This is a genomic window from Mesorhizobium sp. WSM4311, assembly GCF_002295115.1.
Classification (GTDB): Bacteria; Pseudomonadota; Alphaproteobacteria; order Rhizobiales; family Rhizobiaceae; genus Mesorhizobium.
In genome coordinates, this window is record NZ_NSFV01000006.1 from 67,986 (window position 1) to 180,969 (window position 112,984).

Annotated in this window: 112 protein-coding genes and 2 pseudogenes (2 of these 114 only partly in view); 56 read left to right on the plus strand and 58 right to left on the minus strand. The window is 63.7% G+C overall.

What is annotated here, in order from left to right; all coding sequences use genetic code 11:
* The 4 genes from CK226_RS17325 to CK226_RS17340 form a co-directional block, all read right to left on the minus strand.
* A protein-coding gene (locus CK226_RS17325; protein WP_095772429.1) for a sugar ABC transporter ATP-binding protein crosses the window boundary here: on the minus strand, positions 1-503 show its start. 1,051 nt of this gene lie to the left of the window's left edge; only the first 503 of its 1,554 coding nucleotides appear in the window; the start codon lies at positions 501-503; the stop codon falls past the left edge of the window.
* Positions 504-656: 153 nt separating this feature from the next.
* Positions 657-1,652 carry an ABC transporter substrate-binding protein gene (locus CK226_RS17330; RefSeq protein WP_095199574.1) on the minus strand — a complete coding sequence of 332 codons (996 nt, stop codon included), beginning with the start codon at positions 1,650-1,652 and terminating at the stop codon, positions 657-659.
* Positions 1,653-1,982: 330 nt separating this feature from the next.
* The gene (locus CK226_RS17335; RefSeq protein ID WP_095792572.1) at positions 1,983-2,981 is read right to left on the minus strand and encodes an aldo/keto reductase; all 999 of its coding nucleotides are present in this window, start codon (positions 2,979-2,981) and stop codon (positions 1,983-1,985) included.
* A gap of 62 nt (positions 2,982-3,043) precedes the next feature.
* Complete coding sequence (locus tag CK226_RS17340; RefSeq protein ID WP_095772432.1) at positions 3,044-4,549, minus strand: altronate dehydratase family protein; 1,506 nt, start codon at positions 4,547-4,549, stop codon at positions 3,044-3,046.
* Between the two features lie 253 nt (positions 4,550-4,802).
* Here CK226_RS17340 and CK226_RS17345 point away from each other — a divergent pair, with 253 nt between their 5' ends.
* The 6 genes from CK226_RS17345 to gndA all read left to right on the plus strand — a co-directional run bounded on the left by CK226_RS17345 (position 4,803) and on the right by gndA (position 10,650).
* Entirely contained in the window at positions 4,803-5,693 is an 891-nt protein-coding gene (locus CK226_RS17345; protein ID WP_095787101.1) for a GntR family transcriptional regulator, read from the plus strand.
* A gap of 122 nt (positions 5,694-5,815) precedes the next feature.
* A complete protein-coding gene (locus tag CK226_RS17350) occupies positions 5,816-6,172 on the plus strand; it encodes a DUF2946 family protein (RefSeq protein ID WP_095787100.1) in 357 nt (118 codons plus the stop codon).
* A gap of 97 nt (positions 6,173-6,269) precedes the next feature.
* A complete protein-coding gene (locus tag CK226_RS17355; protein ID WP_095772435.1) occupies positions 6,270-6,809 on the plus strand; it encodes a copper chaperone PCu(A)C in 540 nt (179 codons plus the stop codon).
* Between the two features lie 39 nt (positions 6,810-6,848).
* Positions 6,849-7,367: a YcnI family protein gene (locus CK226_RS17360; protein WP_095787099.1), complete on the plus strand. Its 519-nt coding sequence runs from the start codon at positions 6,849-6,851 to the stop codon at positions 7,365-7,367.
* Between the two features lie 76 nt (positions 7,368-7,443).
* Positions 7,444-9,057: a copper resistance CopC/CopD family protein gene (locus CK226_RS17365; RefSeq protein ID WP_179296405.1), complete on the plus strand. Its 1,614-nt coding sequence runs from the start codon at positions 7,444-7,446 to the stop codon at positions 9,055-9,057.
* A 165-nt stretch (positions 9,058-9,222) separates the two neighbouring features.
* Positions 9,223-10,650 (plus strand): NADP-dependent phosphogluconate dehydrogenase, encoded by a 1,428-nt coding sequence (gene gndA / locus CK226_RS17370; protein ID WP_095792574.1) that lies wholly within the window; start codon positions 9,223-9,225, stop codon positions 10,648-10,650.
* Here gndA and CK226_RS17375 read toward each other — a convergent pair.
* Positions 10,647-11,699 carry a LacI family DNA-binding transcriptional regulator gene (locus CK226_RS17375; protein WP_095792575.1) on the minus strand — a complete coding sequence of 351 codons (1,053 nt, stop codon included), beginning with the start codon at positions 11,697-11,699 and terminating at the stop codon, positions 10,647-10,649. The two genes, gndA and CK226_RS17375, sit on opposite strands and share 4 nt — an antisense overlap.
* 407 nt (positions 11,700-12,106) lie before the next feature.
* Here CK226_RS17375 and CK226_RS17380 point away from each other — a divergent pair, with 407 nt between their 5' ends.
* The 7 genes from CK226_RS17380 (at position 12,107) to mgrA (ending at position 19,491) form a co-directional block, all read left to right on the plus strand.
* Complete coding sequence (locus tag CK226_RS17380) at positions 12,107-13,345, plus strand: ABC transporter substrate-binding protein (RefSeq protein ID WP_095787095.1); 1,239 nt, start codon at positions 12,107-12,109, stop codon at positions 13,343-13,345.
* Positions 13,346-13,431: 86 nt separating this feature from the next.
* The gene (locus CK226_RS17385; RefSeq protein WP_027047408.1) at positions 13,432-14,325 is read left to right on the plus strand and encodes a sugar ABC transporter permease; all 894 of its coding nucleotides are present in this window, start codon (positions 13,432-13,434) and stop codon (positions 14,323-14,325) included.
* On the plus strand, positions 14,318-15,253 hold the full coding sequence (locus CK226_RS17390) for a carbohydrate ABC transporter permease (protein ID WP_095772441.1): 936 nt from the start codon (positions 14,318-14,320) through the stop codon (positions 15,251-15,253). The genes CK226_RS17385 and CK226_RS17390 overlap by 8 nt, the downstream gene beginning before the upstream one ends.
* Positions 15,254-15,255: 2 nt before the next feature.
* Positions 15,256-16,359, plus strand: a complete 1,104-nt coding sequence (ugpC, locus tag CK226_RS17395; RefSeq protein WP_095772717.1) for a sn-glycerol-3-phosphate ABC transporter ATP-binding protein UgpC — start codon at positions 15,256-15,258, stop codon at positions 16,357-16,359.
* A 54-nt stretch (positions 16,360-16,413) separates the two neighbouring features.
* Complete coding sequence (locus tag CK226_RS17400) at positions 16,414-17,160, plus strand: sugar phosphate isomerase/epimerase (protein WP_095787094.1); 747 nt, start codon at positions 16,414-16,416, stop codon at positions 17,158-17,160.
* 11 nt (positions 17,161-17,171) lie between these two features.
* On the plus strand, positions 17,172-18,311 hold the full coding sequence (locus tag CK226_RS17405; RefSeq protein WP_095772443.1) for a Gfo/Idh/MocA family oxidoreductase: 1,140 nt from the start codon (positions 17,172-17,174) through the stop codon (positions 18,309-18,311).
* A gap of 133 nt (positions 18,312-18,444) precedes the next feature.
* Complete coding sequence (gene mgrA / locus CK226_RS17410; RefSeq protein ID WP_095792576.1) at positions 18,445-19,491, plus strand: L-glyceraldehyde 3-phosphate reductase; 1,047 nt, start codon at positions 18,445-18,447, stop codon at positions 19,489-19,491.
* Positions 19,492-19,599: 108 nt separating this feature from the next.
* Here the strand turns inward: mgrA and CK226_RS17415 are convergent, their stop codons facing one another.
* Positions 19,600-20,697 carry a trypsin-like serine protease gene (locus CK226_RS17415; RefSeq protein ID WP_095792577.1) on the minus strand — a complete coding sequence of 366 codons (1,098 nt, stop codon included), beginning with the start codon at positions 20,695-20,697 and terminating at the stop codon, positions 19,600-19,602.
* A gap of 402 nt (positions 20,698-21,099) precedes the next feature.
* Here CK226_RS17415 and CK226_RS17420 point away from each other — a divergent pair, with 402 nt between their 5' ends.
* Both CK226_RS17420 and CK226_RS17425 read left to right on the plus strand, forming a co-directional pair.
* On the plus strand, positions 21,100-22,194 hold the full coding sequence (locus CK226_RS17420) for a serine protease (protein WP_095792578.1): 1,095 nt from the start codon (positions 21,100-21,102) through the stop codon (positions 22,192-22,194).
* Between the two features lie 166 nt (positions 22,195-22,360).
* Positions 22,361-24,169: a hypothetical protein gene (locus CK226_RS17425; RefSeq protein WP_245437768.1), complete on the plus strand. Its 1,809-nt coding sequence runs from the start codon at positions 22,361-22,363 to the stop codon at positions 24,167-24,169.
* 85 nt (positions 24,170-24,254) lie between these two features.
* Here CK226_RS17425 and amrB read toward each other — a convergent pair whose 3' ends face one another.
* The 5 genes from amrB to CK226_RS17450 all read right to left on the minus strand — a co-directional run bounded on the left by amrB (position 24,255) and on the right by CK226_RS17450 (position 32,456).
* Complete coding sequence (gene amrB / locus CK226_RS17430) at positions 24,255-26,021, minus strand: AmmeMemoRadiSam system protein B (protein ID WP_245437769.1); 1,767 nt, start codon at positions 26,019-26,021, stop codon at positions 24,255-24,257.
* On the minus strand, positions 26,018-28,996 hold the full coding sequence (locus CK226_RS17435; protein WP_245437770.1) for a caspase family protein: 2,979 nt from the start codon (positions 28,994-28,996) through the stop codon (positions 26,018-26,020). The genes amrB and CK226_RS17435 overlap by 4 nt, the downstream gene beginning before the upstream one ends.
* A gap of 56 nt (positions 28,997-29,052) precedes the next feature.
* Positions 29,053-29,760, minus strand: a complete 708-nt coding sequence (locus CK226_RS17440; protein ID WP_095792580.1) for a hypothetical protein — start codon at positions 29,758-29,760, stop codon at positions 29,053-29,055.
* Positions 29,757-30,137, minus strand: coding sequence for a hypothetical protein (locus CK226_RS17445; protein WP_095792581.1), 381 nt, complete (start codon positions 30,135-30,137; stop codon positions 29,757-29,759). The genes CK226_RS17440 and CK226_RS17445 overlap by 4 nt, the downstream gene beginning before the upstream one ends.
* A 117-nt stretch (positions 30,138-30,254) precedes the next feature.
* Complete coding sequence (locus tag CK226_RS17450; protein ID WP_245437771.1) at positions 30,255-32,456, minus strand: caspase family protein; 2,202 nt, start codon at positions 32,454-32,456, stop codon at positions 30,255-30,257.
* Between the two features lie 245 nt (positions 32,457-32,701).
* Here CK226_RS17450 and CK226_RS17455 point away from each other — a divergent pair, with 245 nt between their 5' ends.
* The gene (locus CK226_RS17455) at positions 32,702-33,106 is read left to right on the plus strand and encodes a Fur family transcriptional regulator (RefSeq protein ID WP_032931728.1); all 405 of its coding nucleotides are present in this window, start codon (positions 32,702-32,704) and stop codon (positions 33,104-33,106) included.
* A 34-nt stretch (positions 33,107-33,140) separates the two neighbouring features.
* Here CK226_RS17455 and polA read toward each other — a convergent pair whose 3' ends face one another.
* Positions 33,141-36,104 (minus strand): DNA polymerase I, encoded by a 2,964-nt coding sequence (polA, locus tag CK226_RS17460; protein WP_179301074.1) that lies wholly within the window; start codon positions 36,102-36,104, stop codon positions 33,141-33,143.
* A gap of 420 nt (positions 36,105-36,524) precedes the next feature.
* On the opposite strand from polA, the gene CK226_RS17465 reads away from it, so the two are divergent.
* From CK226_RS17465 to CK226_RS17505, 9 genes are all read left to right on the plus strand, one after another.
* Positions 36,525-37,910 (plus strand): M20/M25/M40 family metallo-hydrolase, encoded by a 1,386-nt coding sequence (locus CK226_RS17465; RefSeq protein WP_095792584.1) that lies wholly within the window; start codon positions 36,525-36,527, stop codon positions 37,908-37,910.
* 78 nt (positions 37,911-37,988) lie between these two features.
* Complete coding sequence (locus tag CK226_RS17470) at positions 37,989-38,609, plus strand: ribonuclease D (protein WP_095787082.1); 621 nt, start codon at positions 37,989-37,991, stop codon at positions 38,607-38,609.
* Positions 38,610-38,694: 85 nt separating this feature from the next.
* Positions 38,695-38,892, plus strand: a complete 198-nt coding sequence (locus CK226_RS17475; protein ID WP_095792585.1) for a hypothetical protein — start codon at positions 38,695-38,697, stop codon at positions 38,890-38,892.
* Positions 38,893-39,083: 191 nt separating this feature from the next.
* Positions 39,084-39,338 (plus strand): GlsB/YeaQ/YmgE family stress response membrane protein, encoded by a 255-nt coding sequence (locus CK226_RS17480; protein WP_095792586.1) that lies wholly within the window; start codon positions 39,084-39,086, stop codon positions 39,336-39,338.
* A gap of 25 nt (positions 39,339-39,363) precedes the next feature.
* Positions 39,364-39,510: a hypothetical protein gene (locus CK226_RS17485; RefSeq protein ID WP_019861232.1), complete on the plus strand. Its 147-nt coding sequence runs from the start codon at positions 39,364-39,366 to the stop codon at positions 39,508-39,510.
* Positions 39,511-39,708: 198 nt separating this feature from the next.
* Positions 39,709-39,903, plus strand: coding sequence for a hypothetical protein (locus tag CK226_RS17490; RefSeq protein ID WP_095772456.1), 195 nt, complete (start codon positions 39,709-39,711; stop codon positions 39,901-39,903).
* Positions 39,904-40,016: 113 nt separating this feature from the next.
* Complete coding sequence (locus CK226_RS17495) at positions 40,017-40,397, plus strand: hypothetical protein (protein WP_095772457.1); 381 nt, start codon at positions 40,017-40,019, stop codon at positions 40,395-40,397.
* A gap of 354 nt (positions 40,398-40,751) precedes the next feature.
* Positions 40,752-43,022, plus strand: coding sequence for a transglycosylase domain-containing protein (locus CK226_RS17500; RefSeq protein WP_095787081.1), 2,271 nt, complete (start codon positions 40,752-40,754; stop codon positions 43,020-43,022).
* Between the two features lie 90 nt (positions 43,023-43,112).
* Positions 43,113-43,865, plus strand: coding sequence for an SDR family oxidoreductase (locus CK226_RS17505; protein WP_095792588.1), 753 nt, complete (start codon positions 43,113-43,115; stop codon positions 43,863-43,865).
* 25 nt (positions 43,866-43,890) lie between these two features.
* Here CK226_RS17505 and CK226_RS17510 read toward each other — a convergent pair whose 3' ends face one another.
* Complete coding sequence (locus CK226_RS17510; protein ID WP_095792723.1) at positions 43,891-44,811, minus strand: zinc-binding dehydrogenase; 921 nt, start codon at positions 44,809-44,811, stop codon at positions 43,891-43,893.
* 101 nt (positions 44,812-44,912) lie between these two features.
* On the opposite strand from CK226_RS17510, the gene CK226_RS17515 reads away from it, so the two are divergent.
* Positions 44,913-45,719: a helix-turn-helix transcriptional regulator gene (locus CK226_RS17515; protein WP_095772720.1), complete on the plus strand. Its 807-nt coding sequence runs from the start codon at positions 44,913-44,915 to the stop codon at positions 45,717-45,719.
* Here the strand turns inward: CK226_RS17515 and CK226_RS17520 are convergent, their stop codons facing one another.
* Positions 45,720-47,504, minus strand: coding sequence for a cation:proton antiporter (locus tag CK226_RS17520; RefSeq protein ID WP_095792589.1), 1,785 nt, complete (start codon positions 47,502-47,504; stop codon positions 45,720-45,722). It lies immediately after the preceding gene.
* A 212-nt stretch (positions 47,505-47,716) separates the two neighbouring features.
* The gene (locus CK226_RS17525) at positions 47,717-48,166 is read right to left on the minus strand and encodes a host attachment protein (protein ID WP_095772461.1); all 450 of its coding nucleotides are present in this window, start codon (positions 48,164-48,166) and stop codon (positions 47,717-47,719) included.
* Between the two features lie 382 nt (positions 48,167-48,548).
* Here CK226_RS17525 and cysG point away from each other — a divergent pair, with 382 nt between their 5' ends.
* The 7 genes from cysG (at position 48,549) to CK226_RS17560 (ending at position 55,896) form a co-directional block, all read left to right on the plus strand.
* Positions 48,549-50,003 carry a siroheme synthase CysG gene (gene cysG / locus CK226_RS17530; RefSeq protein ID WP_095792590.1) on the plus strand — a complete coding sequence of 485 codons (1,455 nt, stop codon included), beginning with the start codon at positions 48,549-48,551 and terminating at the stop codon, positions 50,001-50,003.
* Positions 50,000-50,293, plus strand: a complete 294-nt coding sequence (locus CK226_RS17535; protein ID WP_095772463.1) for a DUF2849 domain-containing protein — start codon at positions 50,000-50,002, stop codon at positions 50,291-50,293. The genes cysG and CK226_RS17535 overlap by 4 nt, the downstream gene beginning before the upstream one ends.
* A 44-nt stretch (positions 50,294-50,337) precedes the next feature.
* Positions 50,338-52,008 carry a nitrite/sulfite reductase gene (locus CK226_RS17540; RefSeq protein WP_095792591.1) on the plus strand — a complete coding sequence of 557 codons (1,671 nt, stop codon included), beginning with the start codon at positions 50,338-50,340 and terminating at the stop codon, positions 52,006-52,008.
* Positions 51,983-52,747 (plus strand): phosphoadenylyl-sulfate reductase, encoded by a 765-nt coding sequence (locus CK226_RS17545; protein ID WP_095787076.1) that lies wholly within the window; start codon positions 51,983-51,985, stop codon positions 52,745-52,747. The genes CK226_RS17540 and CK226_RS17545 overlap by 26 nt, the downstream gene beginning before the upstream one ends.
* Positions 52,748-52,856: 109 nt before the next feature.
* The gene (locus CK226_RS17550; protein ID WP_095792592.1) at positions 52,857-53,387 is read left to right on the plus strand and encodes a DUF934 domain-containing protein; all 531 of its coding nucleotides are present in this window, start codon (positions 52,857-52,859) and stop codon (positions 53,385-53,387) included.
* Between the two features lie 96 nt (positions 53,388-53,483).
* Entirely contained in the window at positions 53,484-55,091 is a 1,608-nt protein-coding gene (locus CK226_RS17555) for a GMC family oxidoreductase N-terminal domain-containing protein (RefSeq protein WP_095792593.1), read from the plus strand.
* A gap of 184 nt (positions 55,092-55,275) precedes the next feature.
* On the plus strand, positions 55,276-55,896 hold the full coding sequence (locus CK226_RS17560; RefSeq protein ID WP_095772468.1) for a DJ-1/PfpI family protein: 621 nt from the start codon (positions 55,276-55,278) through the stop codon (positions 55,894-55,896).
* Positions 55,897-55,943: 47 nt separating this feature from the next.
* Here CK226_RS17560 and CK226_RS17565 read toward each other — a convergent pair whose 3' ends face one another.
* Together CK226_RS17565 and CK226_RS35550 are read right to left on the minus strand one after the other, a co-directional pair.
* Positions 55,944-56,966, minus strand: a complete 1,023-nt coding sequence (locus CK226_RS17565) for a fatty acid desaturase (RefSeq protein ID WP_095787073.1) — start codon at positions 56,964-56,966, stop codon at positions 55,944-55,946.
* Positions 56,967-57,046: 80 nt separating this feature from the next.
* Positions 57,047-57,247 (minus strand): hypothetical protein, encoded by a 201-nt coding sequence (locus tag CK226_RS35550; RefSeq protein ID WP_095792594.1) that lies wholly within the window; start codon positions 57,245-57,247, stop codon positions 57,047-57,049.
* 237 nt (positions 57,248-57,484) lie between these two features.
* On the opposite strand from CK226_RS35550, the gene grpE reads away from it, so the two are divergent.
* Entirely contained in the window at positions 57,485-58,117 is a 633-nt protein-coding gene (grpE, locus tag CK226_RS17575; RefSeq protein WP_095772471.1) for a nucleotide exchange factor GrpE, read from the plus strand.
* Positions 58,118-58,219: 102 nt separating this feature from the next.
* Positions 58,220-58,852, plus strand: a complete 633-nt coding sequence (locus CK226_RS17580) for a trimeric intracellular cation channel family protein (protein WP_095792595.1) — start codon at positions 58,220-58,222, stop codon at positions 58,850-58,852.
* A 70-nt stretch (positions 58,853-58,922) separates the two neighbouring features.
* On the opposite strand, the gene CK226_RS17585 is transcribed toward CK226_RS17580, so the two are convergent.
* From CK226_RS17585 to CK226_RS17615, 7 genes are all read right to left on the minus strand, one after another.
* Positions 58,923-59,798 carry a GNAT family N-acetyltransferase gene (locus tag CK226_RS17585; protein ID WP_179296420.1) on the minus strand — a complete coding sequence of 292 codons (876 nt, stop codon included), beginning with the start codon at positions 59,796-59,798 and terminating at the stop codon, positions 58,923-58,925.
* 287 nt (positions 59,799-60,085) lie between these two features.
* Positions 60,086-62,374 carry a PAS domain-containing hybrid sensor histidine kinase/response regulator gene (locus CK226_RS17590; protein ID WP_095772474.1) on the minus strand — a complete coding sequence of 763 codons (2,289 nt, stop codon included), beginning with the start codon at positions 62,372-62,374 and terminating at the stop codon, positions 60,086-60,088.
* A 143-nt stretch (positions 62,375-62,517) separates the two neighbouring features.
* The gene (locus tag CK226_RS17595) at positions 62,518-63,507 is read right to left on the minus strand and encodes an MDR family oxidoreductase (RefSeq protein ID WP_095792596.1); all 990 of its coding nucleotides are present in this window, start codon (positions 63,505-63,507) and stop codon (positions 62,518-62,520) included.
* A gap of 57 nt (positions 63,508-63,564) precedes the next feature.
* Entirely contained in the window at positions 63,565-64,062 is a 498-nt protein-coding gene (gene lspA, locus CK226_RS17600; protein WP_095772476.1) for a signal peptidase II, read from the minus strand.
* A gap of 13 nt (positions 64,063-64,075) precedes the next feature.
* Complete coding sequence (locus CK226_RS17605) at positions 64,076-64,933, minus strand: RNA methyltransferase (RefSeq protein WP_095772477.1); 858 nt, start codon at positions 64,931-64,933, stop codon at positions 64,076-64,078.
* The gene (locus tag CK226_RS17610; protein WP_095787068.1) at positions 64,934-66,019 is read right to left on the minus strand and encodes a class I SAM-dependent rRNA methyltransferase; all 1,086 of its coding nucleotides are present in this window, start codon (positions 66,017-66,019) and stop codon (positions 64,934-64,936) included.
* 102 nt (positions 66,020-66,121) lie between these two features.
* A complete protein-coding gene (locus CK226_RS17615) occupies positions 66,122-66,562 on the minus strand; it encodes a DUF1772 domain-containing protein (protein ID WP_245437772.1) in 441 nt (146 codons plus the stop codon).
* Between the two features lie 146 nt (positions 66,563-66,708).
* Here CK226_RS17615 and CK226_RS17620 point away from each other — a divergent pair, with 146 nt between their 5' ends.
* The 3 genes from CK226_RS17620 to CK226_RS17630 all read left to right on the plus strand — a co-directional run bounded on the left by CK226_RS17620 (position 66,709) and on the right by CK226_RS17630 (position 68,311).
* Complete coding sequence (locus CK226_RS17620; RefSeq protein ID WP_095787145.1) at positions 66,709-67,398, plus strand: YafY family protein; 690 nt, start codon at positions 66,709-66,711, stop codon at positions 67,396-67,398.
* 77 nt (positions 67,399-67,475) lie between these two features.
* Positions 67,476-67,871, plus strand: coding sequence for a VOC family protein (locus tag CK226_RS17625; RefSeq protein ID WP_095792598.1), 396 nt, complete (start codon positions 67,476-67,478; stop codon positions 67,869-67,871).
* Complete coding sequence (locus tag CK226_RS17630; RefSeq protein ID WP_095792599.1) at positions 67,868-68,311, plus strand: EVE domain-containing protein; 444 nt, start codon at positions 67,868-67,870, stop codon at positions 68,309-68,311. Before CK226_RS17625 ends, CK226_RS17630 begins: the two co-directional genes overlap by 4 nt.
* On the opposite strand, the gene CK226_RS17635 is transcribed toward CK226_RS17630, so the two are convergent.
* From CK226_RS17635 to sppA, 4 genes are all read right to left on the minus strand, one after another.
* Positions 68,301-69,266: an ornithine cyclodeaminase family protein gene (locus CK226_RS17635; RefSeq protein WP_095792600.1), complete on the minus strand. Its 966-nt coding sequence runs from the start codon at positions 69,264-69,266 to the stop codon at positions 68,301-68,303. The genes CK226_RS17630 and CK226_RS17635 overlap by 11 nt on opposite strands.
* Positions 69,267-69,303: 37 nt before the next feature.
* A complete protein-coding gene (locus CK226_RS17640) occupies positions 69,304-69,672 on the minus strand; it encodes a DUF1049 domain-containing protein (protein ID WP_095792601.1) in 369 nt (122 codons plus the stop codon).
* Positions 69,673-69,702: 30 nt separating this feature from the next.
* Positions 69,703-69,987, minus strand: a complete 285-nt coding sequence (locus CK226_RS17645) for an integration host factor subunit beta (RefSeq protein ID WP_006200394.1) — start codon at positions 69,985-69,987, stop codon at positions 69,703-69,705.
* An 80-nt stretch (positions 69,988-70,067) separates the two neighbouring features.
* Positions 70,068-71,024, minus strand: coding sequence for a signal peptide peptidase SppA (gene sppA, locus CK226_RS17650; protein ID WP_095787144.1), 957 nt, complete (start codon positions 71,022-71,024; stop codon positions 70,068-70,070).
* 356 nt (positions 71,025-71,380) lie between these two features.
* On the opposite strand from sppA, the gene lptC reads away from it, so the two are divergent.
* The 6 genes from lptC (at position 71,381) to ptsN (ending at position 76,646) form a co-directional block, all read left to right on the plus strand.
* Positions 71,381-72,094: an LPS export ABC transporter periplasmic protein LptC gene (lptC, locus tag CK226_RS17655; protein ID WP_095792602.1), complete on the plus strand. Its 714-nt coding sequence runs from the start codon at positions 71,381-71,383 to the stop codon at positions 72,092-72,094.
* The gene (locus CK226_RS17660) at positions 72,081-72,680 is read left to right on the plus strand and encodes an LptA/OstA family protein (RefSeq protein ID WP_095792603.1); all 600 of its coding nucleotides are present in this window, start codon (positions 72,081-72,083) and stop codon (positions 72,678-72,680) included. Before lptC ends, CK226_RS17660 begins: the two co-directional genes overlap by 14 nt.
* A complete protein-coding gene (lptB, locus tag CK226_RS17665) occupies positions 72,680-73,498 on the plus strand; it encodes an LPS export ABC transporter ATP-binding protein (protein WP_010911489.1) in 819 nt (272 codons plus the stop codon). The genes CK226_RS17660 and lptB overlap by 1 nt, the downstream gene beginning before the upstream one ends.
* Before the next feature lie 253 nt (positions 73,499-73,751).
* On the plus strand, positions 73,752-75,278 hold the full coding sequence (gene rpoN, locus CK226_RS17670; protein WP_095792604.1) for an RNA polymerase factor sigma-54: 1,527 nt from the start codon (positions 73,752-73,754) through the stop codon (positions 75,276-75,278).
* 266 nt (positions 75,279-75,544) lie between these two features.
* Positions 75,545-76,123 (plus strand): ribosome-associated translation inhibitor RaiA, encoded by a 579-nt coding sequence (gene raiA / locus CK226_RS17675; protein WP_095772489.1) that lies wholly within the window; start codon positions 75,545-75,547, stop codon positions 76,121-76,123.
* A gap of 58 nt (positions 76,124-76,181) precedes the next feature.
* Positions 76,182-76,646, plus strand: a complete 465-nt coding sequence (gene ptsN, locus CK226_RS17680; RefSeq protein ID WP_019861194.1) for a PTS IIA-like nitrogen regulatory protein PtsN — start codon at positions 76,182-76,184, stop codon at positions 76,644-76,646.
* Between the two features lie 71 nt (positions 76,647-76,717).
* Here the strand turns inward: ptsN and CK226_RS17685 are convergent, their stop codons facing one another.
* Both CK226_RS17685 and CK226_RS17690 read right to left on the minus strand, forming a co-directional pair.
* Complete coding sequence (locus CK226_RS17685; RefSeq protein ID WP_032920755.1) at positions 76,718-76,975, minus strand: DUF1150 family protein; 258 nt, start codon at positions 76,973-76,975, stop codon at positions 76,718-76,720.
* Between the two features lie 64 nt (positions 76,976-77,039).
* Positions 77,040-77,465, minus strand: coding sequence for an Hsp20 family protein (locus CK226_RS17690; protein ID WP_013893014.1), 426 nt, complete (start codon positions 77,463-77,465; stop codon positions 77,040-77,042).
* A gap of 256 nt (positions 77,466-77,721) precedes the next feature.
* Here CK226_RS17690 and CK226_RS17695 point away from each other — a divergent pair, with 256 nt between their 5' ends.
* Positions 77,722-78,663: a nucleoside hydrolase gene (locus CK226_RS17695; RefSeq protein WP_095772490.1), complete on the plus strand. Its 942-nt coding sequence runs from the start codon at positions 77,722-77,724 to the stop codon at positions 78,661-78,663.
* Positions 78,664-78,721: 58 nt separating this feature from the next.
* On the opposite strand, the gene CK226_RS17700 is transcribed toward CK226_RS17695, so the two are convergent.
* The 9 genes from CK226_RS17700 to CK226_RS17740 form a co-directional block, all read right to left on the minus strand.
* Positions 78,722-78,997: a hypothetical protein gene (locus CK226_RS17700; protein WP_245437773.1), complete on the minus strand. Its 276-nt coding sequence runs from the start codon at positions 78,995-78,997 to the stop codon at positions 78,722-78,724.
* Positions 78,998-79,149: 152 nt separating this feature from the next.
* The gene (locus CK226_RS17705; RefSeq protein ID WP_095792606.1) at positions 79,150-79,764 is read right to left on the minus strand and encodes a LysE family translocator; all 615 of its coding nucleotides are present in this window, start codon (positions 79,762-79,764) and stop codon (positions 79,150-79,152) included.
* Positions 79,765-79,869: 105 nt separating this feature from the next.
* Positions 79,870-81,315 carry an amidase gene (locus CK226_RS17710; protein ID WP_095792607.1) on the minus strand — a complete coding sequence of 482 codons (1,446 nt, stop codon included), beginning with the start codon at positions 81,313-81,315 and terminating at the stop codon, positions 79,870-79,872.
* 2 nt (positions 81,316-81,317) lie between these two features.
* The gene (locus tag CK226_RS17715; RefSeq protein ID WP_095792724.1) at positions 81,318-82,223 is read right to left on the minus strand and encodes a ribokinase; all 906 of its coding nucleotides are present in this window, start codon (positions 82,221-82,223) and stop codon (positions 81,318-81,320) included.
* Positions 82,224-82,429: 206 nt separating this feature from the next.
* Positions 82,430-82,912: a hypothetical protein gene (locus CK226_RS17720; RefSeq protein WP_095772494.1), complete on the minus strand. Its 483-nt coding sequence runs from the start codon at positions 82,910-82,912 to the stop codon at positions 82,430-82,432.
* Positions 82,887-83,408, minus strand: a complete 522-nt coding sequence (locus tag CK226_RS17725; RefSeq protein WP_095772495.1) for a hypothetical protein — start codon at positions 83,406-83,408, stop codon at positions 82,887-82,889. Before CK226_RS17725 ends, CK226_RS17720 begins: the two co-directional genes overlap by 26 nt.
* The gene (locus CK226_RS17730; protein WP_095772496.1) at positions 83,375-83,767 is read right to left on the minus strand and encodes a hypothetical protein; all 393 of its coding nucleotides are present in this window, start codon (positions 83,765-83,767) and stop codon (positions 83,375-83,377) included. The genes CK226_RS17725 and CK226_RS17730 overlap by 34 nt, the downstream gene beginning before the upstream one ends.
* A gap of 21 nt (positions 83,768-83,788) precedes the next feature.
* Complete coding sequence (locus tag CK226_RS17735) at positions 83,789-84,259, minus strand: hypothetical protein (protein ID WP_095772497.1); 471 nt, start codon at positions 84,257-84,259, stop codon at positions 83,789-83,791.
* Positions 84,260-84,478: 219 nt separating this feature from the next.
* Positions 84,479-85,357, minus strand: coding sequence for a bifunctional helix-turn-helix domain-containing protein/methylated-DNA--[protein]-cysteine S-methyltransferase (locus CK226_RS17740; protein ID WP_095792608.1), 879 nt, complete (start codon positions 85,355-85,357; stop codon positions 84,479-84,481).
* A gap of 215 nt (positions 85,358-85,572) precedes the next feature.
* Here CK226_RS17740 and CK226_RS17745 point away from each other — a divergent pair, with 215 nt between their 5' ends.
* Positions 85,573-86,388: a class I SAM-dependent methyltransferase gene (locus CK226_RS17745; protein WP_095792609.1), complete on the plus strand. Its 816-nt coding sequence runs from the start codon at positions 85,573-85,575 to the stop codon at positions 86,386-86,388.
* Between the two features lie 62 nt (positions 86,389-86,450).
* Here the strand turns inward: CK226_RS17745 and CK226_RS17750 are convergent, their stop codons facing one another.
* Entirely contained in the window at positions 86,451-86,945 is a 495-nt protein-coding gene (locus CK226_RS17750; protein WP_095787054.1) for a DUF2244 domain-containing protein, read from the minus strand.
* Between the two features lie 22 nt (positions 86,946-86,967).
* Here CK226_RS17750 and nth point away from each other — a divergent pair, with 22 nt between their 5' ends.
* Positions 86,968-87,780: an endonuclease III gene (nth, locus tag CK226_RS17755; protein ID WP_095792610.1), complete on the plus strand. Its 813-nt coding sequence runs from the start codon at positions 86,968-86,970 to the stop codon at positions 87,778-87,780.
* Positions 87,781-87,787: 7 nt separating this feature from the next.
* On the opposite strand, the gene CK226_RS17760 is transcribed toward nth, so the two are convergent.
* The 4 genes from CK226_RS17760 to CK226_RS17775 form a co-directional block, all read right to left on the minus strand.
* Positions 87,788-89,296 (minus strand): tripartite tricarboxylate transporter permease, encoded by a 1,509-nt coding sequence (locus CK226_RS17760; protein WP_095772502.1) that lies wholly within the window; start codon positions 89,294-89,296, stop codon positions 87,788-87,790.
* A 9-nt stretch (positions 89,297-89,305) separates the two neighbouring features.
* Positions 89,306-89,779, minus strand: coding sequence for a tripartite tricarboxylate transporter TctB family protein (locus tag CK226_RS17765; RefSeq protein WP_095772503.1), 474 nt, complete (start codon positions 89,777-89,779; stop codon positions 89,306-89,308).
* Between the two features lie 92 nt (positions 89,780-89,871).
* Entirely contained in the window at positions 89,872-90,849 is a 978-nt protein-coding gene (locus tag CK226_RS17770) for a tripartite tricarboxylate transporter substrate-binding protein (RefSeq protein WP_095772504.1), read from the minus strand.
* A gap of 252 nt (positions 90,850-91,101) precedes the next feature.
* Entirely contained in the window at positions 91,102-91,560 is a 459-nt protein-coding gene (locus CK226_RS17775) for a DUF2214 family protein (protein ID WP_095787051.1), read from the minus strand.
* Between the two features lie 293 nt (positions 91,561-91,853).
* On the opposite strand from CK226_RS17775, the pseudogene CK226_RS35555 reads away from it, so the two are divergent.
* Positions 91,854-91,940 (plus strand): annotated as a pseudogene (locus tag CK226_RS35555) (hypothetical protein); the annotation flags it as partial.
* A gap of 124 nt (positions 91,941-92,064) precedes the next feature.
* Complete coding sequence (locus tag CK226_RS17785) at positions 92,065-92,604, plus strand: GNAT family N-acetyltransferase (protein ID WP_095787049.1); 540 nt, start codon at positions 92,065-92,067, stop codon at positions 92,602-92,604.
* 23 nt (positions 92,605-92,627) lie between these two features.
* On the opposite strand, the gene CK226_RS17790 is transcribed toward CK226_RS17785, so the two are convergent.
* Entirely contained in the window at positions 92,628-95,126 is a 2,499-nt protein-coding gene (locus CK226_RS17790; protein ID WP_095792611.1) for an EAL domain-containing protein, read from the minus strand.
* 261 nt (positions 95,127-95,387) lie between these two features.
* Positions 95,388-95,972 (minus strand): hypothetical protein, encoded by a 585-nt coding sequence (locus tag CK226_RS17795; protein WP_245437783.1) that lies wholly within the window; start codon positions 95,970-95,972, stop codon positions 95,388-95,390.
* Here CK226_RS17795 and CK226_RS17800 point away from each other — a divergent pair.
* A pseudogene (locus tag CK226_RS17800) lies at positions 95,890-96,533 on the plus strand (citryl-CoA lyase); the annotation flags it as partial. The gene CK226_RS17795 and the pseudogene CK226_RS17800 sit on opposite strands and share 83 nt — an antisense overlap.
* A gap of 10 nt (positions 96,534-96,543) precedes the next feature.
* Here CK226_RS17800 and CK226_RS17805 read toward each other — a convergent pair.
* Both CK226_RS17805 and CK226_RS17810 read right to left on the minus strand, forming a co-directional pair.
* The gene (locus CK226_RS17805) at positions 96,544-97,020 is read right to left on the minus strand and encodes an NUDIX hydrolase (protein WP_095792612.1); all 477 of its coding nucleotides are present in this window, start codon (positions 97,018-97,020) and stop codon (positions 96,544-96,546) included.
* 125 nt (positions 97,021-97,145) lie between these two features.
* Entirely contained in the window at positions 97,146-97,529 is a 384-nt protein-coding gene (locus CK226_RS17810) for a hypothetical protein (RefSeq protein ID WP_245318103.1), read from the minus strand.
* A gap of 20 nt (positions 97,530-97,549) precedes the next feature.
* Between CK226_RS17810 and CK226_RS35560 the strand changes: the two genes are divergently transcribed.
* Positions 97,550-98,509: an invasion associated locus B family protein gene (locus CK226_RS35560; RefSeq protein WP_245437774.1), complete on the plus strand. Its 960-nt coding sequence runs from the start codon at positions 97,550-97,552 to the stop codon at positions 98,507-98,509.
* Between the two features lie 140 nt (positions 98,510-98,649).
* On the opposite strand, the gene coaBC is transcribed toward CK226_RS35560, so the two are convergent.
* From coaBC to ubiE, 3 genes are all read right to left on the minus strand, one after another.
* Positions 98,650-100,119 (minus strand): bifunctional phosphopantothenoylcysteine decarboxylase/phosphopantothenate--cysteine ligase CoaBC, encoded by a 1,470-nt coding sequence (gene coaBC, locus CK226_RS17820; RefSeq protein ID WP_210202244.1) that lies wholly within the window; start codon positions 100,117-100,119, stop codon positions 98,650-98,652.
* A 90-nt stretch (positions 100,120-100,209) separates the two neighbouring features.
* A complete protein-coding gene (gene ubiB, locus CK226_RS17825) occupies positions 100,210-101,784 on the minus strand; it encodes a 2-polyprenylphenol 6-hydroxylase (protein ID WP_095792726.1) in 1,575 nt (524 codons plus the stop codon).
* Positions 101,785-101,851: 67 nt separating this feature from the next.
* On the minus strand, positions 101,852-102,628 hold the full coding sequence (ubiE, locus tag CK226_RS17830; protein ID WP_095787047.1) for a bifunctional demethylmenaquinone methyltransferase/2-methoxy-6-polyprenyl-1,4-benzoquinol methylase UbiE: 777 nt from the start codon (positions 102,626-102,628) through the stop codon (positions 101,852-101,854).
* A 134-nt stretch (positions 102,629-102,762) separates the two neighbouring features.
* Here ubiE and CK226_RS17835 point away from each other — a divergent pair, with 134 nt between their 5' ends.
* The 3 genes from CK226_RS17835 (at position 102,763) to CK226_RS17845 (ending at position 105,179) form a co-directional block, all read left to right on the plus strand.
* Entirely contained in the window at positions 102,763-103,737 is a 975-nt protein-coding gene (locus CK226_RS17835) for an adenosine deaminase (RefSeq protein WP_095792613.1), read from the plus strand.
* 126 nt (positions 103,738-103,863) lie between these two features.
* Positions 103,864-104,493, plus strand: coding sequence for a uracil phosphoribosyltransferase (upp, locus tag CK226_RS17840; RefSeq protein WP_010911460.1), 630 nt, complete (start codon positions 103,864-103,866; stop codon positions 104,491-104,493).
* Positions 104,494-104,615: 122 nt separating this feature from the next.
* Positions 104,616-105,179 carry a TIGR02281 family clan AA aspartic protease gene (locus CK226_RS17845; protein ID WP_095792614.1) on the plus strand — a complete coding sequence of 188 codons (564 nt, stop codon included), beginning with the start codon at positions 104,616-104,618 and terminating at the stop codon, positions 105,177-105,179.
* On the opposite strand, the gene deoA is transcribed toward CK226_RS17845, so the two are convergent.
* From deoA to CK226_RS17875, 6 genes are all read right to left on the minus strand, one after another.
* The gene (deoA, locus tag CK226_RS17850; RefSeq protein ID WP_095792615.1) at positions 105,180-106,499 is read right to left on the minus strand and encodes a thymidine phosphorylase; all 1,320 of its coding nucleotides are present in this window, start codon (positions 106,497-106,499) and stop codon (positions 105,180-105,182) included.
* The gene (locus tag CK226_RS17855; protein WP_069093120.1) at positions 106,499-107,308 is read right to left on the minus strand and encodes a purine-nucleoside phosphorylase; all 810 of its coding nucleotides are present in this window, start codon (positions 107,306-107,308) and stop codon (positions 106,499-106,501) included. Before CK226_RS17855 ends, deoA begins: the two co-directional genes overlap by 1 nt.
* 30 nt (positions 107,309-107,338) lie before the next feature.
* Positions 107,339-107,731, minus strand: coding sequence for a cytidine deaminase (gene cdd, locus CK226_RS17860; RefSeq protein ID WP_095772514.1), 393 nt, complete (start codon positions 107,729-107,731; stop codon positions 107,339-107,341).
* Positions 107,732-107,899: 168 nt separating this feature from the next.
* Complete coding sequence (locus CK226_RS17865) at positions 107,900-108,871, minus strand: ABC transporter permease (RefSeq protein WP_010911455.1); 972 nt, start codon at positions 108,869-108,871, stop codon at positions 107,900-107,902.
* 1 nt (position 108,872) lies between these two features.
* The gene (locus CK226_RS17870) at positions 108,873-110,012 is read right to left on the minus strand and encodes an ABC transporter permease (RefSeq protein WP_095787044.1); all 1,140 of its coding nucleotides are present in this window, start codon (positions 110,010-110,012) and stop codon (positions 108,873-108,875) included.
* Positions 110,009-111,541, minus strand: a complete 1,533-nt coding sequence (locus tag CK226_RS17875) for an ABC transporter ATP-binding protein (protein WP_095792616.1) — start codon at positions 111,539-111,541, stop codon at positions 110,009-110,011. The genes CK226_RS17870 and CK226_RS17875 overlap by 4 nt, the downstream gene beginning before the upstream one ends.
* Before the next feature lie 215 nt (positions 111,542-111,756).
* Between CK226_RS17875 and CK226_RS17880 the strand changes: the two genes are divergently transcribed.
* Positions 111,757-111,966: a SlyX family protein gene (locus CK226_RS17880; RefSeq protein WP_095772518.1), complete on the plus strand. Its 210-nt coding sequence runs from the start codon at positions 111,757-111,759 to the stop codon at positions 111,964-111,966.
* A 22-nt stretch (positions 111,967-111,988) separates the two neighbouring features.
* Positions 111,989-112,387, plus strand: a complete 399-nt coding sequence (locus CK226_RS17885; protein WP_095772519.1) for a hypothetical protein — start codon at positions 111,989-111,991, stop codon at positions 112,385-112,387.
* Between the two features lie 56 nt (positions 112,388-112,443).
* On the opposite strand, the gene CK226_RS17890 is transcribed toward CK226_RS17885, so the two are convergent.
* On the minus strand, positions 112,444-112,984 hold the 3' portion of the coding sequence (locus tag CK226_RS17890; protein WP_095772520.1) for a BMP family ABC transporter substrate-binding protein. It continues 449 nt past the right edge of the window; the window shows 541 of its 990 coding nt (coding positions 450-990); the start codon falls outside the window, past its right edge; the stop codon is at positions 112,444-112,446.

A 112,984-nucleotide genomic window follows, 5' to 3' on the forward strand; every position in this document is an offset into this window, starting at 1 on the left:
GCGGCGGCGATCAGCTGCTGCTGGCCGATGGTGAGGTCGCCGAGCATGACATGCGCCGGCAGGTCGAAGCCGAGATCGTCGATGATCTTCTGCGCTTCCTTGACCATGACGCGCTGCTGCAGGATGCCGAAGCGCGAATTCTCCTCGCCGAGGAACATGTTGGCGGCGACCGTCAAATGACGGCAGAGCACGACTTCCTGGTGCACGGCGTTGATGCCGAGCGCCATCGCCTCATGCGGGGTCGCCAGCGCCGCCGGATTGCCCTCCCAGATGACCTCGCCGGAGGTGCGCGGCATGACGCCGGTGAGAAGCTTGATCAGAGTGGATTTGCCGGCACCGTTCTCGCCGACGATGGCGTGGATTTCGCCCGACTTGAAGGCCAGCGTCACCGGCTTCAGCGCATGGGTGCCGGGATATTTCTTTTCGAGGCCGCGCAGTTCGAGGATCGTCCTGCCAGGCTCCAGCACAGGGGCGGGGTGCAGGTCTTGAGCCGTCGATGTCATGACAATCCTCCCTGATTGGCCTCACGATCTGGGCCCGCGGCGGGCTTCGAAATGCCTGCCAGGGCAACCTAGCCCAGGTTGCCCTATTTCCAAACGACGTCGCTGTCGTTTCCGGGGCACGAGGCCCCGGAAACAGTGCGTCTCAACCGAGGCTTAGTTGAGCTTCGGATTGAGCAGCGCGTCGATCTTGGGATCCTTCATGTTGGCCTTGGTGACAAGGTTGGCGCCAGTGTCGACATTGGCCTCGACCTTCTCGCCCTTCGAAGCGGCGAGCGCGGTCTTGATGCCGTCATAGCCCATCCGGTAGGGATCCTGGACGACGAGGCCGGAAATGACGCCGTCATTCAGGAACTTGATCAGCTTCTCGTCGCTGTCGAAGCCGATCAGGCCGACCTTGCCGGCAAGCTTGTTCTCGGCGATCGCCTGGCCGACGCCCTGCGCCATGATCAGGTTGGAGGCGAAGATGCCCTTCAGGTCCGGATTGGCGGTGATCAGGTCGGTCGCGATGTTGAGGCCGGTGGTGGCCTGGCCGTCGGCATATTTGTCGGCGATCAGTTCGAGGCCTGGATACTTGGCCTTGAGCTGTTCCTTGAAGCCCTGGGCGCGCTGCTCGAGCGAGCCGGCGCCAGGCAGTGCGGTGATCAGGGCAACCTTGCCTTCGACCTTGCCGCCATTGGCCGCGCCGATGGCTGCCGCAAGACCGTCCGCGGCGACGCGGCCGCCCTGGACGTTGTCGGTGGTCAGGAACGAGGTGAAGGCCTTGGAGTCGGCGCCGGAGTCGATGCCGATGACCTTGACCTTGGCCGCTGCCTCGTCGATCGGCTTGCCGAGCGCCTTGGCTTCGGTCGGCGCGATGACGACGGCGGCCGGGTTGCCGGCGACGGCGTTCTCGAGGATGGAGATCTGGCCGTTGACGTCGGTTTCAGCCTGGGCGCCGAGTTCCGGCACGTTGACGCCGAGATCCTTGCCGGCCTTGCGGGCGCCGGCGAGCACGATCTGCCAGTAGAAGGACGTGGTGTCCTTGACGATGATCGGAATGGTCACATCCGCCGCCGAAACCGGCGCTGAGTGCATGACGCCGGCGAGCATCGACGCTGCTGCCAGGGCCATGACGGCGCGGCGGTTGAGAATGCTGGTCACGAATTTCATAGGATACCTCCCTAAGTCGCCCGGTGAACGTTACGGAAGCTCCGTTCGGATAGGCGTGGCCCAAACAGAACTTTATCAATAAAAAACATTTACGCTGTTTTGATAGTGCATCGATCTGGACGATGCAAGCGGTGTTTCGCACCTGATTCCCATGTCAGGCACGGACACAATCACGCGCCCCTCCTCCCTGGACGCAGCCGAACGCTCCCGTTTCGTGAATACATGGAATATTAATTCCATCTGTTAGTCAATATGGAACATTCATTCTTTCCGCGGAGTCGCGCATTTGTGAAGCCGAGCCTCGCCTGTCAACGCTGGCGGACGCCGGCTTCACGCCAGGCCCTGCACCACCGTGTAGGGACGATATTTGGCGTATTCCGTCTCCGCCACGTTGATGTCGAGCAGTTCGAGGTTACGTGTCAGGTTTGCCAGTTTGGCGGTACCGGTCAGTACGGTGGCGACCACCGGCTCGTGCAGGGGAAACTGGAAGGCGGCGGCGGCCAGCGGGTAACCGCCTTCGCCGGCGATCTTCTCCATGGCGTCGACCCGATCGAGCATATCGCGGCTGGCGGGCTGGTAGTCGAAATGCGCGCCTTGCACCGGCCCGGTCGCCAATATGCCGGAGTTGAAGACGCCGCCGATCACCAGCGACGTCTGTTGCGCCCGGCACAGCGGCAGCAGTTCGGCTTCGGCGCTGCGGTCGAGCAAGGAATAGCGGCTGGCGAGCAGGATGCAGTCAAGCGGCGCCCGGCGCATCACGTCAAGGCAGATCTGGACTTCGTTGACGCCGAGACCATAGGCGGAAATCGTGCCGGCCCGCTTCAACTCCTCGAGCGCCTTGAGCCCGCCATCCATCAGCTGGCGAAAGTGCAGCTTGGTCTTCTCGATGCCATGCGTGTAGGCGCCGATGTCGTGCACATACAGGATATCGATCTTGTTCAGCCCAAGCCGCGCATAGCTGAAGTCGACCGACCGCATGATGCCGTCATAGGAATAGTCATAGTCGAGCGCGAAGGGCAGCGGATCGACATAGGAGTGGTCGGGCACCTGATCTTCTGGCACCGGGCGGAACAGGCGGCCGACCTTGGTGGACAGCACGTAGGACTCGCGCGGCTTGTAGCGCAGGAAGTCGCCGAAGCGGCGTTCCGACAGGCCGAACCCATAGAAGGGCGCGGTGTCGAAATAGCGCAGGCCCGCCTCCCAGGCGCCTTGCAGCGTCTCCATCGCCGCCTCGCGTGAACAGGCGCGGTAAAGGCCGCCGATCGCGGCGCCGCCGAAGCTGACTTCGGTGACTTCGAGCGCCGTGCTGCCGATGCGGCGTTTTTCCATGCAAACCCTCCCCGTTGCCGGCCGCTGTCCCGCCCGGCAGTTCTACCACATATGCGTTGAATTCAGAGCGTCGCGCCGAGATGCCAGGGCACGAACTCGTTGTCGCCATAGCCGAAATCCTCGCTCTTGGTCTTGCGGCCGGAAGCCGTCTCGACGATGAGTTCGAAGATCTCGCGGCCCATGCCGGCGATGGTCTTTTCGCCCGAGGCGATGACGCCGCAATTGACGTCCATGTCCTCTTCCATCTGGTGATACATGGTCGAGTTGGTGGCGACCTTGATCGACGGTGTCGGCCGGCAGCCGAAGCAGGAGCCTCGGCCGGTGGTGAAGACAATGACGTTGGCGCCGCCGGCGACCTGGCCGGTGGCCGAGACCGGGTCGTAGCCGGGCGTGTCCATGAACACCAGTCCGCTGCCGGTGACTTTCTCGGCATAGCCGAACACGCCATTGAGCGGCGTCTGGCCGCCCTTGGCGACCGCGCCGAGCGACTTTTCCAGGATGGTGGTGAGGCCGCCGCGCTTGTTGCCGGGCGAGGGGTTGTTGTCGATCGAGGCGCCATGCTTGGCGACGTGATCTTCCCACCACTTCACGAAACCGTCGAGCTTCTGCGCGATCTCCGGCGTTGCCGCGCGATAGGCGAGCAGATGCTCGGCGCCGTAGATTTCCGTGGTCTCGGAGAGGATGCCGATGCCGCCGACGCCGGCCAGGATATCGACGGCGGCACCCAGCGCCGGATTGGCGGTGATGCCCGACATGCCGTCCGAGCCGCCGCATTGCAGACCGACGACGATCTCGCTGACCGGAATTGGCTCGCGCTTCAACTGACCGACTTCCTCGGCGATCTCGGCCAGCACGGCCATCGCCTTCTCCACCGATTTGCGCGACCCGCCGGCGTCCTGGATGTTGAAATGGCGTTTTCCCGCGGCAACACCCTTCTGGCCATAGAGGGTGAGCTGGTTGACCTCGCATCCCAGGCCGACCATCAGCACGCCGCCGAAATTCGGGTGGCGGGCATAGCCGGCAAGCGTGCGGTGCAGCACCATCATGCCGTCGCCAGTGCCGCTCATGCCGCAGCCCTGACCGTGGACGATCGGCACGAAACCGTCGATGCCGGGATATTTCGGCAGCAAGGTCCGGTTGGCGGTGTCGGCGATGGAATGGCAGACCGTGGCCGAGCAATTGACGCTGGCGATGATGCCGATGAAGTTGCGCGTGCCGGCGCGGCCATCGGCGCGGCGATACCCCATGAAGGTGCGGGCGCGGTCGGCCGCTGTCGCATGCTCGGCCTCACTCGGCGGCACCACCGGCAGGCGGCCGGCCTCGAACACCAGATTGTGCGAATGGACATGCTCGCCCGGTGCGATGTCCTGCGTGGCGCGGCCGATCGCCTGGGCGTATTTGACCACGGCTTCACCGGCAGCAATCGGCTTGATCGCCACCTTGTGGCCGGGCTCGATGACGGCGGTGGCAAGCGCGCCGCCCGGCAGAGCCGTGCCGATCTCGATGCGGCCATTGGCAACGGCGACATTGTCGGCGGGGGACAGAAGAATGGTGTTCGAGACGTTCACGGGCGGTTTCCTGGGTGATCCTGGGATGCGCGGATTGACACGCGCTTGTTAAGAGCTAATGTCTTTTATCGTGAAAAAACAGTTTTGCGTCAATTGTTTTTTCACGGGCGTTCCGCACGCCTCTGGCTGGCGGCGGCGCTGCAGACAATGGACCGTGCCCCGGCGAAAGCAATTCCTGCTTTTCAGGGTCGTGGGAACGTCATATTGCGCTTCAAGCCGGCCGCCGCAAGCGCCGGCATGAATGGGTCAGGGGATGTCCAAGAGCAACAACGTCTACAAGGACGCCTATAACAGGTGCCTCAGGCTGCTCGACGAAACGCGCAGCCTGCCGTCGGAACCGGAACTGGGCACGCTGCTGGGCGTCAGCCGCACGACCGTGCGCAGCATCCTGGCGCGCATGGAGGAGACCGGGCTGATCGCCTGGAACAAGCGTGCCAAGACAGTGCTGCGCGATCCGCGACCCGACGATTTTTTCCCCGAGGAAGAGACAGACACACTGGCCGAAATCATCGAGCGGTCGTTCATGCGGCGCCTGCTCGCCGGCGGCGCCGAGGCCGGCATGCAGATCAACGAGCTTGAACTGGCGCGCGAGATCGGCGTCGGCACCACCAGCGTGCGCGAGTTCCTGATCCGCTTCTCGCGCTTCGGCCTGATCGAGAAGCGCCGCAACAGCCATTGGGTGCTGAAGGGCTTTACGCGGGCTTTCGCGCTCGAACTGACCGAGATCCGCGAGATGTTCGAACTGCGCTCGGCGGCTGCCTTCGCCGCCCTGCCGCAGGACAGCCCGGTTTGGGCCGATCTCGACCGCCTGGAGGACGAACATCGTCTGCTGGCACGAGAGATCGCCACGCGCTTCAACGCGTTTTCCGAGCTGGACGAGCGCTTCCACCGGCTGATCCACCGGGCCTCGCACAACCGTTTCATCGTCGATTTCTACGACGTCATCGCCATGATCTTCCATTACCACTACCAGTGGAACAAGGCGCAGGAGCGCGAGCGTAACGAAGTCGCGGTCGGCGAGCACCTTGCCTATATCGAGGCGCTCAAATCGCGCGACCTCGGCAAGGTCGACGCCGCCTGCCGCAAGCACCTGAAGTCGGCGCGCCAGACGCTGTTGACCTCCATCCCCTTGCAGAAATCCTGATCGCGCCGCGTTGCCGCAGCATCGAATTGGCGATTTTCGACCTGCCGCTGCCATGATAGGTATCCTTCCAGGAGTTGCTTGAAGAGGCAGATGGCTTGAACCGCCGGGGGAGACGCTGGAGCATGCCGACCGCGCTTGTCGCGGCCTGCCTGCTGCTGCTTCAGTCGGCGCTCGGCGCGTTCGCCTTCGTAACCGGGCCGAATGCCGCGCAGCTCGACGCCTTCGGCAATGTCATCTGTACCCACGACGGTGCCACCCAGCTTCCCGGCGGTGACCAGCACCCGTCGCATCTGCCGGCCTGCTGCGCGCTTGGCTGCAGCATGTTTTCATCCGCCTTTGCGCCGCCGCCCGACGCCGGGCTGGCCCTGGCCAGCCTTGCATTCGAAGCGGTCGCCTTCGTTTTTCCGGTGAGCATCCACCTCGACTTCGCGCGCGAACGCTCGCCGTCGAATCCGCGCGCGCCGCCACTGGTGGCCTGAGCTTGCTCGCCCGGCGGAACCTTTCGCGGGCGCACCCATCCAAAGATCAAACGGCTCGCGACCGGCAACGGCGCGATAATCACTTCATGGAGCAATCATGTCCCATTCTTCCCCCATAGCGGCAGGCACTCTGTTCAGCCGCATTCTGTCCCACGTCCAGGAGCGTCTCGGCACTGCCGTGGTGGCCTTGGCAATCATGCTCGCCGGCGCCCAATCCGTCCTGGCGCATGAGTTCAAGGTCGGCGATATCGAGATCGGCCATCCCTGGTCACGCGCCACGCCGATGGGCGCCAAGGTGGCCGGCGGCTATTTCACCATTACAAACAACGGCAGCGCACCGGACCGGCTGCTGTCGATTTCGTCCGACATCTCGGACAAGGCCGAACTGCATGAGATGGGTGTCAAGGACGGCGTCATGACCATGCGGCCCGTTGTCGGCGGCCTGGAGATTCCACCCGGCGGCAAGGTCGTTTTGGGTCCCGGCAGCTATCATGTGATGTTCATGGATTTGAAGCAGCCACCCAAGCAAGGCGAGATGTTCGCCGCCACGCTGACCTTCGAAAAGGCCGGGACGGTGACGATCAAATTCGCCGTGCAGGCCATTGGCAGCGCGGCGCCCCAAGAAGACAACGACTGAACCGGCCGTCGTACCGATCAGAATTCTAGAGGGACCATCATGAACAAGTATCTTTTGGCGGCCGGGGCGATTCTGGCTTTGGGGACAAATGCCGCCTCCGCGCATATCACACTCGAAACCCAGGAAGCGGCGGTCGGCTCGACTTACAAGGCGGCGCTGCGGGTGCCGCATGGTTGCGACGGCAAGGCGACGACCGCCGTGCGCGTGCAGATCCCGGAAGGGGTGATCGCGGTGAAGCCGATGCCGAAACCCGGCTGGACGCTGCAGACCAAGAAGGGCAAATATGAAAAGTCCTATCAGCTCTATAGCCAAGCGGTGACCGACGGCGTCAAGGAAGTCGACTGGAGCGGCGGCAATTTGCCGGATGAATTCTATGACGAGTTCATCTTCCGCGCCACGCTGACGGCGGATCTGCCCGTCGGCCAGAAGCTCTATTTCCCAGTGGTGCAGGAATGCGGCGATGCCGTCGACCGCTGGATCGAGATCCCGGCGGCAGGGCAGGATGAAGACGCGCTGGAGACCCCGGCGCCCGGCATCAAGCTCACATCGAAGAAATAGTTTGTCCCCTGGCGCGCTCTGCTTGCCGGAGCGCGCCGCAGCCTCGTGGCCTGGCATGACCGTAACATCTTCCCGGATGGTCGATACCAATAGCAAGCGCGTCGGCCGGATTGCCGGCGGACTGCTGGGCTTGCTCATGGCGGTTATCTTCGTAGCCTCGACCAGCCAGGCCTTTGCCCATGCCGCGCTGATCAAGACCGACCCGGCCGACGGCGCCGTGCTGGCGCAGGCTCCGGCACAGTTCTCACTGACCTTCAGCGAACCGGTTTCGCCCTTGGTGCTGACATTGGTGAAACCCGACGGCACGCCGGTTGGGCTGACATCCTTCCGCCTCACCGACCAGACGCTCGAGATCGACAATCCGCAAGCGCTCAAATCCGGCACGCATGTGCTGAGCTGGCGCGTCATTTCCGCCGACGGCCATCCGGTCGGCGGCTCGCTGCTGTTTTCGATCGGCGCACCAAGCGAACCACCCGCCGTGTCCGAAGCGGTCGACTGGCCGTCGCGGTCGGCGATCTGGATCGGCAAGATCTTTCTCTACATCGGTCTTTTCCTCGGTGTCGGCGGCGCCTTCGCCCTTGCCTGGCTGGCGGGCAACGGACGCGCCGGCCAGCGTTTTGTCGCGGCCGCGATCCTGTGCGGCCTGATGGCGGCACCCCTGTCGCTCGGCTTTCAGGGGCTCGATGCACTCGGAGCACCGCTCTCCCATCTGGCGCAGCCGGTGATCTGGCGGACCGGGCTCGGCACCTCCTTCGGCTGGACGGTGCTGGCCGCCCTGACCGCGCTGGGGCTCGGTTTGCTTTCGTTGGCCGGACCGCGTGTACTCGCCAGGCCATTGGCGCTCGCCGGCCTCCTTGGCGTCGGCGTCGCGCTTGCCGCCAGCGGCCACGCCAGCGCGGCCGAGCCGCAATGGCTGACGCGGCCGATGGTGTTCGTACACGGTATCGGCATTGCCTTCTGGGGCGGCGCGCTGGTGCCGCTCGCTCTCGCGCTGAAGCGCCAGACGCCGGGCGCCGTCGCGTTCCTGCGCCGGTTCTCCTGCGCGATCCTGCCTGTGGTCGCCGTGCTTGCCGCGGCCGGCATCGTGCTTGCCGTCATTCAGGTGCAGACGCCCTCGGCGCTGGCCGGCACCGCCTATGGCCGGCTGCTGCTGGTCAAGTTGGCGCTGCTGGTCTTTCTGTTCACGCTGGCCGCGGTCAATCGCTGGAAACTCACCGCTTCCGCCGAGGCGGGCGCTACGGAGGTGCAGCGCAGGCTCACCCGTTCGATCGGCGTCGAAATGCTAATCGTGCTGGCGATCTTCGGCGTTGCCGCGGGCTGGCGCTTCACGCCGCCCCCACGGGCGCTGGCGATCGCGGCGGCGCAGCCGGTCTCGCTCCACATCCACGCGCTGGAGGCGATGGCAGATCTCAGCATCACGCCAGGCCATGCCGGGCCTGTCGCGGCCTCGATGATCATCATGACCGGCGATTTCGGGCCGCTTGACGCCAAGGAGGTGACGCTGGTGCTGTCGAAGCCCGATTCCGGCATCGAGCCGCTGAAGCGCGCGGCGACGAAGCCCGGCGACGGCAGCTGGCGTGTCGACAACCTCGTCATTCCGGTTCCCGGGCGCTGGACTGTGCGCATCGACATCCTGGTCTCGGATTTCAAGATGGTGAAGATCGAAGCGCCTGTGGACGTCCGGCCGTAGCCGACAGATGTGATTGTTGTCGAACGGCCTGCATTGTGCAACCGCAACACAATTCGGCGAGGCGGTTGACGCGGCCCGAAAGGCCCGTCAATCATCCCGGGAAGAACGGGCATCCGGCAAAATCGCGGGCTCCAACCAACAAGATCCGAAAGCAGGGAAGAAACGATGGAAAAAGCCGAAATCGGCCTGATCGGCCTTGGTACGATGGGCTCCAACCTGGCGCTGAACATCGCCGAGCACGGGCACCGCATTGCCGTCTTCAACCGCACCCGGGCACGCACCGACGCCTTCGTCGAGAATGCCGGCGCGCTGAAGAACATGGTTGTGCCCTGCTACAGCCTGGAAGAACTTGCCGCCGCGATCCGGCCGCCGCGCCCGATCATCATCATGGTGCTGGCCGGCAAACCGGTCGATGAACAGATCGAAGCCTTGCGCGGCGTGCTGTCCGGCAATGACATCGTCATCGATGCCGGCAACGCCAATTTCCGCGATACGATGCGGCGCTTCTCCGAACTGTCCGGCTCGGGCCTGACCTTCATCGGCATGGGCGTGTCCGGCGGCGAGGAGGGCGCGCGCCATGGCCCGTCGATCATGGTCGGCGGCACGGAGGATTCGTGGAAGCGGGTCGAAAAAGTGCTGACCGCCATCTCCGCCAAGTTCAAGGACGAACCCTGTGCCGCCTGGCTCGGCACCGATGGCGCCGGCCACTTCGTCAAGACGATCCACAACGGTATCGAATATGCCGACATGCAGATGATCGCCGAAATCTACGGCATTCTGCGCGATGGCCTGGGCATGGGCCCGAAGGACATCGGCGCGGTGTTCTCCAACTGGAACAAGGGCCGGCTGAACTCCTACCTGATCGAGATCACCGCCAAGGTGCTCGCCGCCGACGATCCCAAGACCGGCAAGCCGGTGGTCGACATCATCCTCGACCGCGCCGGCCAGAAGGGCACCGGCAAATGGTCGGTCATCGAGGCGCAGCAACTCGGCATTCCGGCGACCGCGATCGAGGCGGCCGTGGCGGCCCGTGTGCTGTCGTCGATCAAGGACGAGCGGCTGGCGGCCGAGAAAGCCTATGGCAACATCGGGGTATCGAAGATTTCCGGCGACAAGGATGCGCTGCTGAAAGATCTCGAACTGGCGCTGTTCGCCGGCAAGATCGCGGCTTATGCGCAGGGTTTCGCGGTGATGAGCGGCGCCTCGAAGGAGTTCAACTGGAACCTGCCGATGCCAACCATCGCCAGGATCTGGCGCGCCGGCTGCATCATCCGCTCGCAGATGCTGGATACGATGGCCGAGGCCTTCAGCAGCGGCGGCGCTTCGACCAATCTCTTGATGGCGCCCGCTTTCATCAGCTTGATGCAGGAAGCGCATCCGTCGCTGCGGCGTATCGTGGCGAGGGCTTCCGAGGCCGGTGCGCCGGTGCCGGCGCTGTCTTCCGCACTTGCCTATTTCGACAGCTATCGCCAGGGCCGCGGCACCTCGAACCTGATCCAGGCGCAGCGTGACTTCTTCGGCGCGCATGGCTTCGAACGCATCGGCGAGCAGGGTGCCTTCCACGGTCCGTGGGGCAGTGGCGCTGCCGGTTAGTCCGGGGTGCGATTGTAGGCCAGGACCTCGCCCGGCACGCTGAGACTTTGCAGGGAGCCGGGTGCGGCGCCGCTGATCCAACCGAGCACGGAGCGGGCGAGTTCGGAGCCCGCCAGCCGGAAGTTCTCATTGACGATCAGCAGTTCGGGCCGGAACAGATGCAAAAGGTCCGATGACTGCTTGGAGACGATGTCGACGTCGCGGCCAAGCTTGAGGCCGGCATCCTCGATGCCGGCGACGAGCGCAAGGGTGGCGGCGGCGGCGCTGCTGACAAAGCCGTCCGGCCTGATGTCGCGGCGCATCAACTGCGCGGTCCTCGTCCTGATCTGTTCGATCGAATGGTCGATCGATACGGTGCTGAACGGGATCTCGCTGGCGCCAACCTCGCTCAGCGCATCGGCAAAGCCGTTTACCGTATGGCCGTAATAGGTCAGTCCGACGGGTGGCGTCAGCAAAGCAAGCTTGCGGCGTCCCATGCTCGCAAGGCGCCGTACGGCTTCGACCGCGAAGGCGTGATTGTCGAAATCATGATAGGGGTGGACCAGCCCCATCTCGGTGCGGCCATGCGTGGCAAACGGAATGCCGCGCTCCAGCATGTAGCGGGCCCGGGGATCGTTCGGCTGCGTGCGTGAAATGATGACGCCGTCGGCCGAGCCGGTCTCGACCAGGTAGCGTATCGGGTCGAGCGGATCCTGCGAGCGCGAATAGGGCGTGACGATCAGATGGTAGGGCGTGTCGGCAATGACTTCCGAGACGCCGTAGATGATGTCGGAGACGAAACTCATGATCTCCTGCTCGGTGTTGAGCACGAGGCTGATGACATTGGTCTTGCCGGTTCTGAGCCTGACGCCGGCGCGGTTCGGGCGGTAGCCGATCTGCTTGGCGACGAGCTGGACGCGGCGCCTGGTTTCGGCGCCGATCTCAGGGGCATCCTTCAAGGCGCGCGACACTGTGGTGACGCCCAGCCCGGTCATGAAGGCAAGCGTCTTCAGCGTTGGCCGCTCCTGCGCCGACGCTTCCTCGTTCTTTTCCGTATTCCGTCTGTCCATTCGTCCCGCCCATCAGGCGCATAGCAGCCGCAGGCCGGGTCGGCAATCGCCGTGATTGGCGGCGTGGCATGATTTCAAGCCCGGCAATCCGTCAATATACTGAAACGTTACAGATTGCCAATTGCACCGCGCTGGCGAGCGAATTCGCAGGACGACATGGAGTCGCGAATTCCCTTGAGAATCCAGAGCGAAACGCCGTCTTGGCGACGCTCTTTGCCGGCTTTCACGAACCTTTTCCTATTTTGCACTGCAATTGCTCATATTGCGGCGCACAACGACAAGCTCGCTCGGCAGATTTTATTCGCGACTCGAAAAAATATCGAACGGTCTCCACGCCTGGGGTTGCGTCATCCACGCAATTGCCGTATCGAAAATCTGTAACGTTTCAGATTCTGGGAGGAACCGAAATGCGATACAAACTTTTGACCGCTGCCCTGGCGGCCACGGCAGCGCTGCAGTTCGCCGGCCCGGCCGCCGCGACGGACCTGGAAGTCACTCATTGGTGGACTTCCGGCGGCGAGGCGGCGGCGGTTGCGGAACTCGCCAAGGCATTCGACGCCACCGGCAACCACTGGGTCGACGGCGCCATTGCCGGCTCCGGCGGCACGGCACGGCCGATCATGATCAGCCGGATCACCGGCGGCGACCCGATGGGCGCCACCCAGTTCAATCACGGCCGGCAAGCGGAAGAACTGGTGCAGGCCGGCCTGATGCGCGACCTGACCGATGTCGCCACCAAGGGCAAGTGGACAGAGGTCGTACGACCGAAGAGCCTGCTCGACAGCTGCACCATCGGCGGCAAGATTTATTGCGTGCCCGTCAACATCCACTCCTGGCAGTGGCTGTGGCTCTCGAACGAGGCCTTCCAGAAGGCCGGCGTGCCGGTGCCAAAGGACTGGAATGAGTATGTGGCCGCCGCCCCGGCGCTCGAGAAGGCAGGCATCGTGCCGCTGGCAGTGGGCGGGCAGGCCTGGCAGTCGTCCGGCGCTTTCGACGTGCTGCTTGCAGCGGTCGGCGGCACCGACACCTTCCTCAAGGTCTACAAGGACAAGGACGCCAAGTTCGCAGCCGGCCCCGAAGTCGCCAAGGTGTTCAAGGCGGCCGACGATGCGCGCAAGATGGCCAAGAACACCAATGTGCAGGACTGGAACCAGGCCACCAACATGGTCATCACCGGCAAGGCCGGCGGCCAGATCATGGGTGACTGGGCGCAGGGCGAGTTCCAGGTTGCCGGCAAGACCGCCGGCAAGGACTATACCTGTCTTCCCGGCCTTGGCCTGAACGAGGTCATTGCCACGGGTGGTGATGCCTTCTATTTCCCGGTGCTCAAGGATGCCGACAAGTCAAAGGCGCAGGAAGTCCTGGCCGAAACCTTGCTCGATCCCAAGACCCAGGTCGCCTTCAATCTCAAGAAGGGCTCGCTGCCGGTGCGTGGCGACGTCGACCTTAACGCTGCCAATGACTGCATGAAGAAGGGTCTCGCCATCCTGGCCAAGGGTGCCGTGATCCCATGGACCGATCAGCTGCTTTCGCAAGACAGCCAGAAGCAGAAGGAGGACCTGTTCTCCGAATTCTTCGCCAAGCCCGAGATGACCGTGGAAGAGGCGCAGAAGCGCTTCGCCGACATCATCGCCACGGCGGACTGATACCGCCGGCAACTCCCTTCCTCCCGGTCCGGTGAACTCCAGGGCCGGGAGGGCGGGCTCTTACCCGATCCAGCATGGCTGCACCGATGAGCAAGAGCGAACGCCCGAGCCGACTGTTTCGCAATCTCAATGCGAAGGTCGCGTCGATCCCCATGATCCTCACCGCGCTGGTGGTATTCGTCGGCGGCACGGCGTGGACGGTGCTCTATTCCTTCACCAATTCGAAGCTGTTGCCGCGGCTGAATTTCGTCGGCCTCGACCAGTATTACCGGTTGTGGGCGACCCCGCGCTGGCTGATCTCGATCGAGAACCTGCTGATCTATGGTGTGATCTCGCTGGTTTTCTCGCTGGTGATCGGTTTCATCCTCGCTGCCCTGCTCGACCAGAAGATCCGTTTCGAGGATACGTTCCGTACCATCTTTCTCTATCCCTTCGCGCTTTCCTTCATCGTCACCGGCCTTGTCTGGCAATGGCTGCTCAATCCTGACTTCGGCATCCAGGGCGTGATACGAAACCTCGGCTGGACGAGCTTCGCTTTCGATCCGCTCTACAATTCCAGCATCGTCATCTACGGCATATCGATCGCCGCGCTCTGGCAGGGCACCGGGCTGATCATGTGCCTGATGCTGGCCGGCCTGCGCGGCATAGACGAGGATATCTGGAAGGCCGCGCGGGTGGACGGGATTCCGATGTGGAAGACCTATCTGTTCATCATCATCCCGATGATGCGACCGGTCTTCATCACCACGCTCGTCATCATCGCGTCCGGCATCGTCAAGGTCTACGACCTTGTCGTCGCCCAGACCAGCGGCGGACCCGGCATCGCCTCCGAAGTGCCGGCAAAGTATGTCTACGACTACATGTTTTTCGCCCAGAATCTCGGCCAGGGTTTCGCAGCCTCGACCATGATGCTGCTCTCGGTGATGATCGTCATCGTGCCGTGGGCCTATCTCGAATTCGGAGGCAGGAAGCGTGTCTGACCAAGCCGTTTCCCTGTCCGCGCCGTCCGGCGCCGTCCAAGCCGATGCCTCGGGACCGAGCGGACCGAAGCCGCGTCACATCTTCTCGCGCCGCAACATCTTCCTCTATGGCACGCTCATCGTGGCGGCGCTCTACTACCTCCTGCCGCTCTATGTGATGATCGTCACCTCGCTCAAGGGCATGCCGGAAATCCGCCTCGGCAACATCTTCTCGCCCCCGCTCGAGATCACTTTCGAGCCCTGGGTCAAGGCATGGTCGACGGCCTGCACCGGCCTTAACTGCGACGGACTTTCGCGCGGCTTCTGGAACTCCGTTCGTATCACCGTACCTTCGGTGATCCTGTCGATCGCGATCGCCTCGGTAAACGGCTATGCGCTGGCCAACTGGCGCTTCAAGGGCGCCGACACGTTCTTCATCATCCTGATCGTCGGTGCCTTCATCCCCTATCAGGTGATGATCTACCCGATCGTCATCATCCTGCGCGAGATCGGCCTCTATGGCAGCCTGAGCGGCCTGGTGATCGTCCATTCCATTTTCGGCATGCCGATCCTGACATTGCTGTTCCGCAACTATTTCACCTCCATGCCGGAGGAATTGTTCCGGGCAGCGCGTGTCGACGGGGCCGGTTTCTGGGGCATCTATCTGCGCATCATGCTGCCGATGTCGCTGCCGATCTTCGTCGTCGCCGTCATCCTGCAGGTGACAGGCATCTGGAACGACTTCCTGTTCGGCGTCGTCTACACGCGTCCCGACACCTATCCGATGACGGTTCAGCTCAACAACATCGTCAACTCCGTGCAGGGCGTGAAGGAATACAACGTCAATATGGCGGCGACCATCCTGACCGGGCTGGTGCCGCTCGTTATCTATTTCATTTCCGGCAGGCTTTTCGTGCGTGGCATCGCTGCCGGCGCGGTGAAAGGGTGATGATGGCTGAAATCGCGAACCCCAGCGTATCGATCCAGAACCTGTCGCTGAACTATGGTGCGGTGTCGGTCCTGCAGACACTCGACCTCGATATCGCCGAGGGCGAGTTCATCGTGCTCCTGGGACCCTCTGGCTGTGGCAAGTCGACCTTGCTCAACTGCATTGCCGGGCTGCTCGACATTTCGAAGGGCCGCATCTTCATCAAGGGGAAGAACGTCACCTGGGAAGAGCCCAAGGATCGCGGCATCGGCATGGTATTCCAGTCCTATGCGCTCTATCCGCAGATGACGGTGGAGAAGAACCTGTCCTTCGGCCTGCGCGTCGCGGGCCTGCCCAAGGACGAAATCGCCAAGCGCATCGCGCGCGCCGCGGAGATCTTGCAGATCGAACCGCTGCTGCAACGCAAGCCCTCCGCGCTGTCCGGCGGCCAGCGGCAGCGCGTGGCGATCGGGCGGGCGCTGGTGCGCGATGTCGATGTGTTCCTGTTCGACGAACCGCTGTCCAATCTTGACGCCAAGCTGCGATCCGAATTGCGCGTCGAAATCAAGCTGCTGCATCGCAGATTGCAGAACACCATGATCTACGTCACCCACGACCAGATCGAGGCGATGACCCTGGCCGACCGGATCGCGGTGATGAAGGGCGGGGTCATCCAACAGCTCGACGCGCCGCAAACGATCTACAACCGTCCGGTTAATCGCTTTGTCGCCGGATTCCTCGGTTCGCCGGCAATGAATTTCGTCGAGGGTCAACTTGCAGCTGGCGATGCCGCGGCGTTCACCGCCGACGGGGTTTCGATACCGCTCGACCGCTATGAGTTCGACAAGGATCGCGGCAGCGCGGGCAAGCCCTGTGTGTTCGGCATCAGGCCCGAGCACGTCGCCTTTGGAGATGCGGCCAAGGCCATGCCGTTCACCGCCGAGTCATCCGTCGAGATCGTCGAGCCGATGGGCTCCGACACGCTGGTGTGGACCAAGCTCGGCGGCCGCAATTTTTCCTTCCGCGTAGAGGCGGAAAAGACGCTGCGCACCGGCGATCCAATCCGGATCGGCTTTGACCCCGCCCGCGCCTCGCTGTTCGACACCCCATCCGGCAACCGCCTATAGCCCCCAAGCCCTCCTCCCAAGAACCCACCCTACCAAGCAGAACGGACAGAGACGATGAACTGGTCATTCCAACTTTACAGCGCCCGCAATTTTCAACCCTGGGAGGGCGTGCTCGCGACGCTCGGCAAGCTCGGCTACGCGCAAGTCGAAGGCTTCGGCGGCGTCTATGAAAATCCCAAGGCCTTCCGCGCGGAACTCGACAAGAACGGGCTTTCGATGCCGACCGGGCATTTCTCCATCGATGCGCTGGAGAAGGATTTCGACGGCGTGCGCAAAACGGCCGAAGCGCTGGGCATCAAGCTTCTGATCTGCCCCTATCTGATGGCCGAGGACAGGCCGTCCGACGCCGCCGGCTGGCGCGGCTTTGGCGAGCGCCTGGCCAAGGTCGGCGAGGTCGCCTCGAAAGCCGGCTACGGCTTTGCCTGGCACAACCATGATTTCGAGTTCAAGGCCCTTGCCGACGGTTCGGTGCCGCAGGATCACATCCTGTCTTCCGCTCCCGATATCGGCTGGGAGATGGACCTTGCCTGGGTGGTGCGCGGCGGCGCCGATCCGCTGCCCTGGATCGAAAGGCACGGCAAGCGCATCGTCGCCGTGCATGTAAAGGATATCGCCAGGCCGGGCGAAGGGCTGGACGAGGATGGTTGGTCGGACGTCGGCCACGGCACGATCGACTGGGCCAACCTGATCAAGGTGTTGCGGGCCAAGAGCGCTGCAAAATACTTTGTCATGGAGCAGGACAACCCCAACGACATCGAGCGCTTCGCCAGCCGCTCGATCGCATCCGTCAAGGCTTACTAGGAACAATCATCATGGCAAAGAAACTGGGTATTGGCGTCATCGGCTGCGGCAACATCTCGAAGGCGTATTTCTCGCTGGCGCCGCTGTTTCGCGGCATCGAGATGCGCGCTTGCGCCGACATCAACATGGACGCGGCCAGGGCGCGGGCGAAGGAGTTCAACCTGCGCGCCGAAGCCGTCGAGGATCTGCTCAAGGCCGACGACATCGACATCATCGTCAACCTGACGATACCGGCGGTGCATTACGAGGTGTCGAAACGCGTGCTCGATGCCGGCAAGCACGTCTATTCGGAAAAGCCGTTCGTGCTCTCGCTCGAAGAGGGCCAGGACCTCAAGGCGCGGGCTGAAAAGAAGGGGCTGCGCATCGGCTCGGCGCCCGACACGTTCCTCGGCGGCGCGCACCAGCTGGTGCGTGAGCTGATCGATGAGGGCAAGCTCGGCAAGATCACCAGCGGCACCTGCCATGTCATGGGTCACGGCATGGAGCATTGGCACCCCAATCCGGATTTCTTCTTCCAGCCGGGCGCCGGACCGGTGCTCGATATCGGACCGTATTACATCACCAATCTGATCCAGCTGATCGGGCCGGTAAAACAGGTGGCGGCCTTTGCGACAACCCCGGCCAAGGAGCGGACGATTTCATCGAAACCGCGTGCGGGCGAAAAAATCCCGGTCAACACGCCGACGACGATCCATGGCCTGCTGGAATTCGAGAATGGCGCCGTGGTGACGTTGAACACCAGCTGGGACGTCTGGGCTCACGGCCACGCGCCGATGGAACTCTATGGCGAAGCCGGCACGGTGTTCGTGCCGGATCCGAATTTCTTCGGCGGCGACGTGCGCTTCACCGAAGACGGCAAGCCGGTCAAGAAGCTGCCGAAATGGAAGCACCCGCTTGGCGTGCCCAACGAAATGCACGGCCAGGGCATGATGGCCAACTACCGCACGGCGGGTCTCGCCGACATGGCATTGGCAATAGTCGAGGGCCGGCCGCATCGTTGCTCGATGGAGCTGGCGCTGCATGCCGTCGATGTCATGACCGGCATCCTGCGTTCCGGCGAAACTGGCAAGTTCGTGGCCATGCAGACCACTTGCGAGCGGCCGGCGGCACTTGGCGTCAAGGCGGCCAAGGAACTGCTGGCGAAGAAGTAGGCGCAAGGATTATCGATAATTTTGAGTTGTCCCTCTCCCCGTTCGGCCGGGGAGAGGGTAAAAGGGCGCCGGGCCGTCTCACCGCCTTTGCGATGAAGCTGCCCGGTCTGTTCAGTTTCGAGGATCTTTTCCCATGCCCTATGTCGCTGCCGAAAATCGCTACGAAAAAATGATCTACAACCGCTGCGGGCGCTCCGGCCTCAAGCTGCCGGCGATCTCGCTCGGCCTGTGGCACAATTTCGGCAATGACACGCCGCACAAGACCAAGCAGGCGATCGTGCGCAAGGCGTTCGATCTCGGCATCACCCATTTCGACCTCGCCAACAATTACGGACCGCCGCCCGGCTCGGCCGAGACCGCTTTCGGCGAGATCCTGCGCACCGATTTTTCCGCCTATCGCGACGAGCTGATCATCTCGACCAAGGCCGGCTACGAAATGTGGGCCGGCCCTTACGGTGAATGGGGCGGGCGCAAATACATGCTGGCCAGCCTCGATCAGAGCCTGAAGCGGATGGGGCTCGACTATGTCGACATCTTCTACTCGCACCGCTTCGATCCCGACACGCCGCTGGAGGAAACCATGGGGGCGCTCGACCATGCGGTGCGCTCGGGCAAGGCGCTCTATGCCGGCATCTCGTCCTACAACTCGCAGCGCACCCGCGAAGCCGCCGACATCCTCAAGCGGCTCGGCACGCCCTGCATCATCCACCAGCCGAGCTATTCGATGCTGAACCGCTGGGTCGAGGAAGACGGCCTGCTCGACACGCTGGAGGGGCTCGGCGTCGGCTCGATCGTGTTCTCGCCGCTGGCCCAGGGCATGCTCACCGACAAATATCTTGGCGGCATCCCTGAAGGTAGCCGCGCCTCCCAGGGCAAGTCGCTGAAGTCGGCCTTCATCAACGACCGCACCATCGCCAACATCAAGGCGCTCAACGCCATCGCCGGCAAGCGCGGCCAGACGCTGGCGCAGATGGCGCTGGCCTGGGTGCTGCGCAAGGGCAAGGTGACGTCGGCGCTGATCGGCGCCAGCCGGCCGGAGCAGGTCGAGGACTGCGTCGGCGCCCTGAAAGTGCTCGACTTCAGCGATGCCGAATTGGCCGAAATCGATAGCTACGCGCGCGAATCCGACATCAACCTGTGGGCAGCCTCCGCCGAGCGCAAAGGCCCGCCGAGGAAATAGAGCTGTCGGACAAACCGGCAAATGAAAACGGCCCGGCAAATGAAAACGGCGGGAATCTCTCCCGCCGTTTTCACGACAAGCAAAATGTCGGGCAAAATGGCCAGGCCTTCAGGGCGTCTTCGGCTTCTGCGCGGTGCCCAGCCCGGCTTTCGGCTTTTCCGGCGCGGGAGCAAGGGTCTTCATCTTCGTCTCGATCCAGCCGCCGTAGTTGGCCAGCCGCGTGTAGATGCCATAGGCGTCCTTGTGGCCGCAGGCCGCACTGCCGTCGGCGGGACCTTCGCCCCAGCTGACGACGCCGACCTGAACCGGGCCGTCGGCGCCGGTCATGAACAGCGGGCCGCCGCTGTCGCCATTGCAGGCATCGCGCACACCGCTGGTGGTGCCGGCGCAGATCATGTTGCCGGTCAGCGGGTCGGTCATATCGGCGGCAATCGCATTGGCGGCCGCATCGATGCCCTTTTCCGAATAGCGCATGCGGTGGGACAGATCGCCTAGTGCCGCCTTCAAATCATGCGCATAGATGGCCTTGATGCCGGTGTTGCAGGCGCTGTTCGGCTGCAGATCGAGGTCGGCGACCATCAGCGTTGTCGGGAACGTTCCGTCCTGCATCTTGCCCCAGCCGGTGACGGTGGTCTTGCCGGTGTCGGGTGTCGCCTCGCGGGTAAGCTTGATGGTCGGCGCATCGGCCGGCTCGGCAAGCCGGAGCAGGCCGAGGTCGTTGTCGAGCGTCTGCTCGCTGTAGCCTTCGTTGACGATAACCTCCACCACCTTGTGGCGCTTGCCTTCGCTGAGGTCGGTGGCGCCGGTCAGCACGGTCACTGAATCCGGCGAGATCGGCCGACCCTTGTCATTGAGGCAGTGCGCCGCCGTCAGCACCCATTGCGGGGCGATCAGGCTGCCGCCGCAGAATTGCGCATTGGCCTGCGAGGCCGGGTTCTCGTCCAGCCTGGCGGTGGTGAGCAGCGCGACCTGGAACGGATAGGCGCCCTTTTCGGCCTGGTTGCCGCCATAGACCCGGTCGGCGCCGTCAGGGTTCTCGGCGGCCGCCTTGGCCCTGGCCTCGGTCACCCGCTGCATCGGCGAGACCGCCGCTTCGGGCCTTGCGGTGCTTTCATCCGCCCGGCCTTGGTTGATCGATACGAAGGCAGCGGCAATACCAAGCAGCGATGCGGCAACGATTGGCCCGAACCGATTTGTGATGTGCACCTGAACCTCCTCAGACAGTTCTCCCGCGCGGATCGGACGCAGGGCATTTGTGCAAGGAGGTGTTGCCGGTTCAGCGACCCGCACGCGTGCCGTATCGAAATGGCCCGCGATCAGTCACGAAACCGAATCCCACTTTTGCTAACCGTGCCCGCGAGCAGAACCCGCACAAAATCCTATAGCCCCCCACGGGCTACGTGGAAGCGATTTGTCATTGCCAATCTTGGATTATTTTAGGCAGTATACCGTTGCAGAGTTTTTTTGGCGGGGGCCTTGAAAATGACAGCCTAGAACAACGCTCGCGGGGAATGCCGGCGGGTAGACTCATTTTTCGGCGTCACCACGATCTCGACAATATTTCTGTATTTTGATCCAGTCCTTGCTGACTTTTGGGAGAGTCTCACCATGACAAAACTGACAAACGCACTCTTTGCGTTCGCTTTGCTTTCCACCGCAATGTGGACGGTCCCGGTTTTCGCCGCCGACCCTGGGTCCGCCAGTGCCGGCAATGGCGAAAGCATGCGGGACGTTACTTCGGGCGACTTCAAGGCGGGCCGAGCAAAACCGATGACGACACCACAGCTTACTGATGAAGACAGCCGCGCCGCGCCGCTCGCCGACGAGAAGGCGGCTGTCAAATCCTATGGCATCGTCGGGCGTTCCGCCGATGGCAAGGAGATCAAGATCGAACCAAGCGAAGCGCTGCGCGAGCTCATCATCAAGGAACTGAACGCGCCGGCCAATGGCGCGGACGGGGCTGAGCGCAAGACCGAGGACCCCGGGCTCGGCGAAGGTGAGGCCGGGCGCCAGGTTTTCGGCCCCGATGATCGCGAGCAGGTCAAGAACACCAAGACCTACCCGTTCTCGGCCATTGGCTATCTGGAAGCCAAATCGACGAAGACGGGCAGCTATGGCAGCTGTTCTGCAACGCTGATCGGCCCGCGCACGGTGCTCACCGCGGCGCATTGCCTCTACAGCCATGAGGACAAGGACTGGCTCTCCGAGTATCTGTTCGTGCCAGGCCTCAACGGCAGCACTGCCGACGACGCACCGTTCGGCGCCTTCACCTATGAAAGCGCCTATGTGCTGCAGGGCTTCATCGACAACTACCAGGGCTATTACGGCTCGGTGATCCCGTGGGATCTCGGCATCATCACGCTGAAGCAGGATGTCGGCACCAACCTCGGCTGGCTGGGTTACGCCAATTATGACGATCTCGGCGACTTCACCGCCAACCTCGTCGGCTATCCCGGCGACAAGCCGATGGGCACGATGTGGAAGGCCAACTGCGAAGTGCATGCCGAGAACATCGCTCCGGAATATTTCCAGTATGACTGCGATACGTTCCCGGGATCGAGCGGCAGCTCGGTCTATGCCTACGACACCAAGTCCAAGCAGCGCATCATCACCGGCGTCAACGTGGCGGAAAGCCCCGACGCGAACACCGCCGTGCGCCTGAACGCCGCCAACGTCCAGTGGATCAACAGCCTGTACAAATAGGCGCTGCGCGCTCGCAGTGAAGACAAGGCGGCGGGTCAATCCTGCCGCCTTTTTCGTGCCGTTTCTTCCGCATGGCTTCCCTTGCACGAGGCCGGCGCCCCGACTACGCTTGGCTTGCCAGGGGCGAGGCGTCCAGGGGGCTCAAGGGATGGGGCGGACAAGGGCAGTGTTCGGGATCGCGGCCGCAGCGATGCTGGGCGCGATGATGCTTTCACCGGCTTTTGCCGATCCCGCCGCTGTCGGCGGCGCCTGGGCGGAGCGCGTGCAGATCCTCTATCAGGCCGACACACGCTCGGTGCTGCGCAGGGCCGTGCGTGTCTGGGATTTCCATCCCGAGAAGAACCTCGACTTCGTCTGGGAGCCGGCGGTGGGCCAGTCGCCCGACAAGACGATCGCCGAGGACGGCACCGTCAACGGCAAGGGCAGGCTGGTGTGGCGGGTGCGCGGCTCCGCCAGCTATGATCCGAAGACGGTCTACTCCAGCTATTTCGGCGATGTCAGGAACGGCCGGCCCGACGGGCAAGGCAGGCTCGAACTGCGCTCGGGCGAGGTTTTCGAGGGGCATTGGCTTGGCGGAGAACTCAACGGCAAGGGTATCCATATCGATGCCGACGGCAACCGCTATGAGGGGCAGTTCGTTGACGGTATTGCGAATGGCGAGGGCCGGTTGCTGTCGAAGGCAGGCGAGATCTTTGCCGGCTCTTTTGTCGGCGGATTGAAGAATGGCAAGGGCACCACGCGGCTCGCCGGCGGCACGGTCTATGAATCGCAATGGGTGATGGGCAAGGAGGTCGGCGGCACGCGTCCCGACGTTCTGGCCGATGCCAGGGTCGGAGGCCTGCTCAAGGCGCAGTCCGGCGGCGGCGATGCCGACAAGGTCGAGATCGGCGTCATCGTCGACCAGCGCATGACCCAGCAGGCCGACATGAAATACCAGCACCTGGTGCGCGACGAGGACATCGCGATCTATCCGGAAGACAGCCTCTACAACGACGCCTGGAACGGCACCGGCACGGTCAACACCACAAATGTCTATGAAGGTGCGGACTGGGAGGAGACGCCGGCCTTTGCCGAGGTCGACCTGAAGACGACGGACGAGTCCAGGGTCAAGCTCGACAGGCTGGAAATGAAAGTCGCCGCCAGCGACGCCTACCGCAAACCGATGCTGTCGATCTCGGAGCATTTCGGCTGCATCGGCTTTCGGCCCGATTTCTCGATCGTCAACAATGGCTGGGGCGACGCCAAGGGCATGAAGATGTCGATCCAGTTCACCACGGTGGACGACGAAGGCAATCCGACCGGCCAACCAAGCCGCATGTTCACCAAGGATATCGGCGGTTTCGGCGATGGCGTCGACGTGTCGATCAAGAGCGTGCTGGACGAGGCCGGCGTCGATACCGCGAGCCTTGAGACCGGGCGTTTCCCCTGTCCCTCGGTCGACAGCCTCAATGTCTGCCGCAGCCAGTTCACCAACAAGATCAAGTTCGGCGAGGTCGGCGACTATCTCGGCAATTTCAACCAGGCGATGACGCTGAACGCGATCGGCAAGTTTGACTATTCATGGGCGGACGATCAGGGCAATGTCTACCAGCAGAGCGAGCCGTTCCGCGCCCAGATGACCATGGCGGTCTTCGAGACTCCGGAATCGATGGCCGAATGCGGCGATGGCGGTGGCGGCAGCCCGGAAGCGATGCGCTACCAGAACATAGAATTCCCGATCGGCAAGCACGACTACTCGATCGCCATGCCGGTGCGCGGCAACAAGAATGTCAGCGCCTATACGGCGCGGCTGAAGATGTGGTCGGCGATGTCGTCGATCCACAGTTTCAGCATCGCCGCGCATTTTGCCGACGGCAGCGTGCGCGAGAGCAAGCCGGTGACCTTCTTCTATTTCCGGCCGAAGCAGTCGCTGTTCGAGACCAAGACCGAGCCGGCGGCGTGCTACCTGCCGCGCCAGATGACCGGCTGCGGCTAAGGCATGTCAATATTCAGGTGAGGCCGTTTTCGACTGGGCCTGACCTGAATCTCAACACACCTTCCCGTCGAAAAACGGCAGTTGCCTACTTTCGACCCATCTCGAAATAGTTGGACAATGGGATGAGCCTGATGAAGATCGTGCCCTGGGGAAAGACACGCAGTTCCAGCATCGAACCTGAGGAGCGTTGCGCATTCTGGTCGAACAGGAAATTGCCGAGCGAGTAGACTTCCGCCACATCGCCGCCGGCGAGCGGGACGATCGCCTCGCTCGACACATGCGGATGGCCGCCGACAATGGCCGAGACGCCGCGCAATCGCATCTCATCGGCAAGCATCTCTTCGCGCGCCGACGGTTCGGTCTTGTACTCGCGGCCCCAATGGACGAAGGCGACCACCGGGCGCTGCGCATTCTCGTGCAGCAGCCGGTCGAGCAAGGCGGGGGTGAGCAGGTCGGTGTTCTTCGAACCGTTGGTGTCGATGTCGGTCAGGCCGACAAGGTCGAGATCGGCAAGCGCCAGCGTCTCACCATGGCCGAAATGTGGGATGCCGGCTTCGTCGAGTGCGCGCACCGTCTCGGCATAGCCGGACGAGCCGAGATCAGAAGCGTGGTTGTTGGCGAGGCTGACGCCGGCGACGTGCAGCCGTTTCAGCATGCTGGCGGCGAGGTCTTCCGGCATGGCCAGCGTCATGCCGTCGATCGCTTCCGGTACGTTGGGCAGGATGACGCCTTCGAGATTGACGATCAGCGGCCGCGCTCCGGTCAGTGAAACGATGCTGTCGACGATCTTGTCGGCCACGCCGTCGCGGACCAGGATCTTCTTCATGGCGCGACCGAAATTCACGTCGCCGGCGAGATAGTAGATCCGGTCCTTTGGCCGCGCGGGGTTGTTGAAACCGGGACCGAAGGCGCCGAACAGCGCCACGACATAGCTGGTGGTGCGCTCGACATAGTCGGACGTGTGTTCCTGCGAGTTCTCGTTGGCTACGACCAGCGGCTGGGCGCCGAACAGTTCGCGCTGCAGCCGGGTCTGGATGTAGAGCGCGCCGACGGAATCGGCATGACCGGGCTGGCGAAGGGCTGCGATGCCGTCGAGGGAGCCGGCGGCCAGCATATTCAGCGTCTGCTGGTCGAAGCGCCTGGAATCATGCTGCGGCAGATAGTGCGAGAAGTCGGAGGATTCGACGATCAGCGTGTCATGGTCGACAATCGGTTTCAGCGCCTCGGCCAGCCTGTCCCAGTCGCCGCGCTTCGCCTTCACCGACATCGCCACCGGCACGATCTTCGCCCCTGGGAAATAGTGGTGCAGGAAGGGCAGCATGGCGCGCACGCCATGTTCCTTGTCGAACAGGCAGGATTCCTCGACCATGTCGCCGTGGGCTTCGAGAAGGCGCACGGCATCGCTGTCGGCCGCCACCGGGCCAAGCACGGTGTCGAAGCCGCGCGCCGTGGTGGCGTAGAGCTTGTTCGTCTTGTGGAAATGGTCCGGAGACAGGATGACGATGCGCTTGTAGCGGAAACCCGACGCTGCCCTGAAGCCGAGTGCCACGAGGTCGGCGGCCAGCAGGTGATGCGGCACCGTGATGCCGGTCAGCCGCTGGTTGGAGGGCTGGACAGTGGCGACGCTGGCGATGGCGTCCTTGAACAGCGTGGCGTCGTCGTAAAACGGCGGGAAGTTTTCGGTACCGGGCGGGCAGACGGTCGGGGCGGCGAAGGCGGAGAAAGGGAGGAGGGCGAGGAGGATGATTGCCGATATTCGTTGAATGGTAGCGCCCAGTGCACCCCCCTCTGTCCTGCCGGACAGTCCGGCAGGACAGAGGGGGGTGCCTTGGCGCAGAGGCTTGAGCGTCACGGCTCGGCCAACACGATGTTCTCCACGCCGCCGACATAATAGAACGGTTTCTGCTTCGACGCGGTCAGCCGAACCACTTCGTGCGAGATGAAATCGGCGAGCCCGAACAGCGTGACGCCGCCATCCGAGGTCTTCGCCTTGCCGCGCAGGCCTTCGAGGACCGAATAGGTGAAGACGCCGTGGCCGAGCTCCGGCAATTCGGCGGCGCTGTTGTTGGCCGCGGTCGCCGAAAACACGACGATGCGCGCGTCCTGCGCGTCCTTTTCCAGGCGCGGATTGAAGGCGTTGGCGGCGTGGCAGGTGTCGAGCAGCATGAAGCGCATTCCCTTGGCCCGCTCGACCGATTTCTGGATGTCACCCCAGTCGACGAGCGAAGAGCGCTTCCAGCGATCGGCATCCTGTTTGCGGCCGTCCGTCGGGATGAAATAGTAGTCCTCGTCGATGTTGATGCCATGGCCGGCGACGAAGATGATGGTGGTGTCGTGCTCGCCAGGCCTGTCGAGGAAATCGGCAAGCTGGTCGTCGATCGTGTGCGAGTCCGGCTCCATGATGTTGTCGGCGCTGGCGACGGTGTAGGTCTGTTGCGCCTTGTCTGGGCTCTCGTCGAGCGCCTCGCGATTGACCAGAACCAGCGTCTCCATCGATGAGAACAAGGGCGCCGACTTCTGTGCAACCACCTTGAGGAATTCGGTGGCGTCGTCGACGGGGTAGCGCAAATCGCAGGGATGGCCGGAACAGGCGTCGGTCAGGAACGGATATTTGTCGACGCCGATCACCGCGACATAGAGCTTGCCCTTGGCCTCGGCCTTCTCGGTCTTCCTCGCCAGCGCCGTCACGCTGCGCTCGGTCAGATAGCCGAATTCGTTGGTGCCGGTGATGCGGATGATGTTCTGGCCATCCTCGACCGGTACCTCGACTGTTGTCTTGTTGCCGTCGACCGAACGCGTGGCGATGTCGCCGACATAGCGGCTGTTCGACAGGATCGAGTAGCCGGCGACACCGGTTCCGGCTTCCTTGGCGCCCGTGATCTCGACGGCGACATAACCGCCGCGGACCTTGCTCTGGTCGTCGGCGAGGCGGATGCCGAATTCCGGTGGCTTGCGCTGCAAGAGCTTCTGCAACTCGTTGTCCACGCCCGGCCGCATCTCCTGGACTGCCTGTTTGGCGCTGCGCAGGATTATGGCGCGGCGCACCATTTCCGGGCTCCAGAGGTACTTCTTCAACTGGCCGGCGCGGATGAAGCGGCCTTCATGGTCACGGCCCTGGTTGACGTGCCAGCCGATCAGCTTGTCGCCCTCATCGGAGGAATAATAGTAGCCCTGCGGCATCCAGGCGATCCATTGCGAACCGGCAAAGAACATCGACACGATCAGCTCGTGCGTCTTCAGGTTCCACAGCCTCACGGTCTGGTCGGCGCTGCCGGTGACAAGCAGGCCGGCTTTCTCCGAGGCGGCCATGGCGTTGATTTCGCCGGTGTGGCCGGTGAATTCGCCGGAGACCCTGGCGGTCGCGGCCTTGTATTCCAGCAGCGTGCCGTCACTGCCGCCGGTGATCAGGCCAAGCCCATTGTCGATCAGCGTGAAAGCCGAATGGACAAAGCCGTTGGTGGCATCGTTCTCGATCGAGCGCACCACCTTGCCGCCATTGGCGATCTCCAGCACCGCGTTTTCCAGCGCGTCCTTGCCGCCCACTGTGGCGTGCAGCGACCACTTCCCATCGGTCAGCGCGGCGCGGGCAAACGAGCCGAGCTCGGTCAGCGGCTGCGGGTCGTCGAAGAACCGCTCGGCGGTGGGCAGTTCCAGCCTCTTGTCCAGCGCGCCCAGCCGTTCGGGGCAAGCCACGCGCTCGGGGCAGGGGTTCGCATTGCCCCAGGCGATGATGCCGTTCGCCGCGTCGATGCCGATCGCGGTCACCGGTGCGCCCACCCCTTGGAGCAGGGCCTTGCGTTCGCCGGTCGCCGGATCCCAGACCTGGATGGCGTTGCGGGTGCCGCCGGCGGTCGCCACCAGCGAGCCGTCGGCATTGGCGGCGCTGGCATAGACCGTGCCGTCATGGCCGCTGTAGTCGAGCAGCTTCTCGCCGGTGTCGGTGTTCCAGACGATGGAGCGGTGCTTGTCGGCGCAGCGATAGCCGCAGGAGGCGACCAGCCGTGATCCCTTGGCGAAGGTCAGCGAGCCGATAAGAAAATCCTGCTTCGGCATGGCGTGCGCCAGCGTGCCGTCGGCGGCGCGCCAGAGCTGGACCTGGCCGTCCTTGCTGCCGGTGGCAAACAGGCTGCCGTCCTGCGAGGTCGCCAGCGCCAGGACGCTGACGTCCCGCAAAGGCTCGGTCTCTGCCGGCAAGGCGATCTCGTCGCCCTTGGCGACATCCCACAGCCGGATGCCATTGTCGGTTGTCGTCGCCGCCAGCCGGGTTCCCGCGGCGGCGAAAGCCAGCTTGTCGATGTGCCAGGAATCGGCGTCGAGCTTCTTGTCCAGCGTCCAGCCGGTCGCTGATTTGTCGTCGAGCCGCCAGAGATAGACCATGCCGTCGCCACCCCCGGCAGCCAGTGTCTTGCCATCCGGCGAGAAGGCGAGGTCGTAGGTCGCGTAGTCGGCGGCCTTGAGCACGGCCTTCATCTTGCCGGTGGCGAAGTCAAACAGCCTGATGTCGCCATAGGGCGGCTTGTCGCCGAGACCGGCGCCGAAATAGCCTCCGGCGGCGATCGTCCTGCCATCCGGCGAGACCGCGATGGCGAAAATCTTGCCGTCGCTGCCATTGCCGAGATAGCCGCGAATGGTGCGCAGCGTCACGCCGCTCTGCCAGTCCCAGATGCGGATGGTCTTGTCATCGGATGCCGAGACAACGTCCTCGCCGTCGGGTGTGAAGGCAAGATCGGCAATCCGGGCGGTATGGCCGCCGGTGTCGATGTCGAGGTGGAAACCCGGCGCGTCCTCGGCGCGGGCGGCCGAGGCCGTGACCAAAACTCCAGCCATGGCCAGCCACCGGCAGGCATGCATGAGGCGCAAGGTGGTTCCGGGTTTCCCCATCGCTATTTGGCTTCGGCCGCTGGTTGCTCGTTGCCAACATAGGTCTCGATCGCCGTGGCAAAAGTCGGCGAACCCGCCTTGCGCTGCTTGTCGACATAGCCGGCAAAATAACTCCAGAACGAGACGGCGTAGTCGCGGAAATAGGCATCGGTCACCTTGCGTGAGCACAGGTCGCCGTCGACGCAGAAGGACAGCCGGTTGAGGAAATAGACGATGCGGTCGAAATTCTCGCTGAAGTCGGCGAGCGGCATGTCGCCGCCTGAAGCGCTCATCGCCTCGATGCCGATGCGCTGGCGGAACACCTGCTCCTCGGTCGGCGAAGGGTTGGCGCTGAGCAGATTGTCGTATTTGGCGTTGAGGGCGGCAAGACGATCCTTCAACGCCCGTTGTGCCTGCTGGTAGTCCTTGGTTTCCCAGAGCTCGACCAGCGACATCGTCTGCTCGACGCGCTTCTGCTCCTGATTGGCCAGGAACTGGTAGACCGAGAATGCCAGGGTGAAGATGATGGCGAAACGCACCAGCAAGCCCGACCAGGCATAGACCAGCATGCGCCAGTCGCGATCGGTGAAGGGATTGCTCTCCTTCTTGATCTCATGGCTGCTCGGCCAGGGGAAACCTTCGGTGGTTTCCGGCAGCGACTCCTTCGCCGCCGGCGCCTTTGCGGGCGCGGCCACCGGTGTCTGCTTTGTCGTGCCCCCCGGCTTCTTCATTTGCAGCTGTCCAGTTCGATGGTGGCGGAGGGATCAAGCACTATGCCCGGCGCTTCAAGCTGCTTTTTCAGGCATACCAGCTGCGGACGCGAAACTATGAACTGCATGTCAGGCTCCGCCGGCGCCTTGTTGGGCGAGGGCAAGGCTTCGACCACGCCGCGCGAGGCGCAGCTCGAGAGATCGACCACCACCGCGTCACTGCTGGTTTTGGCGAACTGGTCGTACTGATCGAGGAAGCACGTCGCCAGTTCCGAATTGATGACCACCTGTTTGGCGCAAAGGCCGCAGCTGTCCTGTGCCAAGGCATTGGCGATCAGCAACAGGGCGCCGGCAAGTCCGGCAAGCGTTGCGCGCCAGGAGAAAAAGGACTTCTTCACAATCGATCCTACCTGCTTCGTCGGCCGCTGAGCCTTGGCCGCGGCTGGGATGTTCTCATATCGCGCCGATCGCGCAAGAGCCTGATATACCAGGCCGTGAGGCCCTGGGGCCGAAGCTCAGGCGCGCGGCACCGTCTCCATCGGGAAGATCATCACTGCCCCCTTCGGGCCGCTCTTGTCGGCAAGCCGCATCACCGAACGGGTCGGCGGCGCCATGCCGATATCGGCGAGCATGTCGGAGAAGCTGGCGGGGCCGAGGCCGCGCGTCATCGCCGCGACGCCGTCCTGCGCCAGGAAGCTCAGATCTTCCTTCTCGCTTTCCGGCGGCGCCTCGGTCAGCACCGCGATCATCCGTTCCATGCCGAAGCTGGTGTCGGTGAAGGCGAGCAGCCCTTCCTCCAGCGTGGCCTGCGGGGCCAGGCGTTCGGCGACGATGTGGGTGATCGAATAGTCGCTGCCGACATAGAGCACGTTGATGTCGACCAGCTGGTCCGAGCTGTTCTTGGCCAGCACATGCACCTCGTCGCCCGGCGAGACGCGCGGCACTGCGGAAGCCTGCAAGGGTTCGAGCCCGTCCTTGTCACGGCGCTTGACCTGGAACTGCACGTCGACATCCTCGGGCTTGTAGTCGGAGGCAGCCGCCAGCCGTGACAGCCCGGTGGCGCGGTAGATGGTGCGCAAATTCCTGGTCGTGGCGTCGGCCAGCTTCTGGCGGTCGTCCGGGTGGATGATGATCAGCGCCGGCTTGCTGCCGTCCTTCAGCGTCACGTCGCCCGACGCCGGCAGGAACCATAGGGCCGGCTTGTCGCTGGCGTCCTTACCGGCGCCCGCAATGGCATTCTCACGCATCACCGCGAAGCGCAGCTCGGCGCTCTTGCCCGGGGCGACCAGTTCGATGTTGAAGCCGGTTTCCTTGGCCGCGGCCAGTTCGTCGAGAACCGAATTGACCAGTTCGGTTTCTTTTTCGAGTCCCTTGGTCGCGGCCGGCCGAGCGACCGTGAGCCTGTAGTCGACGGCGATCTCAGCCACCCGCGCATAGGCGTTGGCAGGAATGTCGGCCAGTTTGAGTGCCGGCTTCTTCTCGAACTCGACCGGCTTGACGCGGCTTTCCAGGTTCTTGGCCGACTCCACCTCGAGATAGCCGACCGCTTCGGACAGCGACGACAGCGCCGAGGGCAGGATGGCAAGCTTGCTGCCAGGCGTGAGGCGATGCAGCAGGCCGGCGCCGATCGTCGCCTCACCCTCCTTGACGACGATTGGCCACTGCATGACGGCGTCGGTCTTGTCGGTGCCGAATACGCGCGCGTCGAGCTCGCCCTCGAACAGCGGCGTCGGCCGGGTGCGGCTGTCGGCCGAATATTGCTGCAGCACGGCCTGGCCGAGCTGGCGATAGGTGACGTCAGGGTTTTCAGCGAGCTTCGACAGGATGGTGAAGGTGAACAGGCCGAAGCGCGGCGCATCCGCCGTTCCCTTGGGCAGCGGCATCTCCGGCGTCGTCTCCACCGTCTGCGCGGCATAGAAGGCAACCAGCTTGCCCTTGGTGATCGCTTCGCCGCCAGTCGGCGTCAGGTTGAAGGCGGGCTTGCGCGCGCCATTCTCGTCAAGGCCGCGCGAGGCGCTTGCGACCGTGTCCTCATAGGCCTTGACGGCGGCCGCCCTGGCGGCCTCGTCGCCGCCGACCAGGTCGGCGAATTCGACCTTGCGCTCCAACTCGTCATCGACCTCGACGGCGCGCGTCGCGGTGCCGGAATGGCAGCAGTCGAAGACAGCCCAGACAAAGGCGCCCTTGTTGCGGATGGCGTCGAGCGCATCGCCGATCTCATTGTCGACCAGCGCGTTCGGCACGCCGGCATCGCGATTGATCCATTTCTCGATGTCGACGGGCAGGAAAATCTCGTCGAGTCCGTCGGTCTCGTCGCCCTTGACCCTTTCCGGCTGCTGGGCGCCGTGGCCGGACAGATGCAGATAGACGAAATCGTCGCGCTGAACCTTGGCCGCCAGGTCGGCGAGCGCCGCCTTGATCGCCGCATGGGTCGGCAGGCCTTTGGCGCCGGGCACGTCCTTGGCAAGCAGCGTGACGTTCTCGGGCGCGAAGCGCACGGGGTCGGGCACGTTCTTCAGCAGGTACTCATGCACCAGGCCGGCATCGTTCTTCGGCCCGATCAGCCAGTTCCTTTGTGGCAGGGCCGGATATTCGGTGCAGGCGACCAGCAGCGCGTGATAGGTGCGCGATGCCGCAAGCGCCCGAAACGAGAGCGTACCGGCCACCATCAGCGCGGACGTGCCGACAAGCAGCGTCCGGCGTGTCAATTTGATCATATTGCTTCCCCAAGCCCGATCGAATTTCCCAAGCGAAACCATCCTCGCCGAGGATTTTGTCAGTATTTTGAATGTCGCTGCGCCAAAGAAACCTGCCGTCATCAAATGCGCGGGCACGTTATCATCGGCCCGGGACAACAACAGAAGAGTAGCAAAGACGACGGTTCGTCGCTATCTGAATGGGATCAGGCGGTTTGCGCGGGCAGACAGCCTGGAGATGGCGCAGGACAAGTTGGAACCGGACCATGGCGGCAAGGGATGTGCTGACGAAGAACCAGTTGTGCGTGCTCGAGAAGCTCGAGACCGCCAGCGGACCGCTCAGCGCCTACACCTTGCTCGACCAGTTGCGCGAACGCGGTTTTCGCGCACCGCTGCAGGTCTATCGCGCGCTGGACACGCTGGTGAAGTCCGGCTTCGTGCACCGGCTGGAAAGCATCAACTCCTTCGTCGCCTGTGCCGAACCGCATGATCACAGCCATTCGATGACCGCCTTCGCCATCTGCGACACGTGCGGGCAAGTGACCGAGATGTCGGACCACGACGTCGACCACCGGCTGAACGAATGGGTCCATTCGACCGGCTTCGCCGCCAAGAAGGCGGTGATCGAGTTTCGCGGGACGTGCGCGAAGTGTCGGGCCGAGGCCGCTTAAGGTCTTCTCCTCGTAGGATGAGGAAGCGTTGGCGCTAATGCGCCTCGTCCCAGTTGTTCGCCGCCCGCGCATCAACATGCAGTGGCACCGACATAGACACCGCCGGCATCGCCGCGTTTTCCATGACATGGCGCACGACCGGGATCGTCGCCTCGACTTCGGCCTCGACCGTCTCGAAGATCAGTTCGTCATGCACCTGCAGGAGCATGCGGGCCGACAGCTTGGCCTTGTCCAGCGCTTCCTCCATGCTCACCATGGCGCGGCGGATGATGTCGGCGGCGGTGCCTTGCAGGCGGGCGTTGATCGAGGCGCGTTCGTTGAACGCGCGGATCGAAGGGTTGGACGACCTGATGTCGGGATAATGGATGCGCCGGCCGAAGATGGTTTCGACAAAGCCGTGCTCGCGGGCATAGGCCTTGGTCTCCTCGATATAGTCGCGGATGCCGGGGAAACGCTCGAAATATTTCTTGATGTAGTTGCTGGCCTCCTCGCGCGGAATGGACAGCTGGTTGGCGAGGCCGAAGGCCGAGATGCCGTAGATGATGCCGAAATTGATCGCCTTGGCGCGACGGCGGACTTCCGAAGGCATGCCCTCGACGGGCACGTTGAACATTTCCGACGCGGTGATGGCGTGGATGTCGGCGCCGTCGGCGAAAGCCTGCCGCAATTGCGGGATTTCGGCGACATGGGCGAGCACGCGCAGTTCGATCTGGCTGTAGTCGGCCGAGACGAGCCGGTTGCCCTTGTCGGCGATGAAGGCGGTCCTGATCTTGCGGCCTTCGGCGGTGCGCACCGGAATGTTCTGCAGGTTCGGATCGGAGGACGACAGCCGGCCTGTCGTCGTCGCGGCCAGCGCATATGAGGTGTGGACGCGCCTGGTGTCGGGATGGATGAAACCGGGCAGCGCATCGGTATAGGTCGATTTCAGTTTGGTCAGCTGGCGCCAGTCGACGATCTTGCGCGGCAGTTCGTGGCCCTCGGCTGCAAGGTCTTCGAGCAGCTGCGCCGAGGTCGACCATTGGCCGGTCTTTGTTTTGGAGCCGCCGGGCAGGCCCATGCGGCCGAACAATATATCGCCGAGCTGCTTGGGCGAGCCGATGTTGATGCGCTCGCCGACGAGCTGGTAGATTTCTTCTTCCAGCCGGGCAGCACCCTGCGCCAGTTCGCCTGACAGCCTGGACAGTATCTGCCGGTCGACCGAAATGCCGCGCTGTTCCATGCGCGCCAGAACCGGCACCAGCGGCCGTTCCAGCCGCTCATAGACCGACACCAGGCCCTTGGCCGCAAGCCGGGGCTTCAACACCAGCCAGAGCCGGAGCGTGACATCGGCGTCCTCTGCGGCGTGCGCCGTCGCTTTGTCGATGTCGACCTGGTCGAAACCGACCGAGCTCTTGCCGGAGCCGGTCACGTCCTTGAGCCGGAGCGGGGTGTGGCCAAGCCATTTCTCGGCAAGCTGGTCCATACCATGACCGTGCGGGGTACCGGCATCGAGCACGTAGGAGATCAGCATGGTGTCGTCGAACGGGGCGACATCGATGCCGTAACGGCTCATGATGACGAGATCGTATTTCAGGTTCTGCGCGATCTTGAGGACCGACCTGTCCTCGAGCAGCGGTTTCAGCACCGCCAGCGCCTCGCGGAGAGGTATCTGGTTTTCGAGCGCGCCGCCGCCGAGCAGGTCACCATTGCCGCTCTTGTGGGCGAAGGGAATGTAGGCGGCGCGGCCGGGCGCCGTGGCCATAGCCAGGCCGATCAGTTCGGCCTGCATCGGATCGGACGAGGTGGCCCTGACGTCAAAGGCGACAATGCCGGCCTCGGTCGCCTCGGCGACCCAGGCTTTCAAGGTCGCGATATCGCGAATGCAGGGATAGGCCGCCGTGTCGATCTTGCTGGTTGCCGCGCGCTCCAGCCGCAAGGCTGAGAGCAGGGAAGGAGTATCGCCTTGCTTGGCCTTGTCCGCCGTCGGTGCGGCGGTTGCCTCGCCGTTGGCCTGGCCCCTCTCGGCACTGCCGCGGGCCACAGCCGGCGCTCCGGCGCCGACATCGGGGCCGTGGGCGTTGTCGGCGCGCTCGACGGTCACCGCGACGGCCTGGACGTCGCCGGCCTCGGTGCCGGTCGCTTCGGCCACGCGGCGGGTCAGCGAGGTGAATTCCATGGTCTTGAGGAAGCCGATCAGCTTTGGCCCATCCGGCGCGTGCAGGATGAAGTCGTCCAACCCCTCGGCCACCGGCACGTCGTTCTTCAGCGTTACCAGCTGGCGCGAGATCAGCGCCTTTTCGGTGTTGGCAATGATTGATTCGCGCCTCTTATCCTGCTTGATCTCGCCGGCGCGGGCGAGCAGTGCGTCGAGGTCGCCGAACTGCTCAAGCAGCTGCGCCGCGGTTTTCGGGCCGATGCCGGGCACGCCGGGCACATTGTCGACGGAATCGCCGGTCAGCGCCTGCAGATCGACCATCTTCTCCGGCGGCACGCCCCACTTCTCGATGACCTCAGGGATGCCGATCTGGCGGTCCTTCATCGGGTCGTACATGCCGACCGTATCGCCGACCAGCTGCATCAGGTCCTTGTCGGAGGAGATGATGGTGGTGTCGCCGCCGGCCTCGCAGGCCAGCCGGCAATAGGTGGCGATGAGATCGTCGGCCTCGAAGCCTTCCATCTCGATGCAAGGCAGGTTGAACGCCTTGGTCGCCTGGCGGATCAGGCCGAATTGCGGGATCAGGTCTTCAGGCGGCGCCGAACGGTTGGCCTTGTATTCGGGATAGAGATCGTTGCGGAAGGTTTTCGAGGAATAGTCGAAGATGACCGCGAAATGCGTCGGCACGATGCCTACATCGGTGTTGCGGGCATCCTGCATCAGCTTCCACAGCATGTTGCAGAAACCGGAAACGGCTCCGACCGGCAGGCCGTCAGACTTGCGGGTCAGCGGCGGCAGTGCGTGGTAGGCCCGGAAGATGTAGCCGGAGCCGTCGATAAGGAAGAGATGATCGCCTTTTTTCATGCCGGCAGGGATAGCGCGGCGCGGTGGCTTGGTCCATGCCAAACACATTGCCAGGTATCGGTTCCGTCAACACCCTGACAGACCGGGGGATGCAGGCCCGATCACGGGCACGTTACAAAAGTGTAACGTTGGTGCCCTTGAATCGCCACGTTCAGAGACCCAAATAGACCTCATCGGCAGTTTTCGCCGAAGTCCGGAGCAAGGCCCGTCCCCCGCCTATCCCGGACAACTGCGGCAGCCTATCCCCCCTCTCCGGGCTGCCGCATCGTTTCGAGTATGAGGCCGCCGTGGTTCCCCCTCCACCACGGCGGTCTTTTTTGGCCTGCAGCAACCGACTCGCGCCGTGGTCCAATCGTCCCGGGCTTTTCGTTTCCCCACTCTGCCTTTACGGTTCCGGCACTGAATCGAAAGGCTTCACACATGTCCGCAGTTTCCCCCGTCCTCGACCGTCTCGACCAGAATCTCGACCAGAGCCTGGAACGCCTGTTCGGCCTGCTCAGGATCAAGTCGATCTCCACCGATCCGGCCTATGCCGCCGACTGCCGCAAGGCGGCGGAATGGCTGGTGGCGGAGCTCAAGCTGGTCGGCTTCGACGCCAGCGTTCGCGACACACCGGGACACCCGATGGTGGTTGCGCATCACGAGGGGCCGGCCGGTTCGCCGCATGTGCTATTCTATGGCCATTACGACGTGCAGCCGGTCGACCCGATCGAATTGTGGGAAAGCGATCCGTTCGCGCCTGCCATTAAGCAGCTCGGACCCGACCACAAGGTGATCACCGGGCGCGGCGCGGCCGACGACAAGGGCCAGCTGATGACCTTCGTCGAGGCTTGCCGCGCCTGGAAGCAGGTGCATGGCAATCTGCCGTGCCGCGTCACCATCCTGTTCGAGGGCGAGGAGGAATCCGGCTCGCCGTCGCTGAAACCGTTCCTCGAGGCCAATGCCGAGGAGCTCAAGGCCGATTTCGCGCTGGTCTGCGATACCGGCATGTGGGACCGTGAAACCCCGTCGATCTGCGTGGCATTGCGCGGGCTGGTCGGCGAGGAGATCACGGTGAAGGCCGCCGACCGCGACCTGCATTCGGGCCTCTATGGCGGGGCCGCCGCCAACCCGATCCGCATCCTGGCCAGGGTGCTGGCCGATATCCACGACAAGGATGGCCACATCACCATTCCGGGCTTCTATGACGGCGTCGAGGAAACGCCGACGCAGGTACTGAAATCCTGGGAGACGCTCGGCGAAACGGCCGAGACCTTCCTCGGGCCTGTCGGCCTGTCCATCCCGTCGGGCGAAAAAGGCCGCTCTGTGCTCGAATTGACATGGGCGCGGCCGACCGCCGAGTTCAACGGCATCATCGGCGGCTATACCGGCAAGGGCTTCAAGACGGTGATCGCGGCGGAAGCTTCGGCAAAAGTGTCGTTCCGCCTCGTTCACAAGCAGGATCCAGCCAAGATCCGCGCCGCCTTCCAGAAATTCGTCAAGGAGCGCATTCCGGCCGACTGCTCGGTCGAATTCCATCCGCATGGCGGCTCGCCGGCGATCCAGCTTTCCTACGACTCGCCATTCCTGGCCAAGGCCAAGACCGCGCTGTCCGACGAATGGCCCAAGCCCGCGGTGACGACCGGCAGCGGTGGCTCGATCCCCGTGGTGGGCGACTTCCAGACCTATCTCGGCATGGAATCGTTGCTGGTCGGCTTCGGCCTCGACGATGACCGCATCCACTCGCCCAACGAGAAATATGAGCTCTCATCCTTCCACAAGGGCCAGCGCTCCTGGGCCCGTATTCTCGATGCTCTGACGCGCTGAGTGGCGGAAAAGACGTTTTCCTGTTGATTTTTCACCGGATCGCGGCGAGGACGGGGAACGCTGCGACCGGAGAAGACCATGGCCGACATCCGTTTCCACAAGCATGATTTGCCCGACCTTTCGCATTACAATGTCGGGGCGGTGGCCATCGACACCGAGACGCTGGGTCTGAACCCGCATCGCGACCGGTTGTGCGTGGTGCAGATATCGCCTGGCGACGGCAGCGCCGACGTCATCCAGATCGCACCCGGCCAGAAGAAGGCGCCGAACCTCGTCAGCCTGCTGAAGAACCGCGGCGTGACGAAGCTGTTCCATTTTGGACGCTTCGATCTTGCCGTGCTCTACAATGCCTTCGGGGTGATGCCCGAACCGGTGTTCTGCACCAAGATCGCCTCGCGGCTGACCCGCACCTATACCGACCGGCACGGGCTGAAGGACATCTGCTTCGAGCTTCTCGGCGTCGGCCTGTCCAAGGCGCAGCAATCTTCGGACTGGGCGGCCGAAACGCTGTCGCCCGAGCAGCTCGAATATGCCGCCTCCGACGTGCTCTATCTGCACCGGCTGCGGGATGTGCTGGCCGGGCGGCTGGCGCGCGAGGGGCGGACAAAGGAGGCCGATGCCTGCTTCCGCTTCCTGCCGACGCGGGCCAAGCTTGACCTGATGGGTTGGGGCGAAGAGGATATCTTCGCGCACAGCTGACCGCCTTCGCGACATCCGCGCCCGACGGCCGGTTGGGAACCAGATGCCAGCCGTCGCGTTTCTGTGGGCTGGAAAAGGGGACGACATGGCCGACAGAAAGCCGATTGCAACCGCGCCGACCGATGGCTCCAAGGTCACAGTCACCTGGAAGGACGGCGACGGCGTCATCAACGAATCCATCGGGCAATATCGCGATGATGGCTGGTGGGTCTACACCGACAGCCACACGCAAAAGAAGGTCGAGCCGACCAGCTGGCGGCCCGCTTCCAGCAACGACGATTAGCTTTGACGCAAGCCCCGAGGAAAGCGCTGCGCGCTTTTCCCGGGAGAAACCGCTTTACCCTTTTCCTGGAATTGCTCCAGCGAGCGCCGCTGGCGGGGCCAGCTGCTTTCGAATAGCCTGAAGCCGTTGATATCGGGGCCGATTCGGAGCCTTTCGCTCCGCGCTCGCCCCCTTGCTCGGAGGAAATCGCCATGGGCGTAGAAAGCCTTCTCGTCTTCATCATCATCGGTGCCATCGCCGGCTGGCTTGCCGGTCTCATCGTTTCCGGTTTCGGCTTCGGCCTCATTGGCAACATCATCGTCGGCATCGTCGGCGCGTTCATCGCCGGCTGGCTGTTACCGCGGATCGGCTTCTCCATCGGCGGCGGCATCGTCGCTTCCATCATCCACGCCACGATCGGCGCCATTATCCTTCTAGTGCTGGTCAAGGTCCTGAAACGAGCCTGAGGCTCGAAACGACAAAGGGCGCGCCATGAAGCAGAATACGCTCTATCTCATCATTGGCGCGCTCGTCGTCGTGGTCATCGCGCTCGGCGTCTATGTCTACCGCGAGCAGACCAAGCCGAAGGGCGTCGAACTCAAGATCGACGACAAGGGCATTTCGATCCAGCAGAACTGAGTTCCCGTCGACGGGGCGCGGCGTCAGCCCGACACCGGGCGCGCCGGCGTCCTGCAGCACGCCGGCTATCCGCATGGCGTGCGCTTTACAGGCCATGATCGGCACATCGCCGTCGCCGTCGCCGGCAGCCGGATGGTGGATGTCTATGACGGCGACGGTGACTGGAGCGGGCATCGCACGCCGGCGCGCTAGGTGACCATGCTCGACGAGGACGCCTTCCTGCGCGGCAGGGCCAGCCCCGAGGAAGGCGGCCCGAAAGGCCTTGATATCGACCGGTCGAACAGCGTCGTGGCGATGACCTGCGAGGAGCAGACGCTGGCCCTTTTCGCGCTGTCGTCGATACGCGGAGGAGTTGAAAACTGCCGGCAGGACGGGGCCATTGCATCGGCGTAGTGCCGGAAGCGCCATTATCCCGGCATGGAATTAGAATGACGGATCGGCGCTCTGGCGCTATAATGCGGATACAGGGCGTTTGGGATCAACCAACCTATTGCTAGGAGGTTGCCATGAAACACCAAACACTAGACCAACTGCATGCAGTGGCCGAGGTCAACACACAGCTGGTAATGAGCCGAACCCAACGTCTCATACGTTGGGCCGAGCTTCTTGAACGTGAGCCCAGCCGGCTCCTGATGGCGCTTGCCGGGACCGAATACCGCGCGCCGGCGGAACGCGATGTCATGCGAGCCGATAGCTCGCCGATAGCGGTTGCCTTCACTGACCCCATATTGCACGACGAGGGTCTGAAAGACGACAGTTATGGCGAAGCCAAGCGCTTCTTCGAGCTGACCGACCACCAACTGCACGAGATCGTCTGCTACTGCCATGTCGGCGAGGTTATGCAATCGTCGAGGGCAGCGCTCTCGGTTCGTGCGGCGATCGGCTGATGTCCACCAGGTGATTGCCTGGTGACGGGTGATTTGGGGTGCGGTCGAACGCGTAGCCGCGACCATTTGCGATCGCGCCCCAACATGGAACATGTCCGCGACCGCCTGGGTCACGGCTGAGAATGGTTCGGGCCTTGGCGCCCGGACAAAATGCCACGGCGAGGATTGTTCCATCGCGGCGGGCGCGATCGTTTGCCAGCACCAAAATCAGGGGCTCGAACAACGCGATGACCGCAGGCCCAAGGCATTTGATTATCAATCGCCTCGAATTTTTCCGACTTAACCCGCCCTTAAATCGCCGCATCTACTCTGCAACCGGAGCGCCATTGGCACCGGGGACAGCAAGCGCAGCGCATGGCGAACCGCAGAGACAGCCGCATCGAGCCCAGTTTCGAGGGACCGCCGCAGGCGCGATCCCAGCCGGGTCTTTCGGTGAGCGAGGAGGACCGCGTCGTGCCGAGCAACCGCAAAGCCTCCGCAAAACGCAAATCGTCGAAGGCGAAATCGTCGCGCGGTGGGCGCGGCAGGAGCCGGCGCGGCCTGTTCGGCGTGCTCGGCCGTCTGTTCTACTGGTGCTTCGTGCTTGCCATCTGGGGCGGCATCGCGGTGGCGGGCGTCGTCGTCTATTACGGCGCCAAGATGCCGGCGGCCACCACCTGGTCGATCCCCGACCGTGCCCCCAACATCAAGATCGTCTCGGCCGATGGCCAGTTGCTCGCCAACAGGGGCATGAGCGGCGGCGAAGCCGTCGGCCTGCACGAAATGTCGCCTTACATTCCCGAAGCCGTCATCGCCATCGAGGACCGCCGGTTCTATTCGCATTTCGGCGTCGATCCGATCGGCCTGTCGCGCGCCATGGTGACCAACCTCATGGGCGGGCATTTCTCGCAGGGCGGTTCGACGCTGACGCAGCAATTGGCCAAGAATCTGTTCCTGAAGCCCGACCGCACGCTGGAGCGCAAGGTGCAGGAGGTGCTGCTGGCGCTGTGGCTGGAGCACAAGCACACCAAGGACCAGATCCTCGAAATGTACCTCAACCGGGTCTATTTCGGCTCCGGCGCCTTTGGTGTCGAGGCGGCTTCGCGGCGTTATTTCGGCAAGAGCGCGCGTGACGTCACGCTCTCGGAAGCGGCGCTGCTTGCGGGCTTGCTGAAAGCGCCGTCGCGGCTGTCGCCGGCGCGCGATCCGAAGGCCGCGGAGGAGCGTTCGCAGCTCGTGCTCGCGGCCATGCGTGAAGAGGGCAAGATCAGCGACAAGGAGCTGAAGACGGCGCTCAGCGCGCCGGCGACGCGCGCGCCGTCCTATTGGACCGGCTCGGAAAACTATGTCGCCGACACCATCATGGAAGAACTGCCCGACCTGATCGGCGACGTGCGCGGCGACATCGTCATCGACTCCACCGTCGACCTGAACCTGCAGAAACTCGCCGAGCAGTCGATCCGCCGGCTGATCGACGAAAGCGGCAAGAAGCTCAACGTCACCCAGGGCGCGCTGGTGTCGATCGACGATTCCGGTGCGGTGCGCGCCATGGTCGGCGGCTACGACTATTCGACCAGCCAGTTCGACCGTGCCTCCGAGGCGCGGCGGCAGCCGGGTTCGGCGTTCAAGCCGTTCGTCTACATGGCGGCACTGGAAGCCGGCCGCACGCCCGACAGCATCCGCAACGACGCGCCGATCAAGATCGGCAACTGGACGCCGGACAATTACGGCGGCAAGTATTTTGGCAAGGTCACGCTGGCGACGGCACTGGCCAAGTCGCTGAACTCGGTCGCCGCGCAGCTGACCATGGAGGTCGGGCCAAACGCGGTGCTGGAAGCGGCGCACCGCATGGGCATCCAGTCCGAACTGCAGGCCAACACCTCGATCGCGCTCGGCACCTCGGAAGTGACGCCGCTGGAGCTGACGTCGGCCTATGTGCCGTTCGCCAATGGCGGCTACAAGCCCGACATCCACTTCATCCGCCGCATCACGACCGCCGAGGGCAAGGTGCTCTACGACAGCGCCGGCGGCAGCGCGCCGCGTGTGGTGAAACCCGAGATCGTCGGCATGATGAATTCGATGATGACCGGCACCGTCGAGGTCGGCACGGCCAAGAAGGCGGCCTTCGCCTGGCCGTCGGCCGGCAAGACGGGCACCAGCCAGAATTCGCGCGATGCCTGGTTCGTCGGCTATACCGCCAATCTCACCACCGGTGTGTGGTTCGGCAATGATGATGGCACGGCGATGAAGAAGGTCACCGGCGGCGCGCTGCCGGCGCAGGCCTGGCACGAATTCATGGTTGCCGCACATGAAGGCGTACCGGTGCGGCCGCTGCCCGGCACCTGGAAGTCGACGCCGGCCGATACGATAGTGCCCGACGACATACCGTCGGCCGACAACAACCAGCCAGCGCCGGTTCCGTCAGCCTCGGTTGGCCAGCAGGCGCCAGCCGCACAGGCAACCCAGGCGCCGGCGCCGGCCCGGGTGGCGCGGCCTGCCCAGACCGTCGACGCGGATGGCTTCAACATGCCAGCGGATGATGGCACCACTGCTTCGGTCGGCCATCCGGTGCCGCCGGGCAATGTTGGCGGTCCGTTGAAGAAGAGGAAGCAGACCTCGATCCTGGATATTCTGGGCGGCGGCTGACGGCGATCGCCCCGGCGGTTCGCAGCGGCGTCAATCCGCCTCTCGCCAGCGCCACGGTGTTCGGCTACACCTCCGGCCGGAGACCGTGACATGGCCGAACTCGACACCAGAAAAACCATCGTGCTGACCGGCGCCAGCCGTGGCATCGGCCATGCCACGGTCAAGCGCTTTTCGCGCGAGGGCTGGCGCGTCATCACCTGTTCGCGTCAGGCTTTCGCCGAGGATTGCCCGTGGCCGGCAGGTCCCGAGGACCACATCAAGGTCGACCTTGCCGATCAGGAAGATGTCGGCATCGCCGTCTCGGAAATCCGCCATCGGCTGGAAGCACATGGCGGCCAGCTCAATGCTCTGGTCAACAATGCCGGCATTTCGCCCAAGCTGAAGGACGGCAACAGCCGCATGAACTCGATCGACACGCCGATGTATGTCTGGCGCGACGTGTTCCAGGTCAATTTCTTCGCGCCGATCATGCTGGCGCGCGGCCTGTTCAAGGAGCTGGCGACGGCCAAGGGCTCGATCGTCAATGTCACCTCGATCGCCGGCACCCGCGTGCATCCCTTCGCCGGCACCGCCTATGCGACATCGAAGGCGGCTCTCGGCTCGCTGACGCGCGAGATGGCGCATGACTTTGGCCCGCACGGCATCCGCGTGAACGCCATTGCACCCGGCGAGATCGACACGGCGATCCTGTCGCCAGGCACGGAAAAGATCGTCGAGACGATCCCGCTCAGAAGGCTGGGCACCACGGCCGAGGTCGCCGACATCATCTTCTTCCTATGCTCGCAGCAGGCGTCCTATGTGACGGGCTCGGAAATCCACATCAATGGCGGCCAGCACGTGTGAGCAAGCCGACTTCGGCTGGGGTTGCTCATCCGGCCATGGTGAGAACAGCCTTGCCGCTGAAGCTGCGCTGCCGCAGGGCGTCAAGCGCATGGGCAATATCAGTCCACGGCACGGTCAAGGCGATGCGGGTCTCCAGCCGACTGGCGGCGACCAGGGCGAGCAACGCGGCGATATCGGCGCCAATGCCTGAGCCGGACGTGTAGTAAGCGAAGGTCTGAAGCCGCGCCCCCTCGTGGCCCGGAACGAACTGGCGGAATCCGATGGGCGTGAGCTCGCCACTGCTTGAACCGAACATGACGATGGTCCCGCCGGGCGCGACGCGTTCGATCGCGCGGGCGAGGCTTTCGCCGCCGACCGACTCGGTGATCAGCGAAAATGGTCCCTCGGCCTGCTCGATCGCCTCGACCACCTGCTCGGCGCCGAGATCGCGGAGATCGCCGGCATGCCGGACGGCGGCGATGGCAGTCACGGAAGCGCCTTGCGCACGGGCGATCTGGATCTGGAAACGGCCGACCGCACCGCTCGCGCCGGTGATCAGCACCCGTTGGCCGGCCAGATCACCGCCATGGCGCAAGGTCCTCAGCGCTGTCGTGCCCGCCACGGGGAGCGTGGCCGCGGAAACGTAGCTGACCTCATCCGGCAGGACGGCGAGACGTTCAGTCGGAACGGCGACGCGTTCGGCCCAGCCGGCCTCGTCGACCAAAGCCACGACGCGGGTGCCCACGGCCGGCCCGGAACCATCGGCTGCCGCTCGCTCCACGACCCCGACGATGTCCTGGCCGGGTATCCAGCCGTCCGGGCGTATGGTGAGCAGGCGCAGTTCGCCGCGGTTCAACGAGGTTGCGCCGACGGCGACCAGAGCCTCGTTCGCGCAAGGCTGTGGCTCGTCCACCTCGGCGAGTTTCAGTCTGACGGCATTGTCGGAAGAGATGGTGAGGGCGAGCATGGGGTACATCTTTGCCGATTGGCGAGAACGACCAAGCCTATCGATTTGTGCTGACGAACAATCTGGATATAAGGGCAATTCATCGCTAAAAACCGTCAATGATGAGACAGCCGCTTCGCTACCCATGGCTCGATTTCGACGTCGATGACGTCCTTGCTCCGGCGATCGCCGTGCGCGTCGACGTCACCGAGAACAAGGCCGAGGTGTCGGATCATTGGCATCGCAAAGGGCAACTCGTCTTCGCGCTTGGCGGCGGCGTCACCTGCCGCGTGCCCAGTGGCCTCTGGATGGTGCCGCCGCACTGCGGCGTGTGGGTGCCAAGCCGCATGCAGCACAGCAACATCGCGACGGCCAATGCGCGGATTTTCTTCGTCTATATCGAGCCGGGCGCGGCTGTGCTGCCGGATCGGTGCTGCACACTTTCGATCTCGCCGCTGCTGCGCGAACTGATCATCGAACTGTCGGACTGCGCGCCTGATGACGCGCGCTGTGCTTTCCTGGGAAGCGTCCTGCTGGCCGAATTGCCCGATATGCCTGTCCAGCAACTGCATCTGCCGATATCCTCCGAACCGCGCCTGAAGCGGATCGCGGAAGCACTGGCGAACGATCCTGCCGATCGCAGCACGCTGGCCGAATGGGCCAAGCGTGTCGCGCTCAGCGAGAGCAGTCTTGCTCGTCTTGTCGTCAAGGAGACAGGCTTGAGCTTTGGCCGCTGGCGCCAGCAATTGCACCTGATCGTTGCGATCAGGGAACTGGCTTCGGGCGCCAGCGTTCAGCGGGTTTCGGGCGATCTCGGCTATGAGTCCGTCACAGCCTTCATCACCATGTTCAGGAAGGCGCTCGGCAAGCCTCCCGCACAGTATCTCAGCAGCATCGCACGCAATGGCGGGTCAGCATTCGTGCGGTGATCAGGCGGCGGACGGTTCGGTCGCAGATGGCTTGTGACCGAGCACCTCTTCGACGATGCCGCGCGCGATTTCGCGCTCGCCCATGATCACCGTGTCGGCGCCGAGCCCCTTGAGATGCTCGACCTCGGCATCGGAATGGGCCCGGGCGACGACGTTGACGCCGGGGTTGGCGGCGCGCGCCCTGAGCACGATCTGGCCGGCTTCGAACGCATTGGGGATGGCGAGGATCAGCCGGCTGGCGCCTTCGGGATTGGCGGCGGCGAACACTTCGGCGTTGGCGGCATTGCCGGCGACGCTCTCGACGCCATCGGCCTTCAGCTTGGCCAGTGTCTTGTCGGCGTCCTCGATGACGAGGAAGGGCAGCTCTGCTTCTTTCAGCGCCGCGCCGACAAGGCCGCCGACACGGCCATAACCGATCAGGATGGCATGGCCGGTAAGCGCCGTCTTCGGCGGAGGGCCGTCTTCCTGTTGGGCTGTTGCGACGACCGAGGCGACCTGGCCCGGTTCGGTCGCCGGACCGACCGGCTTGGCGTCCGCCGGCGGCGCCGTCCTGGCGGCGCGGGCCTCCAGCCACGGCTTCATCCAGTCGATGACCAGGAACATCAGCGGGTTGAGCACGATCGACAGGATGGCGCCGGCCAGGATCAGGTCGCGGCCCTGTTCGGGCAAGAGTTTCAGCCCGACGCCGAGTTCGGCCAGGATGAAGGAGAATTCGCCGATCTGGGCAAGGCTGGCCGAAATCATGAGGGCTGTCGCCAGGGGATAGCCGAAGACGACGACGATGACGAACGCCGCCAGCGACTTGCCGATGACGATAATGGCCAGTGTCGCCAGGATCGGCAGGCCGTTGCTGAGCAGGCTGAACGGGTCGAACAGCATGCCGACCGAGACGAAGAACAGCACCGAGAAGGCGTCGCGCAGCGGCAGCGATTCTTCGGCCGCGCGGTGGCTAAGCTCGGATTCGCTCATGATCATGCCGGCGAAGAAGGCGCCGAGCGCCAGCGAGACGCCGAACAGTTTCGCCGCGCCGAAGGCGACGCCGAGCGCAATGGCGAGCACCGAGAGACGAAACAATTCGCGTGACCCGGTATGGGCGACGTAGTGCAGAATCCAGGGGATCACCCGGCGGCCGACCATCAGCATGACGACGACGAAAGCGGCGACTTTGGCGAGCGTGATGCCGACGACGCCCCAGATGTCGTAGCCGGCCGGCAGCGACAGCAGGCCGCTCGAGTGCACATCCGCCTGTTCCTGGCCACCGAGCACGCCGGCAAGGGCCGGCAGCAGCACCAGGGCCAGCACCATGGCCAGATCCTCGACGATCAGCCAGCCGACGGCGATGCGGCCGCGTTCGGTCTCGATCAGCCGGCGTTCCTGAAGCGCGCGCAGCAGCACCACGGTCGAGGCGACCGACAGTGCCAGGCCGAACACCAGCCCCGCGCCCATCGACCAGCCGAGCATCCAGGACAGTCCGGCGCCGAGTGCCGTGGCAAAGCCGATCTGGACGATGGCGCCAGGCACGGCGATGGCGCGGACCGACAACAGGTCCTTCAGCGAGAAATGCAGGCCGACGCCGAACATCAAGAGGATGACGCCGATCTCGGCCAGTTCGTTGGCAAGGCCGGCATCGGCGACGAAACCAGGCGTATTCGGCCCGACCAGGACGCCGGCTACGAGATAGCCGACCAGCGGCGGAATGCGGAAACGGTTGGCCAGAGCCCCGAAGACGAAAGCCAGCCCCAGACCGGCGACGATGGTGGCGATAAGGGGCGTGTCATGCGGCATTGTCTATGGAGCGCCTTTCAAGTTTGCGATGTCGGATGTGCGCCGCCCTAAGCCGCCGCCTGTTTTGCAATATGGTGGAAGGGGTGACGGTGATGCAACCCGCAGGTGCGAAAATCGACGGTGCGGCGGCAAAATGCTCGACCGGCGGCCGAGAGGCCGCCGGTCCGTTTTGCACTCACTGTTGCGTTGGCTTTGGGATCCATCGCCTGCGGTCAGGCTGCTTGCAGCATGGCCTCGATCTCGGAGATGGCGTGGTTGGTCATGGTTTTTGGAATTTCAGCCGTCACCTTGTCACCGACCGCCTTGTGCAGCTTCTTGCGCATGGCGCCGAGCATCACCGGCGGGGCGACAAGCACGATGCTGTCGAACTCACCACCATGGGCGAGCTTGTAGAGCCGGGCCGCGATCTCTTCCGCGAAGCGTTCCTTGCCGATACGGTGCCAGTCGGTATCCTCGACGGCGCTGCGGTGTACGGACGGGCCGTCATTGTACCGGCCGGGGCTGTCGCTTCCCTGTTCGCGGGTGGGCGGGTTGTCCTGTTCCATCACCTGCACGACTTCGAGATTTGGAAACTTGTTGTCGCCGGCATTCTTGAGCAGGAGCGCTTTTTCACCGTCGGCCACCAGGACCCAGATGCCGTGCCTCAGTTTGATCGTGTCCATGAAAGCGCTCCTTTTGATGAATGGCTACGCTTCGGAACGCGTATCAACCCGGCAACGTTCCACCCCCCTACGGCGAAGCGACGGCGGTGCCGCCAACGGTTGAACAGGCGATCCGTGAGTGGGCGACTTTAATCTACTGAATTGGTAGAAATTAGAAAAAACTGTTTTGCCAGATAGAGGGCAGGTGGCTAAAAAGACCTGAAATCAAGGATCGCTCCAGGGACGTGAATCCGCCCGCACCGCGGATGTGGAATATTTTTCTCCTGTCTTTCGCAGTTGCGAAAAAGCGATTGCCTGCCATCACAGGATGCGCGAGTGCTTTGCTTCTGGTTTTTCGCGCCCCGGCGTAAAACTGCGACACTGTTCCTGGATTGCTTTTCCCATGCCGCAGGCCAATGCCAAGCTCAATGCCTTCCCCGTCTTCGTGCGGGTCGAGGGCGAAGCCGTGGCCATCGTCGGCGCCGGCGAGGAAGCCCTCGCCAAAGCGCGGCTGATTGGACAGTCGAGCGCGGTGCTACGCATCATCGCCGAAAATGCTGACCCGAAGCTGCTTGCCTTTATCGCCCAGTCCGGCGCCAACCATGTCGCGGCAGCTTATGACGCTTCGCAGCTGGAAGGCGCGGTCATGGTGTTTGCCGCCAGCGGCGATGAGGCGCTCGACCGCCGTGTCGCAGCCGATGCGCGCGAACTGGGCATTCCGGTCAATGCCGTCGACCGGCCGGAACTCTGCGACTTCTTCACTCCGGCGCTGGTCAACCGTGCGCCGGTCGCCATCGCCATCGGAACGGAAGGCGCCGGCCCGGTGCTGGCCCAGATGCTGCGCAGCCGCATCGATCAGATGCTGTCGCCATCGCTCGGTTCGCTGGCGACGCTCGCCGCCTCCCTGCGTGGGGCAGCCGAGAAATTGCTGCCGAAAGGCAATGCCCGCCGCCGTTTCTGGAACAGCTTTTTCCAGGGTGCGCCTGCCCATGCCATGGAAGCCGGCCAGCTGTCGCAGGCGCATGACGCGGCGGTGGATCTTCTGCTATCGAACGCACCCGCTTCGGGCCACATCGCGCTGGTTGGCGCTGGTCCGGGCGCCGAGGATCTGCTGACGTTGCGTGCCCATCGTCTGCTGATGGAAGCCGATGTCATCGTCCATGACGCGCTTGTGCCGGAGGCGGTCGTCGCCATGGGCCGCCGCGATGCCGAGCGCCTGCCGGTCGGCAAGCGCAAGGGTTGCCACAGCAAGAGCCAGACCGAAATCAACGCGCTGCTGGTGGAGCTTGGCCGGCAGGGCAAGCGCGTGGTGCGGCTGAAGTCGGGCGATCCGCTGGTGTTCGGCCGCGCCGGCGAGGAAATGGCGGCACTGCGCGATGCCGGTATCGCCTATGAGGTGGTTCCAGGCGTCACCGCTGCCTTTGCCGCCGCCGCCGATTTCGAACTGCCGCTGACCTTGCGCGGCGTCTCCTCGTCCATGGTCTTCACCACCGGCCACGACCTCAAGGGCAATTCGCTGCCCGACTGGGCCAAGCTCGCGATTTCCGGCGCCACCGTCGCCGTCTATATGGGCCGCTCCGTCGCTGCCGAGGTTGCCGGCCGGCTTATCGAAGCCGGCCTGTCGCCGGACACGGCGGTGGCCGTGGTCGAGAATGCCAGCCTTGCTAACCGGCGCCGTTTCCACGGCACGTTGGCCGACCTGCCATCGCTGGAAGCGCGTGTCGATCTTTCCGGGCCGGTCATGACCATCATTGGCGATGCGGTCGCCGGCGCCAACTTCGAACGGTCCGAACCGCTTGCAGCAGCACACAAGAATGAACGCGCGGCCAAAGCCGCCAGCGAGAGAGTTCAGCCATGAAGATACTGACCGCCAACCGCCTGACGGATGGCATCGCCGTCTGGTACGCCGATGGCGGCTGGGCCGAGACGGTGGGCCAGGCCGATCTTGCGCATGACAAGGCGGCCGAGGATCGCCTCGAGGCGATCGGCGCCAAGGCTCATGCCGACAATGAAGTGGTCGACGTCAATCTGATCGACGCGGAAGTCGTCGACGGTGTCGTCGAGCCGGTGCGGCTGCGTGAAAAGATCCGCGCCGCCGGCCCGACCATCCGCGGCGATCTCGGCAAGCAGGCCGAGCGTGCGGCATAGCCAGGTTTGAGTGAAACGGGCGGACGCGCCCTGAAAGACGAAGCATGTACCGTTACGATGAGTTCGACCACGATTTTGTCCAGGCCCGCGTCGCCGAGTTCAGCGACCAGGTCCAGCGCCGGCTGTCCGGCGAGATATCAGAGGACCAGTTCCGGCCGCTAAGGCTGATGAACGGCGTCTACCTGCAGCTGCACGCCTATATGCTGCGTATCGCGGTGCCCTATGGCACGCTGAACGGCAAGCAGCTGCGCATGCTCGGTCACATCGCCCGCAAATACGACAAGGGCTACGGCCATTTCACCACGCGCCAGAACATCCAGTTCAACTGGCCGGCGCTGTCGGACATTCCGGCGATCCTGGCCGATCTGGCGAGCGTCGAGATGCACGCCATCCAGACCAGCGGCAACTGCATCCGCAACGTTACCGCCGACCACTTCGCCGGCGCCGCCGCCGACGAGGTCGCCGATCCGCGTCCCTATGCGGAGATCCTGCGGCAATGGTCCTCGGTGCATCCGGAATTCTCGTTCCTGCCCAGGAAATTCAAGATCGCGGTGACCGGGGCAGAGCGCGACCGAGCCGCCATCCAGACGCATGATATCGGCCTGCACCTGAAGAAGAACGCCGCCGGCGAGCTTGGCTTCGCCGTCTATGTCGGTGGCGGCCAGGGCCGCACGCCGATGGTGGGAAGGAAAATTCGCGAGTTCCTGCCGGAAGCCGATCTTCTGTCCTACTGCACGGCGATCCTGCGCGTTTACAACCTCTATGGCCGCCGCGACAACAAGTACAAGGCACGCATCAAGATCCTGGTGCACGAGACCGGCGTCGAGGAAATCACCCGCCAGGTCGAGGCCGAGTGGCAGGAGTTGAAGGACGCCGAGCTGAAGCTGCCGGATGCCGATATCCGCGCCATCCAAGCCTATTTCGCGCCGCCGGCGCTCACCGATCGGCCGGAAGGCGACCAGGCGGTCAAGCTGGCGCGTCTTGATTCCAAAGGCTTTTCGGAGTGGCTCGACCAGAATGTGGTGACGCATCGCCATCCCGACTACGCGGCGGTGACGATCTCGCTCAAGGGCATCGGCGAGGTGCCGGGTGATGCTTCGGACAGCCAGATGGAAGCGGTCGCCGACATCGCGGAAAAATACGCCTTCGACGAGCTGCGCGTAAGCCATGAGCAGAACCTGATCCTGCCGCATGTGGCGCGCGCCGACCTCAAGGCGGTCTATGACGCGCTGGTCGATATCGGGCTGGCGACGGCCAATTCCAATCTGATATCGGACATCATCTCGTGCCCGGGCCTCGACTACTGCGCGCTGGCCACCGCACGCTCGATCCCGATCGCGCAGGAAATCTCGCAACGCTTCGCCTCGCTGGAGCGGCAGCGCGAGATCGGCGAACTGAAGCTGAAGATCTCCGGCTGCATCAATGCCTGCGGCCATCACCATGTCGGCCATATTGGCATCCTCGGCGTCGAGAAGAAGGGCTCCGAGCTCTATCAGGTGACGCTGGGCGGGTCGGCCGACGAGAACACGTCGGTTGGCGAGATCATCGGCCGCGGCTTCTCGTCGGAAGAGATCACCGACGCCATCGAGCAGATCGTCGAGACCTATCTCGGCCTTCGGCTCAACCCTCAGGAAAAATTCATCGACGCCTACCGCCGTGTCGGTCCCGCGCCGTTCAAGGAGGCGCTCTATGCTGGCGAAACCAAGGCCGCTTGACCATATAGCCGACGCTGATGACGGCGTCGCCGCCAAGGCGGCGGGACTTGACGCGCTCTACGGCCATCTGAAGCCGCTTGAGATCATCGAGCGCTCGGCCCGCGAACTGTTTCACGACGAGATATCAGCCGTGTCGTCCTTCGGGGCGGATTCGGCAGTGCTGCTGCACATGATCGCCGAGATCGACCGCACGCTGCCGGTCATCTTCCTCGACACCGGCAAGCATTTCGAAGAGACGCTCGGCTACCGCGACGCGCTCGTCGCCGATTTCGGGCTGACCAACATCCAGGTCATCAAGCCCGAGGAGGCGGCGCTCGCGCGGATCGACCCGACGGGCAATCTGCACCAGAGCAACACCGATGCCTGCTGCGACGTGCGCAAGGTCGAGCCGCTGGCGCGTGGCGTGGCACCCTTCCGCGCCTGGTTCACCGGCCGCAAGCGTTTTCAGGCCTCGACGCGGGCAGCGCTGCCGGTGTTCGAGGCGGTCGGCCCGCGCATCCGCATCAATCCGCTGGCGCACTGGACGACCTCGGACCAGGCAGACTACATGCGGGCGCATGCGCTGCGCGAGAATCCCCTGGTCGCCTATGGCTATCTGTCGATCGGCTGCTTTCCGTGCACGCAACCGGTGCAGCCGGGCGAGGATGCGCGCAGCGGCCGCTGGGCCGGTCATGCCAAGACCGAGTGCGGCATTCACCTGTCGGGACTGGAGAAGTCGCTGACCGACGCATCACTATAGGGTATGCTGATATCCAGCCGGCCTGCGAACGGCGACCTCCCCGGAGGCCGCCGGTTTTGTGCGGGAGGGGCTCTCAGCGGACCTGGATCTTGGGACTTTAGGAATTTTGATGACCGAAACGACGACACCGGAGACCCGGCTCTGGACCCCGCAGGGTTTTCGCGAGGACGAGTGGGCCCATGCCGAAAGTGCCGACGCGCTTTCGGGCAATGGCCGCTTCATCCTGCCGCTGCAGGCGTTCCTCGACCTTGATCCCGAGGTGCGCCGGTCCGCCAAGGAGCGGCTCGGCGTGTTGCTGCAGCCGGGCGATCAGCTCGAGAAGATAGCCGACCTGCTTGACCAGCTGTCGCTGGTGGCGCTGGTCTTCCCGGCCTTCAGCGATGGGCGCTCCTTCTCCAAGGCCGAACTGCTGCGCGGCCGCTACCGCTTCGAGGGTGCCGTTCGCGCCACCGGCCAAGTGCTGGTCGATCCGTTGCCGCATATGCTGCGTCTCGGCTTCGACGAGTTCGAGATTTCCAACCCGGTGCTGCTGAAGCGCCTGCAAGAGGAACGCACCGGCGGCTTGGGGCTTTACTACCAGCCAGCCGCCGTGCCGGAGCCCAAGGGCCCGAAATATTCCTGGCGGCGCGTTCGCAGCTGACGTTGGGGTAATTCCACCCATCTTTACATAGGCCGTAATCGAGCCTTCTCTTGGTCATCCGGACGGAAACATCCGCCGGGTGCGAGGGAGGAAGTCATGGATTTCGACTATGTCATCGCCGGCGGCGGGTCCGCCGGGTGCACGCTTGCCGCGCGGCTGTCCGAAGATCCATCGAAAACGGTCTGCCTGATCGAAGCCGGCGGCGCGGGCAGCAACCTGCTTATCCGCGCGCCGGCAGGCATCATTGCATTGTTGCCGGGCCGGCCAAAGATCAACAACTGGGCGTTCGAGACGGTGCCGCAGCAGGGCCTTGGCGGCCGCAAGGGTTACCAGCCGCGCGGCAAGGCGCTGGGCGGATCCAGCGCCATCAACGCCATGCTCTATACGCGCGGGCACCGCGGCGATTACGACGAATGGGCCGAACTCGGCTGCGACGGCTGGTCATGGGACGAGGTGCTGCCCTATTTCCGGCGGGCTGAAGGCAATCAACGCGGCGCTGATGCCCTGCATGGCGGTGAGGGGCCGCTGCGGGTTGCCGAGCAGCAAGAGCCACGTCCGCTCTCCCGGGCCTTTGTCGAGGCCTGCGGCGAAAACCAGATCCGCCGCAACGATGATTTCAACGGCGTCGAACAGGAAGGTGCCGGACTTTACCAGGTGACGCAATTCTGGGGCGAACGTCGTAATGGCGAGCGCTGCTCGGCGGCCGCTGCCTATCTGCGACCGGCCATGAACAGGTCGAACCTTACCGTCATCACTGGTGCGCATGCCACGGCGGTCATCCTCGATGGCAAGCGCGCCACCGGCGTGCGGTATCGCGCGGGGAAGGGCGAAGCCGTCGCGAAAGCCAAGCGCGAGGTGATCGTCTGTGGTGGCGCCTTCGGTTCGCCTCAGCTCCTGTTGCTGTCGGGCATTGGCCCGGCCGCCGAGCTTGCCATGCATGGCATTCCGGTCATTCATGAACTGCCCGGTGTTGGCAAGAACCTGCAAGACCACCTCGATTTCATCATGGGCTGGACGTCAAGGGATGCCGACATGATGGGCATCGGTCTGCGCGGCCTACCTGGCCTGCTGCGGCACATGCTGCGCTGGCGGAAAGATGGCGGCGGTATGATCGCCACGCCCTATGCCGAAGGCGGTGCCTTCCTCAAATCCGATCCGGCGATGGAACGGCCCGACTTGCAACTGCATTTCTGCATCGCGATCGTGGATGATCATGGCCGCAAGCTGCATATGGGATATGGCTTTTCCTGCCATGTCTGCGTGCTGCGGCCACATTCGCGCGGCGAGGTCGGGCTGTCGACTCATGATCCCATGGCACCACCGCGCATCGATCCGCGCTTTCTTTCGGACGAACGCGACGCCGGGCTTTTGCTCCAGGGTGTCAGGATGATGCGCGGTATCCTGGAGGCGCCGGCGCTGGCCAGATATCGCCACAAGGAAATCTACACCGCCGGTGTTTCGAGCGACGCGGAGTTGATGTCCCACATCTGTGCCCGCGCCGACACGATCTATCACCCGGCCGGCACCTGCAAGATGGGCGTCGACGACCTGGCGGTGGTCGATCCGCAATTGCGGGTCCACGGGCTTGAAGCCTTGCGGGTCGTCGACGCCTCGGTGATGCCGACGCTGATCGGCGGCAACACCAACGCTCCGACCATCATGATTGCCGAAAAGGCGGCGGACATGATCAAGGCCGCCGCCTGACCGCGGCTCTGGTCGAACCAGCGAAGCTATTTTCGTCTGCCGAGAAGCGCCTTCGGACGAGAAGGCGGAAAACTGGTCATACCAATTTGGCGATTTGCGCTTTCCCTGCGACCCTCCTGCCCTTAGGATAGGGAACATTATTTCGAGACCCGAAATAAATTTGGCCACAAGGGAGGAACCAGAAATGGCTGGCAAGAAAATATTGATGCTCGTTGGCGAGTTCAGCGAGGAGTATGAGATTTTCGTCTTTGAACAGGCCATGCATGCCGTCGGCCACATCGTGCATGTCGTCTGCCCGGACAAGAAGGCCGGCGATATCCTCAAGACTTCGCTGCACGATTTTGAAGGCCACCAGACCTACACGGAAAAGCCCGGCCACGACTACATCCTCAACAAGACGTTCTCCGAGGTGGACCCGGCCAAGTATGACGCCGTCTACGCGGCGGGCGGGCGCGGTCCCGAATACATCCGCATCGACAAGCGGGTGCAGGCGCTGGTGCGGCATTTCCACGAGGCCGGCAAGCCGATCTTCACCATCTGCCATGGCGTGCAGATCCTGATTGCGGTCGACGGTGTGGTGCGGGGCAGGGAAGTGGCGGCGCTCCACTATTGCGAGCCGGAAGTGACGCTCGCCGGCGGCATCTACATCGACGTCGCGCCGACCGGCGCCCATGTCGACGGCAATCTGGTGTCGGCCAAGGGTTGGCCGGGCCTGTCCAACTTCATCCGTGAGTGCCTGAAGGTGCTTGGCACCGAAATCCGCCATGGCGAGATCCTGATGCGCGAAGAGCGCCAGGCCGCCTGAACAGGGGTTTGCTTCCGCCGCCGCGCCACGGCGCGGCGGTCGTCGTTCTACATCGTCGCCCGTGCCTCGCGGAACGACACCAGCTTCCGGCGATTCTCGTCCCACAATGCCAGTTTGACGCAGCGCAGGCTGTCGAGCAGCGTGACGCGACCGATGCCGCGCAGTTCCGGATAGTCGCGCAGCACTTCCTGCAGCCGGTAGCAAGGCACCTTGGCGGAGAGGTGGTGGACGTGATGAACGCCGATATTGCCGGTGAACCAGTTCAGCACCGGCGGCAGGTCGTAATAGGACGAGCCATGCAAGGCGGCATGCTGGAACTCCCAGTCGTCATCCTTTGCCCATTCCGTCTCCTCGAACTGGTGCTGGACGTAGAACAGCCAGATGCCTGCCGAGCCGGCGAGAATGACGATCGGCAGATGGACGACCAGGAACGCACCGGGACCGACCGTCCAGATAAGCAGGGCCGCCGCTAGCGCGATGGCGAGATTGGTGGTCATCGACGACACCCAGGGCGTCAGGCCGCCGCGCATCATGCCGATGGGCAGCCTTTGCGAGAAGATGAACAGCCAGATGGGTCCAAGCCCGAACATCACCAGTGGATGGCGATAAAGGCGGTAGGCGAGGCGCCCGCGCCAGGACAATTGCCGGTATTCGGCAACGGTCAGCGTCGTGATGTCACCCATGCCGCGCTCGTCGAGATTGCCGGCGCTGGCATGATGTGTCGCGTGGGCGCGCCGCCAGCAATCGTAGGGTGTCAGCGTCAGGACGCCGAGCGCGCGGCCGATCCAGTCGTCGGCATAGCGGTTGGCGAAGAAGGACCCATGGCCGCAATCATGCTGGATCATGAAGATGCGCACCAGGAACCCCGCTGCCGGAAGGATCAGGATCAGCCCCCACCAATGGCCATAGGCATAGGCAGCCGAGGAGAGCGCCCACAGCGTGGCGAACGGGATGAGGGTGATGGCGAGTTCGACGGCGCTGCGTCGCCGGTCCGGCTTCTTGTAGCGCGCCAGGACCTTCAACCAGGCACGCTTGCTGTTGGCGACCGCATCGGGGGAAATCATGTTCATCAGGAAGCATAGGCACGGCATGTGGCTACCGCAAGGCAGCCATCACGCAAAATTACTGCGCGTAATTGTCGCGTAAAGAGCTACTGCCGCCGCAATCTGGTACTGCCATCCTCGACCCGATCGAGGCGGTCGAGCAATTGCCTGAAGCGGTCATGAGTATCGGTTTCGATACGGAAAGCCGGCAAGGTACGCAGAAAACGCGTCATCGCCTCGGCACCGAACTGGCGCCTGACTTCTGCGGCGAGCCTTTCTGCCTTTTCAGCCTTGTTGCGGGTCATCATTTCAAATCCTGTGTCGGCTCCGAAACTCCTCCAGTAGGGGAATGGTTCCCGCATCACGCTTCCGTGGCAAGCCAAGCCGGCAAGTACGGTAAACTTTGAATTAAAATCTAAGCATCGCCATTGATCACGACCCAGGTCCGGCCCAAGGCTCAATGATCGCTTACCCCTTGATTTTTGGCTGCCAAACCTCGATATCGGGCACAAAATCCATACCATTCGAGATGACGGGAAACGGCGATGAGCGACCAGGCAAAAGACGAACGCGCGCCCAGTGAAGCCGAGGCGACCGAGGCCAATGCCGAGCGCACGGAAGGCAGCATCGATGGCGACTATGAAGCGCTTGTGCGACTGCTGAAGGAAAATGAAGAGCTGAAGGACCGCGCGCTGCGCGTCGCGGCCGAGATGGAGAACCTGCGCCGCCGCACCGCGCGCGACGTACACGACGCGCGCACCTATGCGGTTGCGAATTTCGCCCGCGACATGCTGTCGGTGTCGGACAATCTGCGCCGCGCGCTGGACGCCATTCCGGCGGAGGCGAAGGCCTCGGGCGACGCCGGCTTCAAGGCGCTGATCGAAGGCGTCGACCTGACCGAGCGCGCGATGCTGTCGGCGCTGGAACGGCATGGGGTCAAGAAGCTCGCGCCGGAAGGCGAGAAGTTCGATCCCAATTTCCACCAGGCCATGTTCGAAGTGCCCAATCCCGATGTCCCGGCCAACACCGTCGTCCAGGTCGTGCAGCCGGGCTATTCGATCGGCGAGCGCGTGCTGCGTCCGGCCATGGTCGGCGTCGCCAAGGGCGGCCCGAAGATTGCCGCCGAGGCGCCGGTCGAGCCGGGGCCGGTGAATGAGCAGGCGGAGAAGGATGCGTAGTTAGGGGTAGGGCAGTAGGGAATAAGGCAGTCGTATCAATCGTGCGGCTTCGTGCTATGCATACGCCCAATTCCTAATCCCTAAGCCTACTCCCTTACCGCCATGCATCCCATCGCCCTTCTCGACTATGCCGGCGTCGCTGTTTTTGCGGCGACCGGGGCGTTGGCTGCTTCGCGAAAGCAACTCGACATTATCGGTTTCCTGTTCCTTGCCAGCGTCACCGGCATTGGCGGTGGCACGTTTCGCGACCTCATCCTCAACGTGCCGGTGTTCTGGGTCGGAAACCGCGACTATGTGCTGATCTGCGCGGTGGTGGCGGTCCTGGTCTTCTTCACCGCGCATCGCGTCGAATCCCGCTACAAGCTGCTGTTGTGGCTCGACGCGATCGGGCTGGCCGCCTTTTCAGTGATGGGTGCGGCCAAGGGCCTGGCAATCACCGGTTCGCCGGTGGTTTCCATCATCACTGGCATGCTGACCGCGACCTTCGGCGGCATATTGCGCGATCTGCTTGCCAGCGAACCATCGGTGCTGCTGAGGCCGGAGATCTACGTCACGGCCGCTCTGGCGGGCGCCGCCATCTTCACATTGGGCGACGTCGCCGGATTGCCGCAGATCGTCTCGGGGTTGGCCGGCTTCGTCGTGGCGCTCGCCGTGCGCGGCGGCGCGCTGCGTTTCGGCTGGTCGTTTCCGTCGTACAGGAGCCGGCCTGGCCGGCGGCCGGAGGATATTCCGTAAGGAAGGGGATAGAGAATAGTCAGTAGTGAGTAGTCAGCGAAGCGTGAACGTAGCGTCTTGCCTGCTGCCCTTACGCCGCAAAGCGCTGCGCTTCCCCGCCATAGTAATTGACGTAGCGGGCGCCGATCTCCTTGACCGGCATCACCACGAAGACATCGACGGTCGAGAATTCGCGGTCGATGACGCAGCCGTCGCCGATGCGGGCGCCGACCCTCAGATAGCCCTTCACCAGAGGCGGCATCGCCGCGATCGCCGCCTTGGTGTTGACCGCCTCGATCGGCATCAGGTCCATGGAACAATAGCGCCCGGACACCGCGCGCACATCCCAGGCCGAATTCGTGCGGCAGTGATGGGCGAGATAGGTGAGCGCCTCAGCATGCGCCGCCGGCACGGTACCGTGGAAGGAAGCGCAGCCGGTCATCACGCCGATTTCGTAGTGATTGATGTAGGCCCAGATGCCTTGCCACAGCGCCTCGATGGTGCGCTTCGAGCGGTATTCCGGCAAAACGCAGGATCGGCCGAGCTCGAGGAAACGCTGGCCGGGATGGCGGGCGATGAGCTTGGTCAGCTCGAATTCGCCTTCGGAATAGAAGCCCCCGGCGGCGGCCGCGATTTCTTGCCGCAGCAGCCGGTAAGTGCCGACGATGCGGCGGTGTTCGGGGCCGGAAATCGAATTGTCGAAGACGAGCAGATGATCGCAAAGCGGATCGAATCGGTCGGCGTCGCGGCGGTCCTGCGCCTGGAACAGGTCCTTGCGGGCGCCAAGCTCGTCATAGAATACGCGGTAGCGCACTTCCTGCGCGGCCGCGATCTCGGCCTCGTTGCGGGCGAGCCGCACTTCGAGATTGCCAATACGGCCGAGTGCGGCGCCCTTTATGACGGAATCGACATTACGCCCGCCGAGCAAGGCGCTGCTGGCGTTCGGCCGAGTGTCACATTCCGGCATAACTGTATGCACGAGTGATTCTCCTTCGAGCCATCCCTCTTGGCACGGGGATACGGTGTAGGTGCAACAGGATTGTGACAGTACCGTGATAAGGCGTCGCGGGCAATACTTCGTCGGCTGGCGAAAACGGTCAACCGGCTACGTTAGGTGAGGAGGAGCGAGGCGCCTTTCGTTTGCACGGATCAACTCGCCGCGCTTCAAACCCTTGTTTTGATGGGGGTCGCCCTCGATAAATCGGGGCCTCTTTGGGTTGGCGTGCATCAGCCGCCCAGCTGGAAAAAACCGGATCAGGCCGCAACCTGGCCCTCGACGGCGTTGACGAGCGCATCCGGGTCGAGGGGCTTGGTGACGAAGCCGCTGGCGCCATGGGCAAGCACCGCATGGCGCGTCTTTTCCTGGCTGTCGGCCGACAGCACCATGATCGGCACGGGCGGCGCCGATGTCTCTTCCTCATGGCGGCGGATCGCGGCAATGGCATCCAGCCCGTCCATGACCGGCATATGCAGGTCCATCAGCACCACGTCGAAGCGGTGCTTGTGCCCGGCGCTGGTGACGGCCTCGACGGCGGCCTTGCCATTGCCGACTACCTTGACGCGGTGCCCCGCCTTCAACAGCGTGGCGCGGGCCAGCATGGCATTGATGTCGTTGTCCTCGGCGATCAGCACGGACAAGCCCAACTGGCGGTCGCTTGAAGCGCGCAGCGCAGGGGTGCGGCGCTTTTCCGGCTGCGGCTGGGCAAGGGCCGGCGCATGGCTGGTCAAAAGAACACGCAAAAGTGTTCCACCGCGCACCGGCCGGGCCAGGAAGGTCGCGTAGCCGCTGGCGCGGAATTCGCCAAGCAGGCCGCGGTCGGTCGGTGCGATCAGCGTAACGGCTTCGCAATCCAAAAAGCCGACTTGGCGCAACCGTTTGAGCACTCTCCCATCGCTCTCCTCCATGGCCGCGTCGACCAGAACCACGTCGCAGCCGTCGGCGAAGGAGGCGGCCTGTGCCACCGTGGTGGCGATGGCGGCCGCGCCGCCATTGGCGCGGATGGTGCGGGCGATGGCGTCTGCCTCGACGGCGTTCCTGGACAGGATCACCGCGCGCCTGCCGGCAAGCACGTTCTGCCGGCCCTGAGGCGCCTCGGTGGCCTCCGTGGCCGGGATTTCGAAGACGAATTCCGACCCTTGGCCAAGCCGGCTGGACACCGAAATCGTGCCACCCATGGCGGCCACCAGCCGCTTGGAGATGGCAAGTCCGAGCCCCGCTCCGCCATGTGCGCGCGTCGAGGTGCCGTCGGCCTGTTCGAACTCCTCGAAGATACGCTCCATGTCCTCTTCGCGCAGCCCGGGACCGGTGTCGGTGATGGTGAAGCAGATGCGGTCGCTGGTCTCGGTGCGGGCGCGCGCGATGCTGACCAGCACGCCGCCGCCGTCGGTGAACTTGATGGCGTTGCCGATCAGATTGAGCAGCACCTGCCTGACCCGGCCTGGATCGGCTGTGATCAATTGCGGTACATCCGGTTCGACGTGGCAGCCGAGGCCAATACCCTTCGCGAAGGCGCGGGCGGCGAGCAATTCGATGATGTTGTCGGCGATCTCGCGCACCGACATGGGCTGCGGTTCCGGATCGAAGCGACCGGCCTCGATCTTGGAATAGTCGAGCAGGTCCTCGATCAGGGCGAGCAGGGCGCTGGCCGAGGTCGAGATGGCGCCGACATAGGTCTGCTGTTCCGGCGACAGGCTGGTGTCGGCGAGCAGCCTGGCCATGCCCATGATGCCGTTCATCGGCGTGCGGATTTCATGGCTGACCGTGGCGAGGAAGCGCGATTTGGCCTGGCTTGCGTATTCGGCGCGCTCGCGCGCGGTGATGAGCGAGGATTCGGCGCGCTTGCGGGCAGTGATGTCGCGGGCGATGGCGCGATGCGATGCCGTGCCGCTGTCCTTGTCGCGCACCGACAGTTCGATCCAGGAGAACCAGCGCGGGCCGCTTGGCGTGCGGATGGCGACATCGGTGGAACTGAGGCACTCATGGTCGGAAAAGGCGGCATCGGGGACGATGCCGACCTCGATGCCAAGTTCGGCCAGGGTCTTGCCGGCAAGATCGCGCTGATCGGCTTCGACCAGATCGGCGAACACCTTGTTGGCATAGACGATGTGGCCGTCGCGATCGCGATGGATGACGAGGTCGCCCAGCGCATCGATGAGACCGCGAAAGCGCTCCTCGCTTTCCTGCATTTCCCACATGCGGTCGGCCAGCGTCTCGATTTCGGCGCGGCTTCGGGCGGTGGTCTCGTCCAGCATTACCACGGTGCGGTGGGCGCTGCGTCTGGCATGGAAATGCATGGCCAGGCCGGCGAGGCCGGTTGCCAGCAAGGCGAGGCTGATGAAGATCGGCGCCCCGGTCAGATGCGCGAGGCCCGCCAGGACCAGGATGGCGACGAAGGTGAGCAGCGGCAGGCCTTCCCGCCTGACCAATTGTTGCTCGGGCACCAGCGGCGGCGCGGCGATGAACCGCCGCGCCGCCGCTGGTGCCGCAACCGCATCGACATCGTCGCCCTTGTTTGCCTGTCGGCTGTCGGATTCCGCGATCATGCGAAAACCCTTGCCAGACAGAGATTATGGAAAATTGCGGCGGATCGTTCGAATTTTAGCGGATAGGCGTTTTTGTCCCGGCAGCGGCGGATTCGCCACCGGATTAGGCGATCCATCCGCTGGCTGGAGCCCGCGAGGCGGGCTTACATGTCGACGACGACGCGACCGCGGATCTTGCCGTCGACGATGTCGCGCGCGGCATCGATGATATTGTCGAAGCCGATGGTCGTGGACAGGCTGGCGAGCTTCTGCAGGTCGAGATCGGTGCCGATGCGCCGCCAGGCCTCGAGGCGCACGGCCTTCGGCGCCATCACCGAATCGATGCCGAGCAGCGAGACGCCGCGCAGGATGAAGGGGGCGACGCTCGACGGCAGATCCATGCCGCCGGCCAGGCCGCAGGCCGCGACCGCGCCGCCATAGGAGGTCATCGACAGCACATTGGCCAGCGTGTGGCTGCCGACCGAATCGATGCCGCCGGCCCAGCGTTCCTTGGCCAGCGGTTTGGCGGGCTGGCTGAGCTCGTCACGCGAGATCACCTCGGCGGCGCCGAGATTTATCAGATAGGGGCTTTCCGCATTGCGTCCGGTCGACGCAATGACGTGGTACCCGAGGCTGGACAAGATGGAGACCGCGACCGAACCGACGCCGCCGGCTGCACCCGTCACCACCACCGGGCCGCGATCAGGCAGGATGCCGTGCCGCTCCAGCGCCATGACGCAGAGCATGGCGGTATAGCCGGCGGTGCCGACCGCCATCGCGTCATGGGCGCTGATGCCTTCCGGCAGCGGAACCAGCCAGTCGCCCTTGACGCGGGCACGCCCGGCATAGGCGCCGAAATGCGTCTCGCCGACACCCCAGCCATTCAGGATGACCTTGTCTCCCTTGCGCCAGTCGGGATTGGAGGACGAGATGACCGTTCCGGCGAAGTCGATGCCCGGCACCAGCGGCCAGCGGCGGACCACCGGCGCCTTGCCCGTAATGGCCAGCCCATCCTTGTAGTTCACCGTCGTCGCCTCGACCGCGACGGTGACGTCACCCTCCATCAGGTCGGCTTCGGTGAGATCCGTCACGGCGACCGACTGGTTCTTGTCGGCGTCGCGCGAGACGAGGATGGCTTTGAAGGTTTCGGACATCTTTTTCTCCGCGAACTTGCTTGGCGTCCTTGACTGTGCGGCGATGGCCGCGTGGGGTCAATCTTTGGAAGATTTGGCGTTCGAAGCTTTGGGCTCGCGACGCCAGCCGATGAGTTCGTCGAAGACGACCAGTGCCGCGCCCACGGAAATGAAGGCGTCGGCGAGGTTGAAGATGGCAAAGGACCAGACCGGCGTGTGGAACAAGATGTAGTCGATGACGTGGCCGTAGACGGCACGGTCGATCAGATTGCCCAGCGCGCCGCCGGTGATCAGGGCAAAGCCGGTGCGGGCGATGACATGGCCCGATGGCGTGCGGGTGGCGAGGTAGAGCACGAAAGCCACGACCATAACGGCGATGACCACCAGGCCGGTATCGCCGAAGGAGGAGAACATCGAGAAGGCGATACCGGTGTTGTAGGTGCGAAACAGCGCCAGGAACGGCACCAGATCGAGCTTTTCCTGGAAGGGCAGGCCGGCCTCGACCAGATGCTTGATCCACTGATCGAGCGCGATGGCCGCGACGACGAGCAGCGCGTAGGGGGACCATGATCTCACGGGCGGGCAACCTTCATTGCTGGTCGGCGATTGGTTCGAGCCTCAGCGCGCCGCGCCGGATCTCGAACAGCATGATGCCGGTGGCGACGGCGAGATTGAGCGAATCGGCGCGGCCCGCTTGCGGGATCCTGAGCAGCCGGTCGCAACTCGCTGCCAGGCTTTCAGGCAGGCCCTGTTGCTCATTGCCCATCATCAGCAGCACAGGCCCACGGGAAAAATCGACCGAGCGGTAGTCGACCGCACCCTTCAGATGCGTGCCGGCGACAAGGCCAGAAAATCCGCCGCGCCAGGCAAGGAAGGCCTCGGTCGTTGCCTTCGCCACCGGCACGGCGAAGATCGAACCCATGGTGGCGCGCACCGTCTCCACGGAAAACGGGTCCGTTGTGTCGCCGACCAGGATGACACCCTTGGCGCCGACGGCATCGACGGTGCGGATGACGGTGCCCAGATTGCCGGGGTCGCGCACCCGGTCGAGCGCCACCCAGACATCGCCATTGTCGGCGCGGATGTCCTTCAGCGCCAGGAATTTTTGCGAGAAGACGCCGACCACCATTTGCGGATTGTCGCGGCGGGTGATGGCGACAAGCACTTTTTCCGAGACTTCGAGCACCGTGCCGCCGGCGGCAACCGTGCGCGCGGCGACCTTTTCCACCGCCGGGTTGCCGCGCCCGGCCTTGGCGAACACAAGCGTCCTGATCTGCCAGCCCAGGTCGAGCGCATCGATGACCAGCTTCAGCCCCTCCGCCATGAAGGCGTTCTGCTGGTCGCGGAATTTCTTCAGGGCGAGTGCCTTGATGTCCTTGATCAGCGGATTGGCGAGGCTGGTGACTTCCTTCACCTGGCCAGGTGCGCCCACATGCCGTTCGTTCATTCAGGCCACCCAACGCGAAAACAATGAGGTCGAAAGCGCCCTGCCAGCGGACTTTTCGCGAATGATCAGCTCACCCGATTCAACCCTGCCGCCCATGCCGGCGAACGTGTCGCGCATCAAAGCGTGGATGGCGAAGAAGGAGGCGCGGATCGAATAGGCGGTCAACACCACGGCAAGCGGCTTTGGCGTCAGGATCGCGCGACAGAGATCGGTCAGGGCAGGCAGATCCTCGAACAATTGCCAGACCTCGCCCTTGGGGCCACGGCCATAGGCCGGCGGGTCGAACAGGATGATGTCATAGCGGCTGCCGCGGCGCTCCTCGCGCTCGGCGAATTTCACCGCGTCGTCGACGATCCAGCGGATCGGCTTGCTGCCCAGCCCGGCCATCTCCTGGTTTTCACGCGCCCAGCCGATCGCCTTCTTCGAGGCATCGACATGGGTGACCTCGGCGCCGGCGCGGGCCGCCACCAATGAGGCGAGGCCGGTATAGCCGAACAGGTTCAGCACCTTGACCGGCCGCCTGGCCGCCGCGATCAGCCCGGCCATGTGGTCCCAGTGCGAGGCCTGTTCGGGAAAGACGCCGACATGGCGAAACGAGGTGAAACGGCCGAGATAATCGATGCCGTCATGCTTCATCGGCCAGGTCTCGCCGAGCGGCATCTTCGGGAAACGCCAGCGGCCGATGCCCTCTTCGTCGGTGTCACCGGTGAAGATGGCGTCGGCACGCTCCCAGTCCCTCGCCGGCAAGGCCTTCTGCCAGATCGCCTGGCCCTCGGGCCGCACGATGCGGTAGGGGCCATATTGTTCGAGTTTCTGGCCGGCGCCGCTGTCGAGCAGCGCATAATCGGCATTCGGCGCCACTTCGAGAATCAGCGGAAGCTGTTCGGCGGGCAGGGCGCCGTCACGGCGGGCAAGGATGCGCGGGGCGGAATTCGGTGCGGGCTGGCTGTCCGGGCTGCCGGCCTGCTTTTCCCGTGGCCTTGCCTCCGACCTTGCCGCACCACGATTGTCGTGCGCACGCGCCTGTTGCGCGCCGTCTTTCGCGGGCGGGCGGCCGTCGCGGCGTTTGTCGCGAAAAGACTTCAAGAAGCAGCATCTCCGGCGGTTCGGCCCGCTTCTGCCACAGCTATGCCCTTCGGCGCAACAAAACCCGCGCGACATTGCGACGGCGGCGCGGTGGCGGGCGATTCAGCCGCGCCTGATCGCAAGCAGGGCGAGAGTCAGCGAAATGAAGCCGGCGGTTTTGAATGCCGTGACGGCCATGTGGCCGGTTTCCCAACGCAGCCGGATGGCTTCGAAACCATCCGGGATCGGGCCCGGCACCCAGGTGGCGAGGACATCATTGGCCGGTTTGACGAGAACGAACCACAACACGAGCGACAGCGCGTAGAGCAAGGCGGCTGCCAGCGCGAACCAGAACGCCGGGCGATCGTCGCGCAGCAGCCAGGCCAGCAGTCCGGGGCAGGCGATTGCCGCGATGTCCAGCGGCGCGCCAATCACCGCGAAGAGCAGGAACTGGCCGTTGAAAACGGTGGTCTCGCGCCAAAGGGCCGGCGACCACTGGGTGAGCCGGGGTGCCGATTCCAGGACGTGGGCGAAAGACGGCCCGAGGCTGAGTGCGGCGACCATGGCAGTCAGCACAGACCAGAACAGCAGGAAACCGTATATCTGCATGCCGGAACAACGGTCCCTCGTCCGAGGAGTTCCGAGCCATCAAGCCGCTTGCGGCGCCAAGCATGGCGGCCCTATCGTTCGTCGCCAACGGATTGCCATTGATGTCCCGCTCCGAACGCCTGCTCGACCTGATCCAGTCGCTGCGCCGGCACCGCCGGCCGGTGAGCGGGCAGGCGCTGGCCGATGAGCTCGGGATTTCGATCCGCACGCTCTACCGCGATATCGCCACGCTGCAGGGGCAGGGCGCGCCGATCGAGGGCGAGGCAGGGCTGGGTTATGTGCTCAAGCCCGGCTTCATGCTGCCGCCGCTGATGTTCAGCGACGAGGAGATCGAAGCCATCGTGCTCGGTTCGCGCTGGGTTGCCAAGCAGCCGGACCAGCGTCTTTCGGCCGCTGCCGCCAATGCGCTGGCCAAGATCGCGGCCGTGCTGCCGGAGGATCTGCGCGAGGATCTCGATGCCTCGACCCTGTTGGTCGGGCCGCAGATGACGGCCATTGAAGGCATAGATCTTGGCGTCGTGCGGCAGGCCATCCGCCACGAACGCAAACTCGGTTTTCTCTATCGCGATGCCGGTGGTGCTGCTTCGCAACGTATCGTCTGGCCGTTCGCGCTCGGCTTCTTCGACAAGGTGCGGGTGGTGGTGGCGTGGTGCGAGATGCGACAGGATTTCCGGCATTTTCGCGCCGATCGCATATCCGGCCTCGACGCCGTCGATGCGCGCTATCCGCGTCGCCGCCAGGCGCTGCTCAAGGAGTGGCGGGCAACGCTCGACAAGCCGCGCGGGCCATGATGCCTACTGCCAGAATCTGACAGTAGCTTGCCCTATATCAGCCAAGTCGAAACGTTGAAACAGCTTGGAGAGCAGTCATGGCAAGCCCGAATTTCGTCATTCTCCATGTCGACCAGCCGCTCAAGAGCGGTGCCTTCTACAGCGCGCTGCTGGGGCGCGAGCCGGTCGAAAGCGCGCCGACCTTCGTGCTGTTCGTGCTCGACAACGGCTTCAAGCTCGGCCTGTGGTCGCGCCATACGGTCGAGCCGGCGGCGGCCGCGGCCGGTGGCGGCGCCGAGATCGTGTTTGCGCTGGAGACGCCGGATGCGGTCGACGCAACCCACGCCGACTGGTCCGGACGTGGCTTGAAGATCCTGCAGACGCCGACCGACATGGATTTCGGCCGCACTTTCGTTGCTCTCGATCCCGACAACCACCGCCTGCGCGTCTACTGGCTGTCCGACGGGCAACAGGCCGATGGAGAGCAGAAATGAGCGCGTATTGGATCGCCGTTGCGTCGGCCGAACATGTCCGGCGCGGCCGAAAGGACGGTTTCATGCAGGTCAATCACGGCAAGGCGGCACCGTTGCGTCGCGTCAAGCCCGGCGACGGCATCGTCTACTATTCGCCGACCACAGTTTTGCGTGAAAAAGACGGCCTGCAGGTATTCACGGCAATCGGCACGGTGCGGGAAGGAGAACCCTATCAGGGCGACATGGGCGGCGGCTTCACGCCGTTCCGGCGCGATGTCGAGTGGATGGCGGCTGAAGAAGCGCCGATCAAACCGTTGCTCGAACGGCTGGACTTCACCGCCGGCAAGTCGAACTGGGGATATCAGCTGCGCTTTGGCCTGTTCGAAATCACCGATCACGATTTTCGTCTGATCGCAGAGGCGATGGGTGCTGCAAAGAAACTTGCAGAAGCTAGGGCTTGAGAGCCTTGTAGACGGCAATGCCCGCTGCAAGGTCCTCGAGTGCCGCGCCAACGGACTTGAACAGCGTGATCTCGTCAGGGCTCTCTCTGCCCTTTTTCCGGCCGCGCGCCAATTCGTGCAGGTCGGCGACGATCGCGTCCAGCTTTAACACGCCCGAGGCCAGCGGCTGGACGATGTCGCCGGCTTCCTTGGTGGCGCCGGCGCGGGTGTCGACATAGACGCGGGCGCGGGCGATGGCGTCGTCATCACTTTCACGCATCGTCGGGGTGAAGCCGCCGACCAGGTCGACATGGGTGCCTGGCCGCAACAGAGCGCCCTTGATCAGCGGCGTGGTGGTGATCGTTGCCGAGGAAACGATATCGGCCTCACCAAGCTCGGTATCGAGGTCGGTCGCGGCGCTGGCCGCAAAGCCGTCGGCGCGCAAATCGGCCGCGACTTTCTCGGCGTTTGCCGGGGTGCGGTTCCATATGCGGATGGTTTTGATCGGCCGCACGGCCGAATGCGCCTTGGCGAGGAACGGCGACAGGGCGCCCGCGCCGACCACAAGCAGCCGCGAGGCGTCGTCGCGGGCAAGGTAGGAAGCCGCCAGCGCCGAGGCGCAGGCGGTGCGCCATTGCGTCAGCCGCTGGCCGTCGATCAGGGCTTCCGGTTCGCCTGTCGCGCCATCGAGCAGGAGATAGAGCCCCATCACGGCGGGCTTGCCGATGGCGTTGTTGTCGGGCGAGACGGTGACAATCTTGACGCCGATATGGCCGCCGGAAGACGTGCCGGCGGCGTTGAAATCGGTCCATGCTGGCATCAGCAGCAAGGTCGAGGCGGCACCATCGGGCCGTTCGACAGCGTGATGATGCCTGACCGGCTGCACCGCACCTTCGCGGAATGCCGCGCGCAACGTCTCGACCAGTCCGGGAAAGGTCAGCGCACGGTCGACCTCGGCGGCCGAAATGGTCAGCATGAATGGCTCCGCGGAACGAAAGGCGCCGGCCGGCCCATCAACTGGTCGGCTTTGGCAATGCCGACCGTTGGGCCGACCCTTGGGCCTGTCCTTGGGCTGATCCCTGCGGCGCTGATGGCGCGCGGCTGACCGCCTGGCGCAGGTTTTCCGCCTCGACGCCGCGCTGGCGCGCCAGTTTGCGGTAGCGGCCCTGCTTGACCCAGGTCGCCAGGCTGCCGACGATCATGCCGATGGCAAGCGCCAGGAACAGGAAAATGAACAGCGGCAAGGTGAGCGTCAGCTTCGGATTGCCGGGATTGAACGGATCCAGCGTGAAGGCGACGAGTTCGCGGTTGGCGACGGCCAGCGCGATCAGGATGATCGCCAGGGGCACGAAGACCACGATGAGCATGAAACGATTGAGCATTATGTTTTCCGTCGGAAGTTGGCGCTGCGCCTACTTGCCGCCGTTCAGCCTTTCGCGCAGTTCCTTGCCGGTCTTGAAGAACGGCACCCATTTCTCCTCGACCTCGACGGATTCGCCGGTGCGCGGGTTGCGGCCGGTACGGGCGGGACGGTTTTTCACCGAAAAGGCACCGAATCCGCGCAACTCGACCCGGTTGCCTTCGGCGAGTGCGTCGGTGATCTCGTCGAAGATCGCGCCGACGATGTTTTCGACGTCGCGCAGGAAAAGATGCGGATTGCGCGTAGCAATAATCTGCACAAGTTCGGACTTGATCATCAGACGGGTCCCCGTGAAAGCAGTTCGGTCGAAATTATGAGGATGATTTTATTGGCTTTTTCAGCTGTCCCAAACCGCGCTCAAGGGTGCCAGACAGAAACGAGGCCGTCAAGAAACAAGCGGTCGGCGCCAAGTTCGTGGATGACATCACTGCTGTAGTCCGGCAGGCCAAGCGCGCTGCCCACCGTTTTTACCATGGCTTTTGACCACAGGAAGCTGCCGCGCCGCTCCGTATCCTTCCATTCGACCACCTTGAGCTTGGCGTCGACACCCTTGGTCGCCAGCCAGTTGATCGCCTCGGTTTCGCCGCCGACGGCGTCGATCAGCCCGTTGGCGACACCCTGGCGGCCAGTAAAGATCGATCCGTCGGCCAGCGCCAGCGCCTGTTCGTGGGTCATCTTGCGGCGTTCGGCGACGATGCCGACAAACCAGTCGTAGCTGTCGAGGATGAGCTTGCGGACCATGGCGCGCTCGTCGTCATTGGTCGGCTTGAAAGGAGAAGGCGAAGCCTTGAGCGGCGAGGATTTCACCTCCTCCAGCTTGATGCCGAGCTTGTCCATCAGGCCGCTGACGTCGGGATACTGGATCAGCACGCCGATCGAGCCGACGATCGAGGTCTTGCGGGCGACGATGTGGTCGGCCGCACTTGCGATCATATAGCCGGCCGATGCGGCGAGCGTGCCGACTTCGGCCACAACCGGCTTGTCGGCGGCTACCTTGCGCACCTCCTCATAGATCGATTCACCGCCGACGGTGGTGCCGCCGGGTGAATCGATCGCGAGGATCACGCCCTTCACCTTCGACGACTTGCGGATGTCTTCCAGACGCTTGATCAGGTCCTCGTCCTCGGTGATCGTGCCTTCGATCCTGACCTTGGCGATATGGTCGACAGCCGAGCCGCCGAGATCGTCGCGATAGAACCAGGCCGACAGCGCGATCACTCCGAGGGCCACGATGCCGATGGCCGCAACACGCCAGAATGTCAGCTTGCGCCGCAAACGGCGGCGGTCGATCAGGTCGTCGGCTCTCAATGCCATGGTCAGCCTCACGGTCGGCGGGAAGAGACGCTTTTAGACCATGATGTCTTCATCGGGAAGCAGTTCCGCTTGCCTGTGGCGCGGCAATCGCCCGCGGCGATCCAAACACTGTCCTTTTTGTGACTGGCCTGTGCAAGGGACGCGAGGTAAGGGGAAGAACAGCGGTGATGAAAAAAAGGCGCAGGCGCGCCCATTTCTGCTATGAAGTACCGGCTGTTGTGCCGACCTCGTTTTCGTTTGTACAACCACAGTTGTCACATTTTTGCGGTTTTCGTGGGCTTGTGCTTGCTTGAGAGTGCCGGCCCCCCACCTATAGGCGGTGTTCCTTGGCGGGCAGGGTCTAGAAGAAAGCAGTCATGTTAGCGCGATCGAATGAACCGACCAGCCCCGAGACGGCGTTGGCTCCCCCGGCGGATGGCTGGACGCGGGGCGATGCGTTCGACCGCGCCCAACGTCATTCGCGCCGCGTGCGCGTGCTCAAATTCGCCCTGCCCCTGGCCGCGGCGCTGATCGCCGTCGCCTTCCCGATCTATTCCTATCTGGCCGCCCCCGTCTCGGTCGCGGTGCAGTCGGAAGGCGCCGCCTTTTCCAACGGCAAGCTGGTGATGGCCAATCCCAAGCTCAACGGTTTCACCAAGCAGAAGCAGCCCTATTCGATGACAGCCCTGCGGGCGATCCAGGATGTCAGCACGCAAGGCATCATCGAGCTCGAAGGCATAGACGCCAAGGTGCCGGTCGGGCCGGACAATGTCGCTGCCATCAAAGCCTCGCACGGTATCTACGATCGCGACGGCAATACGATGAAAATGACCAGCGACGTCATGATCACCACGACCGACGGCATGCAAGCCAAGTTCAAATCGGTCTTCCTCGACATGGGCAAAGGCACTATGAAGACGGACGACCCCGTCGACGTCAGCAGTGGCGGGTCGCAAATCACAGCGGATTCCCTGTCGGTCCAGGACAATGGCAAGATCCTGGTGTTCGAGAAGAGGGTGCGCGTCAACATCGATCCCGCCAGCGTGAAGGCGGCTGAGGCAAAGGGCGAAGAATCGAATGTGGCACACTAGTTCGACACGGCTTGCGGCCGCAACTTCGGTGCTGCTCCTGCTGGGCCTTGTGCCGTCGGTGGCGCAGTCGGGTGCCAGCAGCCAGGTGTCCGGGCTCAAATTGTCCGGCGACAAGCCAATCCAGATCGAAAGCGACAAGCTGGAGGTGCGGCAGGCCGAGAACGTCGCCGTGTTCACCGGCAACGTCACCGTCGTCCAGGGGCCAACCCTGCTCAAGGCCGGCAAGATGATGGTGTATTACGTCAAGGATCCCAACGCGGCCGCCAAGGGTACCGAAGCGGCGGGTGCCGCGATGACCGGCTCCGCCAATATCGATCACCTCGAAGTCAGCAGCAAGGTCTACATCAAGTCGGATGACCAGGTTGCGACCGGCGACAATGGCACCTTCGACATGAAGACGCAGGTGCTGGTCCTGTCCGGCAAGGAAGTGGTGCTGTCGCAGGGCCCCAACGTGCTCAAGGGCTGCAAGCTGACCGTGCAAATGAAGACTGGCCTGGCCAATGTCGATGGTTGCGGGGGACGTGTCATCATGTCGATGACCCCGCCGAAATCGGATGCGCCAAAGGCGGGAGCGACGAACCCCTGATGGCCAGCCTGTCATCGCTGACGGCGCGTCTTCCGGGACGTGCCGCAGCCAAGGTTTCGGCTCCGGCCACGATCACCGTCGACAAGACGAAGTTCAAGGGAACCTTGATCGCCAAGGGCCTGACCAAGAGCTACAAGGGCCGCAAGGTGGTCAGCGGCGTCACGCTCGGCGTGCGCGCCGGCGAGGCCGTCGGGCTGCTCGGCCCAAACGGCGCCGGCAAGACCACCTGTTTCTACATGGTTACCGGCCTTGTGCCGGTGGATGAAGGCACGATCGAGATCGACGGTTTCGACGTCACCTCGATGCCGATGTATCGTCGCGCGCGCCTCGGTATCGGCTATCTGCCGCAGGAGGCGTCGATCTTCCGAGGCCTCAATGTCGAGCAGAATATCCGCGCCGTGCTCGAAGTGGTCGAAAAGGATCGCAAGGTGCGCGAGCGCAATCTCGACGAACTGCTCGAGGAATTCCACATCAGCCATCTGCGCAAGGCGCCATCCATGTCGCTCTCCGGCGGCGAGCGGCGGCGCCTGGAAATCGCACGCGCGCTGGCGACGCGCCCGGCCTACATGCTGCTCGACGAGCCCTTTGCCGGCATCGACCCGATCGCCGTCGCCGATATCCAGCAGCTTGTGCGCCATTTGACGGCGCGCGGCATCGGTGTCCTCATCACCGACCACAATGTGCGCGAGACGCTCGGGCTGATCGACCGTGCCTACATCATCCATGCCGGCCAGGTGCTGACCCATGGCCGCGCCGACGAGGTGGTGGCGAACCCGGATGTGCGGCGGCTTTACCTCGGCGAGGGCTTTACGCTCTGACCTTTTTTCTCATGCAATTCCGGCCGGAGGATCGTTTCCGGAAATTTGCCTTAGGCGTGAAATTTGTTTCCTGGCACGATTTTTTGCGTGTCGCGGGCTGATTTTTCGCGATTCTGCTCCGAGATAACGCTCCGGTAAGCGGCTTTTGCTAGGCTTTGCCTTGACAAGCAAAAGCCGGGCCAGTTTTTATGGCCGGCTGCCGAATTCGTTTCGGGAGGCGCGGACGCGTAGAGGAGGCGTTTGAAACCGAACCATGGCGTTGGCGGCGAAATTACAGCTCAGACAGTCCCAGTCGCTGGTGATGACGCCGCAGCTGATGCAGTCGATTCGGCTGCTGCAGTTCACCCATGTCGAGCTTGAGCACTTCATCGACGAGGAGATCGAGCGCAACCCGCTTCTGGAGCGCGCCGAGCCGCAGGACGACGCCGCGAGCGACCAGGTGCAGAAGATCGAGGCAGAGCCGCAAGCGGCCGCCGAGGGCGACTGGTTCGAGAACGAGGCGGGGTGGAGCGCCGAGGCGATATCGGAAAAACTCGATACGTCGCTGGAGAACCTGTTTCCCGACGATCCCGGCATCAGCGAGCGGCTCGGACCCGACCTGACGGCGCAATGGAAATCGGCATCCGGCAATGGCGGCGTCTCCTCGTCCGAGGGGCTCGACGCCGGCGACATGGCGGCGAGCGCCATCACCTTGCGCGACCATGTCGGCGAGCAGATCGCCCTCGCGTTCGTCGATCCCGCGGCGCGGCTGATCGCAGGCGAACTCGCCGATGGCCTCGACGAAACCGGCTATGTCAGGGCTGATATCGAGGAGATCGCCGCGCGTCTGGGCACCGACGCAGCGAGCGTGGCCAAGGTGCTGGCGGTGTGCCAGACCTTCGAGCCGACCGGTCTGTTCGCCCGCGACCTTGCCGAATGTCTTTCGCTGCAGCTTGCGGCGCGCGACCGTCTCGACCCGGCGATGAAGGCCCTGGTCGCCAATCTCGAGCTCCTGGCGCGGCGTGATTTCCAGACGCTGAAGCGGATTTGCGGCGTCGACGAGGAGGATCTGCTCGACATGCTGGCCGAAATCCGGGCACTCGATCCGCGCCCGGGCATGGCGTTTTCGGGCGGCGCCAGTGACGCCATCGTCGCCGATGTCGAGGTGCGCGCGGCCAATGACGGCAGCTGGACCGTCGAACTCAACGCCGAGACGCTGCCGCGCGTGCTGGTCGACCATATTTATTTCGCCCAGGTGTCGCCGCATGCGAAGAACCAGGCGGAAAAGGATTTCCTGGCCGAATGCCTGCAGAACGCCAACTGGCTGACGCGCAGCCTCGACCAGCGGGCAAAGACGATCCTCAAAGTGGCCTCGGAAATCGTGCGCCAGCAGGATGCATTCCTGGTCCACGGCGTGCGCCAGCTGAAGCCGCTCAATTTGCGCACGGTGGCCGACGCGATCGGCATGCACGAATCGACCGTCAGCCGCGTTACCGCAAACAAATACATGCTGACCCCGCGCGGCGTGTTCGAACTGCGCTATTTCTTCACCGCCTCGATCGCCGCGTCGGGCGGCGGCGACGCGCATTCCTCGGAAGCGGTGCGTGATCGCATCAAGCAGCTGATCGACGAAGAAAAACCTATCGATGTACTTTCGGATGACGCGATCGTCGACATGCTCAAGGAGAGCGGCGTCGATATCGCCCGGCGCACGGTCGCCAAGTATCGGGAAGGCATGAATATTCCGTCGTCGGTGCAGCGCCGGCGCGAGAAGCGGGCGCTCGCCAGCGCCGGGCGCTAGGCGCCTGCGATTTTCCACAACTGCCGAGCTTCATTGACAAGCCGCGGGGAAGTGGCTAGAAGCCCGCCCGCATGAGACGGGCCCGATGCCCGCTAGCGGATGGTCCGTCACGACAATGGCCTCGGGATGGTCAAAAAGGCGGCTTGTGATCAACCGGAAAGTTCGGATTTAAATCGGCGCGAGTGACGCCGCAAAGCTTGTGCGCACGGATCACGAGTATAAACTCGGGCCAGTTTGAAGCCTGAGCAAGGAAGGTCAGTTTTCAGATGAATCTGCGCATATCGGGAAAACACATGGATATCGGCGATGCGTTCCGCACACGCATCAACGATCGTGTCGGCGAAGCGATCGGCAAATATTTCGATCGCGGCTTTGCGGGACACGTCACCGTCATCAAATCGGGCTCGCGCTATTCGGCGGATTGCATGATCCGGCTGGATTCCGGCGCCTCGCTGCAGGCCACCGGCGATGCCCAGGATCCGACCCTGGCTTTCGAGGCCGCGGCCGATCGGCTGGAGACCCGGCTTCGGCGCTACAAGCGCCGTCTCAAATCGCACAATTCAGGCAATGGCGATTTGACCGACATCGCCTATACGGTGATGGCGCCGCTTGCCGATGACGACGAGGAGATGCCGGAGGATTTCGCGCCGGCCATCGTCGCCGAATCGACCATGACGCTGAAGACCATGTCGGTGGCCTCGGCGGTCATCGAACTCGATACCAAGGACAGTCCGGTGTTCGTTTTCCGCAACGCCGGAACCGATCATCTCAATATCGTCTATCGCCGGCCCGACGGAAACATTGGCTGGATCGACCCGTCCACGACCAAGGTCGCACAGGGATAAAGCCAGCCGCACGAGGGGTGGGGACTGGCCACGGCAGGCGAACAAGGGATTTTCAAGCATGGATCTGAGCGATCTTATCAGCGTTCCGGCGATCTTGCCGGCGTTGAAGGCGAACTCCAAGAAGCAGCTTCTGCAATTGCTTTCTGAACGGGCGGCGGCGATTTCGGGCATTCCGGAGAGGGAAGTGTTCGACACCATCCTGCAGCGTGAGCGGCTGGGCTCGACGGGCGTCGGCAATGGCATCGCCATTCCGCACGGCAAGCTCGCCGGCGTGAAGCGCATCGCCGGTGTTTTCGCCCGGCTGGAAACGCCGGTCGATTTCGAGTCGCTGGACGACCAGCCTGTCGATCTGGTGTTTCTGCTGTTGGCGCCGGAAGGGGCGGGCGCCGATCATCTGAAGGCCTTGTCGCGCATCGCGCGCGTGCTGCGCGACGCCGACACGGTGGCCAAGATCAGGGGGACGCGCGATGCCGCGGCGATCCACGCGCTGCTGTCGGACACGCAGGCCTCGCACGCCGCCTGAAGCCGGATTTTGAAAAGACTTGCCAAGGGCCGCCGCGGGCGGCCCTCTTCGTGTCAGCCAACCGGTCGCTTTTAGTGAATGGCGACGGTGGTCAGGTCGTTTTCCATGGCGCCGGCCAGCGCGCGGTCACGCGCGTCGGAAAGCAGGATCGGCTGGCCATTGGCGGCAAACAGCGCCCACAATTCCAGGCCGGGCGCGATTTCACCGATGTTGGGGAAGCGGCCGAGCAACTCATCGCTCGAGACCTTGCGCAGATAAGCGACCGAGCCTTCGCCGAGATGGGCGAATTCACCGCTCGTCATGGTGATATTCTCGTCAGTTCTGGTCATTTCAAGCCTCCTTGGCGCGAGGACGCCGCTCAAGGCCATCCCGCATGAGAGCCGTCGGTGAAGATCAGTCTTTCACCGATATATTTATTTTCCGTACCAGCCGTTCGGACTCCGGCCGATCGAGGTCGATCGACAAAAGGCCGTTCTTCAGCTCCGCCGCGATCACACGCATGCCGTCGGCCAGCACGAAACAGCGCTGGAATTGGCGCGCGGCGATGCCGCGATGAAGGAATTCGCGCTCGGTGTCGTCGGTCTGACGGCCGCGCACGACCAGCTGGTTTTCCTCCGTTGTCACATCGAGATCGCTTTCGGCGAAACCGGCGACGGCGAGTGTGATGCGCAGCCTTTCGGCCTTGCCGTCGGCACCGCTGAGGCGCTCGATGTTGTAGGGAGGGTAGCTATCACCGGACTTCGCCAGACGCTCCAAGGTCTTTTCCATGGCATCGAAACCAAGGAGAAGCGGGCTGGAGAAAGGCGTCATTCGGCTCATGTTACACTGTCCTCTCAAGAGCGACATAAACTGGAAAAACCCGGATGGCATTTTTCCCGATGGCCTTGATATGGTCCGCCCCGCGACCAAGTTCAAGCCACCACAAGACCCGCCCAAAAAGACCAAGCCTTGGACTCACAGGAATAATCGACATGGCGCTTGAAACGACGCGCGGATGCAAGGAGAAGCGCCGGGGTCGTTCTTCAGGCGTGCGATCGATCCGGTGAGCTCACGGCCTCCCAAACAAGGAATTGAAATGCCCCAACCACGCAAGATCATCATCGACACCGATCCCGGCCAGGATGATGCCGTCGCTATTCTCTTGGCGCTCGGCAGCAGCGAACTGGAGATCGTCGGCATCACCGCCGTTGCCGGCAACGTGCCGCTGAAGCTTACCGAGAAGAATGCCCGCAAGATTTGCGAACTGGCCGGCCGCCCGGAGGTCAAGGTCTATGCCGGCGCTATCCGTCCCCTGGCGCGCACATTGGTCACCGCCGAGGAAGTGCATGGCAAGACCGGCCTCAACGGGCCGCAGCTGCCCGAACCGACGATGAAGCTGCAGGAGCAGTATGCCGTCGACTTCATCGTCGAGACGCTGATGAAGGAAGAGAGCGGCACCATCACGCTCTGCCCGCTCGGGCCGTTGACCAACATCGCGCTGGCGCTGATCCGCGAACCGCGGATCGCGCCGCGCATCAAGGAAATCGTGCTGATGGGGGGCGGCTTCTTCGAGGGCGGCAACGTCACGCCCGCGGCCGAATTCAACATCTATGTCGATCCGCAGGCCGCCGATCTGGTGTTCAAGGCCGGCATCCCGATCGTGATGATGCCGCTCGACGTCACCCACAAGGCGCTGACCACCACCAAGCGCACGCAGGCTTTCCGCGCGCTCGGCACCAAGGTCGGCATCGCGACCGCCGAGATGCTGGAATTCTTCGAGCGTTACGACGAGGGCAAATACGGCACCGATGGCGGCCCGCTGCACGACCCCTGCGTCATCGCCTACCTGTTGAAGCCGGACCTGTTCAAGGGCCGCAACTGCAATGTCAGCGTGGAGACCGCCTCGGAACTGACCATGGGCATGACCGTGATCGACTGGTGGGGCGTCACCAAGCGGGAAAAGAATGCCATGGTGATGCGCGACATCGACCATGACGGCTTCTTCGCGCTGCTGGTGGAGCGGCTGGGCCGGCTGTAACACTTCCGCCGATCGATGCAGACGGTTTGCCCAGAGGCATAGAGCTTCTGGGCATGTCTCACTCGGGAAACCGGTAGAAGACGACGCCATTGTCGCGCGTGACGCGTTCGATGCTCGCATCTGACCCAATCAGATGCGGGCGGTCGTCGTCGATGAGCACAGACGAGCCATCGTTGAGAACAAGCACATGGAGGATGTACTTACCGTCTCTCCATTGGGCACTTTTGATCGTTGCATCGATGGCACCGACAGACCGAATCGGGCTTGCGTCGTTGGCCCATTTGTTCGCCGCCAACATGAGCATAATCGCAAACGCACCGATGAAGAGGATCACGCCAGGCGCATTCCTCTTCAAACCATCCCAAGTCCAAAAGACAGGCATGAATCCCCCGATAGAGATTCATGTGGTGGTGGGAGAGCAGACTTTCAATCGGTTGCCATGCGAGGGCGCTGCAACTCTTCGCGTCGCCCGGCTCGCGGCCGCCGTTACTTCGACCTCGAAAACGCCAGCCACAGGCCGCCGCCGACCAGGAAGCTGCCGCTGATCCTGGACATGAGCTTGATGCGGCGGGCCGACAGCAGGCGCCCGGCGCGGCCGGCGGCGAGTGCGTAGGTCGAATCCGACACGGCGGCGAAGATCATGGCGGTGAGGCCCATGACGACGATCTGCAGCGAATAGTTGCCTTCCGGCGCGATGAACTGCGGGAAGAAGGCGCCGAAGAACACCAGCGTCTTGGGATTGCTGAGCGCCACCAGCAGGCCCTGCAGGAAGAAACCGCCGCGCGGCTTTCTGGCGGTTCCGTCGGCATTCAGCGTGCCCTTGGAGCGGAACATCTGCACGCCCATCCAGATCAGGTAGGCGGCGCCGATCAGCCTGACCCATTCGAACCAGTGGCCCATGGCCGCGATCAGCGTGTTGAGGCCGATGCCGACAATGGCGATCATGATGGCAAGCCCGGCCTGCGTGCCGGCGACATTGGCCAGACCGGCGCGGGTTCCGTGCCGGATGCTGTTGGCGATGATCAGCGTGACCGTCGGTCCCGGCACCAGGATGATAACGATGCAGGCGAGAACATAGGCGGCGTAAAGTTCCAGCGACATGATCTTCCTCAAAATGCCGCCAATGCGGCGTGGCAGGCGACAATTAATGCATGCGGGTAACCTCCGCGCAAGCCTGACGCGAAACGCCGGGCCGTTGCACGTGCGTCAGGCGCCGGCCTGCCAGGGCAGCGTCGCCTCATAGGCGGCGGCGGCCCTCAGTACGGCGAGGTCGCCGCGCGGCCGGCCGATCAGCTGCATGCCCATTGGCCGGCCCTTGTCGTCGAAGCCGACCGGCACGTTGACCGCCGGGCAGCCGCCCAGCGTGGCGAAGGCTGAAACCTGCATCCAGCGGTGATAGCTGTCCATCGGCCGTCCGGCGACCTCGCTTGGCCAGTGCATGCCGACCTCGAAGGGGAAGACCTGCGCGGTGGGCAGGGCGACGAGACCGAAGCGGTCGAAGATCGACAGCAGTATCCGATGCCAGGAGGTGCGCACGACCGAGGCCGCGCGGATCTGCGGCGCCGTCAGCCGCATGGCGTTCTCGATTTCCCATATGGCTTCCGGCTTCAGCAGACCGCGCTTGGAAGGATCGTCGTAATGGACCTTGAGGGCGCAGCCGCTGCTGGCCTGGCGCAGCATCACGAAGGCCTGCCACAGCGCTTCGAAGTCGAAATCCGGGAGCAAGGGTTCCGCCGGGAAGGATGCATCCGCGAAGCGGCCGAGAGCCGCCTCGCACAGATCGAGGATGCCAGGTTCGACTGGCAGATGACCGCCGAGGTCGCCGAGCCAGGCGACGCGGCCGCCAGTCGATGGCGGTGCAAGCCCTTCGAGGAACGAACCCGGTTTCTCATAGGACAGGGGCGCCTGCGGATGGTAGCCTGCCTGCACGTCGAGCAGCAGCGCCATGTCGGCGACGTTGCGGCCCATCGGGCCCTCGACGCCCATCTGCGCATGGAAGACCTCAAGATCGGGTCCGGCGGGCACAAGCCCTTGCGATGGCCGGAAGCCGTAGACATTGTTCCAGCCTGCCGGATTGCGCAGCGAGCCGCCGAAGTCGCTGCCATCGGCGACGGGCACCATGTCGAGCGCCAGCGCCACCGCCGCGCCGCCGCTCGAGCCGCCGGCGGTGAGCGCCGGATCGAAAGCGTTCAGCGTCGGCCCGAAGACGTTGTTGTAGGTGTTGGATCCCAACCCGAATTCGGGAACATTGGTCTTGCCGATGATGATGGCGCCGGCGTTGCGGATGCGCTCGACGAAGAAATCGTCTTCCTGCGGCACGAAATCGGCAAAGATAGGCGAGCCGAAGGAGGTCCTGAGCCCGGTCGTCGAGGCGAGGTCCTTGATGGCGATCGGCAGGCCGAAGAGCGTCCCGGTTTCGCTCGCTTGCCTGGCATCGGCTGCATCGGCCTCGCGCAGGATATCGTCGCGGTCGCGCAACGAGACGATGGCGTTGACCAGCGGGTTGACCGCTTCGATGCGGTCGAGGAAGGCCGTCACCACCTCGCGCACGGACAGTTTCTTGCGGCTGATCGCGCCGGCAAGGTCGAGGGCGGACAGGCGGCAGATATCACCGGCCGGCGGCACGGCATGTTTCGTCCCGGGGCGCATCACTTTCAATGGGTTTCCAGCAAGGCTTGATCGACATCCTTGGCCAGCGGGATCGCCGGCTGGGCGCCGGGCTTGAGACATGCGAGCGAGCCCGCCGCAGCGGCGCGTGCCAGTGCCTTGTCGAGGGCTAGGCCGGCCGACAGGCCGGCAGCGAAGTAGCCGCAAAAGGTGTCGCCGGCGCCGACCGTGTCGACAGGCGTGATCTTCATGGCCGCAAGGGTGAGGAACTCGCTCGGTGTCGCTGCCATGACGCCGTCGCCGCCGAGGGTGACGACGATGGTGCGGCCGGTTTTCGCGGCGAAGTCGCGCATGCGTGCCGCGCGGTCGCGGCCGTTAAGCGCCAGCGCCTCGCCATAGAGGTCGAACTCGGTCTCGTTGGCGACGGCATAATCGGTCTTTCCGAGGAAAGCAGCCGCGTCGCCCTGGAAAGGAGCGGTGTTGAGCACGGTGATGGCACCGGCCGCCCGTGCCTGGTCGAGTGCCGCATCGACGGTCGCCAGCGGGATCTCATGCTGGAGCAGCACGACATCGCCCTTTTGGAGGAAGGCCTTGGAAAGGTCGCCGGGCACCACGGACGCATTGGCGCCGGGAACCACGGCGATGATGTTCTCGCCATCGGCACCGACCATGATCAGCGCCGTTCCGGTCGAGGCAAAGGTTTCGCCCACGCCCGACAGGTCGACCTTGGCCTCGCGCAGCAACGCCAGCGCCTCGCCGGCGAAACTGTCCTTGCCGACGGCGCCGACCATGCGCACCTGGACGCCGGCGCGCGCGGCAGCCAGCGCCTGGTTGGCGCCCTTGCCGCCCGGCGCCGTGGCGAAACTGGAACCGCTCATCGTTTCGCCGGGGCTCGGCAAGCGGTCGACTTTGGCGATAAGGTCGAGATTGATCGAGCCGATGACGACTATCAAGAAAGTGCCTCCCTGCCAGCGCTGGCCGGAAATCAGGATCGACTTTCGGAAAGCACGATGTGGATCGAGATCCACAATGTGGATCGAGATGACGAGCTGCGCCGGTGCATCCGTATCGATGCGCCGTCACCCCGGTTGTGCGGGAAGCTAGCGCTTCATGCGATGAGTTGCCAGACCATGTGGATATCAAAAGGCGATTTGTCGCCTCACTCGCAGCGCACGGTGACGATGCCCTGATAGGTGCCCGCGGGAAAGACGCCGCTCGACTTGGTGGCGGTGAGATCGACCTGCAGGGCGTGGGTGCCGTTGGTGACCCTTTGCGGCACGCTTCCGTTGATGTCGACCCCCGAGCCATCGAGCCGGAAGACCGAGGCGAAGGTGACGTTGGTGCCGCCGCCGCTCGGCGCGGACGAGAATGCGGCAGGCGCCGGCGCCGAAACCGAATAGCAGTCCAGCAGGTTGAGCAGGGTGCACAGAAGCGAGCTCGCCACCACGGTGGCGCTGGCGCTCGATCCGCCTGCCTGTTTGGAACCCAGTATGCTTATGGCAGGATTTGCGGTCATCGTCCCCGATGCCCCGACCATGATGGTGCAGGTGCCGATGATCGCCGCCGGTGCGGGCTGGCTGAAGCCGGCAAGGGCTGCTATCGTAAGCAGCGCGGGCCTATTTTTTCTTCTTCTTCTTGCCATCGCTGTTTCCGGTCCTGATGGTCCAGCCTTCGTTGGCCCATCCAGGTGATGCGGCCGCGGTCGCGGGAGCGCTCGTGGCCACGCTTCCGGTCGGGCCGTCGCCGCCGAGGCCCATTTTGAGCAGTTTCAGCTCCATCTGCAGGCGCTGGACCTCCAGTTCATACAGCCGGCTGCAGTCGAGGCGTTTCGGCGTACGCCCGATCGGGATCACCACCCGGCCGTAGGTGGCGACGCCATTGTCCGTCTGGTTGTTGCCTCTGATAACGCCGAGATCGACATAGGCACCAGAACCGGAAACGGCGGAACGGCAAGTGGTGCCGTCCGCGGCATGGACCTCGTCCTGGCCCTGGGGCAAGGTGACACCGGGCAAATTGAAGCCGTTCTCGTTCTGGTTGAGATTGTAGATCTGGTCCTGGGCCTGAGTTGGAACGGTGCTTGTGACAGCAACCGCGAGTGCCAGCGTCAGGACTTGCGGTGCCCAAAGAACTTTCCGCATATCTGCGCCCTTATCTGCGTCTGCTGGTTGGGGAAGGGGATGCTTTCCGTACAGATACGCACTTTACGCTCGGCGGCGCCGCCGAAGGGCACGACCACAAGGACGGGACGGGAGGCCTGGGCGCCGAGCTGGAAGGCAGCCGGTGATATCCTGGCGTCCACCGGCTGAAAATCCTGATCGTAGACGTGGATTTCGATCTTGATCTTCTGGTCGTATGGATTGGCCGGGAAGACGCGGACCGCGAAGACGTCGGTGAAACTGTTGACCTCGCCGCGCATCGGCGACATCGACTGCGCCGCCGCGGCAGCAGGGATCAGGCCGACGGCCAGCGCCGTCGCCAGGGTTCGAAAAGGTGTCAAGGATGCCTCCTTCCCCGGGCGCTACTCGCAGCGAAGCGTTACCGTTGCCTGATAGTTGCCGTTGGCGAAGCGGTTGCTGCCGCCCTTGGTGCCGGCGAGATGGACCGAAACGAGGTCGGCGCCGGGTGTGCTGATGGCGGTAGCGGAACCGGTCTCGACGATGGAGTGCGCACCGGCGGAAGAGTAGGTTGGCGTCCAGGTGGTCGACGTCGTGTCGGCCGACGGCACTGTCGTGGCGGTAACCGGATCGACGCTCAGCGACACGCCGCCTGTCGTCGTCAGCGTGACGGTTCCGGCAGAGCCGCCGCTGTTGTGGGAACTGAGGGTCTGGAGGTCGGGACTGACCGTCATCGTGCCATTGGTGGCAATGACAAGCGTGCAGGTCGGGGTGATCGTGCCATTGAAAATGACATTTTGCGTCGCAGCCGATGCAGGCTGGCCCAGACACGCGACCAGCAGGGTTGCACCGAAGGCGGTGCGAAACAACTTCATCGAGACCTCCTATTAAGTCGGATCGCCCGAATTAACAGGAGTCATGATCGCTTTATCGTGGTTAATTTAGTGTAAACCTAAATAATTCGCGGAAATAACATCTTATAAAGAACCGAAGGTTGTCACCGGTTGTAACGTGAATTTCCGATAGAATCCAATTAATACTTTCTGCTATCCAAGATCTGTAAATTTCTTCGCCGGAAACTGGAAAAACGATATTTACGACGACACTTGGCCCGCCTCCCAGCCAAGGATGGCGCGCTTGCGGGTCAGGCCCCAGTGGTAGCCGGTGAGGTCGCCGGACTTGCCGATGGCGCGATGGCAAGGCACCACGAAGGAGAGCGGGTTGGCGCCATTGGCGGCGCCGACCGCGCGGCTGGCGCTTGGCGCGCCGATGCTGGCGGCGATCGAGGAATAGGTGCGGGCCTTGCCCATCGGGATCTGCAGCAGCGCCTCCCAGACGCGAACCTGGAAGTCGGTGCCGATCATGACGACGTGCAGCGGCTGGTCGGGGCGCCACAGCGTCGGATCGAAGATGCGCGCGGCGTAAGGACCGGTCGCGGCCAGGTCCTCGACATAGATGGCGTTCGGCCAGCGGCTGGACATGTCGGCGAAGGCGGCGCGCTCCTCGCCGGGGTCGCAGAAAGCGAGGCCGGCAAGCCCGCGGTCAGTGGCCATGATCAGGGCGGTGCCGAAAGGCGAGGGATGGTAGCCGTAGCGGATCGTGAGGCCGGCGCCGCGTGTCTTGTAGTCGCCCGGCGACATTGCCTCATGGGTGACGAACAGGTCATGCAGCCGGCCAGGGCCGGACATGCCCAGTTCGAACGAGGTTTCGAGCAGCGGCATGCCGGAATCGAGCAGCCGGCGGGCGTGGTCGAGCGTCACCGCCTGCAGGAAGGCTTTGGGCGACAGGCCGGCCCAGCGGGTGAAGAGTTTTTGCAGGCCGGTTGGCGTCTCGCCGACTTCCTCGGCAAGCTCCTCGAGCGAAGGCTGGTCGCGATAGTCGAGGCTGATCTTCTCGATGGCGCGGCGCACGATCTCGTAGTCGCTGCCTTGCGGCGTGACGTCCTTTTTGAGGACGGCTGTCTGTGTGCTCATCGAACTGTCTCCTTGGCCAGGAATATCGCCCCTCGGGGCGGCGATCGCCACCCGAAACTTGCCTTCTTGCCGCGCATACCCAGATAGACTCGGGGTTTCGAGAGCCTGTTCCATCCCGATGGGTCGGGACGGGGCTCTCTCTTTGTGTTCGAGCATGATCTTTTCCGAAAACCGGTATCCACTTTTCGGGATCATGCTCATGCCAGGAGTCGCTCATGGCTGGCGAGAAAGTGCATCTGACCGGGGCAAAGGAAACCTTGCTGATGACGCTGTACGGCAAGGCGCTGGAGAGCCGGCTGCCCCATTCGCTGCTTGGGGATCATTTCGCCGACGAGGCGGTGCACAAGATCGACTATGATTTCTCCAGGCTCAAGGTCGACGAGAATCTCGGCATCGGCCTGGCGATCCGGGCCAAGACGCTGGACGTTCGTGTCGAGGATTTTCTGGCGAGGAATCCCGGCGCCATCGTGCTGCATCTGGGCTGCGGGCTCGATACGCGCATCTTCCGTGTCGATCCGCCGCCAGGCGTGGACTGGTTCGACGTCGACTATCCCCAGGTCATCGAACTCAGGCGAAAACTTTACCCGTCCCGCGACCGTTATCATCTCATCGCTTCGTCGGTGACCGAGCCCGGCTGGCTGGCCGAAGTGCCCCGCAACCGCCCGGCCATCGTGGTGGCGGAAGGGCTGACGCCCTATCTTCCCGCAGACGAAGGGCTGCGCCTGGTTTCGCGGCTTGTCTCGCACCTTGCCGGCGGCGAGCTGATGTTCGACGCCTACAGCCGTTTCGGTCTGACGCTGCTTCGTCTCAATCCCACCATCAAGGCGACTGGCGCAGAGGTTCACTGGGCGATCGATGATCCGCACGAGCTGGAATTGGCGGTTCCGAAACTGCGGTTCGTCGAGGATATTTCCGCCTACATGCCCGAACACGCCGCCCGCATGGGCTGGTCCGCCAAACTCTTCGTTCGCCTGTGGAAACACATTCCGGCGCTGCGCAAGGTCGGCAGGCTTCTGCGCTATCGGTTCTAGAGCAATTCCAGGAAAAGTGTGAACGGTTTTCCGTCCGGAATTGCGTCAAAACAAAGAGCCGTTCAGCGAGCCTTGGCGGTCGCCAGCGCGCGCGAAAAGGCGGTGGCAAAGCTCTCGCGGGACTCGGGATCGAGAAAGCCGCCGATCGGCACGTTGCGGCCTTGGCCTTCGACCGTCATTTTGGTGATGCCGATCTCGGCGTGGCGGGCGACTGAAAACCGTGCCCAGAACGGGTTGAAGCGGTGGGCTTCCGATTTTCCCGAAGGGGCCGTCTTGCGGATGTCGAGCGTGGTACGCGAGACCGATACCTCCTCGCGGGCGCGGGCGGCGCGGTAGTTGACACGGAAGGCGATGTAGACGGCGACCACGTCGAGACCGAAGAAGCCAAATACCGGCCATGCGCCGCGCGACAGGAAGAACGCGCCGGTCGCCAGCCAGCCGAACGACAAAGCGCCCATCAGGACCAGGAAGCCCGTCCTGCCCAGCGACCGGTGCGGGGTCAGCAATGCGTGAAAGAAGGGCTCGTCAGCCTGGAACGAGGCGTTTGTGTCGCTCATGACAGGATATTATAGGAAGGAAATGGCGAGCCCCAAGTCCAAAGATTCTTCCATGCCCGAAAAAGACCTGCCAGCCGGACGACGTGACGGCTCGAACGCCAAGCCGCGCCCGCGGCCGGTGCGACGGACGTCACGCTACAGTCCGGCCGAAGTGCACGAGATCTTCCGCCGCTTTTCCGTCCAGCGGCCGGAGCCGAAGGGTGAGCTCGAACATGTCAACGCCTTTACGCTCTTGGTGGCGGTGGTGCTTTCGGCGCAGGCGACGGACGCCGGCGTCAACAAGGCGACAAGGGCCTTGTTCAAAGCCGCCGACACGCCGCGGACGATGCTGGCGCTGGGCGAGGCCAAGGTCGGCGATTACATCAGGACCATCGGTCTGTGGCGCAACAAGGCCAAGAACGTCATCGCGCTGTCGGAAGCGCTGATCCGTGACCATGGCGGGGAAGTGCCCGACAACCGCGACGAGCTGGTCAAGCTGCCGGGCGTCGGGCGCAAGACCGCCAATGTCGTGCTCAACATGGCCTTCGGCCAGCATACGATGGCGGTCGACACGCATATTTTCCGGATCGGCAACCGGCTCGGCCTGGCGCCCGGCAAGACACCCGAACAGGTCGAGCAAGGGCTGCTGAAGATCATCCCGGACGAATATATGCGCCATGCGCATCACTGGCTGATCCTGCATGGCCGCTATGTCTGCAAGGCGCGCAAGCCGGACTGCCCGGCCTGCGTCATCGCCGATATCTGTAAGGCGCAGGAGAAGACGACCAGCATTCCAGCGCCGTTGGTGCCGATCGCTCCGCTCGATCCGCTGGACGAGGTTCAAGCCCAAAGCTGACCGTGCTTCAACTCTCCTCCACGAACACCTCTTCGCGCTTCTTCTTGACCGAGGGCAGGAAGACGATGACGAGCACGGCCAGCGCCACCAGCAGCAGGCCGGCGCTGATCGGCCGCGTCACGAAGGTGCTGGGGTCGCCGCGCGACAGGATCATGGCGCGGCGCAGGTTTTCCTCGAGCAGCGGGCCGAGCACGAAGCCGAGCAGCAGGGGAGCCGGTTCGCAGCGCAGCTTGGTCAGGACATAGCCGAGCAGGCCGAAGAAGGCGACGGCATAGAGATCGAAAGCATTGGTGTTGACGCTGTAAACGCCGATCGAGCAGAACGCCATGATGATCGGGAAAAGCACGTAATAGGGGATAGTCAGGAGCTTCACCCAAAGGCCGATCAGCGGCAGGTTGAGGATGATCAGCATCAGATTGCCGATCCACATCGAGGCGATGACGCCCCAGAACAGCGCCGGCTGCTCGGTGGCGACATTGGGGCCGGGCACGATGCCCTGGATGATCATGGCGCCGATCATCAGCGCCATCACCGGATTGGCCGGAATGCCCAGCGTCAGCATCGGGATGAAGGAGGTCTGGGCGCCGGCATTGTTGGCCGATTCCGGTCCGGCGACGCCCGCGATGGCGCCCTTGCCGAATTCCTGCGGGGTTTTCGACACGCGTTTCTCGACCGTGTAGGAGGCAAAGGCCGCAAGCACCGCGCCGCCGCCGGGCAGGATGCCGAGCGCCGAACCGATGATGGTTCCGCGCACGATGGGTGCTGCCATACGCTTGAAGTCGTCGCGGGTCGGCATCAGGCCGGAGACCTTGCTGATCAGCACCGAGCGCTCATGCTCGTTTTCAAGATTGCGCAGGATCTCGGCGATGCCGAAGACGCCGACCGCCACCGCGACGAAATTCAGCCCGTCGGCATATTCGCGGATGCCGAGCGTGAAGCGCGGCGCGCCGGTGTAGATGTCGGTGCCGACGATGCCGAGCAGCAGGCCGAGCACGACCATCGCCAGCGCCTTGACGATCGAGCCGTGAGCAAGCGCGATGGAGGAGACAAGGCCGACGATCATCAACGAAAAATACTCCGCCGCGCCGAACCGCAGGGCTATCGCCGTCAACGGCGGGGCAAAGACGGCGACGAGGAAGGTCGACACCGTGCCGGCGAAGAACGAGCCGATCGCGGCGATCGCCAATGCCGCCCCGGCGCGGCCCTGGCGGGCCATCTGATAGCCGTCGATGGCGGTGACGGCCGACGAGGATTCGCCGGGCATGTTGATGAGAATGGCGGTGGTCGAGCCGCCATACTGGGCGCCGTAGTAAATGCCGGCGAGCATGATCAGGGAAGAAACCGGGTCGCCGATCTGGAAGGTGATCGGCAGCAGCATGGCGATGGTTGCGGTGGCGCCGATGCCGGGCAGGACGCCGATCAGCGTGCCGAGCAGGACGCCGATCAGGCAGAAACCGAGATTGGCCGGCGTCGAGGCGGTCGAAAAGCCGAGCGCGAGGTTGTTGAGCAAGTCCATGTCAGCGCCTCACAATGCCAGCCATGAGGGCAGCCAGGGGCCGAAGCGCTGGAAGGGCAGGCCGAGCGCGTAGCTGAAGACGAGGATCGAGAACAGCGTCAGGCCAGCCGACAGCACGAGCGCGGTGAGCGCCTTCATGCGGCAGCTGGCGAAAGCGGCGATCAGCGCCGTCAGGAAGATCGACGGCACGAAGCCGAGGCCGCGCACCGTCAGGCCGAAGAAGATCGGCGCCGGCAGGATGAACAACATGCCGCGCCACGCCATGGGGCCGATCGGCTCGTCCTCGACGCTTATCGCCTGGATCAGGATGATGGCGCCCAGCAGGATCAGCACGATCGCCAGGACCAGCGGGAAATAGCCCGGTCCCATGCGCAGCGCGGTACCGATTTCGAGGCTGAGCGACTGCAGCGCGAAAAACGCGCCGAAGAAGATGAACAGCGCGGCGCACAGGCCGTTGGTCCTGTCGATTGCGAAAGGTTTCATGGCGGTCCTTCCTGACCCTTGGAGCGGGCCTGCCGTTGCAGGTGAAAACGGATCGAAGCGAACGGGGCGCCGCTGGCGCCCGGTTCAAGCCATCAGTCGGCGTACTGGCCGGCGGCTTCGATGATCGGCTTCCAGCGCGCGATCTCGCTTTCCAGCTTTGCCTTCAGCGCCGCCGGCGTCGCGTCGGCCTCCGATGACGGCCTAGTGCCGAGTTCGGCGAAGCGGGCGATGACGTTCGGGTCCTTCAAGGCGACCTGGAGCGATTTCGACAGGCGGTCGGTGATCTCGGCCGGCGTGCCCTTCGGCGCATAGAGGCCGTGCCAGATGCCGACCTGCACCGCGGGGAGGCCTGCTTCGATCGTCGTCGGCACATCCTTCAGCACGTCGAGGCGCTCCGGCGAGGTGACGGCATAGGCCTTGATCGTGCCGCCCTGGATCTGCTTGGTGGTGTTGGTCGTCTGGTCGCACATGATGTCGACCTGGCCGCCGAGAAGATCGGTCATGGCCGGGCCGGTGCCCTTGTAGGGCACGGTGACCAGCGGCGTGCCGATGGCGCTCATGAACAGCATGCCGCACAGATGCGAGGCCGCACCGATGCCGGCATTGGCGACGGTGATGCTGTCCTTGTTGACCTTGGCGTAGTCGACAAGCCCTTTCAGATCGGTCGGCGGGAGTTCCTTGCGGCCGACGATGGTCATCGGCACTTCGGTCACCAGGCCGACATATTCAAAGGCGTTCAGCGTGTCGTAGGCGAGTTTTCTGTAGAGCGTGGCACTCGTCGCCATGCCGATATGATGGAGGAGCAGCGTGTAGCCGTCGGGATCGGCATTGGCGACGCGGCCCGCGCCGAGCGTACCGCCGGCGCCGCCGACATTCTCGACGATGACCTGCCGGCCGAGATCCTTCGACACGGCTTCCGCGACGAGCCGGGTGACGGTGTCGGTCGGACCGCCGGCCGCGAACGGCACGACAACGGTGATGGTGCGTTCGGGATAGGATTGTGCGTCGGCGGTGAACGAATAAAGCGTGAGGGCCGCAGCGGCGGCCAGAGCGGCAACAAATTTTCGCATCGTAATTCTCCTCCCGGGATATGAATAACCGCTGCGCGGAACTCCTCTCAATGCCGGCCGCGAATGAAACAACAACCAGCGCAGGCCAATAGATTGCAATCGGACTCAAATGGCAAACCGGGATATCCGCGGCAGCCGGCATGCAACGGATAGATGTTCGAGCCAGAAGGCCGGATCCGAAACGGTCGATCGTCGAGCGGGTTCGGCAAATGCCGATTGCGGACCTCTGTCCGCTCTCGTTCTATTCCAGATCTATTGGTAGCCGTAACCGCGCGCCATCGCCGCCGCGAACACCGGGATCAGCAGGAAGACGAAGGCCTCGGCGCGGATATACGTCTTTACCGAGGCCAGTTCGCCCGCCGGCACGGCGAAGGAGGGATTGGCGCTGGCCTGCCGGTTCCAGGAAATGAAGCGCACGGTCGGGATGATCGAAAGCAGGCCGACAATGCCGAATGCCGCCATCTTGGCCCAGAACATCCAGTTGTAGATGTAGAACTCCCATCCCTTGAGGCCCCAGAGGACACGGCCGATCCCGACGATGATGATGAGTGAGGCGATGATGCCATAGTGGCGGTCGATGCCGGCGAGTCGCTTGAGGGTTACGGCGGGCAGGTCGCCGCGGATCAGCACGAATTCGGCGCCGATGATCCCTGCCAGGGAAAACACCAGCAGATGATGGATAATGGCAAGCACAAGGTCGGTCGTGTCCATGTTTCTTCCTGGGTTGAGCACCAGCCCCGCGTCTGAAAAGGTCGCGCCGCAAATGTGCTGAATCAGCCTGCCGGGAAATTAACACCGTCGGGCAGAATTCCCATAGAAAGCTGCTCCCTGGTCATAGGCGGCGTTGACGCTCGGTCCAGGCACGTTAGGTTCGCAGGCATGACCGGACTGAAACGCCCCCTGAATCCGATGTCTGACCTGATCCACGCCGTCTTGACGGAACGCGGGCTGATGAGACTGCCTATGAGGCCCGGCCGGACTACCAGAAGAACGACTATCTCGGCTGGATTGCCCGCGCCAAGCGCCCGGACACCAGGCAGAAGCGGCTGACCAGATGCTGGACGAATTGCAACGTGGCGGTGTCTACATGAACATGGCCTGGCGCGGCTGAAGATCTGCTTCGGCCGCTGTTCTGGATGATGGCGCGTCTTCCGCTGGCCCTTGCACCGCAGGGGCAATTTGCTAAGCGCGGACAAGATCAGCAAGGCAAATCCAATGAACAACCGCAAAGTGACCGTCACTCCCGTCATCGAAACGCAGCGAACCATTCTGCGGGCACACCGGCTGGAGGATTTCGACGCCTATGCAACGATGTGGGGCGACCCCGCCGTCACCCGCTTCATCGGCGGCAAGCCGCGCACGCGCGAGGAAAGCTGGATGCGCTTCCTGCGTCATGCCGGCCTGTGGTCGCTGCTCGGCTACGGCTTCTGGGCGATCGAGGAGAAGGCGACGGGCCGCTTCGTCGGCGAGGCCGGGTTTCACGATCTGAAGCGCGACATGGAACCGTCGATCGAAGGCATTCCAGAGGCCGGATGGGCGCTGGCACCGGAAGTGCACGGGGCGGGCCTTGCCACAGAGGTCGTCGGCCGTGTGCTGGCCTGGGGCGAAGAAACCTTCGGACGGGTGAAAACCGTCTGCATCATCGATCCCGAGAATACCGCCTCGTTGAATGTCGCTGATAAGGTCGGCTATCGCGAGGTGTTGCGGACCACCTATCATGACGCGCCGACCGTGCTGCTGGAGCGGCTGTCCTGAACCTGGATTGCAGATCAGGTAGACTAGCCCGCCTTGCGGCGCAGCTTCCGCGCCAGATCGGCCCATGGATCGACGCTTTTGGCGGCCGGCGTGACGCCTCGGCCTAGCAGCACCGTCGAGGCATCGAACGGCGTCGGTCTGGCGATCCCATAGCCCTGGGCATAGTCGACGCCGATGGTCTTCAGCGCGGCGACGATACCGTCGCTCTCGACGAACTCGGCGATGGTACGCTTGCCCATGACCTTGCCGATGTGGTGGATCATCTCGACCATGGCGCGGTCGATGCGGTCGTCCAGCATGTCCTTGACGAAGCTGCCGTCGATCTTGAGGTAGTCGACCGGCAGGTGCTTCAGATACGCGAAGGACGACATGCCGGAGCCGAAATCGTCGAGCGCGAAGCGGCAGCCCAAGCCGCGCAGATCGGCAATGAAACGCATGGCGTTGGTGAGATTGGCGATAGCGCTGGTTTCGGTGATCTCCAGGCAGATCATGGCAGGCGAAATGCCATGGATGAGGAATTGCTCGCCCAGGAAGCCGAGAAAGCTTTCGTCGCCGAACGTCGCGCCGGAAAGATTGATGGCGCATGTTGCGATGGGCGGCGTGCGCGGATCGGCCTGCCGGGCGGCCAGGATGCGGAAGGTGTTGCGCACCACCCAGCGGTCGATCGACGGCATCAGGCCATAGCGCTCGGCCGCGGGAATGAAACTCTGCGGGGTGACGAAGCTGCCGTCTTCGTCGGTCAGCCGCAACAGGATCTCTATATGCGCTCCCACCTCGACGATGTCGTCGTTGAGCGGCCAGATTTCCTGCGCATGAAGCCGGAAACGGTCTTGCACCAGCGCGGCGTGCAGACGCTGCACCCAGGCCATCTCGCCGAAACGCTCGCGCAAGTCCACGTCGCCCTCGTTGTGGACCTGGACGCGGTTGCGGCCCTTGTCCTTGGCCATGTAGCAGGCGACGTCGGCGGCCCGCAGCGTTTCCGCGATCGTCACCTGCGCATTGGCGATCTCCACCATGCCGATACTGACGCTGGTGTTGAACGTCCTGCCATCCCAGGCGAAATGCAGATTCTGCACAGCCGCGCGCAGCCGTTCGGCGATGTCGCACGCTTCGTCGGCTTCACAATCGACGAGCAGCACGCCGAACTCGTCCCCGCCCAATCGTGCCAGCACGTCGCCCGGCCGCAATTCGCAGGTCAACAGCGCCGAGATCTGGCGCAGCAACTGGTCGCCCGCCGCATGGCCGCACGTATCGTTGACAAGCTTGAACTGATCGAGATCGAGATACATCAAGGCGTGCTGCCGGGGCTGGCCCTGCAATTCGACGATTGTCCTTTCCAGCCGGCTTTCGAAATCGCGCCGGTTGGCGAGCCCGGTCAACGCATCATGCGAGGCCTGCCACGAAAGCCGCTCGATGTAATCCTCTTCGCGCGTCATGTCGTGGAAGGCGAGCACGGCGCCGACGACCTCGCCGGAAACGAGCAACGGTGCGCCGGTCAATGCGACGGGAACAACGGAGCCGTCCGGCCGCTGCAGCAATTGTGGACGGGCGCTGGAACGGCGCGCTTCGCCGGCCAGGAGACGCTCGACCAACTGCGTTTCTTCAACGCCGGTGCCCTTGTCGATGAGGCGAAAGAATGCTGCGATGGGTTTGCCCCTTGCAGCGCCGAGCGGGCAGGCCAGCAGTTTCTCGGCAACCGCATTCATGTAGTCGAGCCGCCCGTCGCGGCCGGTGCTGACGACGGCCTGGCCGATCGAAGCCAGTGTTATCTGGGCGCGCTCGCGCTCGGCATTGAGCGCCAGCTGGAAGGCCTGGCGCTGCGCAAGGAGCTTGCGCGTGCGCCACACGGCAAGCAGGATCAACAATGCGGCAGTGACGAGATTGGCAAAGGTAAGCAGCATCTGGATGAAGCGCGATCCCTCGCCGAGACTGTCCGAGAAGGCCTTGGACAATGGAGTGACCTGACGATCGAGCCGATGAATTTCCGCCTTCCAGGCGCTGATCTCGGCTGTCGACGCCGGCCCCTTGCCGAGTGTCGCATGCATCGTATCGCCGAGCCGCTGGATGGCGAGGATCATTGTGTCGGCCGCCGCCCAGTGCCGAATAGCGGTATCGAGATAGCTGAACTTCCGGAAATTCTGGAACAGCCAGATCAGCCCGGCAACGTCGTCCGCGTGGTTTCTGCCTTGCAGAAAGCCTGTGCGCGCTGCCTCTGCATCGGGTTCGGGCTGCTCGAGCGCCAGGCGGGCCGAGCGGTCGGCAAGCGGAACGGCGATCGCTTCGCGATACTCGGTGAAGAACGCCTCATTGCCGGTATCCGCATAGAGGCTGAGGAAATAGATGGCGTGCTTTTGCCCCTTGGACCACTGGCTTTCCCCGCCGACATAGGCGCGAACCGCCGAAAGCGTGTACAGGCTGAGGCTGGCGACCAGCGCCTGGACGAGGACGACGGCGATGAACGGCCAGACGAGCCCGAGAAGACGGGGGCTGGCGTCCAGCGATGATGGCGTCTTCGAATTCACGGACGTGCCATGATCCTGTCAGCGCGTCTGTCCGACTGTTTCACCCGTCGGTTAAGACGATTCTCTGCCCCTCATGTCGCGCAAATGGCGACGACAACCGCTTATCACGAGGGACTTAACAGCCAATAAATAGCTCCGTTCGCTTTGAAGCCTTTTCTTGAGTTGGGTGACTGAATATTACGCAGCGTCAATTGACTGTTTGAACTTGAATCGGTTTGTATTCGAAGCTTATCAGTCCTTTTCGGCCTATAACCGCGCGGGTTAGGGCAGGGTCTCCGCTGCAAGACATGCCTGTTCGAGCATCGAGGCATCCTCGCCGAAGGCTCGAGTGGCGCGGGCCGCCGCCTCGAGCAGCGGCCGTTTCATGCGCTGAAGGAAGGCGGCATCGACGTGCGTGCTCGGCCCAGCCAGCGTCAAGGCGCCGAGCAGGACGCGTCCCGGTCCGAACACCGGTGCCGAGACGCCCGCCGTCTCGGGGTCCCGGTCGCCGACGGCGAGGCAGGTCCGGCGTATGGTCTCATAGGGCTCGCCCGCCTCGCCGGAAAATGCCGCAAGCACGCGTCCGCCCGAACCGACGAGCAAAGGCAACAGGTCGCCCTCGCGTATGGTGTAGCGGATCGGGTGCTTGGATTCGACGCGGTAGAGACAGGTGCGGACGTCGCCCGAGCGGAGATAGAAGGCAACACTCTCCCAGCTGTGCTCGGAAAGGTCGCGCATGATCGGCAGCAGGATGTCGACCGCCACGACCGAACGCTGATAGAGCGACCAGGCCGCACTGCTCGGCATCGCGCTGGGCGCTGCCGTCGACCATGGGCCGCAGGCGTCGTCGATCACCATCGCCCGCATGGCGGCAACCTGCGGTGTCGGCAATGCACTCGGCGACGTGCATGGCGGCGCCGGCGAACAGGCGCTGTCCTTCTACGGTAATATCGCCAAGGCGATCGATGGCGGGGCGGCGTTGGGGAAGGCGGTCTCGGCACGGCTCGACCGGTTCTTCGTCGAGGAAAGGGGTTATGTGCCAGGGCTCGGCCACCGCTTTCACCCGGTCGATCCGCGCGCACCGCGCCTGCCGGAACTGACCCGCGAATTTGCCGCGCGTGGAGTCGTCAATGGAGGGTTCGCCGACATCGCCGAGGCGATCGAGGCGGAGGTCGCACGCCGCAAGGGCAAGGGGATACCGCTCAACATCGATGGCGCCACGGCCGTCATCTATGCGAACTCGGCTTCCCGCCGCCGCTGACGCGCGGGCTCTTCGTGCTGTCACGTTCCGTCGGCATCCTGGCGCACGCCTGGGAACAGTCGCAGCAAAGCGAGCGCAACAAGGGGCCGCTGCCGCGCGAATGGTTGTGGGTCTATACCGGCATGCCGGTACGCCCTCTTCCCGAAAAGGGTGGTAGGAGCGGCTGAGGAATTGTCCTCAGGTTGCATCGGTCGGCGTGGGCTGGGGAAGTGTCAGGGTCTTCACCAGCGTCGAAAGATCCGGTTCGTCGATCAACATCGCCGCGTCGGCCGGCGTCAGCCATGCCCGCTGTCGCCGCTTGGCCTCCTGCCAGTTGGCCAGTTCCTCGGTCACTTCAAGCAGGTAGACGATGACATCGACATGGACAAAGCGGTTGGCCAGCCGCTTCCAGTAGGAATAGGTGCCGGCCGGGTGCTTCAGGGTCTTGCCAAGCACGCCGGCTTCTTCCATCGCCTCGATGGTGGCGGCCTTGCGTCCGTTCTTGCCTTTCATCGGCCATCCCTTGGGGACGATGAAGCGCCTCGTCGTTCTCGACGTGACCAGCATCACCTCGAAACTCCCATCCGCGGTCAAGCGAAAGGGGATCGCCGCCACCTGGCGGATTCTTTCCCCTTTCTTGGCCCGGCGTGCGGCCTTTTTCTTCGTGGTTTTCATCTGCAATAGTCCAGTCGGTCAGTGCCCCATAGCGTGACGCGGCGCCTTTGCAAACCCAAACTGCCGCAGGGGCACCCTCAAGGTCCCCTACCATGTAAGTCGGCTAAATAAAAGAAGCCCGCCTGTCAGCGGCAATTGCTCACGGCCGTGCTGCCGATGATCTGCGTCTGGCAGCCCGGCCTGACCCGTGGCACGACCGGCGGTGGCTGCTGGACGATCACGCGGTCCTGGTCGCGGTACTGCTGTTGCTGCTGCTGGAATTGCTGCCGCTGAATGCGGCTCTGCAAGGCCTGCAGATCGTTCTGCTGGATCGGCGCGTTGCTGTTGATCGCGGGATTGGCCACCTGCGCGGAAGCGTGCAGCGCAAAGCCGGCTAAAAAAGTAGCGGCCAGCACCGCCGACGCAAGTCTCATCAATAGTCGGCGCGCCGACATCGGCACATTCTTGCTAAAAATCCTGTTCATTCCCGCAATATAGGGTGTTTGTCCGGCGATGCCATGGCGGTCCATCGGTCGCCTTGAAATCAATCGTGACCCCGCCCTGTCCCGGCCATCCGGCCAGCGGCCACGGATTGCAGGCGACGCCAGCGCTGGAGACCGGCACGGACATCGCGCCAGCATCGCCTCTATCGAAGGCCCGGGGGCAGAGTTCTTCTCCAACACAAGGAGCGGAGATCGAAGGCCGCTTCGCGGTGGCGGAGAATCTGCCCGGCAACCTCGCATTGCACTTGACGGAAGCGATCGATTCGCCGCTCTATCGGGTCGGCGCCGGCCTAGAGCTGAATGGCGCCGGCATGTCCGCCAGGGACAATGGCGCCTTCGGGGAAACGGTCAAACAGAATGCAGTCAGCGCGCCTCTCAAGGTCAGTTTCCAGGCTGGCTCGAGGCGGAGCCGGGCGGGAGAGGTCTTGATGAGGAAATACGCGTATTTGGTTGCGATGCTGGGTGCGGCCTGCATCGCCGGTGTGCCGGCCGTGGCCGCGCAGACCAAAGGCGACAAGGTGGCGGCTCCGCCCGCCGCGGCCGATGCGCCACAACTGCCGGGCGGGGCATCGGCCTTGTCCGAAACCCATGGCGACTGGACGGTCAATTGCCAGATATCGGGCACGAACAAGGTCTGCAGCCTGTCGCACCAACAGTTCAACAAACAGAGCAACCAGCGGCTGCTGGCGATCGAGCTGTCGAGCAAGACCGGCGACGAGGCGACAGGCACTCTTGCCCTGCCGTTTGGGCTGGCGCTCGCCAAAGGCGTCACCCTGACCATCGATGACCAGAAGCTGGACGGCAGCCTGGCATTCAACACTTGCCAGGCCGTCGGCTGCCTGGTGCCGGTGGCGTTCGACGCCAATGTCACGCCGCTGCTCAAGAATGGCACGACGCTGAAGATCGACGCCTTCGCGGCGGATACGGGACAAGCGGTGAGCTTTTCCATTCCGCTCAACGGTTTCGGCGGCGCGCTCGCCCGCACGGCGGAGCTCTTGTCAAACTGACGGCTCAGTCCGGAATCAGATGCGCGGCGTCCAGCTGGCGTCGCGTGTAGTCTTTGATGTTCGCAATTCCCTAGGGAAGGCGCTGCGCGCTTTTCCAGGGAAAACCGCTCACACTTTTCCTGGAATTGCTCCAATACACGTCAAACGACGATCGTTTTCAGCCGCTCGGCAATGAGGGTGGCGAGCCGCGCCGCCACCTCGTCCTTGGTCATTTCGGGCCATTCCTCGACGCCGGCCTTCGACACGATCCGCACCCGGTTGCGATCGCCGCCCATGACGCCTGAAGGGCCGATGCCGCTTTCGTGCGACACATCGTTGGCGACGATCAGATCGGCGCCTTTCTTCGCGAGCTTGGCCTGGGCATTGCGCAAGAGATCCTGCGTCTCGGCGGCGAAGCCGACGACCAGGCCGGGTCGCTGGCTGTGATGGCCGACGCCGGCAAGGATGTCGGGGTTCTCGACCATGCGCAGCACCGGCGGTCCTTCGCCCGCCACCTTCTTGATCTTTTCGCCGGCCGAATTCTCGCTGCGCCAGTCGGCGACGGCGGCGACGAACACCGCGGCATCGGCGGGCAAAAGCTGTTCGACCGCATCGCGCATTTCCTGCGCACGTTCGACATGGATAGTCCTCACGCCAGCCGGGTCGGCGATGCTCACGGGACCGGAGACGAGGCGCACATCGGCGCCAAGCCTTGCCAACGCGGCGGCGATGGCGTGGCCCTGCTTGCCGGAGGAACGGTTGGCGATATAGCGCACCGGGTCGATCGGCTCATGCGTCGGGCCGGAGGTGACGATGATCCTACGCCCCGCCAGCGGCTTGGGGCCGGCATCGAGCAGCGCCTCGACCGCGGCGACGATCTCCAGCGGTTCAGCCATTCGGCCTTCACCGGCCTCGTTGCTTTCGGCCATCTCGCCCCTGGCAGGGCCGACGAAAGTGACGCCGTCCTTGCCCAAGGTCGCGCGGTTGCGGCGGGTGGCCGGATGCGACCACATTTTCGGATTCATCGCCGGCGCCATCAGTACCGGCTTGTCGGTGGCCAGCAGCACAGTGGAGGCCAGATCGTTGGCGTGACCATTGGCGAGCTTGGCCATCAGATCGGCGGTGGCGGGAGCCACGACCAGAAGATCGGCCTCCCTCGACAGCCTGATATGGCCGACATCGTGCTCGTCATTGCGGTCGAACAGTTCGGTGAAGACGTGGTCGGCCGACAGCGCGCCAACCGACAGCGTGGTGACGAATTCCTGCGCTGCGGCAGTCATCACCACCCTTACTGCCGCACCACGCTCGCGCAGCCGGCGGATCAGGTCCAGCGCCTTGTAGGCGGCGATGCCGCCACCGATGATAAGCAGGATGCGCTTGCCGGAAAGCGTGCCCCGCGGAAGGATCTTGCCCGCAGGGGCCGCAACCGCGGTCGCCGCACTGTGCATGCTGGTCAGTTCGCGCAAGGTGTTTTCGATCTGGTCGATGCGGCCGGATCCGATCTGGCCGTCGACGGCGGCCCGGATCATCACCCTGGCCTGCTCCTCCATGGAACGGTTGTTTTCCGCCGCCAATCGGCGCAGCAGCTCCTTGACCTCATCGTCAAGGTTGCGGATCGTGATGCTTGCCATGTGATTGCACTTTGCTCATGCCGGTCGAAGGCGATGATAGCAATGCAATCAATTTGCCGCAAGTTGCGGCTCAACCTTCGTTTTTCAGGTCTAAAGAATCTTCCATGCGATATAGACCAGCGTCAGCGCGATCACCCACAGCGCGACGCGGCCGGAGCGGCTGTAGCGCGCCTCGGCCTTGCCGACGGCACGCGCCGTGGTCTCGTCGAAACGCAGGCCGTGCTCGGCCATCAGGTCGATCTCGCGCGACAGCCGGTCGGTGCGGGCGGCAAGCTCCGGCGCCTGGCGGGCGAGCGTCAGCAGCGCCTTGGCGCCGTCGCGCGCATCGATCATCATGCTGCGGGGGCCAAGGTTTCCTGCGATCCAGCCGCCGACCACCGGCTCCGAGGTCTTCCACATGTTGAAGGCCGGATCGAGCGTGCGCGCCACGCCCTCGACCACGACCATGGTCTTCTGCAACAGGATCAGTTCCGGCCGCGTCGCCATGTCGAAGAGTTCGGTCACCTCGAACAGCAGCGTCAGCAGCTTGGCCATGGAAATGGTCTCGGCCGGCTGGCCGTGGATCGGCTCGCCGATGGCGCGGATCGCTTGCGCGAAGGCCGCGACATTGTGCTGGCGCGGCACGTAGCCGGCCTCGAAATGCACTTCGGCGACGCGCAGATAATCACGCATGATGAAGCCGTAGAGGATTTCGGCGAGGAAGCGGCGCTCCTTCTTGCCGAGACGTCCGGCAATGCCGAGATCGACGGCGACGATGGTGCCGTCCTCCTCGACGAACAGATTGCCCGGATGCATGTCGGCGTGGAAGAAGCCGTCGCGCAGCGTATGGCGCAGGAATGACTGGACGAGATTGGCGGCGATCGCCTTCAGATCGTGGCCGGCCTCCTCCAGGCCTGCGATGTTGTTCATCTTGACGCCGTCGACCCATTCCATGGTCAAAACGTCACGGCCGGTGCGCTCCCAGTCGACGGATGGCACGCGGAAGCCCGGATCGTCCTTGGTGTTCTCCCCAAGTTCGGAGAGCGCCGCCGCCTCGAGGCGCAAATCCATCTCGATCTTGGTTGTCTGCGCCAGCGTCTCGGTCACCTCGACAGGCCGCAGTCGGCGCGAGGAGGGGATGTATTTCTCCTGCAGGTGGGCGGCGAGGAAATAACTTTCGAGATCCTGGAAGAAGCGGCGGCGCACGCCGGGCCGGATGACCTTCACCGCGACCTTGGCGGCAGCGCCATCATGGATGGCTTCGGCGGCATGGACCTGGGCGATCGAAGCGGCGGCGACGGGGTCGCCGAACTCGGCGTAGAGATCACTCACCTTGCGCCCGAGCGAGGCTTCGATGGCCGCTACCGCCTCAGTTCTCGGGAAGGTGTGCATCTTGTCCTGCAACATGGCGAGATCGAGCGCCATGTCGTTGCCGACGACGTCGGGCCGCGTTGCCAGGAACTGGCCGAGCTTGACATAGGACGGGCCGAGCCGGACCACCGCCTTGGCCAGCCGGTCGCTGCGCTGATAGGCGAGCGCGCGGCGGCGGGTGAACAGCCGCGCCAGCCGCCAGCCGAATTTCGGCAGGCCGGAGAGTTCCTCGCCCGGCAGGGCGGCGATGACGCCCTCGCGCACCAGCACCCAACCGGCCCGTGCGAGCCTGAAACCGGCGCCGACGCTGCTCATGGCCGCACCAAGGCCGGTTCTTGAGACCGGCATGAGCCATATCGAGAATGGGAAATGCGGGCCAGCCTCAAAGCTTCCAGCCCGAATGAAGCGCGGCAATACCGCCGGAATAGTTGCGGAAGGAAACACGGTCGAAACCGGCGCGGGAAATCATTGCCGCGAAATTCTGCTGGTTGGGGAATTTCGCGATCGATTCAACCAGATAGGAATAGGGCTCGCCGTCGCCGGTAACCATCTTGCCGATCTTGGGGATGGCATTGAACGACCAGGCTTCATAGGCCTTGTCGAGCAACGGCATCTCGACCTCGGAAAATTCCAGGCACAGGAACCGGCCGCCGGGCTTCAACACGCGGAACGCTTCTGCGAGCGCGACATCGATGCGCGGCACGTTGCGGATGCCGAATGCGATGGTGTAGGCGTCGAAGGTGGCGTCGGTGAAGGGCAGTTCCTCGGCATTGGCCTCGACGAAATCGGTGTTGCCGGACAGGCCTTTCTTTTCGGCCCGGTCGCGGCCGACAGCGAGCATCGAGCCGTTGATGTCGAGCACGGTGGCGTGGGCGCTGCCATGGCTGGCATCGACGATGCGGAAGGCAATGTCGCCGGTGCCGCCGGCCACATCCAGGACCTTCCAGCCCGCCCGCTTCGGCGGATTGAGCCAGGTGACCATGGCATCCTTCCACAGCCGGTGCAGGCCGGCCGACATCAGGTCGTTCATCAGGTCGTAGCGATTGGCGACCTTGTGGAAAACATCGTTGACCAGGGACTGCTTCTCGCCTTCCCCCACACGCTTGAAACCATAGGAGGTTTCCATGCCGCCCGCGGCCGTGGTTCTCTCAACTGACATTTTTTTGATCCGTCATAAAACCGGCGGGACCATAGCCGATCGATGCTGTGGGCGCTATTGTTTAAGGCGCGGTGTTCAGCCGCGCTTCCAGGTGGTGGGTTTTCAAGACCTGGACTGACCGACGGGATGTTTGAATGCCTTTGAAAGCGGAACTGCACTGCCATATTGAAGGGGCAGCGGCGCCAGAGCTCGTCATCCGCCAGGCGCAGAAATACGGCGAGGATGCCTCGCCCTATATCCAGAACGGTTCCTTCGTCTGGCACGATTTTACGTCCTTCCTCGCGGCTTACGATTTTTCCGCCGATCTGTTCCGCACCGAAGAGGATTACGCGCGGCTGGCCGATCACTATCTGACCAGTCTTGCCCGCGATGGCGCCATCTATTCCGAAGTCTTCACCTCGCCGGACCATGCGACGAAAGCCGGGCTATCGCCCAAGGCCTATACCGATGCGCTGGGCGAAGGCATGCTGCGCGCCAAGGCCAAGACCGGCATTGAGGGCCGCATGATCGTCACCGGCGTGCGCCATGTCGGCGTGGAATCGATCGAACGGGCGGCACGCTTCGCGGCGCGCTGCGGGAATCCGCTGGTCACTGGCTTCGGCGTTGCCGGCGACGAACGCGTGGGCGAGATGGAGGACTATGTCAGGGCTTTCGAGATCGCGCGCGAGGCCGGGCTCGGCATCACCATCCATGCCGGCGAGCTGACGGGCTGGGAGACGGTCCAGGCGGCGCTTGACCATATCCGCCCCTCGCGCATCGGCCACGGCGTGCGCGCTATCGAGAACCCGGACCTTGTCCGGCGCATCGCCGACGAAGGCATCGTCCTGGAGTGCTGCCCCGGCTCCAACATCGCGCTCAAGGTGTTCGACAGTTTTGACGACCATCCGTTTCCCGCCTTGCAGGCGGCCGGCTGCAAGGTGACGCTCAACTCCGACGACCCGCCCTATTTCTGGACGTCGTTGAAGCGAGAATACGATATCGCGGCGGAGCATTTTGCGATGAACGAAAAGGCGCTTGCCGCCGTCACCAGAACCGCCATCGAAGCCGCCTTTGTCGACAGGAAGACCAAAGCGGCACTTCTAGCCCGGCTGAACGGCGCGGCGCGCTGATTTTCTTCCGACAAAGCTGTGGTCGATGGCGGCCAAGCGGTTCCTTGGCCGGTCCATAGTCGCTAGGGTCGTTCCAGCTGCCTGAAGCGCGTCCGCGCGCCGGGCGACACGCATCAGGAGAACATCATGAAGGGCGTCACCGTCGTCGACCATCCCCTTGTCCAGCACAAGCTGACCATCATGCGCAAGAAGGAGACGTCCACGGCCGGTTTCAGGCGGCTGTTGCGCGAGATATCGCTGCTGCTCGGCTACGAGGTCACGCGCAATCTCGAGCTGACGACGACAACGATCGAAACGCCGATCGAGACCATGGAAGCGCCGACGCTGGAGGGCAAGAAGCTGGTGTTCGCTTCGGTGCTGCGCGCCGGCAACGGGCTGCTGGAAGGCCTGCTCGACCTGGTGCCGGCGGCGCGCGTCGCCCATATCGGCCTCTATCGCGACCACGAGACGCTGGAGGCGGTCGAATATTTCTTCAAGGCGCCAAGCGATCTCGCCGACCGGCTGGTGATCGTCGTCGATCCGATGCTGGCGACGGCCAATTCGGCGATCGCGGCGATCGACAAACTGAAAGGGCGCGGCGCCACCAACATCCGCTTCCTCTGCCTTTTGGCGGCGCCCGAAGGCATCGAGCGTTTCACCAAGGCGCATCCGGACGTTCCGGTCTTCACGGCCTCTATCGACCGCCAGCTCAACGAGAAGGGCTACATCATGCCCGGCCTCGGCGACGCCGGCGACCGCATGTACGGGACGAAATAGCAGCAGGCCAAGTTGCCTCGTACTGTTTACCGAATATTTACGCAACGGCGCGGTTTTAGCCCCCGTTAAAGCGGCAAATACCATGCCGGGGCTAAACGATTGGCTCTCACGAAGGCCGATCCATGCTGCGCAAGCTTCTCATCCTTGGCGTTTTCGCCGGTACATCGGCATCGATACCGGTTGTGTATCAGTCGAACCCGCAAATCATCGAAAACCTGCTGAAATCGACGGCGACGAGCAAACCCGCGATCGAAACCCAACAGGACGTCAATCTGGCATCGGTGCCCGACAAGCCGGCGGCGCCGTTGGCGCTCGGCCGCAAGGTCGTCGTCACGGCGGACGAGCGCGGACACTTTTCGTCGGCCTTCAAGCTCAACGGACGTCAGGTCGACGCCATGATCGATACCGGCGCCACGCTGGTCGCCATCAACACCTCGACGGCACGCAGGATTGGCCTGTCGCTGAACCCTTCCGACTTCAGTCACGAGGTCAGCACCGCCAATGGCTCGATCAAGGCCGCCGTGGCAATGATCGACCGGCTGCAGATCGGCAGCATCACGGTCAATGACGTCCAGACCATCGTGCTCGACGACAAGGCGCTGCACATCAACCTGATCGGTATGAGCTTCCTCAATCGGCTTGGCAAATTCCAGGCCGAGAATGGCACGCTGCTGCTCGTTCAGTAGTCAGCCGCGCGGAAGTATCCGCCGGATGACCGACTTGTCGGCGGCCGGCTTTGACGGCCCAATCGCATAGGCCGAAACCACGGTGGCGGCGGCCGCCTCGGCACCGGAGGGCGAGCGGGCGTGGACCAGTGCCAGCGCGTCTCCGGCATGGACTTCCGCGCCTATGGGCAGCAGCCTGGTGATGCCGACGCTGGGGTCGATCTTGTCGTCAGGCCTCGTGCGCCCGCCGCCCAGGCCAACCACCGCAAGGCCGATGTCGCGGGTGGCGATGCCGGTGACGAAGCCGTCCGTCGTCGCCCTGACCGCGAATTCCGTGGCTGCCACGGCCAAATATTTTTCCGGCTTCTCGATGAAATCGGCGGGGCCGCCGAGCACCGCCACCATGCGGGCGAAGGTGGCGGCGGCGCGGCCGCTGGTGAGCGTCTCGGTGGCGCGCCGCAAGCCATCCTGGTTGGACGACACCAGTCCCGTCGACTGCAGCATTTCGGCGGCCAGCGCCAGCGTCACATCCTCCAGCCGCCGGTCGCGCAGACGGCCGGTGAGGAAATCGACGGCGCTGCGCACCTCGACGGCATTGCCGGCGGCCGAGGCCAGCGGTTCGTTCATGCCGGTGATCAGCGCCGAGACCTTCAGTCCGGCGCCGCTGGCGACCTCGACCAGGCTGTTGGCGAGCGCGGTCGCGTCGCGCGACTTCTCCATGAAGGCGCCATTGCCGACCTTGACGTCGAGCACCAGCGAGCCCAGACCGGCGGCCAGCTTCTTGGACAGGATCGAGGCGGTGATCAGCGGGACCGACTCCACGGTGCCGGTGACGTCGCGTATGGCATAGAGCCGGCGGTCGGCAGGCGCCAGATCGGCGGTCTGGCCGATGATGGCGCAGCCGGTTTCCAGCACCGCCTGGCGAAACAACGCGAGATCGGGCTGGGTGATGTAGCCGGGGATCGCATCCATCTTGTCCAGAGTGCCGCCGGTATGACCAAGGCCGCGGCCCGAAATCATCGGCACATAGGCGCCGCAGGCGGCGACGATCGGCGCCAGCATCAGCGAGACATTGTCGCCGACGCCACCGGTCGAATGCTTGTCGGTGACCGGGCCGGGCAGGTCCGACCAGTCGAGCACGTCGCCGGAATCGCGCATGGCCAGCGTCAACGCCACGGCCTCGTCGCGGTTCATGCCGTTGAAGAACACCGCCATGGCGAAAGCCGCGGCCTGGCCATCGGTGACGGCGCCCGAGGTCACGCCGCCGATGAAGGCAGCGATTTCACCGGCCGAGAGCCTGTGACCGTCTCGCTTGTGGCGGATGATTTCCTGCGGAAGCATCAGCTCTCCAGCAGTCCGTCGCGGAACACTCTGTGCAGGACCGTTGCCAGCCGCGACCCGCCGACCGGCGCCATGTCCTTGGTCTCCTGGTGCGAAAGCTCGGCTCCGGTCATGCCGGCCGCCAGATTGGTGATGACCGAACAGGCGGCGACGCGCAGGCCAAGGAAGCGGGCGAGAATGACTTCCGGAACGGTCGACATGCCGACGGCGTTGGCGCCCATGATGCGCGCCATGCGGATTTCGGCCGGCGTTTCGAAGCACGGGCCGGAAAACCACATATAGACGCCCTTGTGCAACGCGGTGCCGGTTGCCTTGGCGGCGCGTTCGATCGCCTTGCGGATGCCGGCATCATAGGCTTCGGTCAGGCCGACGAAGCGGCGGTCGCTGGGCTCGCCGATCAGCGGATTGCTGCCGGAGAAATTGATGTGGTCGGTGAGCATCATCACCGAGCCCGGCGGCATGTCCGGGTCGACCGAACCGGCGGCGTTGGTGAGGATCAGTTTGGTGATGCCGATGCCGGCGAGCACTTCCAGCACCGGGCGCATCGCCGCCGCGTTGCCGTGCTCGTAATAATGGGCGCGGCCGGACAGCATCAGCACCGGCTTGCCGGCAAACAGGCCCGCCACCACTTCGCCGGCATGGCCGCTGACGCCGCTTCTGGGAAAGCCGGGCAGGTCGGCATAGGGGACGCGGATCGGGTGCTCGATCCGGTCGACAAGGACACCGAGGCCCGATCCCAGCACCAGCGCCGTCGACGGCGCCAGGCCGTCCAGCCTTTCGATGAGATGGTCCACCGCCTTTTCGGTCATTGCAGCCCGCTCTTCATTTGAGCCAATTCCTCATTTCAAGATGTCGCCGCGGAAACCATAGGGCAGCATGTCACCCATGGTCACGGTCTCGGCCACGCCCGTATTGTCGCAGAGGTAGAGTTTTGTGTCCGGTTGGCAGAATTCGGCCAGCCGCTGGCGGCACCCGCCGCAGGGCGAGCATTTGGCCATGCGTTCGGCAAGGACGGCTATTTCGACGATCTTGCCGCCGCCGCCCATAATGTAGTGGCCGAGCGCGGTGGTCTCGGCGCACCAGCCTTCCGGATAGGAGGCGACTTCGATGTTGGCGCCGGTGAAGACGCGTCCGTCCTCGGTGCGCAAGGCCGCGCCCACCGGAAATTTCGAGTAGGGCGCATAGGCCTTGGCCATGGCGGCTCTGGCCGCTTCGAACAGATCATGCGACATTTCAGTTGTTCTCTCCGATGATCGTGTCCAAAACCCGGCGCGAGGCACGCGCCGGGCCCTCAACCCTTAAAGCGCGTCGCGTCGAAACGGATTCAGGCGATGCGCTTTAACTCTCTGTTTTATGCATGTCGTTCTCCCAAAACCGAGGTCACTTTTGGGCGACATGCATTAGCGTTCCTTGACATAGGGCACGCCGCCGGCACGCGGCGGGATGGCTTTGCCGATGAAGCCGGCGAGCAGGATGACGGTGAGGATATAGGGCAAGGCCTGCATGAACTGCACCGGCACCTTGCCGATGATCGGCAAGGGTGATCCCTGCAGGCGGATCGCCGCAGCGTCGAGGAAACCGAACAGCAGGCAAGCGAACATGGCGTTGACCGGCTTCCACTTGGCGAAGATCAGCGCTGCCAGCGCGATGTAGCCCTTGCCGGCGGTCATATCCTTCACGAAGCCGCCATTCTGCACCATCGACAGATAGGCGCCGGCGACGCCGGTGAGGATGCCGGTGCAGATCAGGGCGCGGTAGCGCAGCCAGGCGACCGAAATGCCGGCGGTGTCGACGGCGGCCGGGTTCTCGCCGACGGCGCGCAGCCTGAGGCCGAAGCGGGTGCGGAACAGCACCCACCAGGTGAACGGCACCATCAGGAAGGCGAGGTAGACCAGCAGCGAATGGCCCGAGATCAGTTCCGCATAGATCGGCCCGATGATCGGCACGTCCCTGACCGCCTCGGCGCCGGGCCAGACAATCGCGTCGAACCGTTCGCCCGGCTGCAGCGCCGGCGTGCGCCCGCCCTGCTGGAACCAGGCCTGACCGAGGATGATGGTCGAACCGGCGGCGATGAAATTGATCGCCACGCCGGAAACGATCTGGTTGCCGCGGTGGGTGATCGAGGCGAAGCCGTGCACCATGGCGAAGGCGACCGAAATCAGGATCGCCATGCCGAGGCCGATAAAGGCCGAATGGAACACGGAAGCTGCGGCGGCGCCGGCGAAGGCGCCGACCAGCATCTTGCCTTCCAGCCCGATGTCGAAGATGCCGGAGCGCTCGGAAAAGAGGCCGGCGAGGCAGGCGAGCAGCAATGGCACCGACAAGCGGATGGTCGAGTCCAATATCTGCACGATGGCGATAAAGACATCCATCTCAGGCGCCCTTTCCCTTGACCGCTTCCATGCCGACCGATCTCGGACTGAACGAGGCGAACAGCGCCTGGATGTAAGGCCTGAACATGTGTTCGAGTGCGCCGGCGAACAGGATCACCAGGCCCTGGATGATGACGATCATGTCGCGACTGATCGCCGGCATTTCGAAGGCGAGTTCGGCGCCGCCCTGATAGAGCATGCCGAACAGGACCGCCGCCAGCACGATGCCGACCGGATGCAGGCGCCCCATCAGCGCCACGGCGATGCCGACGAAGCCGGCGCCGGAGACGAAGTCGATCGCGACATTGTGCTGGTCGCCCATCACAGGATTGAGCGCCATCATGCCGGCCAGCGCGCCCGAGATCATCATCGCGGTGATGATGATGCGGGTTTCCGAAATGCCGGCATAGCGCGCCGCCTTGGGGCTATGGCCATAGGTGCGCATCTCATAGCCGAGCTTGGTGCGCCAGATCAGCAGCCAGACCAGGAAGGCCATGAGCAGCGCCAGCAGGAAGGTGACGTTGAGCGGCGCCGAGCGGATCTTGGCGCCGAACAGCTCGATGATCCAGTTGAGTTTCGGCAGTTCGGCGCCGGCAAGGAAGTTGCGGGTCTGCGGTGCCTGCGACCCCGCCGGCTTCAGCGGTCCGACCAGCAGATAGACCATGATCGAGGCGGCGATGAAGTTGAACATGATGGTGGTGATGACGATGTGCGAGCCGCGCCTGGCCTGCAGATAGGCGGGGATCAGCGCCCACAAAGCGCCCACAAGCGCAGAAGCGACGATGGCCATCGGAAATGTCAGCCACCAGGGCAGCACGCTGTCGAAGGACAGGCAGACGATGGCGATGCCCAGGCCCGCAATATAGGCCTGTCCCTCGGTGCCAATGTTGAACAGGCCGCAATGCGCCGCCACCGCCACCGAAAGCCCGGTGAAGATGAAGGTGGTGGCATAGAAGAGGGTGAAGGCGATGCCCGTTCCCTTGCCGAAGGCGCCCTCGACCAGGATGACGGCGGCGCGGAACGGGTTCTCGCCGACCAGAAGCACGACGAAGCCGGCGACGATGAAGGCCACCGCCAGGTTGATCAGTGGGATCAGCCCATAATCGGCCCAGGCCGGCAGTTTGGCGTATGGCGTGCTCAAAGTGCTGCCTCCTGGCGCTCGACGCCCGCCATCAGCAGGCCAAGCTCGCCCTCGGTCGCTTCCGGACCGCGCTCACCGACGATGCGGCCGGCAAACATCACGAGGATGCGGTCGGAGAGCGAACGGATCTCGTCGAGTTCGACCGAGACCACCAGCACCGCCTTGCCCTGGTCGCGCATGGCGATCAGGCGCTTGTGGATGAATTCGATGGCGCCGACGTCGACGCCGCGCGTCGGCTGGCCGACGATCAGCACACCCGGATCCTGTTCCATCTCCCGCGCCAGGACGATCTTCTGCTGGTTGCCGCCGGAGAAGTTCGCCGTCTTCAGGCGCGGATTGCCAGGCCGGATATCGTATTTCTCGATCTTGTCCTTGGCGTCGGCCATGATGGCATCGACGTTGAGGAACGGCCCTTTGAGATAGCGAGGGTCGTCGTGATAGCCGAGGATGGAATTCTCGTTCTCCTCGAAGGCCAGCACCAGCCCGACATGATGGCGATCCTCCGGCACGTGCGCCAGCCCTCGGTCGCGCAATTCGCCGGGGTCGGCGGCACCCGTCAGGTCGATCGGCTTGCCGTCGAGCATGACCGAGCCTGAAACGGCATGCCTGATGCCGGAAATCGCCTCGAGCAGCTCGGATTGGCCGTTGCCGGCGACGCCGGCGATGCCGACGATCTCGCCGGCGCGCAGGTCGAAGGAGATATCGTCGACCATGGTGACGCCACGCGAATCCTTCACCGTCAGGTTCTTGACCGCGAGCTTGACGGCGCCGGCTTCCGCTTCGCCCTTTTCGACCCTCAAAAGCACGCGCCGCCCGACCATCAGTTCGGCCAGTTCGCCCACCGTCGTCTTGCTGGTTTCGCGCGTCGCCACCATCGTGCCCTGGCGCATGACCGAGACATTGTCGGTGATGGCCATGATCTCGCGCAGCTTGTGGGTGATCAGCACCACCGTCTTACCCTGTTCCTTCAATTGTTTGAGGATGCGGAAGAGATGGTCGGCTTCGGCCGGCGTCAAGACGCCCGTCGGCTCGTCGAGAATGAGGATCTCGGCGCCGCGATAGAGCGCCTTGAGGATTTCGACGCGCTGCTGCAGGCCGACCGGCAGTTCCTCGATGATGGCGTCGGGGTCGACTTCGAGCCCATATTCCCTTTCGAGGCGGTCGAGTTCGGAGCGCGCCTTGGCGATGCTGCTTTTCAAGAGGGCATCGCTTTCGGCGCCGAGAATGATGTTTTCCAGCACCGAGAAATTGTCGACCAGCATGAAATGCTGGTGCACCATGCCGATGCCGAGCGCGATCGCGTCATTGGGGGTCTTGATCGATGCCGGCTTGCCGCCGACATGGATTTCGCCGCTGTCGGCCTGGTAGAATCCGTAGAGGATCGACATCAGCGTCGACTTACCGGCGCCGTTCTCGCCGACGATGCCGTGGATGGTGCCGCGCGCGATCTCCAGATTGATGTCGCGGTTGGCGCGTACGGCGCCAAAACTCTTGTTGATGCCGATCAGTTCGATTGCGGCTTGCGCCATGCAGCCAGTCCCACTCTTATTTTTTTATCGCTTGGTCAAAATGCCTAGCATGACGCCCGGCCCGTGCCAATTGGCCGGAGCAGTATCCACTCTCGGCAAATCCCGGTGCGCTTGTCAATTTCCAACGTGTCCGCAGGCTTCATATTCGCTAATATGACGGCGTCGAAATTCGCATCACGACGCAAGGCATTGTGGTGCAAGATCAGGGACTGCGAATGAACATGCCCGCCGACCGGCTGACGACGCTGGAAATCCGCGCCGCCGAGCAGGAAAGGACCATCGAGGAACTGTCGGGACAGATCGCCGAGCAGTGGACGGTGATCGAGCGCATGCAGCGCAAGCTCGACGCGCTGACCGATCGCTTCCTGGCACTGGAGGAGCAGGCGGCGCCCGACGTGCCGGTGACCAAGCCGCCGCATTGGTGAGGACGAGGGGAGGGAACAAGCCATGGTCGGTGAAAGGGATCGTATCGCGCGAGCCGGCGACTACGTGCTCGGCCTGATGAACGATACCGATCGCGAACGGGCCGAGCGCGATCTGGAGATAGACCCTGCCTTCCGCGACGCCGTGCTGCAGCTTGCCGAACGCATGCATGTGTTTGATCGTGCCGAAAAGCCTGCCTTGCCTGCCAATCATTGGACGCTGGTGACGCAACGCCTCGCCGAATTGCCACAGATGCGCAGCGTTGGGCTCGGCAATGATGCCAAACCGCAGACGGTGATCCGAAGCCTGTCCCGGTCACCATACGGCGTTGGCGTGCATTCGCTTGGCGGCCGGCGCGGATTTGTCGTCGCCGTCGTGCTGATAGTGGTCTTCGCGCTCGGCTATTTCGTCGGAAAACTATAGGCCGACGCAGAACCGCCGGGCTTTCACCCGGCGGTTCGCAAATCAGTCTCTGCCGATCAATAAGGGCAGGCGTTGTCTGCCGTGTAGTCGTGCACCTGGATCTTGCCGGAGATGATGTCGGCCTTGGCCTTCTCGACCGCCGCCTTCATCTCGTCCGTCACCAGCGCCTTGTTGTTGTCGTCCATGGCGTAGTCGACGCCGCCTTCCTTGAGGCCGAGATTCTCGACGCCACCCTTGAAGGTGCCGTTCTTGCCATCCATGAAGGCGGTGTAGACGGCAATGTCGACGCGCTTCATCATCGAGGTCAGCACCTTGCCGGGCTGCAGGCCGTTCTGGTTGGAATCGACGCCGATGCCGAGCTTGCCGGCATCAGCCGCCGCCTGCAGCACGCCGACGCCGGTGCCGCCGGCCGCGGCGTAGACCACGTCGGCGCCCTGGTCGATCTGCGTCTTGGCGATCTCGCCGCCCTTGGCCGGATCGTTCCAGGCGGCCGGGGTGTCGCCGGTCATGTTCTGAATGACGTCGGTAGCGCCGGCCGACTTGGCGCCGCCGACATAGCCGCATTCGAACTTGCGGATGAGCGGGATGTCCATGCCG

Bases quoted from the DNA above. Each gene is read 5' to 3' on its own strand.
- CK226_RS17330 (WP_095199574.1), bottom strand. From the start codon at position 1,652: ATGAAATTCGTGACCAGCATTCTCAACCGCCGCGCCGTCATGGCCCTG.
- CK226_RS17630 (WP_095792599.1), top strand. From the start codon at position 67,868: ATGAGCGCGTATTGGATCGCCGTTGCGTCGGCCGAACATGTCCGGCGC.
- CK226_RS17580 (WP_095792595.1), top strand. From the start codon at position 58,220: ATGCATCCCATCGCCCTTCTCGACTATGCCGGCGTCGCTGTTTTTGCG.
- ubiE (WP_095787047.1), bottom strand. From the start codon at position 102,628: ATGTCAGTTGAGAGAACCACGGCCGCGGGCGGCATGGAAACCTCCTAT.
- CK226_RS17775 (WP_095787051.1), bottom strand. From the start codon at position 91,560: ATGGACACGACCGACCTTGTGCTTGCCATTATCCATCATCTGCTGGTG.
- CK226_RS17765 (WP_095772503.1), bottom strand. From the start codon at position 89,779: ATGAAACCTTTCGCAATCGACAGGACCAACGGCCTGTGCGCCGCGCTG.
- lptC (WP_095792602.1), top strand. From the start codon at position 71,381: ATGTTAGCGCGATCGAATGAACCGACCAGCCCCGAGACGGCGTTGGCT.
- CK226_RS17550 (WP_095792592.1), top strand. From the start codon at position 52,857: ATGACCGAAACGACGACACCGGAGACCCGGCTCTGGACCCCGCAGGGT.
- CK226_RS17380 (WP_095787095.1), top strand. From the start codon at position 12,107: ATGCGATACAAACTTTTGACCGCTGCCCTGGCGGCCACGGCAGCGCTG.
- CK226_RS17835 (WP_095792613.1), top strand. From the start codon at position 102,763: ATGCCTTTGAAAGCGGAACTGCACTGCCATATTGAAGGGGCAGCGGCG.
- CK226_RS17735 (WP_095772497.1), bottom strand. From the start codon at position 84,259: ATGAAGTTGTTTCGCACCGCCTTCGGTGCAACCCTGCTGGTCGCGTGT.
- polA (WP_179301074.1), bottom strand. From the start codon at position 36,104: ATGAAAAAAGGCGATCATCTCTTCCTTATCGACGGCTCCGGCTACATC.
- CK226_RS17545 (WP_095787076.1), top strand. From the start codon at position 51,983: ATGCTGGCGAAACCAAGGCCGCTTGACCATATAGCCGACGCTGATGAC.
- CK226_RS17660 (WP_095792603.1), top strand. From the start codon at position 72,081: ATGTGGCACACTAGTTCGACACGGCTTGCGGCCGCAACTTCGGTGCTG.
- CK226_RS17770 (WP_095772504.1), bottom strand. From the start codon at position 90,849: ATGCGAAAATTTGTTGCCGCTCTGGCCGCCGCTGCGGCCCTCACGCTT.
- CK226_RS17355 (WP_095772435.1), top strand. From the start codon at position 6,270: ATGTCCCATTCTTCCCCCATAGCGGCAGGCACTCTGTTCAGCCGCATT.
- CK226_RS17590 (WP_095772474.1), bottom strand. From the start codon at position 62,374: ATGATCGCGGAATCCGACAGCCGACAGGCAAACAAGGGCGACGATGTC.
- CK226_RS17625 (WP_095792598.1), top strand. From the start codon at position 67,476: ATGGCAAGCCCGAATTTCGTCATTCTCCATGTCGACCAGCCGCTCAAG.
- CK226_RS17560 (WP_095772468.1), top strand. From the start codon at position 55,276: ATGGCTGGCAAGAAAATATTGATGCTCGTTGGCGAGTTCAGCGAGGAG.
- CK226_RS17360 (WP_095787099.1), top strand. From the start codon at position 6,849: ATGAACAAGTATCTTTTGGCGGCCGGGGCGATTCTGGCTTTGGGGACA.
- CK226_RS17875 (WP_095792616.1), bottom strand. From the start codon at position 111,541: ATGGCGCAAGCCGCAATCGAACTGATCGGCATCAACAAGAGTTTTGGC.
- CK226_RS17720 (WP_095772494.1), bottom strand. From the start codon at position 82,912: ATGGCAAGAAGAAGAAGAAAAAATAGGCCCGCGCTGCTTACGATAGCA.
- CK226_RS17565 (WP_095787073.1), bottom strand. From the start codon at position 56,966: ATGAACATGATTTCCCCCGATGCGGTCGCCAACAGCAAGCGTGCCTGG.
- mgrA (WP_095792576.1), top strand. From the start codon at position 18,445: ATGCCCTATGTCGCTGCCGAAAATCGCTACGAAAAAATGATCTACAAC.
- CK226_RS17695 (WP_095772490.1), top strand. From the start codon at position 77,722: ATGCCCCAACCACGCAAGATCATCATCGACACCGATCCCGGCCAGGAT.
- CK226_RS17470 (WP_095787082.1), top strand. From the start codon at position 37,989: ATGGCCGACATCCGTTTCCACAAGCATGATTTGCCCGACCTTTCGCAT.
- deoA (WP_095792615.1), bottom strand. From the start codon at position 106,499: ATGCTTCCGCAGGAAATCATCCGCCACAAGCGAGACGGTCACAGGCTC.
- nth (WP_095792610.1), top strand. From the start codon at position 86,968: ATGGCGAGCCCCAAGTCCAAAGATTCTTCCATGCCCGAAAAAGACCTG.
- CK226_RS17515 (WP_095772720.1), top strand. From the start codon at position 44,913: ATGAGACAGCCGCTTCGCTACCCATGGCTCGATTTCGACGTCGATGAC.
- sppA (WP_095787144.1), bottom strand. From the start codon at position 71,024: ATGGCATTGAGAGCCGACGACCTGATCGACCGCCGCCGTTTGCGGCGC.
- CK226_RS35550 (WP_095792594.1), bottom strand. From the start codon at position 57,247: ATGATGACCCGCAACAAGGCTGAAAAGGCAGAAAGGCTCGCCGCAGAA.
- CK226_RS17440 (WP_095792580.1), bottom strand. From the start codon at position 29,760: ATGAAGAAGCCGGGGGGCACGACAAAGCAGACACCGGTGGCCGCGCCC.
- ubiB (WP_095792726.1), bottom strand. From the start codon at position 101,784: ATGAGCAGCGTCGGCGCCGGTTTCAGGCTCGCACGGGCCGGTTGGGTG.
- CK226_RS17345 (WP_095787101.1), top strand. From the start codon at position 4,803: ATGTCCAAGAGCAACAACGTCTACAAGGACGCCTATAACAGGTGCCTC.
- CK226_RS17435 (WP_245437770.1), bottom strand. From the start codon at position 28,996: ATGGCTGGAGTTTTGGTCACGGCCTCGGCCGCCCGCGCCGAGGACGCG.
- CK226_RS17465 (WP_095792584.1), top strand. From the start codon at position 36,525: ATGTCCGCAGTTTCCCCCGTCCTCGACCGTCTCGACCAGAATCTCGAC.
- CK226_RS17525 (WP_095772461.1), bottom strand. From the start codon at position 48,166: ATGGACACGATCAAACTGAGGCACGGCATCTGGGTCCTGGTGGCCGAC.
- grpE (WP_095772471.1), top strand. From the start codon at position 57,485: ATGAGCGACCAGGCAAAAGACGAACGCGCGCCCAGTGAAGCCGAGGCG.
- CK226_RS17450 (WP_245437771.1), bottom strand. From the start codon at position 32,456: ATGATCAAATTGACACGCCGGACGCTGCTTGTCGGCACGTCCGCGCTG.
- CK226_RS17810 (WP_245318103.1), bottom strand. From the start codon at position 97,529: ATGGACCGCCATGGCATCGCCGGACAAACACCCTATATTGCGGGAATG.
- CK226_RS17420 (WP_095792578.1), top strand. From the start codon at position 21,100: ATGACAAAACTGACAAACGCACTCTTTGCGTTCGCTTTGCTTTCCACC.
- CK226_RS17595 (WP_095792596.1), bottom strand. From the start codon at position 63,507: ATGTCCGAAACCTTCAAAGCCATCCTCGTCTCGCGCGACGCCGACAAG.
- CK226_RS17585 (WP_179296420.1), bottom strand. From the start codon at position 59,798: ATGCCGGAATGTGACACTCGGCCGAACGCCAGCAGCGCCTTGCTCGGC.
- CK226_RS17490 (WP_095772456.1), top strand. From the start codon at position 39,709: ATGCTCGACGAGGACGCCTTCCTGCGCGGCAGGGCCAGCCCCGAGGAA.
- cdd (WP_095772514.1), bottom strand. From the start codon at position 107,731: ATGTCGCATGATCTGTTCGAAGCGGCCAGAGCCGCCATGGCCAAGGCC.
- CK226_RS17335 (WP_095792572.1), bottom strand. From the start codon at position 2,981: ATGGAAAAACGCCGCATCGGCAGCACGGCGCTCGAAGTCACCGAAGTC.
- CK226_RS17865 (WP_010911455.1), bottom strand. From the start codon at position 108,871: ATGGATGTCTTTATCGCCATCGTGCAGATATTGGACTCGACCATCCGC.
- cysG (WP_095792590.1), top strand. From the start codon at position 48,549: ATGCCGCAGGCCAATGCCAAGCTCAATGCCTTCCCCGTCTTCGTGCGG.
- CK226_RS17705 (WP_095792606.1), bottom strand. From the start codon at position 79,764: ATGTCGCTGGAACTTTACGCCGCCTATGTTCTCGCCTGCATCGTTATC.
- CK226_RS17640 (WP_095792601.1), bottom strand. From the start codon at position 69,672: ATGCTCAATCGTTTCATGCTCATCGTGGTCTTCGTGCCCCTGGCGATC.
- CK226_RS17855 (WP_069093120.1), bottom strand. From the start codon at position 107,308: ATGACCGAAAAGGCGGTGGACCATCTCATCGAAAGGCTGGACGGCCTG.
- CK226_RS17605 (WP_095772477.1), bottom strand. From the start codon at position 64,933: ATGAACGAACGGCATGTGGGCGCACCTGGCCAGGTGAAGGAAGTCACC.
- CK226_RS17785 (WP_095787049.1), top strand. From the start codon at position 92,065: ATGAACAACCGCAAAGTGACCGTCACTCCCGTCATCGAAACGCAGCGA.
- CK226_RS17690 (WP_013893014.1), bottom strand. From the start codon at position 77,465: ATGAGCCGAATGACGCCTTTCTCCAGCCCGCTTCTCCTTGGTTTCGAT.
- rpoN (WP_095792604.1), top strand. From the start codon at position 73,752: ATGGCGTTGGCGGCGAAATTACAGCTCAGACAGTCCCAGTCGCTGGTG.
- CK226_RS17495 (WP_095772457.1), top strand. From the start codon at position 40,017: ATGAAACACCAAACACTAGACCAACTGCATGCAGTGGCCGAGGTCAAC.
- CK226_RS17540 (WP_095792591.1), top strand. From the start codon at position 50,338: ATGTACCGTTACGATGAGTTCGACCACGATTTTGTCCAGGCCCGCGTC.
- CK226_RS17615 (WP_245437772.1), bottom strand. From the start codon at position 66,562: ATGGTCGCCGCACTCAGCCTCGGGCCGTCTTTCGCCCACGTCCTGGAA.
- CK226_RS17725 (WP_095772495.1), bottom strand. From the start codon at position 83,408: ATGCGGAAAGTTCTTTGGGCACCGCAAGTCCTGACGCTGGCACTCGCG.
- CK226_RS17350 (WP_095787100.1), top strand. From the start codon at position 5,816: ATGCCGACCGCGCTTGTCGCGGCCTGCCTGCTGCTGCTTCAGTCGGCG.
- CK226_RS17760 (WP_095772502.1), bottom strand. From the start codon at position 89,296: ATGGACTTGCTCAACAACCTCGCGCTCGGCTTTTCGACCGCCTCGACG.
- CK226_RS17750 (WP_095787054.1), bottom strand. From the start codon at position 86,945: ATGAGCGACACAAACGCCTCGTTCCAGGCTGACGAGCCCTTCTTTCAC.
- CK226_RS17365 (WP_179296405.1), top strand. From the start codon at position 7,444: ATGGTCGATACCAATAGCAAGCGCGTCGGCCGGATTGCCGGCGGACTG.
- CK226_RS17500 (WP_095787081.1), top strand. From the start codon at position 40,752: ATGGCGAACCGCAGAGACAGCCGCATCGAGCCCAGTTTCGAGGGACCG.
- CK226_RS17485 (WP_019861232.1), top strand. From the start codon at position 39,364: ATGAAGCAGAATACGCTCTATCTCATCATTGGCGCGCTCGTCGTCGTG.
- ugpC (WP_095772717.1), top strand. From the start codon at position 15,256: ATGGCTGAAATCGCGAACCCCAGCGTATCGATCCAGAACCTGTCGCTG.
- CK226_RS17685 (WP_032920755.1), bottom strand. From the start codon at position 76,975: ATGACCAGAACTGACGAGAATATCACCATGACGAGCGGTGAATTCGCC.
- CK226_RS17475 (WP_095792585.1), top strand. From the start codon at position 38,695: ATGGCCGACAGAAAGCCGATTGCAACCGCGCCGACCGATGGCTCCAAG.
- ptsN (WP_019861194.1), top strand. From the start codon at position 76,182: ATGGATCTGAGCGATCTTATCAGCGTTCCGGCGATCTTGCCGGCGTTG.
- raiA (WP_095772489.1), top strand. From the start codon at position 75,545: ATGAATCTGCGCATATCGGGAAAACACATGGATATCGGCGATGCGTTC.
- CK226_RS17405 (WP_095772443.1), top strand. From the start codon at position 17,172: ATGGCAAAGAAACTGGGTATTGGCGTCATCGGCTGCGGCAACATCTCG.
- upp (WP_010911460.1), top strand. From the start codon at position 103,864: ATGAAGGGCGTCACCGTCGTCGACCATCCCCTTGTCCAGCACAAGCTG.
- CK226_RS17555 (WP_095792593.1), top strand. From the start codon at position 53,484: ATGGATTTCGACTATGTCATCGCCGGCGGCGGGTCCGCCGGGTGCACG.
- CK226_RS17745 (WP_095792609.1), top strand. From the start codon at position 85,573: ATGGCTGGCGAGAAAGTGCATCTGACCGGGGCAAAGGAAACCTTGCTG.
- CK226_RS17535 (WP_095772463.1), top strand. From the start codon at position 50,000: ATGAAGATACTGACCGCCAACCGCCTGACGGATGGCATCGCCGTCTGG.
- coaBC (WP_210202244.1), bottom strand. From the start codon at position 100,119: ATGGCAAGCATCACGATCCGCAACCTTGACGATGAGGTCAAGGAGCTG.
- CK226_RS17480 (WP_095792586.1), top strand. From the start codon at position 39,084: ATGGGCGTAGAAAGCCTTCTCGTCTTCATCATCATCGGTGCCATCGCC.
- CK226_RS17385 (WP_027047408.1), top strand. From the start codon at position 13,432: ATGAGCAAGAGCGAACGCCCGAGCCGACTGTTTCGCAATCTCAATGCG.
- CK226_RS17805 (WP_095792612.1), bottom strand. From the start codon at position 97,020: ATGAAAACCACGAAGAAAAAGGCCGCACGCCGGGCCAAGAAAGGGGAA.
- CK226_RS17400 (WP_095787094.1), top strand. From the start codon at position 16,414: ATGAACTGGTCATTCCAACTTTACAGCGCCCGCAATTTTCAACCCTGG.
- CK226_RS17510 (WP_095792723.1), bottom strand. From the start codon at position 44,811: ATGCTCGCCCTCACCATCTCTTCCGACAATGCCGTCAGACTGAAACTC.
- CK226_RS17635 (WP_095792600.1), bottom strand. From the start codon at position 69,266: ATGCTGACCATTTCGGCCGCCGAGGTCGACCGTGCGCTGACCTTTCCC.
- CK226_RS17885 (WP_095772519.1), top strand. From the start codon at position 111,989: ATGGTCGGTGAAAGGGATCGTATCGCGCGAGCCGGCGACTACGTGCTC.
- CK226_RS17845 (WP_095792614.1), top strand. From the start codon at position 104,616: ATGCTGCGCAAGCTTCTCATCCTTGGCGTTTTCGCCGGTACATCGGCA.
- CK226_RS17520 (WP_095792589.1), bottom strand. From the start codon at position 47,504: ATGCCGCATGACACGCCCCTTATCGCCACCATCGTCGCCGGTCTGGGG.
- CK226_RS17645 (WP_006200394.1), bottom strand. From the start codon at position 69,987: ATGATCAAGTCCGAACTTGTGCAGATTATTGCTACGCGCAATCCGCAT.
- CK226_RS17505 (WP_095792588.1), top strand. From the start codon at position 43,113: ATGGCCGAACTCGACACCAGAAAAACCATCGTGCTGACCGGCGCCAGC.
- CK226_RS17880 (WP_095772518.1), top strand. From the start codon at position 111,757: ATGAACATGCCCGCCGACCGGCTGACGACGCTGGAAATCCGCGCCGCC.
- CK226_RS17375 (WP_095792575.1), bottom strand. From the start codon at position 11,699: ATGGACAGACGGAATACGGAAAAGAACGAGGAAGCGTCGGCGCAGGAG.
- lptB (WP_010911489.1), top strand. From the start codon at position 72,680: ATGGCCAGCCTGTCATCGCTGACGGCGCGTCTTCCGGGACGTGCCGCA.
- gndA (WP_095792574.1), top strand. From the start codon at position 9,223: ATGGAAAAAGCCGAAATCGGCCTGATCGGCCTTGGTACGATGGGCTCC.
- CK226_RS17620 (WP_095787145.1), top strand. From the start codon at position 66,709: ATGTCCCGCTCCGAACGCCTGCTCGACCTGATCCAGTCGCTGCGCCGG.
- CK226_RS17795 (WP_245437783.1), bottom strand. From the start codon at position 95,972: ATGCGGGCGATGGTGATCGACGACGCCTGCGGCCCATGGTCGACGGCA.
- CK226_RS17740 (WP_095792608.1), bottom strand. From the start codon at position 85,357: ATGAGCACACAGACAGCCGTCCTCAAAAAGGACGTCACGCCGCAAGGC.
- CK226_RS17455 (WP_032931728.1), top strand. From the start codon at position 32,702: ATGGCGGCAAGGGATGTGCTGACGAAGAACCAGTTGTGCGTGCTCGAG.